Source organism: Microbacterium sp. 10M-3C3, assembly GCF_003931875.1.
Taxonomy (GTDB): Bacteria; Actinomycetota; Actinomycetes; order Actinomycetales; family Microbacteriaceae; genus Microbacterium.
Map to the genome: position 1 here is coordinate 1 of NZ_CP034245.1, position 114938 is coordinate 114938.

105 protein-coding genes and 3 tRNA genes are annotated in these 114938 nt (G+C 69.8%); 68 read left to right on the forward strand and 40 right to left on the reverse strand.

Features of this window, described 5'->3' with window-relative positions:
• Positions 1-196: 196 nt before the first annotated feature.
• The 11 genes from dnaA (at position 197) to EI169_RS00055 (ending at position 12311) form a co-directional block, all read left to right on the forward strand.
• Complete coding sequence (gene dnaA, locus EI169_RS00005) at positions 197-1618, forward strand: chromosomal replication initiator protein DnaA (protein WP_125129824.1); 1422 nt, start codon at positions 197-199, stop codon at positions 1616-1618.
• Positions 1619-2028: 410 nt separating this feature from the next.
• Positions 2029-3180, forward strand: coding sequence for a DNA polymerase III subunit beta (dnaN, locus tag EI169_RS00010; protein WP_125129826.1), 1152 nt, complete (start codon positions 2029-2031; stop codon positions 3178-3180).
• Positions 3181-3211: 31 nt separating this feature from the next.
• Positions 3212-4369 (forward strand): DNA replication/repair protein RecF, encoded by a 1158-nt coding sequence (gene recF, locus EI169_RS00015; protein ID WP_125129828.1) that lies wholly within the window; start codon positions 3212-3214, stop codon positions 4367-4369.
• Positions 4362-4853, forward strand: coding sequence for a DciA family protein (locus tag EI169_RS00020; protein WP_125129830.1), 492 nt, complete (start codon positions 4362-4364; stop codon positions 4851-4853). Before recF ends, EI169_RS00020 begins: the two co-directional genes overlap by 8 nt.
• Positions 4854-4975: 122 nt before the next feature.
• Positions 4976-7018 (forward strand): DNA topoisomerase (ATP-hydrolyzing) subunit B, encoded by a 2043-nt coding sequence (gene gyrB, locus EI169_RS00025; RefSeq protein WP_125129832.1) that lies wholly within the window; start codon positions 4976-4978, stop codon positions 7016-7018.
• Positions 7019-7053: 35 nt separating this feature from the next.
• Positions 7054-9648, forward strand: a complete 2595-nt coding sequence (gene gyrA / locus EI169_RS00030; protein ID WP_125129834.1) for a DNA gyrase subunit A — start codon at positions 7054-7056, stop codon at positions 9646-9648.
• Positions 9645-10049 carry a DUF3566 domain-containing protein gene (locus EI169_RS00035; RefSeq protein ID WP_125129835.1) on the forward strand — a complete coding sequence of 135 codons (405 nt, stop codon included), beginning with the start codon at positions 9645-9647 and terminating at the stop codon, positions 10047-10049. The genes gyrA and EI169_RS00035 overlap by 4 nt, the downstream gene beginning before the upstream one ends.
• Positions 10050-10121: 72 nt before the next feature.
• Positions 10122-10195, forward strand: a tRNA-Ile gene (locus EI169_RS00040).
• An 11-nt stretch (positions 10196-10206) separates the two neighbouring features.
• A tRNA-Ala gene (locus tag EI169_RS00045) sits at positions 10207-10282 on the forward strand.
• Positions 10283-10508: 226 nt separating this feature from the next.
• On the forward strand, positions 10509-11837 hold the full coding sequence (locus tag EI169_RS00050; RefSeq protein WP_164515387.1) for an NtaA/DmoA family FMN-dependent monooxygenase: 1329 nt from the start codon (positions 10509-10511) through the stop codon (positions 11835-11837).
• Between the two features lie 51 nt (positions 11838-11888).
• A complete protein-coding gene (locus EI169_RS00055; RefSeq protein WP_125129839.1) occupies positions 11889-12311 on the forward strand; it encodes an NUDIX hydrolase in 423 nt (140 codons plus the stop codon).
• On the opposite strand, the gene EI169_RS00060 is transcribed toward EI169_RS00055, so the two are convergent.
• Both EI169_RS00060 and EI169_RS00065 read right to left on the reverse strand, forming a co-directional pair.
• Entirely contained in the window at positions 12308-12787 is a 480-nt protein-coding gene (locus EI169_RS00060) for a YbaK/EbsC family protein (RefSeq protein WP_125129841.1), read from the reverse strand. The genes EI169_RS00055 and EI169_RS00060 overlap by 4 nt on opposite strands.
• Positions 12784-13356 (reverse strand): DNA helicase, encoded by a 573-nt coding sequence (locus EI169_RS00065; RefSeq protein ID WP_125133247.1) that lies wholly within the window; start codon positions 13354-13356, stop codon positions 12784-12786. Before EI169_RS00065 ends, EI169_RS00060 begins: the two co-directional genes overlap by 4 nt.
• A 101-nt stretch (positions 13357-13457) precedes the next feature.
• On the opposite strand from EI169_RS00065, the gene EI169_RS00070 reads away from it, so the two are divergent.
• Both EI169_RS00070 and EI169_RS00075 read left to right on the forward strand, forming a co-directional pair.
• Positions 13458-14015 (forward strand): peptidylprolyl isomerase, encoded by a 558-nt coding sequence (locus EI169_RS00070; RefSeq protein WP_125129843.1) that lies wholly within the window; start codon positions 13458-13460, stop codon positions 14013-14015.
• A gap of 40 nt (positions 14016-14055) precedes the next feature.
• Positions 14056-14988, forward strand: a complete 933-nt coding sequence (locus EI169_RS00075) for a rhomboid family intramembrane serine protease (RefSeq protein ID WP_125129845.1) — start codon at positions 14056-14058, stop codon at positions 14986-14988.
• A 56-nt stretch (positions 14989-15044) separates the two neighbouring features.
• Here EI169_RS00075 and EI169_RS00080 read toward each other — a convergent pair whose 3' ends face one another.
• Entirely contained in the window at positions 15045-15284 is a 240-nt protein-coding gene (locus tag EI169_RS00080) for a cell division protein CrgA (RefSeq protein ID WP_125129847.1), read from the reverse strand.
• Between the two features lie 54 nt (positions 15285-15338).
• Between EI169_RS00080 and EI169_RS00085 the strand changes: the two genes are divergently transcribed.
• Genes EI169_RS00085 through EI169_RS00090 form a run of 3 tightly spaced genes read left to right on the forward strand, consistent with a single transcriptional unit; the run spans position 15339 to position 16935 of the window.
• Positions 15339-16139, forward strand: coding sequence for a class E sortase (locus EI169_RS00085; RefSeq protein WP_240640509.1), 801 nt, complete (start codon positions 15339-15341; stop codon positions 16137-16139).
• Complete coding sequence (locus EI169_RS16465; RefSeq protein ID WP_164515522.1) at positions 16139-16294, forward strand: DUF4175 domain-containing protein; 156 nt, start codon at positions 16139-16141, stop codon at positions 16292-16294. The genes EI169_RS00085 and EI169_RS16465 overlap by 1 nt, the downstream gene beginning before the upstream one ends.
• The gene (locus EI169_RS00090) at positions 16291-16935 is read left to right on the forward strand and encodes a gamma-glutamyl-gamma-aminobutyrate hydrolase family protein (RefSeq protein ID WP_125129849.1); all 645 of its coding nucleotides are present in this window, start codon (positions 16291-16293) and stop codon (positions 16933-16935) included. Before EI169_RS16465 ends, EI169_RS00090 begins: the two co-directional genes overlap by 4 nt.
• Before the next feature lie 18 nt (positions 16936-16953).
• Here EI169_RS00090 and pknB read toward each other — a convergent pair whose 3' ends face one another.
• The 7 genes from pknB to EI169_RS00125 form a co-directional block, all read right to left on the reverse strand.
• A complete protein-coding gene (gene pknB / locus EI169_RS00095; protein ID WP_205783898.1) occupies positions 16954-18633 on the reverse strand; it encodes a Stk1 family PASTA domain-containing Ser/Thr kinase in 1680 nt (559 codons plus the stop codon).
• Positions 18634-18693: 60 nt separating this feature from the next.
• Entirely contained in the window at positions 18694-20427 is a 1734-nt protein-coding gene (locus EI169_RS00100; RefSeq protein WP_125129853.1) for a serine/threonine protein kinase, read from the reverse strand.
• Entirely contained in the window at positions 20424-21917 is a 1494-nt protein-coding gene (locus tag EI169_RS00105) for a penicillin-binding transpeptidase domain-containing protein (RefSeq protein WP_125129855.1), read from the reverse strand. Before EI169_RS00105 ends, EI169_RS00100 begins: the two co-directional genes overlap by 4 nt.
• A 78-nt stretch (positions 21918-21995) precedes the next feature.
• Positions 21996-23399 carry an FtsW/RodA/SpoVE family cell cycle protein gene (locus EI169_RS00110; RefSeq protein ID WP_125129857.1) on the reverse strand — a complete coding sequence of 468 codons (1404 nt, stop codon included), beginning with the start codon at positions 23397-23399 and terminating at the stop codon, positions 21996-21998.
• Positions 23396-24643, reverse strand: a complete 1248-nt coding sequence (locus tag EI169_RS00115; protein WP_125129859.1) for a PP2C family serine/threonine-protein phosphatase — start codon at positions 24641-24643, stop codon at positions 23396-23398. Before EI169_RS00115 ends, EI169_RS00110 begins: the two co-directional genes overlap by 4 nt.
• A gap of 14 nt (positions 24644-24657) precedes the next feature.
• Entirely contained in the window at positions 24658-25215 is a 558-nt protein-coding gene (locus EI169_RS00120) for an FHA domain-containing protein (RefSeq protein WP_125129861.1), read from the reverse strand.
• Positions 25212-25946 carry a DUF3662 and FHA domain-containing protein gene (locus EI169_RS00125; RefSeq protein WP_125129863.1) on the reverse strand — a complete coding sequence of 245 codons (735 nt, stop codon included), beginning with the start codon at positions 25944-25946 and terminating at the stop codon, positions 25212-25214. Before EI169_RS00125 ends, EI169_RS00120 begins: the two co-directional genes overlap by 4 nt.
• Positions 25947-26084: 138 nt before the next feature.
• Between EI169_RS00125 and EI169_RS00130 the strand changes: the two genes are divergently transcribed.
• Positions 26085-26171, forward strand: a tRNA-Leu gene (locus EI169_RS00130).
• Positions 26172-26429: 258 nt separating this feature from the next.
• Positions 26430-27179, forward strand: coding sequence for a hypothetical protein (locus EI169_RS00135; protein WP_125129865.1), 750 nt, complete (start codon positions 26430-26432; stop codon positions 27177-27179).
• A gap of 88 nt (positions 27180-27267) precedes the next feature.
• Here the strand turns inward: EI169_RS00135 and EI169_RS00140 are convergent, their stop codons facing one another.
• On the reverse strand, positions 27268-27753 hold the full coding sequence (locus EI169_RS00140) for a GNAT family N-acetyltransferase (RefSeq protein WP_125129867.1): 486 nt from the start codon (positions 27751-27753) through the stop codon (positions 27268-27270).
• A 281-nt stretch (positions 27754-28034) separates the two neighbouring features.
• Here EI169_RS00140 and EI169_RS00145 point away from each other — a divergent pair, with 281 nt between their 5' ends.
• Entirely contained in the window at positions 28035-28241 is a 207-nt protein-coding gene (locus EI169_RS00145; protein WP_125129869.1) for a cold-shock protein, read from the forward strand.
• Positions 28242-28261: 20 nt separating this feature from the next.
• On the opposite strand, the gene EI169_RS00150 is transcribed toward EI169_RS00145, so the two are convergent.
• The 4 genes from EI169_RS00150 to EI169_RS00165 form a co-directional block, all read right to left on the reverse strand.
• Positions 28262-30328 (reverse strand): DUF2156 domain-containing protein, encoded by a 2067-nt coding sequence (locus EI169_RS00150; RefSeq protein WP_125129871.1) that lies wholly within the window; start codon positions 30326-30328, stop codon positions 28262-28264.
• Between the two features lie 59 nt (positions 30329-30387).
• On the reverse strand, positions 30388-31065 hold the full coding sequence (locus EI169_RS00155) for an HAD hydrolase-like protein (RefSeq protein ID WP_125129872.1): 678 nt from the start codon (positions 31063-31065) through the stop codon (positions 30388-30390).
• Positions 31066-31177: 112 nt separating this feature from the next.
• A complete protein-coding gene (gene nucS / locus EI169_RS00160; protein WP_125129874.1) occupies positions 31178-31873 on the reverse strand; it encodes an endonuclease NucS in 696 nt (231 codons plus the stop codon).
• A 9-nt stretch (positions 31874-31882) separates the two neighbouring features.
• A complete protein-coding gene (locus EI169_RS00165; RefSeq protein ID WP_125129876.1) occupies positions 31883-33136 on the reverse strand; it encodes an MFS transporter in 1254 nt (417 codons plus the stop codon).
• 78 nt (positions 33137-33214) lie between these two features.
• On the opposite strand from EI169_RS00165, the gene EI169_RS00170 reads away from it, so the two are divergent.
• The 7 genes from EI169_RS00170 (at position 33215) to mnhG (ending at position 40634) form a co-directional block, all read left to right on the forward strand.
• Entirely contained in the window at positions 33215-34267 is a 1053-nt protein-coding gene (locus tag EI169_RS00170; protein ID WP_125129878.1) for a LacI family DNA-binding transcriptional regulator, read from the forward strand.
• A 96-nt stretch (positions 34268-34363) separates the two neighbouring features.
• The gene (locus EI169_RS00175; RefSeq protein ID WP_125129880.1) at positions 34364-37300 is read left to right on the forward strand and encodes a Na+/H+ antiporter subunit A; all 2937 of its coding nucleotides are present in this window, start codon (positions 34364-34366) and stop codon (positions 37298-37300) included.
• Positions 37300-37842: a Na(+)/H(+) antiporter subunit C gene (locus EI169_RS00180; protein WP_125129882.1), complete on the forward strand. Its 543-nt coding sequence runs from the start codon at positions 37300-37302 to the stop codon at positions 37840-37842. Before EI169_RS00175 ends, EI169_RS00180 begins: the two co-directional genes overlap by 1 nt.
• Complete coding sequence (locus EI169_RS00185) at positions 37839-39407, forward strand: Na+/H+ antiporter subunit D (protein ID WP_125129884.1); 1569 nt, start codon at positions 37839-37841, stop codon at positions 39405-39407. Before EI169_RS00180 ends, EI169_RS00185 begins: the two co-directional genes overlap by 4 nt.
• A complete protein-coding gene (locus EI169_RS00190; RefSeq protein WP_125129886.1) occupies positions 39404-39970 on the forward strand; it encodes a Na+/H+ antiporter subunit E in 567 nt (188 codons plus the stop codon). The genes EI169_RS00185 and EI169_RS00190 overlap by 4 nt, the downstream gene beginning before the upstream one ends.
• On the forward strand, positions 39967-40236 hold the full coding sequence (locus EI169_RS00195) for a monovalent cation/H+ antiporter complex subunit F (protein ID WP_125129888.1): 270 nt from the start codon (positions 39967-39969) through the stop codon (positions 40234-40236). The genes EI169_RS00190 and EI169_RS00195 overlap by 4 nt, the downstream gene beginning before the upstream one ends.
• Positions 40233-40634 carry a monovalent cation/H(+) antiporter subunit G gene (gene mnhG, locus EI169_RS00200; protein ID WP_125129891.1) on the forward strand — a complete coding sequence of 134 codons (402 nt, stop codon included), beginning with the start codon at positions 40233-40235 and terminating at the stop codon, positions 40632-40634. Before EI169_RS00195 ends, mnhG begins: the two co-directional genes overlap by 4 nt.
• On the opposite strand, the gene EI169_RS00205 is transcribed toward mnhG, so the two are convergent.
• Positions 40580-40915, reverse strand: a complete 336-nt coding sequence (locus EI169_RS00205) for a winged helix-turn-helix transcriptional regulator (protein ID WP_125129893.1) — start codon at positions 40913-40915, stop codon at positions 40580-40582. The two genes, mnhG and EI169_RS00205, sit on opposite strands and share 55 nt — an antisense overlap.
• Before the next feature lie 14 nt (positions 40916-40929).
• Between EI169_RS00205 and EI169_RS00210 the strand changes: the two genes are divergently transcribed.
• Complete coding sequence (locus EI169_RS00210; RefSeq protein ID WP_125129895.1) at positions 40930-41382, forward strand: hypothetical protein; 453 nt, start codon at positions 40930-40932, stop codon at positions 41380-41382.
• A 151-nt stretch (positions 41383-41533) separates the two neighbouring features.
• Here EI169_RS00210 and EI169_RS00215 read toward each other — a convergent pair whose 3' ends face one another.
• The 4 genes from EI169_RS00215 to argG form a co-directional block, all read right to left on the reverse strand.
• The gene (locus EI169_RS00215) at positions 41534-43387 is read right to left on the reverse strand and encodes a YhgE/Pip domain-containing protein (protein WP_125129897.1); all 1854 of its coding nucleotides are present in this window, start codon (positions 43385-43387) and stop codon (positions 41534-41536) included.
• Positions 43384-44220, reverse strand: a complete 837-nt coding sequence (locus EI169_RS00220) for a hypothetical protein (RefSeq protein WP_240640510.1) — start codon at positions 44218-44220, stop codon at positions 43384-43386. The genes EI169_RS00215 and EI169_RS00220 overlap by 4 nt, the downstream gene beginning before the upstream one ends.
• Positions 44220-44831, reverse strand: coding sequence for a TetR family transcriptional regulator (locus EI169_RS00225; protein WP_125129899.1), 612 nt, complete (start codon positions 44829-44831; stop codon positions 44220-44222). Before EI169_RS00225 ends, EI169_RS00220 begins: the two co-directional genes overlap by 1 nt.
• A gap of 143 nt (positions 44832-44974) precedes the next feature.
• On the reverse strand, positions 44975-46417 hold the full coding sequence (argG, locus tag EI169_RS00230) for an argininosuccinate synthase (RefSeq protein ID WP_125129901.1): 1443 nt from the start codon (positions 46415-46417) through the stop codon (positions 44975-44977).
• 357 nt (positions 46418-46774) lie between these two features.
• On the opposite strand from argG, the gene EI169_RS00235 reads away from it, so the two are divergent.
• From EI169_RS00235 to EI169_RS00265, 7 genes are all read left to right on the forward strand, one after another.
• Complete coding sequence (locus tag EI169_RS00235) at positions 46775-47755, forward strand: ABC transporter substrate-binding protein (protein ID WP_125129903.1); 981 nt, start codon at positions 46775-46777, stop codon at positions 47753-47755.
• Positions 47756-47882: 127 nt separating this feature from the next.
• Entirely contained in the window at positions 47883-49475 is a 1593-nt protein-coding gene (locus tag EI169_RS00240; RefSeq protein WP_125129905.1) for a sugar ABC transporter ATP-binding protein, read from the forward strand.
• Entirely contained in the window at positions 49472-50521 is a 1050-nt protein-coding gene (locus tag EI169_RS00245) for an ABC transporter permease (protein ID WP_125129907.1), read from the forward strand. Before EI169_RS00240 ends, EI169_RS00245 begins: the two co-directional genes overlap by 4 nt.
• Entirely contained in the window at positions 50518-51552 is a 1035-nt protein-coding gene (locus EI169_RS00250) for a sugar ABC transporter permease YjfF (RefSeq protein ID WP_125129909.1), read from the forward strand. Before EI169_RS00245 ends, EI169_RS00250 begins: the two co-directional genes overlap by 4 nt.
• Positions 51553-51602: 50 nt before the next feature.
• Positions 51603-53126, forward strand: a complete 1524-nt coding sequence (locus EI169_RS00255) for a sugar ABC transporter ATP-binding protein (protein ID WP_125129911.1) — start codon at positions 51603-51605, stop codon at positions 53124-53126.
• Positions 53123-54136, forward strand: a complete 1014-nt coding sequence (locus EI169_RS00260) for a LacI family DNA-binding transcriptional regulator (protein WP_125129913.1) — start codon at positions 53123-53125, stop codon at positions 54134-54136. Before EI169_RS00255 ends, EI169_RS00260 begins: the two co-directional genes overlap by 4 nt.
• 429 nt (positions 54137-54565) lie before the next feature.
• Positions 54566-55834 (forward strand): IS256 family transposase, encoded by a 1269-nt coding sequence (locus tag EI169_RS00265; RefSeq protein WP_125129915.1) that lies wholly within the window; start codon positions 54566-54568, stop codon positions 55832-55834.
• 251 nt (positions 55835-56085) lie between these two features.
• Here the strand turns inward: EI169_RS00265 and EI169_RS16470 are convergent, their stop codons facing one another.
• Positions 56086-56796, reverse strand: coding sequence for a Pr6Pr family membrane protein (locus tag EI169_RS16470; protein ID WP_164515388.1), 711 nt, complete (start codon positions 56794-56796; stop codon positions 56086-56088).
• Positions 56793-57512, reverse strand: a complete 720-nt coding sequence (locus tag EI169_RS00275) for a Pr6Pr family membrane protein (protein ID WP_125129917.1) — start codon at positions 57510-57512, stop codon at positions 56793-56795. Before EI169_RS00275 ends, EI169_RS16470 begins: the two co-directional genes overlap by 4 nt.
• A 160-nt stretch (positions 57513-57672) precedes the next feature.
• On the opposite strand from EI169_RS00275, the gene EI169_RS00280 reads away from it, so the two are divergent.
• The 6 genes from EI169_RS00280 to EI169_RS00305 all read left to right on the forward strand — a co-directional run bounded on the left by EI169_RS00280 (position 57673) and on the right by EI169_RS00305 (position 64694).
• Positions 57673-58356 (forward strand): GntR family transcriptional regulator, encoded by a 684-nt coding sequence (locus tag EI169_RS00280; protein ID WP_205783902.1) that lies wholly within the window; start codon positions 57673-57675, stop codon positions 58354-58356.
• A complete protein-coding gene (locus EI169_RS00285) occupies positions 58353-59879 on the forward strand; it encodes an MmgE/PrpD family protein (protein WP_125129921.1) in 1527 nt (508 codons plus the stop codon). The genes EI169_RS00280 and EI169_RS00285 overlap by 4 nt, the downstream gene beginning before the upstream one ends.
• Positions 59879-60778, forward strand: coding sequence for a methylisocitrate lyase (gene prpB, locus EI169_RS00290; RefSeq protein ID WP_125129923.1), 900 nt, complete (start codon positions 59879-59881; stop codon positions 60776-60778). Before EI169_RS00285 ends, prpB begins: the two co-directional genes overlap by 1 nt.
• 98 nt (positions 60779-60876) lie before the next feature.
• Entirely contained in the window at positions 60877-62088 is a 1212-nt protein-coding gene (locus EI169_RS00295; RefSeq protein ID WP_125129925.1) for a bifunctional 2-methylcitrate synthase/citrate synthase, read from the forward strand.
• A 63-nt stretch (positions 62089-62151) separates the two neighbouring features.
• Positions 62152-63438 (forward strand): adenylosuccinate synthase, encoded by a 1287-nt coding sequence (locus EI169_RS00300; protein ID WP_125129926.1) that lies wholly within the window; start codon positions 62152-62154, stop codon positions 63436-63438.
• Positions 63438-64694 carry a beta-propeller fold lactonase family protein gene (locus EI169_RS00305; protein ID WP_125129928.1) on the forward strand — a complete coding sequence of 419 codons (1257 nt, stop codon included), beginning with the start codon at positions 63438-63440 and terminating at the stop codon, positions 64692-64694. Before EI169_RS00300 ends, EI169_RS00305 begins: the two co-directional genes overlap by 1 nt.
• Before the next feature lie 86 nt (positions 64695-64780).
• Here the strand turns inward: EI169_RS00305 and EI169_RS00310 are convergent, their stop codons facing one another.
• Positions 64781-65905 (reverse strand): AI-2E family transporter, encoded by a 1125-nt coding sequence (locus EI169_RS00310; protein ID WP_125129930.1) that lies wholly within the window; start codon positions 65903-65905, stop codon positions 64781-64783.
• Positions 65906-66024: 119 nt separating this feature from the next.
• Between EI169_RS00310 and EI169_RS00315 the strand changes: the two genes are divergently transcribed.
• Positions 66025-66333, forward strand: a complete 309-nt coding sequence (locus EI169_RS00315) for a chorismate mutase (protein WP_125129931.1) — start codon at positions 66025-66027, stop codon at positions 66331-66333.
• 108 nt (positions 66334-66441) lie between these two features.
• Here EI169_RS00315 and EI169_RS00320 read toward each other — a convergent pair whose 3' ends face one another.
• From EI169_RS00320 to EI169_RS00335, 4 genes are all read right to left on the reverse strand, one after another.
• Positions 66442-67128, reverse strand: a complete 687-nt coding sequence (locus EI169_RS00320; RefSeq protein ID WP_125129933.1) for a hypothetical protein — start codon at positions 67126-67128, stop codon at positions 66442-66444.
• The gene (locus EI169_RS00325; RefSeq protein WP_125129935.1) at positions 67125-68045 is read right to left on the reverse strand and encodes an ABC transporter ATP-binding protein; all 921 of its coding nucleotides are present in this window, start codon (positions 68043-68045) and stop codon (positions 67125-67127) included. Before EI169_RS00325 ends, EI169_RS00320 begins: the two co-directional genes overlap by 4 nt.
• Positions 68042-68437 (reverse strand): GntR family transcriptional regulator, encoded by a 396-nt coding sequence (locus EI169_RS00330; RefSeq protein WP_125129937.1) that lies wholly within the window; start codon positions 68435-68437, stop codon positions 68042-68044. Before EI169_RS00330 ends, EI169_RS00325 begins: the two co-directional genes overlap by 4 nt.
• 94 nt (positions 68438-68531) lie before the next feature.
• Positions 68532-69269, reverse strand: coding sequence for a DUF2071 domain-containing protein (locus EI169_RS00335; protein ID WP_125129939.1), 738 nt, complete (start codon positions 69267-69269; stop codon positions 68532-68534).
• Between the two features lie 201 nt (positions 69270-69470).
• Between EI169_RS00335 and EI169_RS00340 the strand changes: the two genes are divergently transcribed.
• The 4 genes from EI169_RS00340 to EI169_RS00355 all read left to right on the forward strand — a co-directional run bounded on the left by EI169_RS00340 (position 69471) and on the right by EI169_RS00355 (position 72561).
• Positions 69471-69872, forward strand: a complete 402-nt coding sequence (locus EI169_RS00340; RefSeq protein WP_125129941.1) for a DUF3253 domain-containing protein — start codon at positions 69471-69473, stop codon at positions 69870-69872.
• Positions 69873-69941: 69 nt separating this feature from the next.
• Positions 69942-70667, forward strand: coding sequence for an ABC transporter ATP-binding protein (locus tag EI169_RS00345; RefSeq protein WP_240640511.1), 726 nt, complete (start codon positions 69942-69944; stop codon positions 70665-70667).
• Entirely contained in the window at positions 70664-71965 is a 1302-nt protein-coding gene (locus EI169_RS00350; RefSeq protein WP_125129943.1) for an ABC transporter permease, read from the forward strand. Before EI169_RS00345 ends, EI169_RS00350 begins: the two co-directional genes overlap by 4 nt.
• Positions 71962-72561: a TetR/AcrR family transcriptional regulator gene (locus EI169_RS00355; RefSeq protein ID WP_125129945.1), complete on the forward strand. Its 600-nt coding sequence runs from the start codon at positions 71962-71964 to the stop codon at positions 72559-72561. The genes EI169_RS00350 and EI169_RS00355 overlap by 4 nt, the downstream gene beginning before the upstream one ends.
• A gap of 49 nt (positions 72562-72610) precedes the next feature.
• Here EI169_RS00355 and EI169_RS00360 read toward each other — a convergent pair whose 3' ends face one another.
• From EI169_RS00360 to purL, 4 genes are all read right to left on the reverse strand, one after another.
• Positions 72611-73507 (reverse strand): hypothetical protein, encoded by an 897-nt coding sequence (locus EI169_RS00360; protein WP_346427090.1) that lies wholly within the window; start codon positions 73505-73507, stop codon positions 72611-72613.
• A gap of 29 nt (positions 73508-73536) precedes the next feature.
• Positions 73537-74355, reverse strand: coding sequence for a hypothetical protein (locus EI169_RS00365; protein WP_125129947.1), 819 nt, complete (start codon positions 74353-74355; stop codon positions 73537-73539).
• Positions 74356-74429: 74 nt separating this feature from the next.
• Positions 74430-74561 carry a hypothetical protein gene (locus tag EI169_RS16880; RefSeq protein ID WP_276312901.1) on the reverse strand — a complete coding sequence of 44 codons (132 nt, stop codon included), beginning with the start codon at positions 74559-74561 and terminating at the stop codon, positions 74430-74432.
• Positions 74558-76891 (reverse strand): phosphoribosylformylglycinamidine synthase subunit PurL, encoded by a 2334-nt coding sequence (gene purL / locus EI169_RS00370; RefSeq protein ID WP_125129949.1) that lies wholly within the window; start codon positions 76889-76891, stop codon positions 74558-74560. The genes EI169_RS16880 and purL overlap by 4 nt, the downstream gene beginning before the upstream one ends.
• Positions 76892-76998: 107 nt before the next feature.
• Here purL and EI169_RS00375 point away from each other — a divergent pair, with 107 nt between their 5' ends.
• Positions 76999-77967: a DUF389 domain-containing protein gene (locus tag EI169_RS00375; protein WP_125129951.1), complete on the forward strand. Its 969-nt coding sequence runs from the start codon at positions 76999-77001 to the stop codon at positions 77965-77967.
• An 86-nt stretch (positions 77968-78053) separates the two neighbouring features.
• Here the strand turns inward: EI169_RS00375 and EI169_RS00380 are convergent, their stop codons facing one another.
• The 5 genes from EI169_RS00380 to EI169_RS00400 all read right to left on the reverse strand — a co-directional run bounded on the left by EI169_RS00380 (position 78054) and on the right by EI169_RS00400 (position 83054).
• Positions 78054-78452: a hypothetical protein gene (locus tag EI169_RS00380; protein WP_125129953.1), complete on the reverse strand. Its 399-nt coding sequence runs from the start codon at positions 78450-78452 to the stop codon at positions 78054-78056.
• 112 nt (positions 78453-78564) lie between these two features.
• Positions 78565-79779 carry a family 1 glycosylhydrolase gene (locus tag EI169_RS00385; protein WP_125129955.1) on the reverse strand — a complete coding sequence of 405 codons (1215 nt, stop codon included), beginning with the start codon at positions 79777-79779 and terminating at the stop codon, positions 78565-78567.
• 71 nt (positions 79780-79850) lie between these two features.
• Positions 79851-80732: a carbohydrate ABC transporter permease gene (locus EI169_RS00390; RefSeq protein ID WP_125129957.1), complete on the reverse strand. Its 882-nt coding sequence runs from the start codon at positions 80730-80732 to the stop codon at positions 79851-79853.
• Positions 80732-81673 (reverse strand): sugar ABC transporter permease, encoded by a 942-nt coding sequence (locus EI169_RS00395; RefSeq protein WP_125129959.1) that lies wholly within the window; start codon positions 81671-81673, stop codon positions 80732-80734. Before EI169_RS00395 ends, EI169_RS00390 begins: the two co-directional genes overlap by 1 nt.
• Positions 81674-81728: 55 nt before the next feature.
• Positions 81729-83054: an ABC transporter substrate-binding protein gene (locus EI169_RS00400; protein ID WP_125129961.1), complete on the reverse strand. Its 1326-nt coding sequence runs from the start codon at positions 83052-83054 to the stop codon at positions 81729-81731.
• Positions 83055-83137: 83 nt separating this feature from the next.
• Here EI169_RS00400 and EI169_RS00405 point away from each other — a divergent pair, with 83 nt between their 5' ends.
• Both EI169_RS00405 and EI169_RS00410 read left to right on the forward strand, forming a co-directional pair.
• A complete protein-coding gene (locus tag EI169_RS00405; protein WP_240640512.1) occupies positions 83138-84214 on the forward strand; it encodes a LacI family DNA-binding transcriptional regulator in 1077 nt (358 codons plus the stop codon).
• Positions 84211-85995: a glycoside hydrolase family 2 TIM barrel-domain containing protein gene (locus tag EI169_RS00410; RefSeq protein ID WP_125129962.1), complete on the forward strand. Its 1785-nt coding sequence runs from the start codon at positions 84211-84213 to the stop codon at positions 85993-85995. The genes EI169_RS00405 and EI169_RS00410 overlap by 4 nt, the downstream gene beginning before the upstream one ends.
• Positions 85996-86043: 48 nt before the next feature.
• On the opposite strand, the gene EI169_RS00415 is transcribed toward EI169_RS00410, so the two are convergent.
• Positions 86044-86751 (reverse strand): GntR family transcriptional regulator, encoded by a 708-nt coding sequence (locus tag EI169_RS00415; RefSeq protein WP_125129964.1) that lies wholly within the window; start codon positions 86749-86751, stop codon positions 86044-86046.
• 145 nt (positions 86752-86896) lie between these two features.
• Here EI169_RS00415 and EI169_RS00420 point away from each other — a divergent pair, with 145 nt between their 5' ends.
• The 17 genes from EI169_RS00420 to EI169_RS00500 all read left to right on the forward strand — a co-directional run bounded on the left by EI169_RS00420 (position 86897) and on the right by EI169_RS00500 (position 105702).
• The gene (locus EI169_RS00420) at positions 86897-87751 is read left to right on the forward strand and encodes an NAD(P)-dependent oxidoreductase (RefSeq protein ID WP_125129966.1); all 855 of its coding nucleotides are present in this window, start codon (positions 86897-86899) and stop codon (positions 87749-87751) included.
• Positions 87748-88707 carry a sugar ABC transporter permease gene (locus tag EI169_RS00425; RefSeq protein ID WP_125129968.1) on the forward strand — a complete coding sequence of 320 codons (960 nt, stop codon included), beginning with the start codon at positions 87748-87750 and terminating at the stop codon, positions 88705-88707. Before EI169_RS00420 ends, EI169_RS00425 begins: the two co-directional genes overlap by 4 nt.
• 5 nt (positions 88708-88712) lie before the next feature.
• Positions 88713-89630 (forward strand): carbohydrate ABC transporter permease, encoded by a 918-nt coding sequence (locus EI169_RS00430; RefSeq protein WP_164515389.1) that lies wholly within the window; start codon positions 88713-88715, stop codon positions 89628-89630.
• Positions 89631-89701: 71 nt separating this feature from the next.
• On the forward strand, positions 89702-91033 hold the full coding sequence (locus EI169_RS00435) for an ABC transporter substrate-binding protein (protein ID WP_125129969.1): 1332 nt from the start codon (positions 89702-89704) through the stop codon (positions 91031-91033).
• A gap of 32 nt (positions 91034-91065) precedes the next feature.
• Complete coding sequence (locus EI169_RS00440; RefSeq protein WP_125129971.1) at positions 91066-92283, forward strand: CoA transferase; 1218 nt, start codon at positions 91066-91068, stop codon at positions 92281-92283.
• Positions 92280-93092, forward strand: coding sequence for an enoyl-CoA hydratase (locus tag EI169_RS00445; protein ID WP_125129973.1), 813 nt, complete (start codon positions 92280-92282; stop codon positions 93090-93092). Before EI169_RS00440 ends, EI169_RS00445 begins: the two co-directional genes overlap by 4 nt.
• Positions 93089-93958 (forward strand): amidohydrolase family protein, encoded by an 870-nt coding sequence (locus tag EI169_RS00450; protein WP_164515390.1) that lies wholly within the window; start codon positions 93089-93091, stop codon positions 93956-93958. Before EI169_RS00445 ends, EI169_RS00450 begins: the two co-directional genes overlap by 4 nt.
• Positions 93959-94005: 47 nt before the next feature.
• Positions 94006-94779, forward strand: a complete 774-nt coding sequence (locus tag EI169_RS00455; protein WP_125129977.1) for an RraA family protein — start codon at positions 94006-94008, stop codon at positions 94777-94779.
• Positions 94780-94846: 67 nt separating this feature from the next.
• Positions 94847-96037 carry a fumarylacetoacetate hydrolase family protein gene (locus EI169_RS00460; protein ID WP_125129979.1) on the forward strand — a complete coding sequence of 397 codons (1191 nt, stop codon included), beginning with the start codon at positions 94847-94849 and terminating at the stop codon, positions 96035-96037.
• Complete coding sequence (locus EI169_RS00465; RefSeq protein ID WP_125129981.1) at positions 96034-96993, forward strand: C-terminal binding protein; 960 nt, start codon at positions 96034-96036, stop codon at positions 96991-96993. Before EI169_RS00460 ends, EI169_RS00465 begins: the two co-directional genes overlap by 4 nt.
• 16 nt (positions 96994-97009) lie before the next feature.
• Positions 97010-98452, forward strand: a complete 1443-nt coding sequence (locus EI169_RS00470) for an aldehyde dehydrogenase family protein (protein ID WP_125129983.1) — start codon at positions 97010-97012, stop codon at positions 98450-98452.
• Between the two features lie 28 nt (positions 98453-98480).
• Positions 98481-100940, forward strand: coding sequence for a glycoside hydrolase family 2 protein (locus tag EI169_RS00475; RefSeq protein WP_125129985.1), 2460 nt, complete (start codon positions 98481-98483; stop codon positions 100938-100940).
• 209 nt (positions 100941-101149) lie between these two features.
• Positions 101150-102193 carry a toll/interleukin-1 receptor domain-containing protein gene (locus tag EI169_RS00480; protein WP_240640513.1) on the forward strand — a complete coding sequence of 348 codons (1044 nt, stop codon included), beginning with the start codon at positions 101150-101152 and terminating at the stop codon, positions 102191-102193.
• 118 nt (positions 102194-102311) lie between these two features.
• Positions 102312-102971, forward strand: a complete 660-nt coding sequence (locus tag EI169_RS00485; protein WP_125129987.1) for a hypothetical protein — start codon at positions 102312-102314, stop codon at positions 102969-102971.
• 48 nt (positions 102972-103019) lie between these two features.
• Positions 103020-104051, forward strand: coding sequence for an XRE family transcriptional regulator (locus EI169_RS00490; RefSeq protein ID WP_125129989.1), 1032 nt, complete (start codon positions 103020-103022; stop codon positions 104049-104051).
• Between the two features lie 15 nt (positions 104052-104066).
• Positions 104067-105173, forward strand: a complete 1107-nt coding sequence (locus EI169_RS00495) for a hypothetical protein (RefSeq protein WP_125129991.1) — start codon at positions 104067-104069, stop codon at positions 105171-105173.
• 235 nt (positions 105174-105408) lie between these two features.
• Positions 105409-105702 (forward strand): hypothetical protein, encoded by a 294-nt coding sequence (locus EI169_RS00500; RefSeq protein ID WP_125129993.1) that lies wholly within the window; start codon positions 105409-105411, stop codon positions 105700-105702.
• A 145-nt stretch (positions 105703-105847) separates the two neighbouring features.
• On the opposite strand, the gene EI169_RS00510 is transcribed toward EI169_RS00500, so the two are convergent.
• Entirely contained in the window at positions 105848-106426 is a 579-nt protein-coding gene (locus EI169_RS00510; RefSeq protein ID WP_164515391.1) for a cellulase-like family protein, read from the reverse strand.
• A gap of 199 nt (positions 106427-106625) precedes the next feature.
• Between EI169_RS00510 and EI169_RS00515 the strand changes: the two genes are divergently transcribed.
• The 3 genes from EI169_RS00515 to EI169_RS00525 all read left to right on the forward strand — a co-directional run bounded on the left by EI169_RS00515 (position 106626) and on the right by EI169_RS00525 (position 111847).
• On the forward strand, positions 106626-107465 hold the full coding sequence (locus EI169_RS00515) for a pyruvate, water dikinase regulatory protein (protein ID WP_346427100.1): 840 nt from the start codon (positions 106626-106628) through the stop codon (positions 107463-107465).
• A 20-nt stretch (positions 107466-107485) separates the two neighbouring features.
• Positions 107486-109897 (forward strand): phosphoenolpyruvate synthase, encoded by a 2412-nt coding sequence (gene ppsA / locus EI169_RS00520; protein WP_125129999.1) that lies wholly within the window; start codon positions 107486-107488, stop codon positions 109895-109897.
• 213 nt (positions 109898-110110) lie between these two features.
• The gene (locus EI169_RS00525) at positions 110111-111847 is read left to right on the forward strand and encodes a GAF domain-containing protein (protein WP_125130001.1); all 1737 of its coding nucleotides are present in this window, start codon (positions 110111-110113) and stop codon (positions 111845-111847) included.
• A gap of 10 nt (positions 111848-111857) precedes the next feature.
• On the opposite strand, the gene EI169_RS00530 is transcribed toward EI169_RS00525, so the two are convergent.
• Together EI169_RS00530 and EI169_RS00535 are read right to left on the reverse strand one after the other, a co-directional pair.
• A complete protein-coding gene (locus EI169_RS00530; protein ID WP_125130003.1) occupies positions 111858-113540 on the reverse strand; it encodes a sulfite reductase flavoprotein subunit alpha in 1683 nt (560 codons plus the stop codon).
• Complete coding sequence (locus EI169_RS00535) at positions 113537-114907, reverse strand: aldehyde dehydrogenase family protein (RefSeq protein ID WP_125130005.1); 1371 nt, start codon at positions 114905-114907, stop codon at positions 113537-113539. The genes EI169_RS00530 and EI169_RS00535 overlap by 4 nt, the downstream gene beginning before the upstream one ends.
• Positions 114908-114938: the final 31 nt, after the last annotated feature.

Sequence of the window (114938 nt, forward strand, 5' to 3'; positions counted from 1 at the left end):
CGATAACTCAAACCGCGCGCGGGCGAGCGCACATTATCCCCAGGTGGGGGGATGACCCCGAGCGGGACACGCGGGCCGGATCTACAGTGGGGTTTGCTCTCCGAACGGTCGCTGGCTAGCGTGTCTCCGTCAGTTATCCACAGGCTCGGTACACCGCTCCCGCACTTCGACGCGCACCGACTCATCCAGGGGGACCATGTCACCGCACGATGTCGTAGACGTCCCCATCTGGCCCGCGGTCCTCGATCAGCTGCTCCAGGACGAGCGTGTGACCCCGCAGCTGCAGGGGTTCCTCAATCTCGTGGTCCCGAGCGGCGTGTATGCCGGGGTGCTCTACCTCGATGTGCCGAACGACCTCACGGCCGCGCAGATCAACAAGCGGCTGCGGCTGCCCCTCATGGAGGCCCTCACCAAGGTCGACGCCCCCGAGCCGGCGACGACGTTCCGTGTCGCCGTGAACCCCGATCTGATCGATGCGCACCTCTCGGCTCCCGCCCCGGTCGCCACCGTCCCGTCGGCGCCCCCGGCGGCGATGACGCGACCGGCACCTGATGATGCGGGCGAGGCCGCGTCGCCGGCATCCCGCAGCGACACGCGACTGAACCCGAAGTACACGTTCGACAACTTCGTCATCGGTCAGTCCAACCGCTTCGCGCACGCCGCGGCGGTCGCCGTGGCGGAGGCGCCCGCGAAGGCCTACAACCCGCTGTTCATCTACGGCGACTCGGGCCTGGGCAAGACGCACCTGCTGCACGCGATCGGCGACTACGCGGTCGCGATGTACGCCGGCATCCGTGTGCGCTACGTGTCGAGCGAGGAGTTCACGAACGACTTCATCAACTCGATCGTGAACAACCGCGGCTCGGCGTTCCAGGCGCGCTACCGCGACGTCGACATCCTCCTCATCGACGACATCCAGTTCCTGCAGGGACGCGCCGAGACGCAGGAGGCGTTCTTCCACACCTTCAACACCCTCCACGACCACGACAAGCAGGTCGTGATCACGAGCGATGTCCCGCCCAAGCACCTCACCGGCTTCGAAGACCGCATGCGGAGCCGGTTCGAGTGGGGTCTCATCACCGACGTGCAGGCGCCCGACCTCGAGACGCGCATCGCCATCCTGCGCAAGAAGGCGCAGTCCGAGCGGCTGCAGATCCCCGACGAAGTGCTCGAGTACATCGCCACCGTGGTGTCGTCGAACATCCGCGAGCTCGAGGGCGCCCTCATCCGCGTCTCCGCGTTCGCGAGCCTCAACCGGTCGAACCTCGACATGTCGCTGGCGCAGACCGTGCTGCGCGACATCGTCGACCAGGACGATGCCAACGTCGTCTCGCCGACCGACATCATCACGGCGACCGCGCAGTACTTCAAGCTGTCGGTCGACGACCTCTACGGATCGAGCCGCTCGCAGTCGATCGCGACGGCACGGCAGATCGCGATGTACCTGTGCCGCGAGCGCACGAGCCTGTCACTGCCCAAGATCGGCCAGCTCTTCGGCAACCGCGATCACACCACCGTCATGTACGCCTACAAGAAGATCAGCGACCTCATGAAGGAGCGCCGCTCGATCTACAACCAGGTCTCCGAGATCACCACGCAGCTCGGCCGTCAGCGCTGATCTGCGGCGCGACGCGCCCGACCTCGACCTCGTCTTGACACCGCCCCGGCGGTGCCGTCATCATGCGGTTCTGCACAGTGTGGAAAACCTGTGGATAACCGTGGATGACACGCCGCAGCGTTGTGAGTTCCGCTGCGCTCCGCTGTGGAAGCCGCGCCGTAGCGCATGCGTCGACGCGTCGGTCATCCGCAGCCCATCCGCATCGCGTGCACATCTCACACCGATGTAGTTCCCATGCGGCGAAAGGCATCCACCGGCTTGTCCACAGTTTCCACAGCTGTTAACAAGATGAAGAGAAATCCTTCGAGGAATGACATTCGATCACCTCGACGGTGAAGCGGGCCGCTTCCGGAGCGGCTCGGTGCGGGCACTAGCATGGGTACGCCAGAGCCGCCGTCGAGGGAGCGTCCGTGAAGTTCCACGTCAATCGTGATGTGTTCAGCGAAGCCGTGTCCTTCGTCGTCAAGCTCCTCCCGCAGCGCAACCCTCAGCCGATTCTCGCGGGCGTCCTCATCGAGGCGGGACCCGAGGGCCTCTCGCTCGCTGCCTTCGACTACGAGGCGTCGGCCCGCACGACGATCGAGGCGACCGTCGACGAGCCGGGGACGATCCTCGTCCATGGCCGGCTGCTCTCGGAGATCGCGAGCCGCCTGCCCAACGCCCCGATCCAGATCGCGGTCGACGACGACGGCGGCATCCTCCTGACGTGCGGGTCGGCGCGCTTCACCCTCGCGTCGATGCCGGTGCAGGAGTACCCCGCGATCCCCGAGGTGACGGGTCGCTCGGGCCTCGTACCTGCTGAGGACTTCGCCACCGCGATCGCGCAGGTCGCGTTCGCCGCATCGCGCGATGACGTCACGCCCGTGCTGACGGGCGTGCAGCTCGAGGTGACCGGTACGTCGCTGAGCCTGGTCGCCACCGACCGCTATCGCGTCGCGCTCCGCGAGATCCCGTGGGACGGCGGCGCGGCGACGAGCGATGAGCCGATCACGGCGCTCGTCCCGGCGCGCACGCTGCAGGAGGTCGGCAAGACCTTCGCACACGGCGACGACATCGCGATCGCGTTCTCCGGCTCGGGCGACCGCGAGATCATCGCGTTCACCGCGGGCAACAAGACCGTCACGTCGCTGCTCATCAAGGGGAACTTCCCGCCCGTGCGGCGGCTGTTCCCCGCGCAGACCGAGCACCACGCGGTCGTCAACACCGCCGAGCTCGCCGAAGCCGTGCGGCGCGTGGCGCTCGTCCTCGATCGCTCCGCGCCGCTGCGTTTCACGTTCTCCGGTGAGGGCGTCTCGATGGACGCCTCCGGCACGGAGCAGGCGCGTGCGACCGAATCCGTGGATGCGACCCTCCAGGGCGACGACGTCACGCTCGGCCTGAACCCGCAGTACCTGCTCGAGTCCCTCGGCGCGGTGCGCAGCGAATTCACGCGCGTCACGTTCACCTCGAGCGAGAACGCCAACAAGCTCAGCCCCGTGCTCATCACGCCGCAGACGTCGGTGGACAAGGGCGGCGCCGAGTCCTTCAAGTACCTGCTGCAGCCGAACCTCCTGCTGCGCTGAGCGCGTCCGCTGCCCGAACTAGGGTGGTCGGGTGATCGTGGAGCAGCTCGCCCTCGTCGACTTCCGCAACTACGCGGTCGCCGACGTCGCGCTGGCTGCCGGGCCGAACGTGTTCGTCGGCCGCAACGGGCAGGGCAAGACGAATCTCGTCGAAGCGGTCGCGTATCTCGCCACGCTCGGCTCGCACCGGGTGTCGTCCGACGCGCCGATGGTGCGCGACGGCGCGGATGCGGCGATCGTGCGCGCGCGCCTCGCCCACGGCGAGCGGCGCGTCCTGCTCGAGCTGCAGCTGAACCGGAGCGGATCGAACAAGGCGCGCGCGAACGGTGCCAACGTGCGCACGGCCGAGCTGCCGAGATACGCCCAGGTCGTCCTGTTCGCGCCGGAGGATCTCCAGATCGTCCGCGGCGACCCGTCCGCGCGCCGGCGGTTCGCCGACGCGTTGCTCACGCAGCGATCGCCTCGGCTCGCGGGGGTGCTCGCCGACTACGACCGCGTCCTCAAGCAGCGCACGGCGCTGCTCAAGTCCGCCCGCGCGCGGGGCATCCGCGGCGACGCGCTGTCCACCCTCGACGTGTGGGACGACAAGCTCGTGACCCTCGGCACGGAGGTGATCCAGGCCCGGCTCGCCCTGGCGGCCGACCTGGCCTCGCCCGTGGCCGACGCGTACGCCGCGATCGCGGGCGCCGACCATGAGCCTCGGCTCGACTGGGCGCTGTCGGTGCGCGGCGGCGACCCCGAGGAGGACGAGGCGGATGCGGCGGACGCGGCAGGCCCCGGCGGCATCGCCGACCAGTTCCGCGCCGCCCTTGCCGCCCGTCGTGCGGCGGAGCTCGAGCGCGGGCTCACGCTCGTCGGCCCGCACCGGGACGACCTCGTGCTGCGTGTGCGCGGGCTCCCGGTCAAGGGATACGCGTCGCACGGCGAATCGTGGTCGGTCGCCCTCGCCCTGCGCCTGGCGTCGGCGGAGCTCCTGCGCGCGGAGTCGCGCCTGGGCGACCCGGTGCTCATCCTCGACGACGTGTTCGCCGAGCTCGATGCGGGGCGCCGGTCCCGCCTCGCGGAGCTCGTGAGCGGATACGAGCAGGTGATCGTCACCTCCGCGGTGGAGGAGGACGTCCCCGACGGCCTGCGCGCACGCATCGTGCGGGTAGAGGCGGGCCGCATCCTGGACGGCGCCGATGCCTGAGCCCGCCCCCGACGTCCCCGAGACGCTCGCGACATACCTGCGGCTGCGCGGCCTCGAGCCCTCCCGCTATCGGCGCCGACGCGTCCGCAGCACGGCTGCATCCGACGAGAACCAGCCGTTCACCGCCGGCCGCGACCCGCACGGCCTGGGCGACGTGCTCGATTCCCTCACGCGCGACGCCGGCTGGGCGCCGCAGCTGGCCCGCGCCGACTTGGCCCGCACGTGGGAGGTGGTGGCCGGCGAAGAGACGGCTCGTCACACCCGTCCGGTCGCCCTGGACAACGGGCTGCTGACCGTCCAGGCCGACTCGACGGCGTGGGCGAAGCAGCTCCAGCTGATGCGTGCGCACGTGCTGTCGGAGATCATCCGGCGCTTCCCCGAAGCGGGTGTCGAGTCGATCCGTTTCATCGGGCCGGACGTCCCCTCTTGGAAATGGGGTCCCAGAGCGATTCCAGGGCGTGGTCCGCGCGATACCTACGGCTGAACCACGTTCGGGCCTGGCCGCGACGATTTCATCGCGCCACAGGGCCGTACACGCCTCGTGAGGCGCCTCGGCGCGGTAGACTGGGAGCACTCGTCCCGACCGATGTGGAGCGCTCGAAACCTATGACGTCCGTGACCCCCGACAGCGTTCCCGAGGAACCCAGCGCTTCCGCTCCCGCAGTCAAGGTTCCCAACGAATACGGGGCCGACGCCATCCAGGTGCTCGAGGGCCTCGAGGCCGTGCGCAAGCGCCCCGGCATGTACATCGGCTCCACGGGCGAGCGGGGTCTGCACCACCTCGTTTACGAGATCGTGGACAACTCCGTCGACGAGGCGCTCGCCGGCTACTGCGACGCGATCCTCGTGACGATCCTCCCCGACGGCGGCGTCCGCGTCGTCGACAACGGGCGCGGCATCCCGGTCGACATGCACCGCACCGAGGGCAAGTCGACCGTCGAGGTCGTCCTGACGGTGCTCCACGCCGGCGGCAAGTTCGGCGGCGGCGGGTACGCGGTGTCGGGCGGTCTGCACGGCGTGGGCTCGTCGGTCGTGAACGCCCTGTCGACGCGCCTCGAGGTCGAGGTTAAGCGCCAGGGCTACGTGTGGCGTCAGTCGTACCGCGACGGCGGTGTGCCGCAGGCACCCCTCGAGCGCGGTGAGCAGAGCGACGAGACCGGCACGACCATCACGTTCTGGCCCGACCCGACGATCTTCGACACGGTCGACTTCGACTACGAGACCCTGCGCACCCGCTTCCAGCAGATGGCGTTCCTCAACAAGGGGTTGCGGATCGACCTGACGGACGAGCGCCCCGAGGCCGTGTCGGTCGAGGCCGACGCCGACGGCGAGGAGACGCCGCACCACCCGCACGACAGCTTCCTGTACGAGCGCGGTCTTGTGGACTACGTCGAGTACCTCAACAAGGTGCGCCGCGCCGACGTGGTCAACGACGAGATCATCGACTTCGAGTCCGAGGACACCGAGCGTCACATCGCCCTCGAGATGGCGATGCAGTGGACCACGAGCTACACCGAGAACGTCTTCACGTTCGCCAACACGATCAACACGCACGAGGGCGGCACGCACGAGGAGGGCTTCCGTGCGGCGCTCACGACGCTCGTCAACCGCTACGCGCGCGCGAACAACCTCCTCAAGGAGAAGGACGACAACCTCACCGGCGAGGACGTGCGCGAGGGGCTGACCGCGGTGATCTCGGTGAAGCTGTCCGAGCCGCAGTTCGAGGGCCAGACCAAGACGAAGCTCGGCAACACCGAGGCCAAGGCATTCGTGCAGAAGGTCGTCGGCGATCGGCTCGGCGACTGGTTCGACCGGAACCCGGTGCAGGCGAAGAACATCATCCGCAAGGCGATCGACGCCGCCAACGCGCGGCTGGCCGCCCGCAAGGCGCGTGAGACCGCGCGGCGCAAGAGCGTGTTCGAGTCGGCCGCGATGCCCGACAAGCTCAAGGACTGCACGAGCAAGGACCCTTCGATCAGCGAGATCTTCCTCGTGGAGGGCGACTCGGCCGGCGGCTCGGCGGTGCAGGGTCGCGACCCGCACACGCAGGCGATCCTCGCCCTGCGCGGCAAGATCCTGAACGTCGAGCGCGCGCGCTTGGACCGGGCCCTGGGCAACAAGGAGGTCCAGGCGATGATCCAGGCCTTCGGCACGGGCATCGGCGAGGACTTCGACATCGCGAAGGCGCGGTATCACAAGATCGTGCTGATGGCCGACGCCGACGTCGACGGCCAGCACATCACGACGCTGCTGCTGACGATGCTCTTCCGGTACATGCGCGGGCTCATCGAGGCCGGGTACGTGTACCTCGCGCAGCCGCCGCTATACCGGCTGAAGTGGTCCAACTCGCCGCACGAGTACGCCTACAGCGACCGCGAGCGCGACGCGATGCTCGTGGATGGCCAGGCCTCGGGCAAGCGGATCCCGAAGGACAACGGCATCCAGCGCTACAAGGGTCTCGGCGAGATGAACGACCACGAGCTGTGGGAGACCACGATGGACCCGCAGACGCGGACGCTCCGCCAGGTCACCATCGACGACGCGGCGTCGGCCGACGAGATCTTCTCGATCCTCATGGGCGAAGACGTCGAGTCCCGCCGCGGATTCATCCAGCGCAACGCCAAGGACGTGCGCTTCCTGGACATCTGACGCGCGCCGCCGCGATATCGAAGAACTGAGTGGACATGTCTGACGAAGAACGCCCCGACGCGAACGCCGCCCACGACCACGGCAAGATCGACCAGGTCGACCTCCAGCTGGAGATGCAGCGCAGCTACCTCGACTACGCGATGAGCGTGATCGTCGGGCGCGCGCTGCCCGACGTGCGCGACGGCCTCAAGCCCGTGCACCGCCGTGTCATCTACGGCATGTACGACGGCGGGTTCCGCCCCGACAAGTCGTTCTCCAAGTGCGCCCGCGTCGTCGGCGAGGTCATGGGGCACTACCACCCCCACGGCGACGCGCCGATCTACGACGCCCTCGTGCGTCTCGTCCAACCGTGGGCGCTGCGCTATCCGCTCGCCCTCGGTCAGGGCAACTTCGGGTCGCCGGGCAACCAGGGTGCGGCCGCGCCGCGGTACACCGAGACGAAGATGGCTCCCCTCGCGCTGGAGATGGTGCGCGACATCGAAGAGGAGACCGTCGACTTCCAGGACAACTACGACGGGCAGACGCAGGAGCCGACGGTCCTGCCCTCGCGCTTCCCCAACCTGCTCGTCAACGGCTCGGTCGGCATCGCGGTCGGCATGGCCACGAACATCCCGCCGCACAACCTCCGCGAGGTCGCCGCCGGCGCCGTGTGGGCGCTCGAGCACCCGGATGCGTCGCGCGAGGAGCTGCTCGAGGCGCTCATGGAGCGCATCCCCGGCCCCGACTTCCCGACCGCCGCGCAGATCCTCGGCACGCGCGGCATCAAGGACGCCTACCGCACCGGTCGCGGCTCGATCACGATGCGCGCGGTCGTGAACGTCGAGGAGATCCAGGGCCGCACGTGCCTCGTGATCACAGAGCTGCCGTACCAGGTCAACCCCGACAACGTCGCGGTGAAGATCGGCGACCTCGCCCGGGACGGCAAGATCACCGGCATCGCCGACATCCGCGACGAGACGTCGGGACGCACCGGCCAGCGCCTGGTGATCGTGCTCAAGCGCGACGCCGTCGCGAAGGTCGTGCTGAACAACCTGTACAAGCACACGCAGCTGCAGGAGAACTTCGGCGCGAACATGCTCGCGATCGTCGACGGCGTGCCGCGCACGCTCCCGCTCGACGGATTCATCACGCTGTGGATCGACCACCAGGTCGAGGTCATCGTGCGTCGCACGCGCTTCCGCCTGCGCGAGGCCGAGAAGCGCATGCACATCCTGCGCGGCTATCTCAAGGCGCTCGATGCGCTCGACGAGGTGATCGCGCTCATCCGCCGCTCGCCCACGGTCGAAGAGGCGCGCGAGGGGCTGAAGAAGCTCCTCGACGTCGACGACATCCAGGCCGACGCGATCCTGTCGATGCAGCTGCGTCGCCTGGCGGCCCTCGAGCGCCAGAAGATCATGGACGAGGCGTCGGAGCTCGAGGCCAAGATCGCCGATCTCAACGACATCCTCGTCGACCCGACGCGGCAGCGGACGATCATCCGGGACGAGCTCGTCGCGATCGTCGACCGCTTCGGCGACGACCGCCGCACCGAGATCCTGCCCGGCTACGACGGCGACATGTCGGTGGAAGACCTGATCCCCGAGGAGGAGATGGTCATCACCGTCACGCGCGACGGCTACATCAAGCGCACCCGCAGTGACAACTACCGCTCGCAGCACCGCGGCGGGCGCGGCGTGAAGGGCGCGCAGCTGCGCGCGGACGACGTCGTCGAGCACTTCTTCGTCACGACGACGCACCACTGGCTGCTGTTCTTCACGAACAAGGGCCGTGTGTACCGCGCCAAGGCCTACGAGGTGCCCGAGGCCGGTCGCGACGCCAAGGGTCAGCACGTCGCCAACCTCCTCGCCCTGCAGCCCGACGAGGAGATCGCGCAGATCCTCGACATCCGCGACTACCAGGTCGCGACGTACCTCGTCCTCGCGACCCGCAGCGGGCTCGTCAAGAAGACGCGGCTCACCGAGTACGACACCAACCGTCAGGGCGGCATCATCGCGATCAAGCTGCGCGGTCAGGTCTCCGACGACGGCGAACCCGTCGAGGACGGTGCATCCGACGAGCTCGTCAGCGCGCTGCTCGTCGACGAGGGCGACGACATCCTGCTCATCAGCCGTCACGGCATGTCGCTGCGCTTCTCGGCGACCGACGAGGCGCTGCGTCCGATGGGGCGTTCGACCTCGGGCGTGAAGGGCATGGACTTCCGCGAGGGTGACAGCCTGCTCTCGGCGTCGGTCGCGAAGGATGACGAGTACGTCTTCGTCGTCACCGAGGGCGGCTACGCCAAGCGCACCTCGGTCGACCAGTACCGCATGCAGAACCGCGGCGGTCTGGGCATCAAGGTGGCCCGTCTGAGCGATGACCGCGGCGATCTCGCGGGCGGTCTGATCGTCTCGGAGGACGACGAGGTCCTTGTGGTTCTTGCCAGCGGCAAGGTGGTACGCTCCTCCGTGGCCGAGGTGCCTGCCAAGGGCCGCGACACCATGGGTGTCGTGTTCGCCCGGGCGGGAGGAGACGATCGGATCATCGCGATCGCACGCAACGGAGAGCGGGGCCTCGCCGACACCCCCGCCGCCGACGACGCGGCCGCCCCCGACGCCTCCGCCGACACCCCCGAGGAGAGTACTGACGCATGAGCACGGTAGCCGACAAGCTCGCGAAGAAATCGACCCACAAGACCAGCGCCAAGCAGGTGCGGCTGCGACTGGTGTACGTGGACTTCTGGTCGGCGGTGAAGCTGTCGTTCCTCGCGGCCGTGGCGCTCGCGATCGTGACGGTCGTGTCCTTCGTGCTCGTGTACTTCGTCGTGAGCGCGACGGGGCTCATCGGTCAGGCCGACGAGCTGTTCAGCAGCTTCTCCGACGGCAGCTTCACACTGTCGACCTTCATCGGCCTGCCGCAGGTGCTCGCGTTCTCGGCGATCGTCGCGATCCTGAACCTCATCGTCGTCACGGTGCTCGGCGCCGTGGTGGCGGGCATCTACAACCTCGCCGTGAAGGTGACGGGCGGCCTGCTCGTCGGCTTCACGTCGAACTGACCCGATTCGGATTTCCTCCGCGGTTCGGGTAAAGTCTTCGAGGTTGACGACGGTTCTCGTGCCTCGTCGTACGGGGCTATAGCTCAGGCGGTTAGAGCGCTTCACTGATAATGAAGAGGTCCCAGGTTCAAGTCCTGGTAGCCCCACTCACCTCCCCGGGGCCTTAGCTCAGTTGGTAGAGCGCCTGCTTTGCAAGCAGGATGTCAGGAGTTCGAATCTCCTAGGCTCCACCATGCGCGGAAGGGCCGTCCGAAGGGCGGCCCTTCCGCGCATCATCGGGCTGAGCGATTCGAACCCGGAGGGTTCGATGGGCCCCTCGCGCGGAGGCTCCGCCTGCGCGCAGCGGCAGGTGGAGTGCGCGAGGGACTCCTAGGCTCCACCATGCGCGGAAGGGCCGTCCGAAGGGCGGACATGCGCGCGAAACACGCGACGCCTAGCGTGTCACCCGGAGGGTGGGCGATGAGCGGTGCGCTGCGGTTCGGGGTCTTCGAGGTGTTCGGGCCGCAGGTGGGCGGCACGGTGAGCTGGCCGCATCCGCTCAGCGACTCGATCGAGTTCGCCGACCCGCAGCACTGGGTGCGGCTCGCGCGGCTCATGGATGCGACGGGGTACGACTTCCTCTTCTTCGCCGACGGGTTCGGCTACCCGATCCTCGGCGACGACATCGCGCCGGCGGCCGTGCGGTCGGGCATCAACTTCTCGGGCTACGACCCGGCCACGCTCCTGCCGCTGCTCATGGCGGCGACCGACCGGCTCGGGTTCGTGGTGACGGCGACGACCGGCATCGACCACCCCGTGCAGCTCGCGCGCCGATTCTCGACGCTCGACCTCGTCTCGAACGGTCGGATCGGCTGGAACATCGTCACCGGCGCGTCCCAGAACGCCGTCGCGGAGCTGTTCGGACACGAGGCCCTCATGCCGCACGACGTCCGGTACGCGTTGGCCGACGAGTTCGTCCGACTCGCCCGCGCGTACTGGGAGGACGCGTGGGACGACGGTGCGCTCGTCGCCGACCGTGCCACCGGCGTCTATGCGGATGCGGCGCGCGTGCATCGCACGATGTTCGAGGGTGAGCACTACCGCTCTCGCGGGTACTTCGGTGCGCCGCCGACACCGCAGCGCACCCCCGTGCTGTTCCAAGCCGGCACGTCGCCGGCCGGCCGCGCGTTCGCCGCGACGCACGCCGAGTGCGTGTTCGTGCAGGCGACGAGTCCGGCCCACACCCGCCGCAACACCGACGACATCCGCGCGCGTGCGGCCGCCGCGGGGCGCCCCGCGCCCGTCGTCATGGTCGGCCTCACGGCGATCGTCGCGGAGACGATAGAGCGCGGCGAGGAGCTCGCCCGCGAGTTCGACGCCTTGCAGGACGACGACGTCGTCGCGACGCTCTACGCGGGCAACACCGGCATCGACCTGCGCAGCCTCGACCCCGATCGCACGCTGCACCAGGTCCTCGAGGCAGGCGGCCCGGTGGGGCAGCTGGGCACCAGCAACATCGAGCGTTTCCTGGGCACGCCCGGCAGCCCCGCACCGACGGTGCGGGAGATCCTCGACTCGCTCAAGGGCCAAGGCACCCGGGGGTTCCGGCTCGTGGGCGACGCCGCGACGGTCGCCGACGGCGTCGAGCGGCTGGCCGACGAGGCGGGTGTGGACGGGTTCCTCCTCGAGCCGGTGTTCGGCACGCGCGACGTCGCGGCGTTCGGCGACGCGGTCCTGCCGATCCTGCGAGAGCGAGGGCGGCTGCCGAGGCGGGAGGGCGCGACCTTCCGGCATCGCCTGCTCGGCTGACGCCCGCCGGGTCTCGGCAGCGGCACGCCCGCGCCGCTAGGGTGAGGGTCCATGGACATGCGGGTCGCGGCCTATGCGGTCATCACGGATGACGACGGCCGTCTGCTGCTCGCCCACTGGAACGAAGGGCGCCACGCCGCGTGGACCCTGCCCGGCGGCGGACTCGAGGCCGGCGAAGATCCGGAGCACGCCGCGCGGCGCGAGGTGCGGGAGGAGACCGGCTATCGGGTCGCCCTCGATGCGCTCCTCGGAATCCACTCCCGCGTCATCCCCGCCGCCGACCGCATCAGCGGCGACGCGAGTCCGCTCCACACGCTGCGCATCGTCTATCGCGCGCACACCACGGGCGGACGGCTTCGCAACGAGGTCGACGGCTCGACCGACCGCGCCGAGTGGTTCACGCTCGACGACGTGCAGCGCCTGCAGCGCGTCAAGCTCGTCGACATCGCGCTGCGGATGGCGGACCTGCGCTAAGCGGGCGCTTCCATCGTGATGTCGGCGACCGTCGCGTCGTACGCGGCGATGAGCGCGTCGGCGTCGACGAACAGGCTGTACCCGTGTGCTCCGGCGCCGAGCGCGACGCGCTGGCCGACGATCCGCTCGTCCGCGAACACCGGCCAGTCGGTCGCGCTGCCGATCGGCACGATCGTGCCGCGCTCGTAGCCGGTCGCCTCGAGCGCCCGCTGCGGGTCGGGGAGCTGCAGCTTGTTGACGCCGACGACGGCCCGCAGCTTCGGCCACGAGATCGCGCGGTCACCGGGCACGAGGGCGAACAGATACGTATCGTCGGAGCGTTTCACCACGAGCGTCTTGACGATGCCCGACGGATGCAGCCCCAAGAGCGCGGCCGCCTCGGCGAGGGTGTGCGCGGCCGGGCGCGCCACGATCTCGACGTCGAGCCCGCGCGCGGCGGCGGCGGCTCGGACGCGTTCGGTGGGGTCTTCGCTCACGCGTCGGGAGCGCGCAGCGGGTCGTCCGCGACCCACAGCTCGTCGTCGGCGCGCAGCGTCTGCCAAGCGGCGTAGACGACGCCGGCTGCCGCGGCGATGCCGAGGAGGATCGCGATGACGCCGCCGGCGCCGATCCCCGAGCGCTGCGGCTCGAGCTTCTTCGCGAGCTTCTTGGTCGCCTGCTTGCCGTACTTGTCGGCCTTCTTGGCGTACTTCTTGGTGTCCAGCTCGAAGCCGCGGCCCTTCGCCAGGCGCGCGCGGGTGTCGTTCGCCGCATCCCACACCGACATGGCTCCGCCCACGAGCGCGCCCGCGGTGGGGACGACCTTGTCGCTGAGCACGTGGCGCGAGTACTTCACGCTCTTGTCCACGTACGGGGCCGCGTAGCGGTCGTATGAGTCCTTGACCGCGGGCACGACCTGCTCGCGGCTGTAGTTGCCGACGGCGCGGCCGGCTTCGCGGGCGACGTCGGCACCCTCACCGAGGAGCACCTGCTGCGACTCCCACACCTTCGCGGCGTGCTTGCGGAGCTTGCGCAGCTCCTTCTTGCTCTTGCGGCTGAGGCTCACGGTCTTGCCCTCCCGGTCGATGGGATGTCCTGCGCCCATCTTGCCAGACCGACCCTCAGCGCACCCGAGGGGCTTGCAGATAACTCTGCGAGAATGTACCCATGCCTTCTCCCTCCGCGGTCGCGACCATCCACACCAATCACGGCGACATCGTCGTCAATCTCTTCGGCGACCAGGCGCCGCGCACGGTGCAGAACTTCATCGGTCTCGCCGACGGCTCGCAGGCCTGGACCCACCCCGCGACCGGTCAGCCCGGCGAGGGCCCGCTCTACACCGACGTGATCTTCCACCGCATCATCCCGGGCTTCATGATCCAGGGCGGCGACCCGCTCGGCCAGGGCGTGGGCGGTCCCGGCTACACGTTCAACGACGAGATCAGCCCCGAGCTCGACTTCCAGACCCCGTACAAGCTCGCCATGGCCAACGCGGGTCTGCGCCGCAACGCCCTGACCGGCAAGGCCGAGGGCACCAACGGCTCGCAGTTCTTCATCACGACCGACCCGACCCCGTGGCTGCAGGGCAAGCACACGATCTTCGGCGAGGTCGCGGATGACGCGTCCAAGGCCGTCGTCGACGCGATCGCCGCCGTCCCCACCGCCGCCGGCGATCGTCCGATCGAGCCCGTCCTCATCAGCTCGATCGACGTCACCGCGCTCTGACGCCTCGCCGCGCGATCATCCGCCGACCTGGGGACCCGGAGTGACCACCGACGAGTTCCAGCGCAACAGCGACAACTTCTGCTACCGGCATCCCGACCGGCAGAGCTTCGTGCTGTGCCAGCGGTGCCTGCGGACGATCTGTCCCGAGTGCCAGACCCCCGCCGCGGTCGGGGTGATCTGTCCGGAGTGTCTCGCGGAGCAGCGCGCGCAGCGCACGCCCGCGCAGAAGAAGGCCGAGCGCCGGTGGTCGCGCGCGTCGACGCCCATGGCCGCTGTCGGCTCCGGCCGGCCGGTCGTGACGCTCGTGATCATCGCGGTGACGGCGCTCGTCTTCGTCGTGACCCTCATCCCGGGTGTCGGCACTTCCGTCGACAACGCACTGTCCTTCTACGCCCCGGCGCTGTATCCACAGATCACGGGCGTCTTCCAGCCGTGGCGGCTCGTGACGGTCACGCTCGTGCACAGCGGGTTCTGGCACATCGGCCTCAACATGCTCGCCCTGTGGTTCATGGGCCGCAGCCTCGAGCCACTCCTCGGTCGCTCGAGATTCCTCGTGCTCTACCTCCTGAGCGCGGTCGGCGGCTCGGTGGCGGTGGCGCTGCTGGCGCCGAACGTGCCGGTCGTCGGCGCGTCGGGCGCCATCTTCGGCCTCTTCGGCGCACTGCTCGTGATCGGACGGCATCTCGGGGCGAACATCCGCGTCATCGCGATCCTGATCGCGATCAACTTCGCGCTGCCGTTCGTGCTCGCACTCGTGTCGGCGATCGGCACCGGCTCGTTCGCGGGTGCGCTGCAGGCGATCCAGATCTCGTGGCAGTCGCACCTCGGCGGCCTCATTGCCGGCGCGGCGATCGGCTTCATCTATGCCCGCACGCGGCGTCGCACGCAGCGACCGCTGCAGATCGGACTGCTGGTGGGCTTCGGCGCCCTCATGGTGACGCTGCTGGCGCTGCCGCCCGTGATCTACGGCTGAGAGCCGGAGTTATCCACAGTTCCATCCACACGTGTGGAGGAATGACACCGGTGTAATTATCGCCAGCGGATGGTCATCAGGAACCCGATGAACGCGATGCCGAAACCGATGACGAGGTTCCACGCGCCGATGCCCGGGATCGGGAACTGCATGCTGCTCAGGTAGAAGACGAGCACCCATGCCAGACCGACCAGCATCAGGCCGATCATCACGGGGAGGAACCATGCCGGGTTGGGCGCGGATTCCCGATCGCCGCGCGCGGCGATCGGGTCGTCGCCGTTGCTCGTTCGTGCCATGCCCGACAGTCTAACTGGCAGCCCGCGCATACCTCCGAGCCGTAGGATCGCACCGTGCACACCACCGCGGCACCACCTTCCCGGCGCGCGCAGCGCGCGCGTCCGCGTCGTCGTGTCTCGGTGATCGGCGTCATCGGCGAGCTGCTGATCACGGTCGGCGTCGTCGTGCTGCTCTACGTCGCGTGGCAGATGTGGATCGGCGACCTCATCTACGCCGCGGAGAAGAACCAGGTCGGCGCCGAGCTGTCCCAGGAGTGGCAGCAGCAGGCGGCCGCGTCGACGCCGGATGCGGCGAGCCCCACGCCCTCGGCATCGGCGCCCGCCGACGCGGCAGCTCCGATCGTCGTCGAGCCGCCCGTGCTGCCGCAGCCGGCCGACGCCGAGACGTTCGGCGTCATGTGGATCCCGCGTTTCGGACCCGACTACCACGTGCCGATCGCCGGTGGTGTCTCCCGCCCGCGCACGCTCGACCCGATCGGGATCGGACACTATCCGGATACGGCGATGCCCGGCCAGGTCGGGAACTTCGCGCTCGCCGCGCATCGCACGACGTTCGGCAAGCCCTTCAACCGCATCGCCGACCTGCACGTGGGCGACGCGATCGTGGTCGAGACGCAGGAAGGCTGGTACACGTACCGGTTCCGCACGCTCGAGTACGTCACGCCCGACTCGGTGGACGTGCTGCTCGACGTGCCCCGCAAGCCCGACGTCCCGGCCGGAGGCCGCTACATCACCATGACCAGCTGCAGCCCCATGTACGCGATGACCGAGCGGATCGTCGCGTACGGACTTTTCGAGTCGTTCACGCCGCGCGCCGACGGGCCGCCGGCCTCGCTCACGACGGCGGTGTCGTGATGTACGGCGCGCTGTGGCGAGTGCTTCCCGGCCCGTGGTGGGTACGGCTGCTGATCGTGCTCGCGATCGTCGCGGCCGTCGTCTACGCCCTGTTCACGTGGGTCTTCCCGTGGGTGAGCCAGTACGTCAACCCGCAGGAGGTCACGGTCGAGTGACCGGATTCGGCGTCCTCGTCGTGGACAACCACGACAGCTTCGTGCACACCCTCGCCGGCTACGTGCGGCAGCTCGGCGCCGACGTGACGGTCGTCGAGGCCGATGCGCTCGCCGCCGACGAGGTGCCCGCGCTCGTGCGCGCCGTCGACGCCGTGCTGGTCTCGCCCGGACCCGGCGACCCGGAGCACGCGGGGGCGTCGATCGACGTCGTGCGAGCGGCGGCGGATGCGGCGACACCGCTCCTCGGCGTGTGCCTGGGGCATCAGGCGCTCGGCGTGGCCTTCGGCGCGACGGTCGCGCACGCACCCGAGCTCATGCATGGGCTCACCTCCGTCGTGCGACACGACGGGGAGGGCGTCTTCCGCGGCCTGCCGTCGCCCTTCGCCGCGACGCGCTACCACTCGCTCGCGATCGTCCCCGAGACGCTCCCCCGTGAGCTCGAGGTGACGGCGGTCACCGATTCGGGGGTCATCATGGGCGTCGCCCACCGCGCGCTCCCCCTCGTGGGCGTGCAGTTCCACCCGGAGAGCGCGCTGACCGAGGGCGGGCACCGGCTCCTCGGCAACTGGCTCGCGCGCGCGGGGCTCCCCGGCGCCGACGCGCGCGGCGCCGCGCTGCATCCGCTCGCTCCCGGCGCGTGAGCGGGAGCTCTCGGCGCGTCAGCCCGTGCAGGTGGTGAGGACGATCTCCGACCGGATCGGCACCTCGCCCGGCGGCAGTGACTGGCGCGCCACGGTGGGTGTCGGTGCCTTCGGGCACGACGGGTCCTCCTCGGTGCGCACGGTCAGTCCGATCTCGGGCGACTGCAGCTCGCGTGTCGCGGCGTCGATCGTGTAGCCGGTGTAGTCGACGATCACGACGCGGCCGGTCGCGACGACGAGGTTCACCGCGGTGCCCTTCGGCACCGACGCTCCGGAGGCCTGATCGCTCTCGAGCACCGTGCCCGCCGCGGAGGTGGGGTCGTTCTGCTGCCGGATCGCGCCCTCCGTCAGTCCGGCGGCGGTGATCGCCTCGCGCGCCGCGTCCACGGAGAGGCCCACGAGCGTGGGAACGGTCGAGGTCTCGACGCCGCGCGAGACGTACACGGTGATCTCCTCGCCGGTGGCGACGGAGACCCCGGCGGCCGGGTCGGTACGGATGACGTTGCCCGCCGCGACGGTGCTGCTCGTCTCCTCCTCGCGCACGGGAGTGAGGTCCTGCGCGGTGAGCAGCTCCTCCGCGCGCTCCCACGCGACATCCGACACGTCGGGCACGACGCGGGCGTTACCGGGAACCTGGTCGCGCGGCTGGATCGTCACGACCCAGAACAGCACCGACACCAGCAGCACCGCGATGAAAGCGACACCCGCCCAGATCCACGCCACGGGCGGCCCCGACTGCGTGCGGCGCATGGTCGTATCGGTGCTCAGCTGCCGCAGCGACCGCGCGGTCTCGGCCGCGTGCCGCGGGTTCGGCCCGTACAGCTCGCTCGTGAGGGCGCCCAGCTGCTTCTTGCTCGGCTGTCGCCCCTCGACGGCGCCGTCGAGCGCGGCGCGGAAGGTCGCCGCATCCGGGAACCGCTGGAAGGGATCCTTCGCGAGGGCGCGCAGCACGACCGCGTCCATGGCGCGCGGGGTGGTCTCCTCGAGCTCCGACGGCGGGAGGGGCGCTTCGCTCACGTGCTGGTACGCCACCGCGACGGGCGATTCGCCACGGAACGGCGGCCGCCCGGTGAGCAGTTCGTACAGGACGACGCCGGTGGAGTACAGGTCGGCGCGCGCGTCGACCGGCTCGCCCTTGGCCTGCTCGGGCGAGAAGTACGCGGCCGTGCCGAGGATCGTCGTCGTCTCGGCCACGGTGGAGGAGGAGTCGGACACCGCGCGGGCGATGCCGAAGTCCATGACCTTCACGCCGCCGTCGGGGAGCACCATGACGTTGCCGGGCTTGATGTCGCGGTGCACCACGCCGGCCCGGTGGGAGAACTCGAGCGCCTCGAGGATGCCGTCGACGTAGCGTCGCGCGTCGTCGACCGGCACCGGGCCCGCCGCGATGACGTCCTTCAGCAGCCGCCCGTCGACGAGTTCCATGACGATGTACGGCACCGACCGCGTCGATCCGTCGGCCGCGGACTCGGTGTCTTCACCGGCGTCGAACACACGCACGATCGACGGGTGCGTCATGCGCGAGGCCGACTGGGCCTCGAGGCGGAAGCGCGTGCGGAACGCCGCATCCTCGGCCAGCTCGCGGGAGAGGATCTTGATCGCCACCTCGCGCTCGAGCATCGTGTCGAACCCGCGGTAGACGCTCGCCATCCCGCCCTTGCCGATGAGCTCACCGATGCGGTAACGCCCGGACAGCATGCGCGTCTCGGTCGTCACGGAGCACTCCCAGCGTGGTGGATCAAAAGCACAGCCTAACCGCTACGGCGTCGTGCTCGGAGCCGGCGTCGAGCCTCCCTGGATCTGCGAGATGGCTTCGGGGGACGCGCCGGAATCGCGCTGCTGACCGCTGCCCGAGCACGACACCGTGTACGTGATCGTGAGGGTCTCGCCGGGCGCGTTGGCGACCTCGACCTGGGCGTTGCGGGCGTTCGCACCGAACGCGGCGGTCGACTGACCCGTGTTCGCGAACGTGCCGTTCGTGGCCGTCAGGTTGTACGAGCTGACCGACAGGCCGGCGGGGCAGCTGGCCCCCGGCCACGACACCTGCGCCGACGAGCCGGCTTGCACGGTGGCGGGGAGGGTCGCGGCGGCGGGCGTGTTGATCGGCGTCTGCTCGCCATACGCCGTGACGGTGATGGTCGTCCCCGTGGGTACCCGACCGGTCGGGTTCACCGCATAGATCGTGCCCACCTGCTCGGCGCTCGTCGCGGCGTTGCCGGTCTGGCAGTCGGCGACGAGGTCGGCTCCCTCGAGGATCTGGCGCGCCTCGTCGCACGTCTTTCCGGTCAGCCCGAGCCCGTCGACATTCACGCGATCGGACGTGGGCGTCGGGCTCGGCGTGTTCCGGGTGGGCGACGCCGACGGCGTGGACGAGGTCTGCGTCGGGCCGGGCTCGGGCGTGCCCTGGTTCGCGAAGAACGCGATGAGCGTGCCGACGAGCACGAGCACGAGGAGCGCGATCAGCGCGATCAGCGGCCACGTCCACGGGCTGCGCTTCTTCTTCGCCGGCGCATCCTCGGTCGTCGAGGAGGTCTGGTCGACGACAGTGGGCGCGGGCATGAGCCGCGTCGCCGCTGAGGTGTCGGCGCCGCCCGCCGTGAGCAGCTGCGTCACATCGTCCGCCGCCGCTGCGGCACCGGCGATCGCGGGCACCGCGGCGATCGCGGCCGACAGGTCGCCGCGGCGCAGGGCGGATGCGGCGCGCGAGACCGCGGCCGCGGAGGCCGGCCGGTCTTCGGGCTTCTTCGCGATCATCGCCATGACGAAGCGCTGGACGGGCTCGGGCACGGTCGCCGGCAGCGGCGGGGGCTGCTCGTTGATCTGCGCCATCGCGATCGCGACCTGCGACTCCCCCGTGAAGGGGCGCTTGCCGGCGAGGCACTCGTACGCGACGATGCCGAGCGAGTAGATGTCGGTCGCCGGCGACGCGGGGTGACCCGACGCCTGCTCGGGCGAGAGGTACTGGACCGTGCCCATGACCTGGCCGGTGGCCGTCAGCGGCACCTGGTCGGCGATGCGCGCGATGCCGAAGTCGGTGATCTTCACGCGCCCATCGGGCGTGATGAGCAGGTTGCCGGGCTTGATGTCGCGGTGCACGAGGCCCGCGGCGTGCGCGGCCTGCAGCGCCGCGGCCGTCTGCGCGACGATGTCGAGCGTCTTGTCGGTCGAGAGCGTGCCGTCGCGCTCGATGATCGTCGACAGGGCCTCGCCGGGGACGAGCTCCATCACGAGGAAGGCGCTGCCGTTCTCCTCCCCGTAGTCGAAGACGCTCGCGATGCCCTCGTGGTTGACGAGCGCGGCGTGGCGGGCCTCGGCGCGGAAGCGCTCGAGGAAGCCCGGGTCGCCCATGTACTCGTCCTTGAGGATCTTGATGGCGACCGTGCGTCCGATGACATGGTCGGTCGCCTCCCAGACCTCGCCCATGCCGCCGATCGCGATCCGCGAATCAAGCTCGTAGCGTCCTCCGAAGGTCACACCCTGCGTCGGTCTCATCGTCCCAGCACCGCCTCCATGACCTTCTTCGCGATGGGAGCGGCAAGGGTGTTGCCGCTGCCCGACTGTCCTTGCCCTCCGCCGTTCTCCACGACGACGGCGACGGCGACCTGAGGGTCGTTCGCCGGGGCGAAACCCGTGAACCACAGCGTGTACGGGCGCGTGTTCCCGTTCTCCGCGGTGCCCGTCTTACCGGCCACGTCGACGCCCTCTATTCTTGCACCGGACGCTGCACCGTCCTGGACATTGGCCACCATCATGGCCACCATCTGGGCGTCGACGTCGGGCTCGATCGCGCGGCCGAACTCACTGTCGCCGAAGGTCTGCTCGACGGTGAGATCGGGCGCGATGACCGAGTCCACGATGCGGGGATTCATGACGACACCGCCGTTGGCGATGCCCGCCGAGACCATCGCCATCTGCAGCGGCGTCGCGCGCACGTCGCCCTGACCGAAGCCGGTGAGCGCCGTCTTGTCGTCGCTGAGCGCCTCGGTCGGATACGTCGACGGGGTGGACGCGAGGGGCAGCTGGGCGCTGGCGGCCGTCGCGCCGGTGGCGAGCGAGAACGACGTGTCGAAGCCGTACTTCTGCGCCTCCTCGCGGATGGCGTCGTCGCCGAGCTCGACCGCGAGCTCGGCCATCGGGATGTTGCAGCTGAGGCGCAGCGCATCCGCGATCGTCACGCTCTCGCCGCCGCCGCACGTGCCGCCGCCCGCGTTGCGGATCGATGTGTTCGTGCCGGGGAGGGTGTACTCCGCGACGTTCGGGAACGTCGACTCGGGCGTGTACTGACCGGAGGCCAGCGCGGCCGACGCGACGACGAGCTTGAACGTCGAGCCCGGCGGGTTGAGGCTGCCGCCGATGCCGCGGTCGTAGAGCGGGTTCGCGGGGTCGGTCACGAGCGTGTTGTAGGTCGCCTCCACGGCGTCGCTGTCGTGGGCCGCGAGCGCGTTCGTGTCGTAGCTGGGGCTCGTCGCGAGGGCGAGGATGCGGCCGGTCTTCGGCTCGATCGCGACCACCGCGCCCTGCAGCGACCCGAGAGCCTCGAACGCCGCGCGCTGCACGTTCGGGTCGACCGTGATCTCGACGTTCGAGCCCCGCGGCGGCTGGCCGGTCACGATGCGGTCGAGGCGCGAGAAGAACTGCGAGTTGCCGGTGCCGCTCAGCTGCTGGTTCAGCGCCTGCTCGAGCCCCGTGGCCGAACCCAGGACGGGATTGATGTAGCCGGTGACGGGCGCCCACATCGGGGCGTCGACGTACGTGCGCTGCCAGCTGTAGACGTCATCGGAGGGCACCGACGAGGCGATCGCGGTGCCCCCGGCGATGATCGAGCCGCGCTGCACCTCGTACGAGTCGTACAGCGCGCGCTTGTTGTTCGGGTCGGCGGCGAGGTTGTCTGCCTGCAGCACCTGGATGACGCTCGTCGAGCCGAACAGCGCGAGGAACATCACGAGCATGAGGATGCTCAGGCGTCGGAGCTCTTTGGTCATCGGTCCCACCCCCTCGGGTGGGACACCCGGCGGTCCCTGAGCAAGCGAGCGGAGCGAGCGCGTCGAAGGGTGGTCATGTCAGCCGATCACCACCCGGGGGCGGCTGCGCACCGCATCGGAGATGCGCAGCAGCAGTGCGACGATGAGCCAGTTCGAGATGAGCGACGATCCGCCCGCGGTGAGGAACGGCGTCGTCAGGCCCGTGAGCGGGATGAGGCGCGTGACGCCGCCGACCATGATGAACACCTGCAGTGCGATCGTGAACGACAGCCCCGTGGCCAGGAGCTTGCCGAAGTCGTCCTGCCCGGCCAGGCCGATGCGGATGCCGCGGCTCGTGAAGACCATGTACAGCGCGAGGATCGCGAAGACGCCGACGAGACCGAGCTCCTCACCGAGGCTCGGGAGGATGTAGTCGCTCTGCGACAGGGGCGTGATGTACGGCCGGCCCTGCCCGAGTCCGGTGCCGACCAATCCGCCTTGCGCGAGCCCGAAGATGCCCTGCACGAGCTGATAGCTGCTGCCGTTGACGAGGTCGGGGTTGAACGCGTCGAGCCAGTTGTCGAAGCGTGCGCCGACGTACGGCAGGACGCGTGACGCGGCGAACGCGCCGCTTCCGGCGAGGACGACGCCCAGGAGCACCCAGCTCGTCTTGCCGGTGGCGACGTACAGCATCGCGACGAACATCCCGAACAGGAGCGTTCCGGTGCCGAGGTCGCGCTGCAGGATGATGATGCCGAGCGAGATCAGCCAGATGATGAGGATCGGGCCGAGCTCCCGGGCCCGCGGCCACGTCATCCACAGGAAGCGCGTGCCGGTGGACGTCAGGCTCTCGCGCGTGCGCACGAGGTAGCCCGCGAAGAAGATCGCGAGGCAGATCTTCGCGATCTCCCCCGGCTGGAACTGGAACAGCCCGCCCACCGACACCCACACGTCGGCGTTCTGGTCCGTGCCGAGGCCCGGTATGAACGGCAGCACGAGCAGCAGCACGCCGGCGAGGCCGAACACGTAGGTGTAGCGGAAGAGCACCCGGTAGTTTTTGAGGAACCACACGATGAGGATCGCGCCGGCCACCGCCAGCGTCGACCACGCGAGCTGCTTCGTCGTCGCCGCATCCCAGCCCGTCGCCGCGCGGGCGATGTCGATGCGGTAGATCTCGGCCATGCCGAGCCCGGTCAGCAGCGTCGCGATCGGCAGGACGAACGGATCGGCGGCGCGCGCGCGCAGCCGCAGCACGACGTGCAGCAGGATCGAGAGGAGGGCGGGGATGCCGCCGAACACGAAGATCTGCACGTCGGGCGTGCGGCCGGTGCCGAACTCCACGAGGGTGACGGCGCCCGCGTTGATGACGAGGGCGAACAGCAGCAGCCCGAGCTCGCGATTGCGCTGGGTCTGCGGCACCCGGATGCGGCGGAGCGCGCGCAGCACGGCCGTGTCGGCCGCGACCGGCTCGGTGCTCCGGGTGAGCGGGGCGTCGGTGCTCATCCTCCCCCTCCCGTGGCGGCCGCAGTCTCCCGCAGCCGCTGGATGATCGACTGCGCGTCGTCGAGGGACGGTGCCGAGATCGTGCGCTCGACCGTCGCGCGGTCGAACTCCGGCAGGTCGGCGAGCGGGATGCCGGTGTCCTCGTACGGCGAGGACAGCTCGATCGGGCCGATCGACTGCTGTACGCCGCGGTAGAGCACGACGGTGTCGGTGTCAGCGCCGACGTAGTAGCGGGTCTGCGTCCACGAGTACGCCGCGAACAGGGCGGCCGCCAGCAGCGCGATCACGACGAAGAACCCGACGATCCAGCCGATGCGCCGGCGTCGTGCCCGGCGGCGGTCCTCCTCGATGAGCTCCTCGAGGAACTCCGCATCCGGTTCGAAGTGCGTCGGCTCGTTCGCGGCCTGGCGGTTCGGATGCAGCCAGCTGCTGCGGCCCGGACGCGCCGCCGGCACCTCGATGCCCAGCGGATTGCTCGCCGAGCCCACGATCGTCGGCGTGCCGATGAAGACGGGGTGCTGGCCGCCGACGTCGACGAGCACGATCGTGACGTTGTCGGGGGCACCGCCGTCGAGCGCCTGCTTGAGGAGCGCATCGGCCGTGCGGCCCGGTGCGAGCCCCTGTCCGAGCGCCTTCGCGGTGTGGGCGTCGTCGACCACGCCCGACAGCCCGTCGGAGCACATCAGCCACCGGTCGCCGGGCTGGGTGGGCATGATGAACGTGTCGACCTCGGGGTCGGGGTCCATGTCGCCGAGCACGCGCATGAGCACCGACCGGCGCGGGTGGTAGCGCGCCTCCTCGGGCGTGATGCGGCCGGAGTCCACGAGGCGCTGCACGAAGGTGTGGTCGGTCGTGATCTGGGTGAGCGCGCCGTCGCGGTACAGGTAGATGCGCGAGTCGCCGATGTGCGCGATGACGGCGTAGTCGTCGACCATCACGAGCGCGCTGACGGTCGTGCCCATGCCGGCGAGCTCGGGCTTGCGGCCCACCGTCTCGATCAGCTCCGACGCGGTGTCGGCGATCGCGTCGCGCAGGGCGCGTTCGGCGTCGGCCGTGGAGGCGAAGGGCTGGTCGAGCACCGTCAGGCGCGTGATCGCGAGACTCGAGGCCACGTCGCCGCCCGCGTGCCCGCCCATGCCGTCGGCGACGACGAACAGGTTCGACCCGGCGTAGCCGGAATCCTGGTTGTTGGAGCGCACCTTGCCGGTGTGCGAGATCGCGGCGCTCGAGCCCTGGAAGACCATGAAGAGTCCGGGGTCTACTTCCGCAGCTCGAACGTCGTGGCGCCCACCTTGATGGGAGCGCCCAGGCGCACGGGGACGGGAGCGGCCACACGGGTGCCGTCGTGGAACGTGCCGTTCGTGGAGTCGAGGTCCTGGATCATCCACTGCTCGCCCCACAGCACGAGGCGGGCGTGGTGGCTCGAGGTGTAGTCGTCGCGGATGACGAGTCCCGACTCGCTCGAGCGGCCGATCGTCAGCGGCTCGTTGCCCAGGGGCAGCTCCAGCCCGGCCTTCGGTCCGCTCGTGATGACGATGCGCGACGCCGTCGAGGTGGTCGCGGTGGCGCCGGGCGCCGCATCCGGGGTCTTCGGCGCGGCCGGCGGCCGGCTGACCGGCGCGGTCATGTCGTTCGCGCCGCCGGCGGGCGCGGCGACGGGCGCGGGAGCAGGGGCGGCGGCTGCGGCGGCCTCCGGGAGCTTGCGCACCTTGACGCCGAACAGGTCGGCGCGCAGCGAGTAGACGACCGCGAAGACGAAGAACCACAGCAGCAGGAGGAACCCGATGCGCAGCAGCAGGAGAGTGAGCTCGCTCACGCCAGCGGGCCTCCGTCTCGCACGGTGAACGCTCGGGTCGCGTCGGGGTCGGGTCGTCGCACGGGCGCGGCCTGCGCGACGACGCGGAAGACGATGTTCGTGCGGCCGATCGTCACGGTCGCATCCGGGGGCAGCGGCGCCTCGGTGATCTTGCGGCCGTCGAGCGTCGTGCCGTTGGTCGAGCCGAGGTCGCGGACCATCGCGCGCTCACCGTCCCACAGGATCTCGACGTGCTTGCGGCTGGTGCCGGCATCCGCGAGCGTGATGTCGGCGTCGCTGCCGCGCCCGATGATCGTGCGCGCCTTGGTCAGCGGGTGGCGGCGGCCGTCGATGTCGACGACACCGCGCCACGACACGGTGCCCGCGGCGGTCTGCGACTCCACGCGCAGCGTGCCGGTCGACACGCTCTCGTCGCGGTCGATCGTGATGCTCACGGGACCGGCGAACGAATACCCCTGGGTGCGCGCGTGCTTCTGGACGAGGGTGTCGAGCTCATCGCCGAGGGCGGTGCCCAGCTGCCGCATCCGGTCGTCGTCGGCGGGCGAGAGGTGCACGACGAACGTGTTGGGCGCGAGGATGCGGTCGCGGCTGACGACCGCGGACTTCTTGTCGAGCTCGCTGCGCAGCGCCGACGCGATCTCCACCGGCTGGATGCCGCTGCGGAAGGTCTTCGCGAAGGCGCCGTTGACGGCGCGCTCGAGACCCTTCTCGAAACTGTCGAGTAGCCCCACGAGACTCCTTCAGGCAGGCAGACCGGTGGCTACATCGTAGTCAGCGCGCCTGAACAGGCTCTTCATGCGCGATTCCGGGTGTGGCGGAGCGGCGTGATACCCTCGTGAGGTTGAGTGCGCGGACTCGTTCCACGCCTCGCGCGAGTGGCGGAATAGGCAGACGCGCTGGCTTCAGGTGCCAGTGCCCGAAAGGGCGTGGGGGTTCAACTCCCCCCTCGCGCACCACCAGGCCCCGGGTCATCCCCGGGGCCTCTTCCGTTCCCGGGCGTGGGCCCGATGCGCCGCCGTGTGGCGTCGGCGCCCGCGTCGTCGGAGGATCGCGCCGGCGTCGGAGCCTCGCGCTCGGATCATCCGACGTCGGCGCGGATCTCCGACGGTGCGCCGGCGATGGCCGCACTGTAGCGCCGGCGCGAGAGACTTGTCCCACTCGGGGCGGTGTGGACCCGGGATGCGAGTGCGGGCGCCGCGAGCGAGTGAGGGCGCATGGACGAGGACGACGAACTCCGGATGCTGCGCGCTCGCGCCTACGGGCCCGCGGCCGACCTGCATCTCGACCCCGCGGCGCTCCGCCGCCTGCGCGAGCTCGAGGCCGCGCATCGACCCCGGTCCGCCGCTTCCGTCGGCCCCGCGCCCGCTCCATCGGCGCCTGCGCCTGCGCCGGTGACGCCGCCGCCTGGCCCCGCACCCTCCGAGGTGGATGCCGTCGAGGCAGCTCGGGCGCCGCATCCGGTCCGCCGCCCGAGCCGCCTGATACTCGCGGTCCTCGCGGCGGTGGCCGGCGTGCTCGTGGGGGCGGCAGTGGGGGCCGCGGTTCAGGCAGGGTTCGGCGCCGCACCGGATGCCGCGGAAGACGGCGAGGTCGTCGCGACGATCACGCCGGACCCCGACTTCTCGTGGCCGTCGTTCTTCCCCGAGCCGGGCAGCCTGCGCGCGATCGGCTTTGCCGACATGGCGGGCATCACGGTCGTCGCGATCCCGCCCTCGAGCGCCGCCGCGCGCGGCTGGTGCATCTTCACGTACGAGACCGCGCTGCTGGACACCGGCTCGAACAGCTACGCCGGAGACAGCGAGCGGGCCTGCGAGGCCCGGCCCTTCCCCGCGAGCATCGTGATCGACCTCGACCGCGGCCCGCGGAGCCTGCGGGAGGAGTTCCCCGACGCCAGCGCCCTGCGCTTCGTGCTCGACGCCGACCGGCGCGAGGTGCTCGTCTACGCCGGCCGCGACGCGCCGTGACGTCGGAGCCGCGCGGCTTCGTCGGAGCATCAGGCCTGGAAGCTCCGACGTCGGTGCGATCCTCCGACGGTCGGGCGCCGGCCGCCGGCTACTCGAGCGTCGGCGGGAGCACGAAACGGATCTCCTCCGCGTCGCGCCCCAGCCCGGGCGCGAACGCCGTGTCGCGCGAGAGCTCCGTGAACCCGAGCCGCGCGAGCATCGCGGCGGATGCGGCGTTGCCGGCCGCCACCCGCGCATACAGCGGACGCTCGGGCTCGCGGTCGACGAGGAGCCGCAGCGCGGCGGTGCCCACGCCCCGGCCCTGCGCGTGCGGGGCTATCCAGTACGTCACCTCGCGCGCGCCGTCGGTGGAATAGGCGCCCGCCGTGCCGGCGAAGCCGCCGTCCTCCGTCACGACCCACATCGCCGCATCCGGATCGGCCCGCACGCGGGCGATCCACGCGTCGAATGCGACGCGGTCGGCGGGGTCGGCGGCCGTGAACGCCGCCTGAGCCACCGAGCGCGGGTCGCGCATCATGTCGAAGATGGCGTCGAGGTCATCGTCGTCGACGTCGCGCAGGTCGATGTGGGGCACGGAACCACCGTAGAACCCTGCCGTCACACGGGGAATTCCCGGTCGCATACAGACGCATCTATTAGTAGAGTGATCTCCGCCACGCTCGCGTGGCATATCCGGGGGGATCCGTCGACGCCCGGGCTTTGAGCGCATCGCTCGGCCCGGGCGTCGTATGGTTTCGGGCCCCGCCGATGTTCCACGTGCAACGTTTGTGTCACCATCCCGTGCGCCGCGGCGCCATGCGCGTTAGCGTGGGTGTGTCCGGGGCAGACGGCTCCGGCAACACAGAACGGCATGTAATGAGTACCCAGGGCACGGTCAAGTGGTTCAACGCAGAGAAGGGGTTCGGCTTCATCGCGCCCGATGAGGGTGGCGCTGACGTGTTCGCGCACTACACCGCCATCTCCGCGTCCGGATACCGCTCGCTCGAAGAGAACCAGCGCGTCGAGTTCGAGATCGCGCAGGGCCCCAAGGGCCTGCAGGCGGAGAACATCCGCCCCCTCTGAGCCACGCGTGCGCGGCGGGCTCAGCGCTCGCCGCGCACGAGCTCCCAGCCCGCCCCCGCGAACTGCGACAGCGTCGCGGACGGCAGGAATGCCCGCGTCAGCGCTGCGCCGATGCGGGTGAGATCCCCCTCATCGCGGTACAGCAGGTACATCGTCTCGTACCGCGGATGGAACTTCTGCTTGAAGCGGTGCAGTGACGCGAAGCCGTAGACCGGCTCCAGCACGCCTGCCATCCAGTCCTGGATCTCGGCGATCGCGCCCGCCCCTTCGGGGTACTCGTGGGCGAGCGGCGCGCCCGAGAGCGACAGGATCTGCGCCCCCTCCTCGGCGAACGCCTTCGCGGACGAGCCGATGAGGAACTCCATCACGGGGCCGAAGCCGCCGTCGCGCCGCCGCATGAGGTCGAGCGTCCACCCGCGGATCCGGCCCTCGCCGTACACCGGCAGCCACGACAGGAAGCCGTCGACGTCGCCGTTCGGCGACACCGCGAGCGCGAGGCGCACCTCCGGATCGGCCGCCTCGTGGAGCGTCCCGAGGGTGAAGCCCATCTCCGGCAGCCCCCTGTCGCCGACCCAGCCCTCCGAGATCGCACGCAGCTGCTGCTGCACGCCCCACGGCTCATCCCGCCACCGCGAGAGGCGGAACACCATGTCCTCCCGTTCGGCGCGGTTGAACGACGTGCGCACGGCGGCCCACGCCTTCCCGGTGAACTGCAGCCCCGGCAGGTCGACGATCGTGTCGTCCGCCACGACGATGCTCCGCCACTCCGCAGGCACCGCACGGCGCGTCTCCTCCCCCGCGCTGAAGAAGCACGGGACGAGGGCGTTGCGCTCGCACTCGCGCACGAACTCCCGTACGGCGTCGGGGCCGGATGCGGCGGGGCCCAGCGGATCCGCGAGCGCGAGCGCCACGCCCGCCCGCCGCTGGTAGGCCAGAACGTTCGCGCCGTACCACGCGTAGTCATTGCCGTCCCACGTCGCCATCCACGACAGCGTCCCGCCGCCGTGGGCGCGGATCTGCGCCTTGACGTCGTCGCGTGTGGGGCGCGGGCTGAGACCCAGTCGGGCCTTGCGTCGCGCGCGGAACGCGCGCCGCACGAGCACGAGGAAGACGAGCACCAGCGTCCACAGCACCGAGGTCGCCAGGGTCGCGCTGACGTCGCCGTCGAGCGTCGCGTCGACACCCGTGACACCCGCGACTGCGATGACCGCGACCAGCAGCACCCCCACCAGCACGTTCAGGCTCGCCAGCACGAGGCTCACGACCCACGCCCAGCGGCGACCACGCCGCATCCCGTCCGACACCACCAGGATGAGGAACGCGTCGATCGCGAAGTCCTCCCACGAAGCGGCGTACGGCTCGGTCGTGCCGAAGGGACCCGATGTCGGAACGAGGAGTGTGACGAGCTGGATGATGCCGAGCACGACGAGCATCGCGAAAGCGAGCAGGCGCTGCTCGCGCATGCTCACGCGCTGGGGCCGGAGCGACCGGCTCGCGCCGAGCACGAGCAGCACGGCGAGCAGGTGCTCGAGGTCGGCGACGCTCCCCCAGAACAGCAGCGCGAGGAAGACGAACGCGACGAGCACGATCCACGCGCGCAGCCGCCACGGCGCCACGAACAGCGACACGGCGGCCGCGATGCACGCCAGCGCGCCGCCCGACGGCCCGACATCGAGTGCCGCCGCCTGCGCCTGCGCCCAGGGCCACGGCAGCAGCGCGCCCGCCCACAGCACGAGCGCCGCGGCGAGCACCGCGAACAGCTGACCGACGCCGAAGTACGCCAGCGCGACGCGCCAGCCGCGCCGGTACTCCAGATACGCCATGCCCCACAGGCTCGCGATCGTGAGGGCGTAGACCCACGGCTGGTCGATCACGAACGTGCCGGTGACCGGCGTCCACCACCGGCCCGCCTCGATCGCGGGCAGGCCGTAGGCGAAAGGCTCCCACAGCGGCGAGCTGCGGAACGGCTGCCACAGGGCCGCAGTGAGCACGCCGACGACGAGGAGCACCGCGACGAGGGCGAGGGTCGCCGGGATGCGGCGCGGGATCCCCGCGATCACTTGGGCGACGGTCGGACGCTCGGCCATGCCCACACCCTAGAGTGCGACGGAGCCGTCCGCGCGGATGATCGTGTGAGCGCCGGGCGTCAGTCCTCGGGCAGGAGGAGCAGGCGCTGCAGCTGCGCCGCATCCGCGACGCTGGCCTGCGCGCCTTCGGCCTCGTGCGGCCAGCTGAAGCCCCACTGCACGAAGATCACCGGAACGCCGACCTCGGCGCCGCCCTCGACATCGTGGTGCCGGTCGCCGACGAGCACGGGCCGGCTCGTGTCGACGCCGGCGGCCTCCAGGCGACGCAGCGCTTCGCGCACGATGTCGGACTTGGCGCTGAGCGTGCGCTCATCCGGGGTGGCACCCACCATGGCCGTGAAGTACGGGGCGAGCTCGAAGTGGTCCATGAGCGCCACGACCTGGGCCTCGGGCTTGGAGCTGGCGGTCGCCTGCGGGATGCCGGCGGCGGCGACCGCGGCGATGACGTCGGCCACGCTCGGGAAGAGCTTCGCGCTGGAGGTGTAGCCCTCCTCCTTGTTCAGCTGCCGGTAGAACGCGACCGCCTCGACCGCCTGCTCTGGCGTCATGCCGACATTGGCCTGGAACGACTCGAACATGGGCGGACCGATCCACCGCGACAGCTCGCCGCGCGTCGGGGGCTGCATCCCGAAATGCTGGAGCGTGATCGACAGCCGCCGCAGGATGCCCTCCGACGCGTCGACGATCGTGCCGTCGACGTCCCACAGGACGCAGGACCAGGGAGAGCGCACGGGCATACCCCCACGCTACCCGCGCGGGGAGCGCGCGGAATTCAGGCTCAGGCGTCGCGCGCGGCCATCCATGCGCCCGGAATGGCGGCGGAGCCTGAATTCTGCGGGCGGCGGGAGGTCAGAAGAGCCGGAGGTGGCCCGAGTCGACGCCCTTCATCTCCTCGTAGTCGAGGGTCAGGCAGCGGATGCCGCGGTCGGTGGCGAGCACGCGCGCCTGCGGCTTGATCTCCTGGGCCGCGAAGATCCCGGTGACGGGCGCCAGATGCGGGTCGCGGTTCAGCAGGTCGAGGTAGCGCGTCAGCTGCTCGACGCCGTCGATGTCGCCGCGACGCTTGACCTCGATCGCGATCGTGCCGCCCGCGGGGTCGCGCAGCAGCAGGTCGACCGGGCCGATGGCCGTGGGGAACTCGCGACGCACGAGGGTCAGCCCCTCCCCCACGATCGACACCTGTTCGGCGAGCAGCCGCTGCAGATCGGCTTCGACGCCGTCCTTCACCAGCCCCGGGTCGACGCCGAGGTCGTGCGACGAGTCGTGCAGCACTTCGTGGATGCGCACGAGCAGGGCGTCGCCGGTCTTCGCGTGCGTGACGCGCCAGCGCTCGATGACGCCGTCTTCGAGGTCCGCCGCATCCGGGGCCTCGGCCACGAGGGTGCACGGCGGGCTCATCCAGTTCAGCGGCTTGTACGACCCGCCATCGGAGTGCACGAGGAGGCTGCCGTCGCCCTTGTGGACGAGCAGACGGGTCGCCAGCGGCAGGTGCGCGTTGAGCCGGCCGGTGTAGTCGACGGAGCAGCGGGCGATGACGAGACGCACCCGACGAGCCTAATCCTCCGCGCGGGCGGCGCTCCGGGCGGATGCCTCGGGTGCGGCCGCCGGTGCGAGCGGGCGCGCGGCGCCGGAGAAGAAGCCCGACAGCACGATCAAGCCGACGATGACCAGGAGCGTGTTGAGCAGACCCAGGTGCTCGCTGATGAAGCCGAGGATCGGCGGGCCGCACAGGAACGCGACGTAGCCGATCGTCGCGGCCGCAGCCACGCGCGAGGCGGCCTTGGCCGGGTCGTCGGCGGCCGCCGACATGCCGAGCGGGAAGCCGAGGGACGCGCCCATCCCCCACAGCGCCGCGCCGACGAACACGAGCGGCAGGTTCGGCGCGTAGATGAACAGGACGAGGCCCGCCGTCGCGGTGACCGCGAGCGCCCGCAGCACGACCACGCGGCCGAGCAGGTCGACGAGCGGGCCGCCGAAGACGCGGACGACCGTCATCGCGACGGAGAAGACCGTGAGGGCAGCGGCGCCGACCGCCTCGGCTCCCCCGTGGTCCTCCACGACGGCGAGCGGCAGCCAGTCGTTCGCCCCGCCCTCCGCGAACGCCATGCCGAGCATGATGACCCCGAGAGCGTACGTCCGCGGCTCCTTCCACGCGGACAGGGCGGTGTGGAGGCGTTCGGTCCACCGCTGCGGCGGAGCATCCGACATCACGTCCATCGCGGCCTCGCGCGGCGGTACGTTCGCGACGCTGACGAAGGCCAGCAGCACGATGACGCCCGCGACGATGCCGGTGTGGACCGCGACGCCCACTCCCGCGAACGCGGCCAGCGCGCCGGCGGCCGCGCCGATCACGGTGCCGAAGCTGAAGAACGCGTGGAACAGCGGCAGGATCGTACGGCCGGTGTACTTCTCGATCGCGGCGCCCTCGACGTTCATCATGACGTCGACGGCGCCGTTGCCGAAGCCGAACAGCATGAGCCCCGCCATCGCCACGCCGTACACGCGCAGCACGTCCGCGCCGAGGCCGACGAGCGCGGCGCCGGCCGCGACGAACAGGAGTGCGGCGAGCATCCCCCGCCGGGCGCCTACGCGGGCGAGGACGACCGGCGCGACCGACAGACCGATGATCGAGGCCACGCCCATCGCGAGCAGGAGCAGGCCGATGCCGAGGTTGTCGACGCCCAGCTCGTCCTTGATCGCCGGCACGCGCGACGCCCACGTGGAGATGCTCAGGCCGCTCGCGAGGAAGATGGCGAAGATCGCGGTGCGCCAGCGCACCAGTTGCGCCCGGCTCAGCTGCAGGTCCATCCCGCCAGCGTACCGGTTGCGCCGAATCGATTCGAGACGCGCCGCCGGGCGGTGACGGCCCCGGGGTACGATGCCGGGATGAAGGCGCGCCGAGCCACGATCAGCGACGTCGCCCGCGAGGCCGGCGTCGCGGCATCGACGGCGTCGGTGGTCTTCAGCGGCCGCATGCCGGTCTCGGATGCGACGCGTCAGCGGGTGCTCGACGCCGCCCAGCGGCTCGGCTACACCGGCCCCGACCCCCGCGCCGCGTCGCTGCGGCGCGGACGCTCGGGCATCGTCGCGGTCGTGCTCGAGGAGCGTCTGGGCGTCGCCTTCTCCGACCCGGTCATGACGCTGCAGATGGACGGCCTCACGGAGGGCGTCGCGCGCGTGGGCGCCGGCGTGCTTCTGCTGCGGGACGACCCGGATGCGCCAGGGGAGCCGTCGCTCACGACCGCGCCGCTGGATGCCGCCGTCCTCGTCGGCTGCAACGCGCGCACGCGCGAGTCGCTCGAGATCCTGCGCGCCCGAGACGTGCCGGTCGTCGTGATCGAGGGTGACGGCGGCCCGGGGGTCCCGCAGATCCGCCTGGACAATCGCGAGGCGCAGCGCCAGCTGGCGAGCCACCTCGCGGGCCTCGGCCACCGCCGCGTGGCGATCGTCACGCTCGGTACCACCGCCGAGCGGCGCCCCGGTTGGCTCGATGCGGAGGCCGAGCGCGACATCCGGGTCGAGGTCGCCGCCGACCGCCTCGCGGGCGCGCGGGACGTGTTCCCCGACGCGCCCGCGTACGCCGCCGGCGCGAGCCTGATCGACGAGGGGCTGGCCGCGGGCCGCGCAATCCTCGCGGCGTCAGGGGAGCGGCCGACCGCGGTGATCGCGCAGAGCGACCTGCTCGCCGCGGGCGTCATCCGCGCCGCCGAGGAGGCCGGGCTCCGCGTGCCCGACGACCTCAGCGTGACCGGGTTCGACGGTGTCGTGGTCGACGGTCTCGCGCCGTACGCGCTGACGACGGCGGTGCAGCCCGCGGTCGAGAAGGGACGCGCGGCGGGCGACGCCGTGGCCGCGATGCTCGACGGATCCACCGCCGCATCGCTGCTCTTCACCTGTACGTTCCGCGAGGGGAATACCACGTCGGCACCGCGCGGCTGAGGCTCCGCCGGCCCGTCGCGGACCGCGCGGCCCGTAGAATGGCCCCGACGACCTGAGAGCCCGGACCCCGTGCCTGTGAACCCCGAGGAGGCCGCCATGCTGCTGCTCCTCGGCGCGTTCGCAGCCCTTCCGCTCGCGCTCCCGTGGCTCGTGTCGCGGGTCGGCGCCCGCGCGTTCTACGTCGCGGCCGCGCTGCCGATGGTCGCGTTCGTGCACACCGTGCTGCTCTCGCCGCGCGTGCAGGCGGGCGACATTCCGTTCGAGACATACGCCTGGATCCCGTCGCTCCACATCGCGCTGTCGATGAGGATGGACACGCTGTCGTGGCTCCTCGCGCTCATCGTCACGGGTGTCGGCGCACTCGTGATGCTCTACTGCCGCTGGTACTTCCGCGGCAAGACGCAGGGGGTCGGGCAGTTCTCTGCCGTCCTGCTCGCCTTTGCCGGCGCGATGTACGGGCTCGTGCTGACCGACGACATCGTCGTGCTCGTGATGCTGTGGGAGATCACGAGCATCCTGTCGTATCTGCTCATCGGCTATTACCACGCCCGCGGTGCCAGCCGTCGCGCGGCCCTGCAGGCGCTGCTGGTGACGACGATCGGCGGCCTCGTCATGCTGGTCGGCGTGGTGCTCCTCGTCGTCGAGACCGGCACGACGAGCCTCTCGGCGATCCTGGATGCCGCGCCCACCGGCGCCGTCGTCGACGCGGCGCTCGTACTGATCCTCGTGGGGGCGTTGAGCAAGTCGGCGATCTTCCCCTTCCACTTCTGGCTGCCCGGCGCCATGGCCGCTCCGACGCCCGTGTCCGCGTACCTGCACGCGGCGGCGATGGTGAAGGCGGGGATCTACCTCATCGCGCGGTTCGCGCCGGTCTTCGCCTTCGCGGCGCCGTGGCGACCGATCGTCATCTCGCTCGGCGTGTTCACGATGCTCCTCGGCGGTGTGAAGGCGCTTCGCGAGAGCGACCTCAAGCGCGTCCTCGCCTTCGGCACGGTCAGCCAGCTCGGCTTCCTCACGGTCGTCCTGGGCTACGGGACGCAGGAGGCCGCGCTCGCGGGACTTGCTCTCCTCCTCGCCCACGCGCTGTTCAAGTCGTCGCTGTTCCTCGTCGTCGGCATCATCGACCGCCAACTGTCGACACGCGACATCTCCGAGCTGAGCGGCGTGTGGCGGCAGGCCCCGGTGCTCGCGGTGTCGTCGACGATCGCGGTGGCCTGCATGGCGGGCGTCATCCCCACGATCGGCTTCGTCGCGAAGGAGGGGGCGCTCGCGGGTCTCCTCGAGGAGGCCGCGCACGGGCAGGCGTGGGCGATCGTGGCGGTCGTGGGCGTCTCCGTCGGCTCGGTGCTCACCGCCGCCTACGGCCTGCGCTTCCTGTGGGGCGCGTTTGCGACCAAGCGCGACACCGACGGCGCGCGCCGCGAGCCGACGGAGTGGCCCGACCCGCCGTTCGGCTTCCTCGGCGCGCCCGTCGTCCTCTCGGCGCTCACCGTCGTCGCGGGCGTCGCGACGCCGTGGATCGACGCTGCGCTGCAGCCCTACGCCCGCACCGCCGCCCCGGCGAGCCCCGGGATGCCGGAGCCCGAGAAGGCGCCGTATCTCGCGCTGTGGCACGGGTTCGAACCGGCGCTGTGGATCTCGCTCGGCACGCTCGTCCTGGGCGTCGCCGTCTTCCTGCTGACGGCGCGCTCACGCCGGTTCGCGGCCGCACGGATCCTGCCGTTCACGGCCGTCGACGTGTACAACGGCACGCTCCGCGCCATCGCGCGGCTGTCGGTGTTCACGACCTCGCTCACGCAGCGCGGCTCGCTGCCGGTGTACGTCGGCACGATCTTCCTCGTCTTCGTCGCCGCCGAGGGCACCGCGGTGCTGGCGGCGCCGTCGTGGCGCGCGCAGCTGGACGCGTGGCAGTCGCCGACGCAGCTCGCCGTCGCCCCCGTCATGATCGCCGCGGGGATCCTCGCCGTGAACGCGCGCAAGCGCTACAGCGGCGTCGTGCTCGTGTCGGTCACCGGTCTCGGCATGGTCGTGCTGTTCGCGACGAGCGGTGCGCCCGACCTCGCGCTGACCCAGATCCTCATCGAAACGGTCACGCTCATCGCCTTCGCGCTCGTGCTCCGCCGCATCCCCGCGCGGATGGGGGAGCACAACGCGTCGGTGTGGCCCAAGGCGCGCGCCGTCCTGGCCGTCGCCTCCGGCCTCATGATGGGGCTCGTGGCGATCGTGGCCACCGGCGCGCGGGTCGAGCGGCCGATCTCCGAGGCGTGGCCGGTCCTGGCGTACGAGATCGGCCAGGGGCGCAACGTCGTCAACGTCGCCCTCGTCGACCTGCGCGGCTGGGACACGATGGGGGAGCTCTCGGTGCTCATCCTCGCCGCCACGGGAGTCGCCTCGCTCGTGTTCGTGACGCACCGCGCCGACACGCTGAGCGAGTTCACGCAGCCGCTGCCGCGGCTGTCGGCCCGTGGGCGCGCGCCGCTCGTCGAGACCGAGGACGGCCCGCGGCCGCGCACGCCCGACCTGCGGGGTCGCCCGCAGACGTGGCTGCTCGGCGGTCAGAAGGTCCGCCCGGAGAACCGCTCGCTGATCCTCGAGGTGATCGTGCGAGTGCTCTTCCACTCGATCGTCATCGTGTCGCTGTACCTGCTGTTCGCGGGCCACAACCTTCCCGGCGGCGGGTTCGCGGGGGGCCTCGTCGCCGGCATGGCGCTCGTCATGCGCTACGTCGCGGGCGGCCGCTACGAGCTCGGCGCCGCCGCGCCCACCGACGCGGGCCGCCTGCTCGGCGCCGGGATGCTCGTGGCCATCGCGTGCGCGATCGTGCCGCTGTTCTTCGGTCAGCCGCCGCTGACGAGCGCGTTCTTCGAGGCCGAGCTGCCCGTGCTCGGCCACGTCGAGTTCGTCACCTCGACGGTGTTCGACATCGGGGTGTACCTGGTGGTCATCGGTCTCGTGCTCGACGTGCTGCGCAGCCTCGGCGCCGAGGTCGACCGCCAGACGCAGGAGATGCGCGCCCAGGGGGTGCTGCCCTGATGAACGTGTCGCTCGTGCTCATCGTGATCATGGCCGTGCTCTTCGCGTGCGGCGTGTACGCGATGCTCGAGCGCAGTCTCACGCGTGTGCTCATCGGCTTCCTGCTCCTGGGCAATGCGGCGAACCTGCTCCTGCTGATCGTGCTCGGGCCGCCCGGCATCGCTCCCTTCTACGGCGACGAGGGGCGGGTGTCCGATCCGCTGCCGATGGCCCTCACCCTGACGGCCATCGTCATCACGTTCGCCGTGTCGGCGTTCCTCCTCGCCCTCATCTACCGGTCGTGGCAGCTCGGTCAGGCCGACACCGTGGTCGACGACGCCGAAGACGTCGCCCTGCGCGAGCGCCCCTCCGACGAGGACGAGATGGACATGGACGTCGAGGTCGACGACACCGACGACGACGCGACCACCGACTTCCTCGGCACCGACACGTCGCCGATCCGGATCCTCCGCAGCACCGACCTCGCCGGCATCCGCGACGAGGCGCCGGTCGACCGACCGGTCTGGCGCGATGTCGCCGACGACGGGGGAGAGGACCGATGAGCGCCCTCGTGCCCCTCCTCGTCACGCTGCCGCTCGCGGGCGCCGGCATCGCGCTCATCGCCGGGCGTCACCGCAAGACGCAGGTGGCGGTGTCGCTCGCGACGCTGACCGCGACGCTCGTGATCGCCGCGGTGCTGCTCGTGATCGTCGACGCCTCCGATACGCCGCTGGCGGTGTCGGTGGGCGGATGGCCGATCCCGTTCGGCATCGTGCTCTACGTCGACCGGCTCTCCGCGCTGCTCGTGGTCGTCTCGAGCCTCGTCCTCCTCGCGGTCCTGCTCTTCTCCGTCGGCCAGGGCGCCGCCGACGGCGACGACGAGACGCCCGTGTCGATCTTCCATCCGTCCTACCTGATCCTGTCCGCCGGGATCTTCACGGCCTTCATCGCGGGCGACCTGTTCAACCTCTACGTCGGGTTCGAGATCCTCCTCGTCGCGTCGTACGTGCTGATCACCCTGGGAAGCACGGAGTCGCGCATCCGCACGGGCGTCGTCTACATCGTCGTGTCGCTCGTGTCGTCGATCCTGTTCCTGGCCTCGATCGCGACGATCTACGGTGCCCTCGGGACTGTGAACATGGCGCAGCTGTCGGAGCGCATGAGTGAGCTGCCGCAGGAGACGCAGCTCGTGCTCCACCTCATGCTGCTGCTCGCCTTCGGCATCAAGGCGGCCGTCTTCCCGCTGTCGTTCTGGCTTCCCGACTCCTACCCGACGGCGCCCGCACCGGTCACGGCGGTCTTCGCGGGACTGCTGACCAAGGTCGGCGTCTACGCGCTCATCCGCACCGAGACGCAGATCTTCCGCGACAACGACGTGAACGTGCTCCTGCTGGTGGTCGCCCTCGCCACGATGATCGTCGGGGTGCTCGGCGCGCTCGCGCAGGCCGAGCTCAAGCGCATCCTGTCGTTCACGCTCGTGAGCCACATCGGGTACATGGTGTTCGGCCTCGCGATCGCGACCCCGGTGGCGATCGGGGCCACGATCTACTACACCGTGCACCACATCGTCGTGCAGACGACGCTGTTCCTCGCGGTGGGACTCGTCGAGCGCCGGGCCGGCAGCACGTCGATCCTGCGCGTGCGCGGTCTCATGCGCGCGGCGCCCGTGCTCGCGGTGCTGTACTTCATCCCGGCCGTGAACCTCGGCGGGCTCCCGCCCTTCTCGGGGTTCATCGGGAAGTACGGGCTGTTCGAGGCGGCTGCCCAGGTCGGCACGCCACTCATGATCGTGCTGATCGTCGGCGGCATCGTGACATCGCTGCTGACCCTCTACGCGCTCATGCGCGCGTGGAACCTCGCGTTCTGGCGCGAGGAGGAGGACTCCGCCGAGACCGAGGCGCGGATCTCCTACCTCGGCTCCGCACCCGCGGCGGCCCTCATGACCGAGCGCCGCTCGATCCCGCGCGTCATGACGGCGGCGACGGCCGGCATGGTCGCGGTGACCGTCGCGCTGACCGTCTTCGCAGGCCCGCTCTACGACGTGTGCACGCGCATCGGCCAGACCCTCCTCGAGCCGATCACCGTCGTGCAGGTGGAGAACGGCCTCGAGAGCGGGGGTCAGCGATGAGGTCACGCCGTGACGTCCTGCGTGCGCTGTGGCGCCAGCTGCCGTTCTTCGTGTGGCTCGTGGCCCTGTGGATGCTGCTGTGGCAGCAGCTGACCGTGCTGTCGCTGCTGACCGGCATCGTGGCCGCCGTCTTCGTCACGCGCGTGTTCCGGCTGCCGCCGGTGCAGCTGTCCGGTCGTCTCAACCTGCTCTACGGCGTCGTGTTCGTCGTGGCATTCCTCGCCGACGTCGTGCGCGGCTCGCTCATCGTCGCCGCCCAGGTGCTCGACCTCCGGCGTCAGCCCGGTGCCGCCATCATCGCGGTGCCGCTGCGCACCGACGACGACCTCATCATGAGCCACACCGCCGTCACGGCCTCGCTCATCCCGGGGTCGCTCATCCTCGAAGCCGACCGCGACCGCCGCATCCTGTACCTGCATGTGATCGGGGTGCGCTCGAACACCGATCTGGAGCGGCAGCGACGCAGCGTCCTGGCGTGGGAGCGACGGATCGTGCAGGCGGTCGGATCGCCCGCGCAGCTCGTGCAGGTCGGCGTGCGGCCCGCGGAAGGAGCGAGCCGATGAACGTGCTCCTCATCGTCATCTACGCGGTGTTCGCGGTCGCCGCGATCCTCACGCTGTGGCGTATCGTCGTCGGGCCGTCGATCCTCGACCGCGCCGTCGCATCCGATGTGCTCCTGACGGAGGTGATGTGCGTGCTGGGCGCGGAGATGGCCATCAACCAGCACACGCGGACGCTGCCGGTCATGCTCATCATCGCCGCGGTCGGCGTATTCGGCTCGGTGTCGATCGCCCGCTTCGTCGCACGGAAGGACAACGCCGACCGATGAGCGTGCTCGCCGCCCTGGGGTCGGATGCGCCGACCACCCCGCTCGACGCCTGGATCGACGGCGCCGCGCTCGTGCTGATCCTCGTCGGGGCGCTCCTGTGCCTGACCGCGGCGATCGGCGTGCTGCGGTTCCGTGACGTGCCCACACGCCTGCACGCGGCCACCAAGCCGCAGGTGCTCGGGCTGATCGTCATCTGCCTCGCGATCGCGCTCTCGCTGCGGTCGTGGCCGGTCGTCGCGTTCCTCGTGCCCATCGTGGTGATCCAGCTGGCGACGGCGCCGCTGTCGGCGCACATGGTAGGGCGGCAGGCCTACCGCAACGATACGGTCGAGCGTTCGAGCCTCTACGCCGACGAGCTGCGCGACGAGCGCGAGACGCCGCCCGCCTCCGGCGGCTGAACGGCGTCGTCCCCGACGATCTCCGTCGCGTGCACGCTGATCCACTCGAGCAGCGGCAGCATGTGCGTCATGAGGTCGCGGCCGCGATCGGTGAGCCGGTACTCGACGTGCGGCGGCACCGTGGGAAGTGACGTGCGCGACACGAGGCCGTCGGTCGTGAGGGTGCGCAGCGTCGTGGCGAGCATCTTCTCGCTGATGCCCGCGACGTCACGGCGCAGCTGCCCCCACCGGCGCGTCCCCTCGCTCAACTCCGACAGCACGAGAACGCCCCACCGGCTCATGACGTGGTCGAGCGGTGCTGCTGCGCAACAACTGGTACATCGAGAACTACGCGCGCGACGTGGCGACCGCGGCCGAGACCGGCCGCATCACCGCGGCCGTCGGCGACGCGAAGGTGGCCGGCGCCGCGCGGGTCGACTTCGCCGCGGCCGCCGCCGTCGCGATCACCGACGACGCCTACCTCGGCCGCACCCTCGAGCTGGCCGGCGACGTGCCGTTCTCGTACGCCGACCTCGCGGCCGCCGCATCCGAGATCCACGGTCGTGAGGTCGTGTACGACGCGGTGACCCCCGAGCAGCTGCGCGCGAACCTCCTCGGCTTCGGGCTCGACGAAGGCACCGCGGGCTTCGTCGTCGCCCTCGACGAGGGCATCGCGGCGGGCGCGCTGGACTCCGACGACCACACGCTGTCGCAGGTCATCGGCCGCCCGACCACCCCGCTGGCCGAGGCCCTCCGCGCCGCGCTCTGACCGGAACCGGCAGCACGAATTCAGGCTGCGCACCCGATCCGGCCCGTCCGATCGCACGGACGGGCCGGGTCGCGGCTTCTCAGCCTGAATTCGTGCGGGGGCGGTGGGCCGGCGCGCGCGGCGTTTCAGCCTGAATTCGTGCGCGGGCGGATCAGCCGATGACGCTCGGCTGGAGGTCGCGGAGCGTGCGGTGGCGCGTCATGCGGCCGACGCCGAGGGCTGCGACGAGGCCCGCGCCCACGAGCCACACGCCCAGCACCGCGAGGTCGATGCCGACGCGGGAGAGGTCGCCGCCGTACATGACCTGCCGCATCGCATCGACGACGTATCCCATCGGCAGCACGTGGTGCAGCGCCGCGAGCGGAGTCGGCAGCGTCTGCCATGGGAACGTGCCGCCGGCCGTGACGAGCTGCAGCACCATGAGCACGAGCCCGAGGAACTGCCCGACCGACCCGAGCCACACGTTCAGCGCCAGCACGATCGCCGCGTACGTCGCGGTCGCCAGCAGCAGGATGCCGAGGGTCGCGAGAGGGTTCGCGAACGAGAAGCCGAGCGCCAGCGCGAGCACCGCGAACAGGCCCAGCATCTGCACGCCGCCGAGCATCGCGGGGGTGAGCCATCCGGCGAGCGTTACGCGAAGCGGGTCGTGGAGGGCCGTCACCGCACGACGCGACACCGGCTTCACGATGAGGAACAGCGCGTAGATCCCGATCCAGCCCGCGAGGGCGGCGAAGAAGGGGGCGAGGCCGGCGCCGTAGTTCTGCGCCTGGGCGAGCGCGCCGGACACGACATCGATCGGGTCGGAGAGCGTCTGCGCCTGGGCCGTGCGCGTCGCCTCGTCGGTGTCGGGGATCTGCTGCACCCCCGAGGCGAGGCCCTGCTGCAGCTGCGTCGCGCCGCTCGAGAGCTGCCCGAGCCCGTCGTCGAGCTGCGTCGCGCCGCTCGAGAGCTGTGCCGCGCCGTCGGCGGCGGATGCGGCGCCCGACGCGAGCGTCGCACTCCCCGACGCGAGGGCGGCGCTGCCGGAGGCCACCTGCGCCGCGCCGGCGTCGAGCCGGTCGATCTGCCCGGCGGCGTCCTGCACGCGGCCGTTCGCGGTGGCGAGGCGGTCGCCGATCGGATCGAGCCGCGCGAGCACGGCGTCGATCTGCGCCGGGTTGAGGCCCGCATCCTGCAGCAGCCGCGCGATGTCGGTGCGCGCGACCGGCAGCTGGTTCGCCGCATCCTGCGACGCGCTCGCGACGCGGCGGGCGATCCGGTCGAGCTGCGCGGTACCGCTGGACACCTGCGCGGCGCCGTCGGAGAGCCTCGCGGCGCCGTCGGCGAGCTGCGACGCGCCGTCGCGCAGCTGCGCGGTGCCGCTGGCGAGCGCCTGGGCCCCCTCGGCGAGGCGCCCGCTGCCTTCCTCAGCGGTGCCGAGCCCGTCGACGAGCTGCTGCGCGCCGTCGGCGGCGTCGGAGAGCTGCACGCGGATCGTGTTGAGCGCGTTCAGCAGCGTCAGACCCGCCTCGTCGGCGACCTTCTGCGCGACGGTCTGCTGGATGCGCGCAACGGCCTGTGAGCCGATCGTGGAGGCGAGGTAGTTGTTGGCGTCGTTCGTGCGCAGCTGCAGACCCGCTTGGCGCGGCGCGTCGGAGGAGATCGAGGCGATCGCGGCGGAGAAGTCGGCGGGGATCTCCACGGTGAAGTCGTACGTCCCGTCCGACAGCCCCTGCTCGGCCGCGGCCGCGTCGACCCGGTGCCACTGGAACGCGTCGCCGCCGAGGAGCTCGCCGGCGACCTCGTCGCCGAAGTTGCGCTGCTCGCCGTTGACGGTCGCGCCCTGATCCTCGACCACGAGGGCGACCGGCACGCGCGACAGGTTGCCGTACGGGTCCTGGTTGGCCCACAGGTAGAGCCCGCCGTACAGGATGGGCACGGCCAGCAGCGCGATGAGCGCGATGAGCGACATGCGGGTGGAGGTCAGCCGCCGCAGCTCGGCGGCGATCATCTGCGGCACTCTCATGCGCGCTCCTGCTCGGGGTCGGGGGTGTCGTCCGCCGAGTCACCATCGTCGCGTCGGCTCACCATGTCGGCGGCCTCGGCGGGGTGGTGAGTCGGCGGCGCGATGGTGTCTGGGTGATCCGCGGATGCGTCGGGCTCGGGCTCGGGGACGGGCTCGGGCTCGGGCTCGGGCGTCTCCTCGGGCGGCGAGGGCGCCTCGGCCGCCGGCGCGGGCGCGGGCTCGGGCGTCTCCTCGGGCCCGTCGGCGGCGAGGCCGAGGGCGGTGCGCGAGGCGACGCCCGCGATCACGAGGACGGCGAACCCGCGGTCGGCGAACTCCTCCGCGAGGCGCCACCACACGGCCGGTTCACCGCCGTGCCGGTCGGGGGACGCGAGCACGAGGGCGCGCACGCCTGGGCGGAGCGCCGCGAGCTCGAGCAGGATGCGCAGCCGCGCGGCGGGCGCGACCTCGCCGATCGGCACACCGGCGATGTCGCCGAGCCCGAGGTCGTCGAGCCAGCGGCGGGCGGCGAACGGGTTCGGCGCGGAGCCGGCGAACATGAGCTCCTCCGCGACCACGCCGGCGACGGCGACGTTCGGCTCGGGCTCCGACACGTCCAGCGCGTCGACGAGGGCGACCGTGCGGCGCAGCGCCGCCGCATCCGCCCGCCCGTCGATCGTGACCGTGCCGGCGTCGGGGCGCATGCGTCCGGACGCGAGGAGGCCGAGCACCGTCGGGCGCTGTTCGGTCTCGGCGACGGCGAGGGTCGCCGCGCCGGTGCGGTACGCGAGGGTCGTCGGCGGCAGCGCGCGGCCGTCGCGCCCCTTTGCGACTTCGTGCAGGGCGATCTCCATCACGCCTCCAGATCCGGATGCTGCGCCAGCAGGGCGGCGGCCTCGGTCCACGAGAGTCCCGCGATGCTCAGGACCGCCCGCACCGCGACGGAGCGCGCGGTGGCGGACGCCGCATCCACGCGCGCGACCACCATGCGGCCGGTCTCCTCGATGAGCCGCGCGAGGGTGGGCGCGGGGAGGTCGGTGCGCAACTCCCCGCTCTCCTGCCCGCGGCGCACGATGGCGTCGATGCGGCGGCGCAGCGGCGCGAGGGCCGCGGAGGTCTCGGCGACGTGCGCGTCATCGAGCGCGATGGCGGCCGCGGCCTGCACATGGGCGGCCTCGGCCCACAGCCGGGAGGCGAGGCGCGCGAGCGCGACGCGGCTGTCGGCGTCGTCCACCTCCTCCGCGATCGCGTTGAAGCGGGCGGCGCCGGTCGCGAGCACTTCGCGCACGAGCTCGTCCCGGTCGACGAAGTGCCCGTACACGGCGCGGCGGGTGAGGCCGGCGCGGCGTGCGATCGCGTCGAGCGACGCGCGGGGGTCGGACGCGATCGCGTCGGCGGCCGCGCTCAGGATGCCCGCGCGGTTGGCGCGCGCGTCACTCCGTCGCGAGGAGGTGGTCGAGGTCACCCCGCCACTCTATCGGAAGTTGCACACTTATGTGCAACTTCCGATCGCAGCCCCCACCCTCGCCCGTCGAGTGTCCACGACACGCCGACACGCGGGAAACGGCGTGTGGCGGACACTCGACCGCGATGGCGCGGGGTGGGGCGTCAGTCGGTGCCGGCGTCGAAGGCGGCGGCTTCGCCCGCGGCATCCGTCGCGTCGGCGAGGGCCTCGTCGTCGGCGGTGCGGGGCGTCGCCGACTCCGTGATCTCCTCGGCCTCGCCCGCCGTGACGCGTCCGACGAGATCGCCGGTCGGGCCGCCGATGAGGCCGAGGCCCGCGTACTGCTCGAGGCGCGTGCGCGAGTCGGCGATGTCGAGGTTGCGCATCGTGAGCTGGCCGATGCGGTCGACGGGGCCGAACGCGGCGTCGCCGACGCGCTCCATCGAGAGCTTTTCGGGGGAGTACGACATGTGCGGCGCCGTGGTGTCGAGGATCGTGTAGTCCTCGCCGCGCCGCAGGCGCAGGGTCACCGAGCCGCTGATCGTCGAGCCGACCCACTTCTGGATCGACTCGCGCAGCATGAGCGACTGCGGCTCGAGCCAGCGGCCCTCGTACATGAGCCGGCCGAGGCGCCGGCCCTGCTCGTGATAGGTCGCGAGCGTGTCCTCGTTCAGGATGCTGTTGACCAGGCGCTCGTACGCGATGAAGAGCAGCGCCATGCCCGGCGCCTCGTAGATGCCGCGCGACTTCGCCTCGATGATGCGGTTCTCGATCTGGTCGCTCATGCCGAGGCCGTGGCGGCCGCCGATCGCGTTGGCCGCGCGCACGAGCTCCACGGGATCGGCGTACTCGGTGCCGTCGATCGCGACCGGCCGGCCGCCCTCGAACGTGATCGTGACGTCTTCGGGCGCGATCTCGACCGCGGGGTCCCAGAAGCGCACGCCCATGATCGGATCGACGGTCTCCAGCGACACGTCCAGGTGCTCGAGCGTCTTGGCCTCGTGCGTCGCACCCCAGATGTTCGCGTCGGTCGAGTACGCCTTCTCGACGCTGTCGCGGTAGGGGAAGCCGTGTGCGACGAGCCACTCGCTCATTTCCTTGCGGCCGCCGAGTTCGGTGACGAAATCGGCGTCCAGCCAGGGCTTGTAGATGCGCAGCGCGGGGTTCGCGAGCAGGCCGTAGCGGTAGAAGCGCTCGATGTCGTTGCCCTTGTAGGTCGAGCCGTCGCCCCAGATGTCGACGCCGTCCTCCTTCATCGCCCGAACGAGGAGCGTGCCGGTCACCGCGCGACCGAGGGGAGTCGTGTTGAAGTAGGTGCGACCGCCCGAGCGGATGTGGAACGCCCCGCACGCGAGGGCGACGAAGCCCTCTTCGACGAGGGCGGTCTTGCAGTCGACCAGGCGCGACACCTCGGCGCCGTACTGCGTCGCACGGCCGGGGATCGACGCGATGTCGTCCTCGTCGTACTGGCCGAGGTCGCCCGTGTAGGTGCACGGCACTGCGCCCTTGTCGCGCATCCACGCGACGGCGACGGAGGTGTCGAGTCCTCCCGAGAACGCGATGCCGACGCGCTCGCCGACGGGGAGGGACTGCAGCACCTTGGACATGCTTCCCAGTCTATTTGGGCCCGGACGACCGCCACGAAGCGGGACGGCGTCCGCCGCGGCGGCCGCGTCGACCCGCGCAGCGTCTCGACACGCGGATGCAGCGGCCCGCCGCATCCGCTGCACCGGTGCGCCGTCGCAGTGACCGATGACATGGTCACGATGTGATTGCTCACATCCGTGATCCGCGGCAATCACTCGCCTGTGAAACGCACCAGCCTTCGCAGGGCCGTTATGTAACTGTTACCGCTCACATCTTGCTGTGATGCCAAATGTGAAGGCTAACATTCGAGCCAGAGGACGCCACGGCGGCGTCCACTCCCCGGCGGAGAGCCGGACCCGAACGAGGAGGTTTTGGGAATGAAGAAGAAGTTCCTGGCGGCCGTGGCCGTCCTGGGGGCCATCGTCCTGACGGCGACCGGTTGCGCCGGCGGAGCCGGTGCGGGCGGCAACGGCGGCGGGGGAGACGACGTCATCACCGTCGGCTTCGCGCAGACCGGATCCGAGTCCGGCTGGCGCGCGGCGAACACGGAGTCGATGAAGGAGGCCTTCTCGGCCGAGAACGGCTTCGACCTGAAGTTCAACGCGGCCGACAACAAGCAGGAGGCACAGATCGCGGCCGTCCGCAATTTCATCAACCAGGGCGTCGACGCGATCGTCATCGCTCCGATCACGGTCGACGGCTGGGACGACGTGCTCAAGGAGGCCAAGGACGCCGGCATCCCGGTGATCCTCGAAGACCGCACGGTGTCGGCGAGCGATGACCTCTACGCCTCGTGGGTCGGCCTCGACTTCGAGCAGGAGGGCAAGACCGCCGGCGAGTGGGTCAAGACCAACTTCGACGGCAAGGGCGCGAACCTCGTCGTCCTCGAGGGCACCACGGGCTCGTCGGCGGCGCTCGACCGGGCGACCGGCTTCAACGAGGCGATCGAGGGCACCGACATCAACGTGCTCGACTCGCAGACCGGTGACTTCACCCGCGACGGCGGCAAGAAGGTCATGGAGGGCTACCTCCAGAAGTACGGCAAGGAGATCAACGTCCTCTTCGCGCACAACGACGACATGGGCCTGGGCGCCCTCGACGCCATCAAGGCGGCCGGCCTCGTGCCCGGCAAGGACATCCAGATCGTCACGATCGACGCGGTCAAGGACGGCATGACGGCTCTCGCCAACGGCGAGTTCAACTTCATCGTGGAGTGCAACCCGCTGCTCGGCGAGCAGGCCGCCGAACTCGTGAAGAAGGTCGTGGCGGGCGAGTCGGTCGAGAAGTCCTACATCGTCGAGGACCAGTCCTTCACGCCCGAGCAGGCCGCCGAGGTCCTGGACTCGCGTCCGTACTGAGCCTCGCTCACCCCGTGCTCGCCGGGTGCCGCCCCACCGGCCCCGGCGAGCACGGCCCTCGCATCGCCGCGGCACCGCCGCTGCAGCCGCGGCGATGCCGCCGCACGAGTCATCTAGGAGTCCGCGCATGACCGACGACATCGTCGCCGTTCTCGACACCACCCCGCGGGTCGGCCCCGACCCCGTCGCGCTCCTGCGCGGCATCACGGTCGAATTCCCCGGCGTGAAGGCGCTCGACGGAGTCGACCTCACCCTCCGCCCCGGCGAGGTCCACACCCTCATGGGCGAGAACGGCGCGGGGAAGTCGACGCTCATCAAGGCGCTCACGGGCGTCTACACCGTCTCGGCCGGCACGATCACGGTCTCGGGCCAGGAGCGGGTCTTCCGCACCACCGCCGACGCCGAGGCCGCGGGCATCTCCACGGTGTACCAGGAGGTCAACCTCTGCACGAACCTGTCGGTCGGCGAGAACGTCATGCTCGGCCACGAGGTGCGCCGGGCGGGCTTCATCGACTGGCGTGCCACCCACCGCGAGGCGGCGCGCTACCTCGGCCGGCTCGGCCTCGACATCGACACGCGCTCGATCCTCGGCACGCACTCGATCGCGGTGCAGCAGCTCGTCGCGATCAGCCGCGCGACGGTCTCCGACGCCAGCGTGCTCGTGCTCGACGAGCCGACCTCGAGCCTGGACCGCAGCGAGGTGGAGCAGCTCTTCGCCGTCGTGCGGGGCCTGCGCGACCGGGGCGTGGCCATCCTGTTCGTGACGCACTTCCTCGACCAGGTGTACGAGATCTCCGACCGCCTCACGGTGCTGCGCAACGGCCGGCTCGTGGGGGAGTACGCGATCGACGAGCTGCCGCGCGGCGAGCTGATCGCCAAGATGATCGGCCGCGAGCTCGACGAGCTCGAGGCCCTCTCGCGCACGTCCGAGCGCGAGATCGACCGATCGGATGCGGCGGTGCTCTCGGCCCGCGGCATCGGCCGCAAGGGCGTGCTCGAGCCCGTCGACCTCGAGGTGTTCGACGGCGAGGTGGTCGGCATCGCCGGACTCCTCGGATCCGGACGCACCGAGCTCGTGCGCCTCCTGTACGGTGCCGACCGCGCCGACACCGGCGCGCACCTGGTCCGCGGTCAGGGCGCGCGCATCACGACGCCGCGCCACGCCATCGACCGCCGCATCGCGTTCTCGTCGGAGGACCGCCGTGCGGAGGGCATCATCGCCGACCTCACAGTGGCGGAGAACATCATCCTCGGCATCCAGGCCAAGCGCGGGGCGCTGCGGCCCATGAGCCGCGGCGAGAAGGACGCGATCGTGCAGGAGTACATCGCGGCCCTGGGCGTGCGCCCCGCCGACCCGCACGCGCTGATCCGGAACCTCTCCGGCGGCAACCAGCAGAAGGTGCTCCTCGCACGCTGGCTCGCCACCGCGCCCCAGCTGATCATCCTCGACGAGCCCACGCGCGGCATCGACGTCGGCGCGAAGGCCGACATCCAGCGCAAGGTCGCGGAGCTGTCGGCCCAGGGGCTCGGCGTCGTCTTCATCTCGTCCGAGCTCGAAGAGGTCGTGCGCATCGCGCAGCGCATCGTCGTCCTGCGCGACCGTCGTAAGATCGGCGAGCTGGACGCCACCCAGGTGGACGTCGACGACCTCGTCGCCGTCATCGCCGAAGAGTCCCGCGAGACGGAGCCGTCTCGCCAGAGCCCGGAGAACGCGGCATGAGATCGACAGTGACCGGGGTGCTGCGGCACCGACTCGTGTGGCCCATCGCGGCCCTGCTCGTCCTCGTGATCGTCAACACGATCGCGCGGCCGTCCTTCATCGCGGTGACCGTGCAGGGCGGACAGCTCTACGGCCCGCTCATCGACATCCTGCGCAACAGCGCACCGTTGATGCTCGTGGCGCTGGGCATGACGCTCGTGATCGCGACGCGCGGCATCGACCTGTCGGTCGGCGCCATCATGGCGGTGTCGGGGGCGGTCGCCCTGACCTACATCTCCTCGTCCGCCGACCCCGGATCGCTCGCGACGGTCCTCATCGGCATCTCGCTCGGCGTGCTCGTCTCGCTCGTGCTGGGCGTGTGGAACGGCTTCCTCGTGTCGGTCGTGGGCGTCCAGCCGATCATCGCGACGCTCGTCCTCATGCTCGCCGGGCGCGGCGTGGCGCTGCTCATCACGGGCGGGTTCATCACCACGATCACGAGCGACCCCTACCGCTTCATGGCGCAGGGCTACCTGCTGGGCCTGCCGTTCGCCTTCTACGTGTCGGTCGTGGCGATCGCCCTCGTCGCGATCCTCGAGCGCCGCACGGCGCTCGGCGTGCTCACCGAGGCGGTGGGCATCAACCCCGAGGCCAGCCGCCTCGCCGGAGTGCGCTCGCGCGGCATCGTGTGGGGCGCCTACGCGGCGAGCGGGCTGCTCGCCGGATTCGCGGGCATCCTGTACTCCTCGAACATCATGGCCGCCGACGCCAACGCGGCCGGCCTGTACATCGAGCTCGACGCGATCCTCGCCGTCGTGCTGGGCGGCACGAGCCTCATGGGCGGCAAGTTCACGATCGCCGGAACGGTGGTCGGCGTCTTCACGATCCAGACCCTCAAATCGACGATCACCTTCCTCGGCGTCCCGCCCGCGATCAGCCCGCTGTTCCTCGCGATCGTCGTGGTCATCGTCGTGCTCGTCCAGTCGCCGCGCACACGCGGCTACCTCGCCCGCGCCGCGGCAGCCGTCCGGCGCAGCCCCTCGACCCGGGCGGAGGCCGCCTCATGACCAGCGCGACCGCATCCGAGCTCGACGGCCGGCGCACCGGCGCGGGCGCCGTCATCCAGCGCTTCCGCAGCCGCCACGCCTCGTGGGTGCCGGTGTTCGGCGCGCTCGTCATCCTCGTGGTGATGATCGCCGGGGCGCAGGCCTACTTCGGCAACTTCCTCACCCCGCGGGTGCTCTCGGCCGTGCTGCTGGACAACGCGTACCTGCTCGTCCTCGCCGTCGGCATGACCTTCGTGATCCTCACCGGCGGCATCGACCTGTCGGTCGGCGCGGTCATGGCGTTCACCGGCATGCTCGGGGCGAGCATGCTGAGCCAGGGCCTGCCGGTCGCCGTCGCCGTGCCGGTGATGCTCGTGATCGGGGCCGCGATGGGCCTCGCCGTGGGCATCATGGTCCAGTTCTTCGGGGTGCAGCCCTTCATCGCCTCGCTTGCGGCGATGTTCGCCGCGCGCGGGCTGGCGTTCATGGTGAGCCTGTCCTCGATCAAGGTCGAGGACCCGGCGATCCTGTGGCTGCAGTCCACGCGCATCCAGGGCGCGCCGGGCAGCTTCTACATCACGCCGACCGGCATCATCGCGCTCGCCGTCGTCGTCATCGGGGTGCTCGTGCTGCAGTTCACGCGTTTCGGCCGCACGATCTACGCGATCGGCGGCAACGAGCAGTCCGCGCGCCTCATGGGCCTGCCCGTCGTCCGCACGAAGCTCCTGGCCTACGTCATCAGCGGCGTGTGCGCGGGCCTGGCCGGCGTCATCTTCACGGCCTACACCGGGGCGTCGTACCCGCTGAACGGCATCGGCACCGAGCTCGACACGATCGCGGCGGTCGTCATCGGCGGGACGCTCCTCACCGGCGGCAGCGGCTTCGTTCTCGGCTCGATGATCGGGGTGTTCGTCTACGGCACGATCAAGACCGTCATCTCCTTCCTCGGCGTCGAGCAGTCGTGGACCCGGATCACGATCGGCGCGCTGCTGCTGGTGTTCGTCGTCATGCAGCGGGTGATCGTGGCCCGCTCGGGCGCGGCGCGCCGCTGATCCGACGGCGCGGACGGGGAGGTGAGCGCACCGACGGCATGATGGTCGGTATGAGCACGCGACCGCGGACGGTCGCACCGGTGGTGGAGATCACCGGTGCGACCGTCCGTTTCGGCGCGGAGACGGCGCTCGACGGCGTCGACTTCCGGCTGCTGCCCGGCGAGGTGCACAGCCTCATGGGCGAGAACGGCGCCGGCAAGTCCACGCTGATCCGCGCGCTCACGGGCGCGATTCGGCTGGATGCCGGCGACATCCGCGTCGGCGGGCAGCCGGTGCGCTTCACGTCGCCGGCGTCGTCGCTCGCGGCGGGCATCAGCGCCGTCTACCAGGAGATCGACCTGCTGCCGAACCTCACGGTGGGGGAGAACATCCTGCTCGGCCGCGAGCCCCGGCGCTTCGGCGCGATCCACTGGCGCGCGCTCCACGCGCGGGCGGGCGAGATCCTCGCCGACCTCGGCGTGCCGGTCGATCCCCGCAGCGTCCTCGGATCCCACTCGCTCGCGGTGCAGCAGCTCGTGGCGATCGCGCGCGCCATCTCGGTCGACGCGCGCGTGCTGATCCTCGACGAGCCGACCTCGAGCCTCGACCTCGACGAGGTGGCGGAGCTCTTCCGCGTCATGCGCGACCTGACCGCGCGCGGCGTCGCGATCCTGTTCGTGTCGCACTTCCTCGACCAGGTGTACGAGATCTGCGACCGCATCACGGTGCTGCGCGGCGGCCGGTTCATCGGCGAGTACGTGCCGAGCGAGCTGCTGCGCATCGACCTCGTCGAGAAGATGCTCGGACGCTCGTCGCGCGAGATGGAGGTGCCCGAGCGCGTCGACGTCGCTCCCGAGGCGCCGTCGGTACTGTCGGCGCGCGACGTGTCGTCGGCGCCCGGGCTGGTCGCCGCCGACCTGAGCCTCGCCGAGGGCGAGGTGGTGGGGCTCGCGGGCCTGCTCGGCTCGGGCCGCACCGAGCTCGCCCGCGTCGTGACGGGCATCGACCGGCCGGATGCGGGGGAGCTGCGCGTGGCCGGAGACCGCGTCGAGTTCGCGACCCCGCGCCGGGCGATCGCGCGCGGCATCGTGTACTCGTCGGAGAACCGGCGCACCGAGGGCATCATCGGCGACCTCAGCGTCATGGAGAACATCACGCTCGCGCTGCAGGCCGAGCGCGGCATCCTGCACCGCCTGTCGCGGGCGCGGCGGCGCGAGCTCGCCCACAGCTGGATCGAGGCGCTCGACATCCGGCCCGCCGATCCCGACCGGCCGGCGTGGACGCTGTCCGGCGGCAATCAGCAGAAGGTGCTCCTCGCGCGCCTGCTCGCGCTGTCGCCGCGCGTGCTCGCGCTGGACGAGCCGACGCGCGGCATCGACGTGGGCGCGAAAGTCGAGATCCAGCGCCTCGTCGCCGAGCTCGCCGACAACGGGCTGTCGGTCCTGTTCATCTCGGCGGAGCTCGAGGAGGTGCTGCGGGTGTCGCAGCGCGTCGCGGTGCTGCGCGGCGGGCGGGTCGTCGAGAACCTGCCGGCCGAGGCGCTCACCGTCGATTCGCTCATGGCGCTCGTCGCGCGGCCCGAGGACGCTCCGTGAGCGAGGAGCGCGGCGCGAAGTCCGCGAACATCTTCGACGTCGCGCGCCTGGCCGGCGTGTCGCACCAGACGGTGTCGCGCGTGCTCAACGACCTGCCGAACGTGCGGCCGGCTACGCGTGCCCGCGTCGAGCAGGCGATGGCGCAGCTGAGGTACAGCCCGTCGCCCGCGGCCCGGGCCCTCGTGACGCGTCGCACGCGCACGATCGGACTCGTCACCCCGGGATCGGCCGAGTACGGACCGACGTCGATCGCGATCAACTTCACCGTCGCCGCCCGCTCGGAGCGGTACTCCGTCGACACGGTCGCCGCCCCCGACCCCACCCCCGCTGCGATCCGCGACACGATCGAGGGCCTCCTGCGCCAGCGGGTCGATGCGATCGTGCTCATCGTCGCGGATGTCGCCGTGCTCGACGTCGTGCGCGGCCTGGATCTGAGCGTGCCGGTCGTGGCGGCCGCGGCGACGCAGCGCCGCCACCCGCAGCTCGTGTCGATCGACCAGTACCGCGGTGCCCGCAGCGCCGTGCGCCACCTGGCCGAGCTCGGCCACACGCGGATCCTCCACATCGCGGGGCCGCCGCGCAACCCCGACGCGCTCGAGCGCATCCGCGGCTGGCGCGACGAGCTCGCCGCGCGCGGACTCGTCGCGGCGGCTCCGGTCCACGGCGACTGGTCGGCCGCGAGCGGCGCGGACATCGGCGGGTCGCTGCCCCTCGAGCCGGGCGACGCCGTGTTCGTCGCGAACGACCACATGGCGATCGGCCTGCTCTCGGCCCTGCGCGGTCGCGGCCTGGACGTGCCGGCCGACATCGCGGTGGTCGGCTTCGACGACGTGCCGGAGGCCGCCTACCTCGCGCCGCCGCTCACGACCGTCCGGCAGGACTTCCAGGCGCTCGGCGAGCTCATGATGCAGAAGGTGCTCGTCGCGGTGGAGGAGCCCGACGGGCTGACGGAGGACACCCCCATCGCCACGCACCTCGTCGTCCGCGAGTCCACGCGCCCCGCGCGCTGACCCGCGCGGCGGAAGGCGCAGCGCGGACGCTGTGGCGGAAGGCAGCGGCCCGGGCCCACCGCACGTATTCAGGCTGCCGGCGCCGATATCGGCCGAATCCCGCCCCTCAGCGGGGTGCCGCCAGCCGCCAGCCTGAATACGTGTCGCGGTCGTGGGGGTGGCGACGAGGGCGGCGGCGGGCTGACTCCGTGATCCGGCCGTCCGGGCGCAGCGGCCCGGGCTTCGGGTGGCAGGTCGTGTCGCCTGAACCCGCCGCATCCGGCACGACCTGCCCCCCGAACGCCCCCCGGCGCAGGGCAGAGCGCGGGCCCACGGCTGAGTCCCTTAGCGTGGTGTCACTTCCCGCGGGGTTCTCGTCGTCGTAGGCGATGAAGGGCCACCGTGGGATGACCAGTTGTTTCCGCCAAGAAGCAAAGAAGAGATCCCACGATGACCCACCACCAGTCTGCCTTGACGACTCTGATCGGCGAAGTCCTTGCCGACCCCGACCTGGCTCACTCGGACGTGTTCCGTCGGATGCTGCAGGCGGGCCTGCAGGACCTGATCAACGCGGAAGCGACCGTGAAGATCGGCGCGGCCCCGCATGAGCGCACCCCTGAGCGCACCACACGCCGCAACGGCACCCGACCCAAGACGCTGGCGACCCCGGCCGGGGAGGTGGACCTGCAGATCCCGAAGCTGCGGGAGGGGTCGTTCTTCCCGAGCCTGCTGCACCCGCGTCGCCGGGTCGATAAGGCCCTCTACGCCGTGATCTGCCAGGCATGGATCGACGGGGTCTCCACCCGCAAGGTCGACCAGCTGATCCGCGCGCTGGGCAACGACACCGGCATCTCCCGGTCGACGGTCTCTCGGATCTGCTCAGAGATCGACGAAACCGTGCACGAGTTCCTGCACCGCCGACTCGATCACACCTGGTTCCCGTACCTGTTCCTCGACGCCACCTACCTCGACGTCCGCCACCGCGGCCGCGTCGTCTCCCAAGCCCTCGTGGTCGCCACCGGCGTCAGCGGCGACGGGCGCCGCGAGATCCTCGGCATGAGCCTCGGGGATGCGGAGACCACCGACTTCTGGACCGAGTTCCTCCGCAGCCTGCGCGACCGGGGACTGAAGGTCGCCACCGACGCCGATCCGCTCGGCGTCGCCCTGGTCACCTCCGATGCCCACGCCGGCCTGAAAGCCGCGATCAAGGCGATCCTGCCCGGATCCGGGTGGCAGAGATGCCGAGTCCATTTCGCCCGCAACGTCACCCAGAAGCTCGGCTCGGCCCGCTCCAAGCCCGTCAACGCGCTGATCTCGACGATCTTCGCGCAGACCACCTCCGAGGCGGTGCTTGCCCAATACAAAGCCGTCGCGGACAGCCTGCGCAGCTCCTTCCCGGAGGTCGCCGAGATGCTCGAGGCCGCCGAACCCGACCTCACCGCGTTCGCACCACTACCCCGCGAGCACTGGCAGAAAGTCTGGTCCAACAACCCCATCGAACGCCTCAACCGCGAGATCAAACGCCGCGCCGACGTCGTCCAGATCTTCCCCGACCAAGGCTCCGTGACCCGCCTGATCGGCGCCGTCATCCAAGAGCAGCACGAGGAATGGTCCTACGGCGAACGCCGCTACTTCTCCGACATCTCCATGCGCAAACTCGTCCACACCCTCCACGACCACGCAGAGCCGGCACGCCCCGAGCTCTACCTCACCGCCTGACCACCACCCACCACAGGGAACAACTGGAGTGACACCACGCAAAGGGACTTGACCGGGCCCACCGCACGTATTCAGGCTGCGGCAGCCGACAACGGCCGAATTCGGCCCCTCCAGCCGACCCGGCCGGGTCTCAGCCTGAATACGTGTCGGGGCCGCCGTGTCGGGGCCGCCGTGTGGGGCCGCCGTGCCGAGGCCGCGGTGTCGGGGGCGCAGCGGAGCCGTGCGCCCGGAGCCAGGACGAGCGCGGCGGGTCAGATGCGGATGCGGCGGGCGCGCAGCCGCAGCACCGCCACGACGCCGAACGCCACGGCGAGGATGCCCGCCGCGATCGCCGCGATGTACGTCCACACTCCGCCCCACCCGGCCGGCCCGTACGGGTCGAGGAACGGGTACGGGTACCAGTACGGCGTGCCCGACGCCGGGGCGGTGATGAACGGCGCGCGCACGAGCGTGTAGACGATCCACGCGAGCGGGAACAGCAGCGCCGCGAACGCCGCGCGCCAGCGCAGCATCCGATGTCCGGGTCCCGCGACGAGATCCAGCAGCAGGAGGAGCGGCGCGGCCACGTGCATCACCTCGTTCGCCCAGCGCACGGTGTCGGGGCCGATCGAGATCGCGCGCAGCAGCACGTTGTAGACGACGCCCGTGATGAGCATGTACGTCGTCACGCACGCGAACGCGGTCGTGAGCCCGCGCGGATCGAGGCTCGTCCGGCGTTCCCGCGGCAGGCGTGCGAGCCCCGCCCACGCCAGTACGACGACGGTCGCCGCGTTCGAGAGGATCGTGAAGTAGCTGAAGAAGTTCGCGGCCGCCGTCGGGACGTGGTGGCCGGATGCGGCGGCGCTCCCGATCGTCGAGAACCCTTGGGCGACGATCGCCGCCGCCACCACGCCGGCCGCCACGAGCCTGACCGCGGTCCACGCCGTCGGGGCGGCGCGCCCGGCGGGCGCGGAGGAGGTCACGAGTGCGCGGCTGCCGCCGCATCCGCGGTCGTCGTGCGCGTGCGCCCGACCCACACCGCGAAGAAGCCGATCGCGATGATCACGAGTGCGATCACGATGACGTACCCGAGCACGCCCCAGCCACCGCCGGCCACCGTCGTCCAGTTGAGGAACGGATATGGCCACCAGCCCGGCTCGTCGGTGGTCGGGTTGATCACGAGCGGTGCGCGCACGAGCGTGTAGACGACCCACGCGATGGGGAAGGCGACGACCGCCCACACCGCCGTGTAGTCGAGCCGCCGTCGCCGCGGCGCGAACAGCAGATCCGCAAGAAGGAACAGCGGCACCCACACGTGCAGCAGCTCGTTCGACCACGGCACCGTCGCGCCCTGCGGCAGCGGGATGTTGCGCAGCAGCGTGTTGTAGACGATGCCGGTCACGAGCATGTAGGTCGTGACGCTCACGAGGAGCACGGCGTACCACCGGGGCTCCACCGTCTCCCGTCGGCCCTGCGTGAAGAACAGGACGGCGCCGATCACGAGCGTCACGCACGCGCCGACGTTCGAGAGGATCGTGAAGAAGCTGAAGAAGTTCGTGATGACGGTCGCGAGATCGTCGCCCGCCCGCAGCGTCGCGCCGACGGTGCGGATCAGCTGGCCGATGACCGCCGCGACCACGGCGGCCGCGGCCACCAGCCGCAGCGCCGCCCACGTCGCCGCCCATGCGCGCGAATTCATGCGCTCACTGTATTGCGGCGACGGCGGATGCGGGGGCTCGGCCGCGCGGCAGGCATCGACGCGGCACGGAATGTACACCGAAGCTTGTCGTTCGGGCGAAATGGACAACAAACATCGGTCCTGTGTATACACTCATCGAGTGACGTCGTCGGAGATCAGCGTGGGCGCCGGCGAGCGCGCGTATCTGACGCTCCTCGAGGAGATCCAGACCGGCGTCCTCGCGCCCGGCGTCGTGCTCGGCGAGGTCGAGCAGGCGGCGCGGTTCGGCGTCAGCCGCACGCCGCTGCGCGAGGCCATCCGCCGCCTCGTCGCCGACGGGCTCGCGGTGCAGCAGTCGCCGCGCGTCACCGTGGTGGCGCCGCTGCGCGAGGCCGACATCCGTGCGCTCTTCGCCGTGCGCCGACCGCTCGAGGAGACGGCGGCCCGCCTGGCCGCCGCCCGCACCGACCTCGCGCCGGTCTTCGATGCCATGGCGCGCGACTTCGCCGCCGTCACCCTCGACGGCGCGGATGCCCGCGACGAGTACTACCGGCTGATCGCGGTGTTCGACGCCGAGGTGGACGCCGCGGCCGGCAACGCCTACCTGACGTCGGCGCTGCGCACCGTCCGCACCCACCTCGTGCGGGTGCGCCGCCTCGCGCGCGACAACCTCGAGCGCCTCGGGCGCTCCGTCGACGAGCACCGTCTCATCGCCGCCGCGATCGCCGCCGGCGACGGTGACCTCGCCGCGAACGCCACCCACGTCCATCTCCACAACGCGCTCGAGTCGACGCTCGCAGCGCTCCCCGACTCCGTCGACCGCGACCAGCGGCCGCCGGCCCGCCGACCGAGAGGCACGACATGACCGTCACGCACCACGTCCGCGTACACCGCAGCGAAGAGCACCTCGCCCGCGAGGACCAGCTCGCGCACAAGATCGCCCGGGTCGCGGTCGACCCCGTCGAGGTCGACGCCGACGTCGTCGACATGATCGTCAACCGCGTGATCGACAACGCCGCCGTCGCCGCGGCGTCGCTGACCCGCCGGCCGGTCTCCGCCGCGCGCCAGCAGGCGCTCGACCACGCGATCTCGGTGAGCGGCAAGGGCGCGACGATCTTCGGCTGCGCCCTCGAGCGTCGATCGAGCCCCGAGTGGGCGGCGTGGGCGAACGGCGTCGCCGTGCGCGAGCTCGACTACCACGACACGTTCCTCGCCGCCGAGTACTCCCACCCCGGCGACAACATCCCGCCGATCCTCGCCGTCGCCCAGCACACCGGACGCGACGGCGCGGCTCTCGTGCGCGGGCTCGCGACCGGGTACGAGATCCAGATCGACCTCGTGCGGGCGATCTCGCTGCACAAGCACAAGATCGACCACGTCGCCCACCTCGGCCCCTCGGCGGCGGCCGGCATCGGCACGCTCCTCGGCCTCGACGCCGACACGATCGCCCAGGCGGTGGCGCAGGCGTTGCACACGACCACCGCGACGCGGCAGTCGCGCAAGGGCGAGATCTCGACGTGGAAGGCGCACGCCCCCGCGTTCGCGGGGAAGATGGCGGTCGAGGCCGTCGACCGCGCGATGCGCGGCGAGACGAGCCCCGCGCCGATCTACGAGGGCGAGGACGGCGTCATCGCGTGGCTCCTCGACGGTAACGACGCGTCGTACGATGTGCCGCTGCCCGCGACGGGCGAACCCAAGCGCGGCATCCTCGACTCCTACACGAAGGAGCACTCGGCCGAGTACCAGGCCCAGGCGTGGATCGACCTCGCGCGCAGGCTCGGCACGGAGCATCCGGAGCTGCGCGACCCCGCAAACATCGACACGATCGTGTTGCACACGAGCCACCACACCCACTACGTGATCGGCTCGGGCTCGGGCGATCCGCAGAAATACGACCCGACGGCCTCCCGCGAGACGCTCGACCACTCGATCCCGTACATCTTCGCCGTCGCCCTCCAGGACGGATCGTGGCACCACGTGGACTCGTACACCCCCGAGCGCGCGGGTCGCCCCGACACCGTCGAGCTGTGGCACAAGATCACGACGGCAGAGGACGCCGAGTGGACGCGCCGCTACCACTCGGAGGACCCGAACGAGAAGGCGTTCGGCGGCCGCGTGGTCATCGCGCTCGCCGACGGCGGCACCATCGAGGACGAGATCGCCGTGGCCGACGCGCACCCGCTCGGCGCGCGGCCGTTCGCCCGTGCCGACTACGTGCGCAAGTTCCGCCTCCTGGCTGAGCCGGTGCTCGAGCCGGCCGAGATCGAGCGCTTCCTCGAGCTCGCCCAGCGCCTCCCCGAGCTCACCGCCGAGGAGGTCCTGCAGCTGAGCATCGTCGCCAAGCACGGCGTGCTCGCGCTGGCGCCGGCCCCGAAGGGACTCTTCTGATGCTGTACGCGACCACCTCGCCCGCCGACAAGCGCCGCGTGCTGCGGGAGCGGCTGGCCTCGGGCGAGCTGCTGCGGTTCCCCGGCGCGTTCAACCCGCTGTCGGCGCGCCTCATCGAGCGCAAGGGCTTCGAGGGCGTGTACATCTCGGGCGCCGTCCTCGCCGCCGACCTGGGGCTTCCCGACATCGGGCTCACGACGCTCACCGAGGTCGCCGGGCGCGGACAGCAGATCGCCCGCATGACCGAGTTGCCGGCGATCATCGACGCCGACACGGGCTTCGGCGAGCCGATGAACGTCGCCCGCACGATCCAGACCCTGGAGGACGCGGGCCTGGCCGGCGCTCACATCGAAGACCAGGTCAATCCGAAGCGCTGCGGCCACCTCGACGGGAAGGCCGTCGTCGACAGCGACACGGCGGTCAAGCGCATCCGTGCCGCCGTCGACGCGCGTCGCGACCCGAACTTCCTCGTCATGGCCCGCACCGACATCCGCGCGGTCGAGGGCCTCGACGCGGCGATCGACCGGGCGAAGGCGCTCGTCGACGCGGGGGCGGATGCGGTGTTCCCGGAGGCGATGCGCGATCTCGGCGAGTTCGAGGCGATGCGCCGGGCGCTCGATGTGCCGGTGCTGGCGAACATGACGGAGTTCGGCAAGAGCGAGCTGTTCTCCACCGAGCAGCTGCGCTCGGCGGGCATCAACATCGTGATCTGGCCGGTGTCGTTGCTGCGCATGGCGATGGGTGCCGCTGAGCGCGCACTCGACGACCTGACCGACAAGGGCCACCTGCGCGACAGACTATCGGAGATGCAGCATCGCGCCGACCTCTACGACCTGATCGACTACGAGCAGTACAACCGCTTCGACACGAACATCTTCGACTTCACGATCGAGCGCTGACCCCTGTCCCGCATTCCGTCGACCGCGCCCCACTTCCTGTGACCTGAGCACCGGCACAGCCGCAGAATGTGGGACACGGTGAGACCCGGAGGAGAGAAATGACCGACCCCGACATCAAGAAGGGCCTCGCGGGCGTGGTGGTCGACCACACCGCCATCAGCAAGGTCAACCCCGACACCAACAGCCTCCTGTACCGCGGCTACCCCGTGCAGGAGCTCGCGGCGACCCAGCCCTTCGAGGCCGTCGCGTACCTGCTGTGGCACGGCGAGCTCCCCACCGACGCCCAGCTCGCGGAGCTGCGACGGCTGGAACGGGCGCACCGCGCGCTGCAGCCCGACGTGAAGGCGGCCGTCGACCTGCTGCCGGCGTCGTCGCATCCGATGGACGAGGTGCGCACGGCGGTGAGCGTCATCGGTGCGCGCGACACGGCCGGCATCGCCAACGTGCTGGACGCGGTCGGGACTCCCGAGCAGAACCTCGAGCGCAGCATCCGGCTCTTCGCGGAGCTCCCCGCCATCGTCGCCTACGGGCAGCGGCGGCGCCGCGGCCTCGCGCCCGTCGACGCCCGCGACGACCTCGACTACGCCGCGAACTTCCTGTGGCTGACCTTCGGCGACGACCCGTCGACGGGCGGCGACGTCCTGGACCCGGTGGTCGTCGACGCGTTCAACCGCTCGATGATCCTGTACGCCGAGCACTCCTTCAACGCGTCGACCTTCACCGCGCGCGTCATCGCGTCGACCCTGAGCGACCTCTACTCGGCGGTGGTCGGGGCGATCGGCGCCCTCAAGGGGCCGCTGCACGGCGGGGCGAACGAGGCCGTGCTGCACATCTTCGACGAGATCGGCGAGGCCGCGAACGTGAGTGCGTGGCTCGACACCGCCCTCGCCGAGAAGCGGAAGATCATGGGCTTCGGCCACCGCGTGTACAAGCGCGGCGACTCGCGCGTGCCGACGATGAAGGCCTCCCTCGACGCGCTCGTCGAGCACTACGACCGGCCGGACGTGCTCGCCCTCTACGAGACGCTCGAGGCCGAGTTCGTGCAGCGCAAGGGCATCTACCCGAACCTCGACTACCCCTCGGGGCCCGCGTACAACCTCATGGGGTTCGACACGCTCACCTTCACGCCGCTGTTCGTCGCGGCGCGCGTGACCGGATGGACCGCGCACATCATGGAGCAGCAGGCCGCCAACGCGCTCATCCGCCCGCTGTCCGCCTACAACGGGCCGGACGAGCGGCACGTCGAGGGGTACGTGCCGGATGCGTCGGAGGCTGAGGTGCAGGAGCGCCCCGAGGAGGCCGCCGGCTGACGGCACGAGACGACCGCCTCGATAGGATGGGGTGTACCGCCGGAATCCACGCGAGGAGCGCACATGCCCGGAATCGTGATCGTCGGCGTCCAGTGGGGGGACGAGGGCAAGGGCAAGGCCACCGACCTCCTCGGTGAGCGCACCGACTGGGTCGTCAAGTTCAACGGCGGCAACAACGCCGGTCATACCGTCGTCATCGGCGACGAGAAGTACGCGCTGCACCTGCTGCCCTCGGGCATCCTGTCGCCGGGCGTCATCCCCGTGATCGGCAACGGCGTCGTGGTCGACCTCGAGGTGCTGTTCTACGAGCTCGAGGCGCTCGGCGCCCGCGGCGTCGACACGTCGCGCCTGCGCGTGAGCGCCAACGCGCACGTCATCACGCAGTATCACCGCACGCTCGACAAGGTCACCGAGCGCTTCCTCGGCAAGCGTCAGATCGGCACCACCGGCCGCGGCATCGGCCCGGCCTACGCCGACAAGATCAACCGCGTCGGCATCCGCGTCCAGGACCTGTTCGACGAGAACATCCTGCGGCAGAAGGTCGAGGGCGCCCTCGACCAGAAGAACCACCTGCTCGTGAAGGTCTTCAACCGCCGCGCGATCGCCGTCGACGAGATCGTGGACGACCTGCTGTCGTACGCGCAGCGGCTTCGGCCCATGGTCGCCGACACGTCGCTGCTGCTGAACGACGCACTCGACCAGGGCGACGTCGTCGTGTTCGAGGGCGGCCAGGCCACGATGCTCGACGTCGACCACGGCACCTATCCCTTCGTGACGTCGTCGTCGGCGACCGCGGGCGGGGCAGCGACCGGCTCGGGTGTCGGCCCCAACCGCCTCGACCGCATCGTCGGCATCGTGAAGGCCTACACGACGCGCGTGGGATCCGGCCCCTTCCCGACCGAGCTGTTCGACGAGCAGGGCGAGTGGCTGCGCTCCCGCGGGTTCGAGTTCGGCACCACGACCGGGCGCCCGCGCCGCGTCGGATGGTACGACGCGCCCATCACGCGGTACGCGACGCGCATCAACGGCATCACCGACCTCGTGCTGACCAAGCTCGACATCCTGTCGGGGCTCGACCGTATCCCGGTGTGCGTCGCGTACGAGGTCGACGGCGAGCGCTTCGACGAGCTGCCGGTGAACCAGACCGACTTCCACCACGCGACGCCCGTCTACGAGTACTTCCCCGGATGGAAGTCCGACATCTCGGGCGCGCGCACGTTCGACGACCTGCCGCTCGAGGCGCAGGACTACGTGCTCGCGCTCGAAGAGATGAGCGGCACGCGCATCTCGGTGATCGGCGTGGGCGCCGCGCGCGACGCCGTGGTGGTGCGCACGCCGCTGATCGACTGATGCGCTTCTGGGTCGGCGGCTACGGGCCGGATCACGGCGGCGCGAGCGGCGAGGGGATCGGCGTGCTCCACGCGGGCGAGGCCGAGAGCGCGCTCGCGGGCGGGCCGTTGAGGTTCACCGGCACGGCCGTCGCCGCGCCGTCGCCGTCGTGGGTGGCGTCGCATCCCACCCTCGACGTCGTCTACGCGGCGCTCGAGGGCCAGGGCCGCGTCGCCGCCTTCCGCCGCACCGGAGCGGATGCGCTGCGCCCGCTCGGCCCGACCGCGGCCGCGGGAAAGGCCGTGTGCCACGTCGCCGTCGCGCCCGACGGCGCCTTCCTGCTCGCCACGTGCTGGGGCGACGGCCGCGTCGTGCGCGTGCCGCTCGGCCGTGACGGCGCGCTGGGCGAGCCCGTGCTCGCCCCGTCCGCGATCGACCCCTACGCCGACGGTGGGGACCCGTTCGCCGACCCGTCGGCGTCAGATGCGTCGATGGATGCGGCGCCGCGTCCCGGCACGGACGCCGGCACGGACGGCGCTCAGGCGGCGGCGCTCGCCGCGGCCGCCCGCGCGCTGCGCCGGGCCGCGGGCGACGAATTCGCCCACCTCGTGCCGGAGTACGCCGAGCCCGATCCCGCGCCGACCCCCGGACCCGAACCCGAGCCCGACGAGGCACCCGTGCGCGTCTCCCGCGCGCACGAGTCCCTCTTCGTCCCGGGGGGCACGGTGCTCACGACCGACCTCGGCTACGACGTCGTCAGGGTGTGGCGCCGGTCGGGCGCGCGCCTGGCGTCGGCCGGTCACGTGGCGTTGCCGCGCGACAGCGGCCCCCGGCACATGGTGTGGCATCCGAGCGGGCACGTGTACGTGCTCACGGAGTACTCGCGCGAGGTCTTCGTGCTCGCCCCCGACGCGAGCGGCGCATGGCGGCTGCTCGGCGGCGCGCCCGCCGCGCCGGGCTCGCTCGACGGCGACACCGGCGCCGAGCTCGCTGTGTCGCACGACCGGCAGTTCCTGTACGCGGGCATCCGGGGCAGCGACACGATCGGCGTGCTCCGCGTCGTGGGCGACGGCGGCGCGGTGGCCTCGGTGGCGCTCGCCGAGGCGGGGGTGCGCAAGCCCCGCCATCACGTCGTCGTGCGCGACACGCTCCTCGTCGCCGGTCAGGCGTCGGACGAGGTCGCGTCGCTCACGCTCGACATCCGCACCGGCGTGCCCGGGCGTGTGCGTCACCGCACCGCCGTGCCCGCGCCCACGTGCCTCCTCCCGCGCCGCTGACCCGCGCGCCCCGGCCTGCCTCCGGTCTCCCGCACCGAGGCGCCCGTCCGGCGCGCCGCCCGGGGCGGATGCGTGCGGGCGAGCGGTCAGACCTTGGCGTCCTGGCGCGGGATCACGACCTGCTTGATGATGAGCAGGATCGACGCGGTGACGGGGATGGCGACGAGCGCGCCGAGAAGGCCGAGGAGCGTGCCGCCGACGAGCGCGCCGATCACGACGAGCGAGCCCGGCACCGAGATGGTGCGGTTCATCACCCGCGGTGTGAGCACGTATGCCTCGAGCTGCATGTACACGAGATACACCGCCGCGAAGACGATCGCGGCGACGGGGTTCACGAACAGCACGAGCGTCGTCCCGATCGCCCAGAACAGCACCGAGCCGACGAGTGGGATCAGGGTGATGCAGAACGCGACGACGCCCATGAGCGCGGGGAACGGGAAGCCGAGGCACAGCAGCAGGACGAAGGCGACCACCGCGTTGCACAGCGCGAGGATGACCATCCCCATGAGGTAGCCGCCGACCGAGTCGGTGATCTGCTCGGTCATGTCCGAGACGCGAGCGCGTGTGCGGGCGGGCGTCAGCCGCACGAGCGATTCCTTCATCGTGGGCAGCGACGCGAGGAAGTAGAGGCTCAGGACGAGCACGATGATGACGCCCGAGATGCCCGTCGCGATCGAGGCTCCGACCTTCAGCACGCCGCCGCTGATCGCCGCGATGTTGCCGGCGTCGCTCAGGAACTTCTGCGCCTGCGTGACGAGGTCGCCGACGTTCTGCCCGAAGTTCGCGGTCAGCCACGCGTACACGTCGCTCGCGAGGAAGCCGTTCACGAGCTGCGGGATGCCCGTCACGAACTGCGACACCTGACGCACCACCGTCGGGACGATCAGCAGCAGGATGCCGACGAGCACGAGGGCCAGCGCGACGAAGACGATCGTGATCGCCCACGGCCGCGAGATGCGCCGAAGCATGAGCAGGCGTACGAGGGGGTCGAGGCCGAGCGCGACGAACAGCGCGAACGCGATGTAGATGATGACGGTCGACAGATTCGACACCGCGATGCCGAGCACGAAGGCCGCGAGACCCCCGAGCGTCAGGAAGAAGCCGGCGCCGAACGGGCTCGCGAGGGCCGCCCAGGTCGGACGGCGTCGCGCCGCGTCGGGCGGGGTGGCCGCGGCATCCGGAACGGGGGAGGGAGCGGGCGCGTCGGTCATGCGACACACTCTAGGGCGGCGTCGGGCGCCCGACCCGGCACGCCGTTCGCCGGCCGCGCACAACGTGCGCAGACCTGGGGCTGAGACGCCGACCGCTAGGCTCGCTGGCGGGAGGACGCATGACCGATCAGGCACCGGCCGGCGACGCCCGCGACAAGCTCGCGGATCTGCGCGCCAGCATCGACAACATCGACGCCGCTCTCATCTTCCTGCTCGCGGAGAGGTTCCGGTGCACGAAGCAGGTGGGCGTGCTGAAGGCGACGCACGGGATGCCGGCGTCCGACCCGGCGCGGGAGGAGCAGCAGATCGCGCGGCTCAAGCGCCTCGCGCTCGACGCCGACCTCGACCCCGCCTTCGCCGAGAAGTGGTTCAACTTCGTCGTGGCGGAGGTCATCCGTCACCACACCGAGGCCGCCGAGACGGTCTGACGCCCGTCCGCGGCGCCCACGCCCGCTCGCTCGTCGTATCCGGAGCCGATCGGGGGATCGGGACGGCGGATACGACGAGCGAACGGCGGTGCCCGGGCCGGTGCGGCGTCAGGGAGTCGCGCGACGCAGCAGCGGGAACGCGACGACCGCGGCCGCGGCGGCGAGGGCGGCCAGCAGCGCGCCGAGGCCGGCCGGCCCGAGGTCGGCGAACCATCCGAAGAACGACGCCCACGCGTCGGCGCGGCCGATGGACCACAGCAGTGCGACGAGCACGAGCCCGAGGCCGATGAGGCCCACCGTCACCCCGACCATGCCGTAGCGCTTGTACACCGTCGCGCCCAGGAATCCCGCGGCGAAGAACAGCATCGCGATCGCGAAGTAGAACAGCGCGGCTCCGAGCACCCCCGCTCCCCAGACCCAGTCGAGCAGGAAGAAGTAGCCGTTGACGCCCCAGCCGCCCGTGGCCCGCTCGATGCCCGCTCCGACGAGGAAGATCGCGGTGAGGATCGCGCTCGTCAGCCCGGCGGTGAGCAGCGTGCCGAGGTAGTACTCGCGGCGGGTCACGCTCATCGCCTGCGAGAACGGGAACGTCAGGGTCAGCGCCTGCACGCCCACGACGCCGAAGTACCAGAACGGCGCTTGGGCGCCGCCGCCGTACTTCGGACCGTCGTACGGGATGAGCGCCCACACGAGGATGCTCAGCACGAGGGAGCCGCCGAGCACGATGAGCGGCACCCACAGGTAGGTCTGCCGGTTCACGAACTGCATGCGGACGACGTTCAGGGTGCGGTTCATCGAAGTGCTCCTTCGTCGAGGGCGGATGCGGGGGCGCCGGCGCGCTCGGCCGCGGCCTGCGTCGTGCGCACGATGAGCTGCTGCAGCGACACCGGTCCGACCTCGAGACCCGCCGCGGTGAGGCGCACGCGGTCGGCTGCCGTGAGCGAGCCGAGCACGGTCACCGAGGAGACGCGGCCGAGGTGCTCCCGGTGGATGACCTCTCGGCCCGCGACGAAGGCCTCCACCGCCGCGGTATCGCCGACGATCGTGGCCGCGCGGTCGCGCACGGCGTCGGTGTCCTCGTCCATCACGATGCGGCCGCGGTCGATCACGAGCACCCGCTCGATGAGGTTGGACACCTCGTCGATGAGATGGCTCGAGAGGATCACGGTGCGGGGGTGCTCGGTGTAGTCCTCGAGCAGCCGGTCGTAGAAGATCTGCCGGGCGACGGCGTCGAGACCGAGGTAGGGCTCGTCGAAGAACGTGATCTCCGCGCGCGATGCCAGCCCGATGATGACGCCGACGGCCGACAGCTGCCCGCGCGAGAGCTTCTTGATGCGCGTCTTCAGCGGCAGCTGGAACTCCTCGACGAGGCGGTCGGCGAGCTCCTGATCCCAGTTCGGGAAGAACAGACGCGCGGTGCGGAACGCATGCCGCGGCTGCGCGTCATCCGGGTACTTCTGGCTCTCCCGCACGAAGCACAGGCGCGACAGCACGTGCGCGTTCTCGTACGGATCCTCGCCGAACACGCGCACGCGCCCCGACGTGGGGAAGTTCTGCGCGGTGAGGATCGACATCGCGGTGGTCTTGCCGGCGCCGTTGCGCCCGAGCAGCCCGTAGATCGTGTCCTTCTCGATGCGGAAGGTGACGCCGTCGAGGGCGACGGTGTCGCGGTACCGCTTGGTGAGGTTCTCCACCTCGATCACGGCGGTCATCGGCTGGTCCTTTCGGTGGGGAGGGTCGTGCGCGACGCTGCGGCGCGGTCGCGGATCAGTGCGGAGAGGTCGTCGGGGCCGAGGCCGAGCTTGCGGGCCTCGGCGAGGAGCGGCTCGACGAAGCGGTCGGCGAAGGCGGTGCGCCGTTCGTCGAGCAGTCGCTCGCGCGCGCCCGGAGCGACGAACATGCCGATGCCTCGGCGCTTGTAGAGCACGCCCTTGTCCACGAGCATGTTCACTCCTTTCGCGGCGGTGGCGGGATTGATGCGGTAGAAGGCGGCGAGCTCGTTCGTCGACGGCGCCTGGCTCTCCTCGGGCAGGCTGCCGTCGACGATGGAGTCCTCCACGCTCTCTGCGATCTGCAGGAACAGCGCGCGGCCGTCTTCGATCACATCGCCCCCGTTCAGTGGTTAATTACTTGACCAACTAACCATGGCACCGAGACGAGGCCGATGTCAAGAACCGGTCGGGAGTCCCGCCGCCGGTTCAGTGTCGGCCGATGGGCCGCGCGGCGGAGAAGCGCGTGCGGAAGCCCGGATGCCGCGCCGGCATCGCCAGGACGGAGTCGGGCTGCCGGCCGGCCAGGCCGCGGAAACCTGCATCCGCGACCAGGTCGTCATCCAGTGTGTCGACCGACGCCTCGACAAGCGGCCACGGCTCATGCGTGTTGGCGGCCCAGATCGTGCGGCCCAGGTGCTGCTCGTGGAACCCCCAGCGTGCGGTGAGGAAGCGGCTGAGCGGGGTGTCGACGGATGTGCCGCTGCGGCGCACGCGGATGCGGGTGGCCTCGGCGGCGCGGGTGTGCCGGCGCGAGCGGTACTCGATGAGCGGGCCGTCCTCACGCACACCCGCCCGCGCCCAGCGGTAGGGGAGGCCGAAGAGCGCGCGGGCGCCGAGCACCGGCAGCAGATGCTCCGCCTCCAGGGTGCGGAACACGACGCCGCGCCGGCCCTCCGCGTCGACGGCGTAGGTGCGCACGTTGATCTCGACGAACGACCCCACGAGGGGCACGGGCGGCAACGGCAGGAACCGGAACTCGCTCAGCACGAACGGGACGAGCCCGACCCACGCCGAGCCGTCGAAGACATCCGGATGCGTGCCCGGCGGCAGCATCGGCGCGAGCGTGCCGGGATCGACCCGCCAGTGCAGGAAGCACGCGCGGCTCCATCGCTGCTCGATCACCGCGCGCCCCGGCAGCGGTGGGGCCTCGCGTTCGTCGGTCACGCCTCCATTGTGCGGCGGGGTCGCCGATTTTCCTGAGGAACGAGCGGCCCGGATGGTGCAACACGGACGCCGGGCACGGGTCCCGGCGCCGCGCTGAACAGCGCGGGGGCCGAGATGGATGCGGCAACTGAAGGCCGAGGCGGTCGAACGCCTCGAGCGCAAGCCCGGCCCGAGCCCCGCGCGCGGCCGGAGAATGGGGACATGGCCCACCGCTCCCGCGCCGCGCGCGGCGCCGCGACCCCGGAGCCGAAGACGTGCGCGTCGTGCGGCCGGGAGGTCCAGTGGCGCGCGAAGTGGGCGGCGAGCTGGGATGACGTGCGGTACTGCTCCGATGTGTGCCGGCGCCGCGGCATCCGGCCCGTCGACGAGCGGCTCACCCGCGCGATTCGCGACCTCCTCGCCGAGCGCGCGGCTTCGGCGACGATCTGCCCGTCCGAGGCTGCGCGGCGGGTCGGCGGCGACGACTGGCGCGACCTCATGGAGCCCGCCCGCCGCGCCGCCCGCCGGCTCGTCGCGGACGGCGAGGTCGAGATCACGCAGGGCGGATCGGTCGTCGATCCGTCGACGGCGCGCGGCCCCATCCGCATCCGCCGGGCGCGGTGAGGATTCGAAGCCTATCTTCAGCTTCTGCCGTCTAAGTTGCAGTTACTGCACTTTTCGGAAGGAGCGCCGGTGAGCCAATCGGATGCGGCGGGGTCGTCGCGGAATCAGCCCGTGCTGCGGGCACGGGCGTTGGAGCGGGTGTACGGGCGGGGCTCGTCGGCGTTCACGGCGCTGCGCGGCGTGGACCTCGACGTGCCGCGAGGCCGGTCGCTCGCGGTCGTGGGCAAGTCGGGCTCGGGCAAGTCCACGCTCATGCACGTGCTGGCGCTGCTCGACCGGCCGACGGCGGGTGAGATCGAGGTCGACGGGCGCGCGGCGTCGCGGCTCAAGCCCCGGGAGCTCAACCCCCTCCGCAACAAGACGTTCGGCTTCGTGTTCCAGCAGTTCTTCCTGACTCCGGGGCAGACCGTGGCCGAGAACGTCTCGCTGCCGCTCGTCATCGCGGGGGTGCCGGCGCGCGAGCGCCGCCGCCGCACGACGGCCGCGCTCGAGGCGCTCGATCTCGCCGACAAGGCCGGCAACAAGGCGACCGACCTCTCCGGCGGGCAGAAGCAGCGCGCGGTCATCGCGCGCGCCCTCGTCAACGAGCCGTCCGTCATCTTCGCCGACGAGCCGACGGGCAACCTCGACAGCACGACCGGCGCGCAGGTCGAAGACATCCTGTTCGGCCTCCAGCGCGATCGGGGAATCACGCTCGTGGTCGTGACGCACGATCCCGACCTCGCCGCGCGCTGCGACGGCGCCGTGACGATGGCCGACGGCCGCGTGATCGAGCGGACGGGGGTGGCGGCATGAAGGCGGGCGACCTCCTGCGGATGGCGGCGCGCAACGCGTTCCGCAGCAAGCTCCGCACGACACTGACGGTGCTGAGCCTGTTCGTCGGAGCATTCACGCTGACGCTGACGACCGCGTTGGGGGCGGGCGTCAACGACTACGTCGAGCGTCAAGTCGCGACCCTCAGCTCGGGCGACGTGCTCCTCGTGAGTGCGGCGGCCACGACCGGACCGGACGACGGACCCGCCGTGTACGACCCGAACGGGCGCCAGAGCGGCTCGGGCACGCCCGGCCCGCTCGCGACGGATGCGCTCCTGAACCAGGCGGATCTGGACGCGATCGCCGCGATCGACGGCGTGGAGCGCGTCGATCCGGTGAGCCAGGTCGTCGCCGACTGGATCTCGACGGATGCGGCGGACGACGACGCGCGCTACGTGCTGCAGATCAACCCGACGTCGTCGATCGGGCGCAGCGACCTCGTCGCGGGCGATCAGCTCGACCAGACGACCGACGCCGACCAGATCGTGCTGCCCGAGGACTACGTCGCGCCGCTCGGATTCGCCGACGCCGCCGACGCGGTCGGCTCGACGGTGACGATCGGGTACAGCGACGCGACGCAGCAGCCGCAGCAGATCGAGGCCACGATCGCGGGTGTCGCGCGCGAGAGCCTCTTCGCGTCGGGCGCCGGCGCGAACACCGCGCTCACCGACGTCATCTCGCAGGCGCAGAAGGCGCCGGGCGCGCCCGACGCGTATCCGCTCGCGGTGGCCGAGCTGCAGACCGGCGACGACGGCACGGTCGACCCGGCGGCGGTCCAGAGGGTCAAGGATGCGCTCGCCGCCGACGATCTCGCAGGGCAGACCGTGGAGGATCAGCTCGGCGTGGTCCAGACCGTCATCAACGGCATCATCGGCGTGCTGAGCGCGTTCGCGGTCGTCGCCCTGATCGCCGCTTCCTTCGGCATCGTCAACACCCTGCTCATGAGCGTCCAGGAGCGCACGCGGGAGATCGGCCTCATGAAGGCAGTGGGCATGTCCAACGGCCGGGTGTTCGCGCTGTTCAGCCTGGAGGCGCTTGTGATCGGCTTCCTGGGGGCGGGCATCGGCGCCTTGGCGGCGGTCGGTGTGGGCAGCGCGATCGCCGCGGCCGCGGCCGACACGCTGCTGTCGGGCCTGCCGGGCCTGACGATCCTTCTGTTCCAGCCGCTCACGATCGTCACGGTCATCGCCGTGATCATGCTCGTGGCGTTCCTGTCGGGCGTCCTGCCGGCACGACGGGCGGCGCGGCAAGACCCGATCGAGTCTCTGAGGTACGAATGAGCGCGTCGCCTCCCCGTCGCCGTGACGCCCTCGAGACGACGGCCGCGATCGAGCGGGCGGCGGTCGACCTCGCCCTCGAGCACGGCTACGACGGCGTCACGGTCGACATGATCTGCGAGCGCGCGGGGGTGAGCCAGCGCACGTTCTTCAATCACTTCCCGACGAAGGACGACGCGCTGCTGGGGTCGGACGCCCCCGCGATCGACGAATCCGCGGCGCGGGAGTTCCTCGTCTCCCCCGGGCCGCTGCTCGTGGATGCGACGCGCCTCATCGCGTACTCGAGAGATCCGAAGCAGACGGATGCGGCGCTCTTCGCGGCGCGCATGCGCGTCGTCGCCGCGACCCCCGCGCTCTTCGCGCGGCAGATGGAGCGCATGCTCGGCGTCGCCGACGAGGTGGCCGGCATCGTCGAGCTGCGCCTGCGCGCTCGCTACCCGAAGGAGCCGGAGCGCGATCTGCGCGCGCAAGCCGAGGTCATCACCCACATGCTGGCGGGCGTGCTGCGGCGCCGCGGCGAGGCGTGGGCGCGGGGCGAGACGGTCGGGCCCGAGGACTACGACGAGCTGCTCGCGCGCGTCATCCCGAAGCTCGGCTGACCCGCCGCCTCTCGGTCGGTGAGCGGGGCGCCCCGTCGAGCGTTCGGGCTCAGACCGGAGGCTTCGGCCGCACGATGCGCCCGGGCGCCGTGGCCGGGCGCGGCGGCACGGATGCGGCGGGCGGCACGGACGCGGATGCTGCGAGAGGTGCGGACGCGGGCGGGACGGATGCCGCGGCGGGAGCCTGCGGGGGTGCGGCCGGCGCCGGCGGCGCTGCATCCGCCACCCCGGCAGCCGCGCTCGCCGAAACCGCACCGCGGTCGGCGGCGGGCAGCTCGAGCGCGACCTTCTTCTCCAGGACGTCGATCGCCTCGTCGGAGATCGACAGGAGCCCGTCGAGCTCCTCGCGCACGCGGCGGTAGGCGAGCTGGCGCTCGGCCGGCGTCGCGGCCTGGTCGACCGCGACCGTCAGCAGCTGCTTCGCCGTGTCGAGGCGCTTGCGCTCGGTCTCGCTGAACGAAGAGTCCTTCAGGCGTCGCGCGTCGCGCTCGGCGACGTCGAACGCCACTTCGTAGTCGGTGACGGCGTCGCGGTACTCCGCGATGGCGCGTGCGGTGAGGTGCTCCTTGGGGGAGTCGGGCCGGAGGTTGTCGGCGACCTTCTTCGCCCGCAGGAAGGCGGCGGTGAGGGGCTGCCGGCCGTCGCTCATCGCCGGATACGCGATGAGCTTCGCGACGTCGAGCTCGTACTCGAGCCAGCGGTGCGTGACGGCATCGTGCGCGGCCATGAGCCGCTCGAGGCGCGCCGCGTCGCTCTGGTCCTCCTCGACCGGCGGGGGCGCAGCGGCAGGGGCCGGGGCCAGCCGTCCCTGCGCGCGCAGCATCTCGAGCCTGCGTTCGTGACGTCGGCGTGAGAGCTGGTCCCAGCGGCCGAGGACGGCGCCGCCCACACCCATGAGGGGGAAGACGAGCCACCAGTAGTGGCCGAGGAAGTCGAAGAACGTCACCCCGTCATGCTACGTCCGCGCCGATGCGCTCACTCGGGCGGTCTGCGGCGGCTGCGGCGCCAGGCCGCGGCCCGCGCCCACGCCTCGGCGGAGGCGGCGAGGGCGCGCGAGGTGGAGTCGACGACGTCGCGGGCGAGATCGGCCCACCGCTCGCCGGCATCGCCGCGAGAGGAGGCGCCGGCCCCGCCGCGCGCGGCGTGCTCCGCCGCATCGAATGCGCGCTCGGCGCGGATCACCGCCGCGCGGTACGCGGCGAAGTCGGCCGGTCGCATGACGGCCTCGCGCGACGTCGGCCGCAGCCATTGGGCGGCCGCCTGCGCCTCGAGGAAGGCCGCCGTGGCCGGATGCGCCGCATCCGTCATGCTCGGGTAGTCGATGAGCTTGGCGGGATCGGTCTCGTACGCCATCCACCGCACGCGCAGGGCGTCGTGGCGTGCCATGAGGCGGGCCAGCGGCAGGGCGTCGGCGCCCGCCCGCGCGGGCGGCAGCGCGATGCGCGCGGCGCGGACGTCGGCGCGGCGGGCGCGGAGGTCGGCCCACGCGGCGCGCACCTGGCTCTCGGCGTGCTGCACAGCGCGGCGCGCGGCGGCGAGTTCGCCGGGATGCAGCCGCGCGGCGGCACGGTCGGCTTCGGCCCGCGCGACTCCGGCGCGGGCGACGAGGACGTCGGCGCGCGCGCGGCTCAGCGCCTGCCGTGCCTGCACGACGTCGTGGCGAGCGGCCTCCAGCTCGAGGCGGCGAGCACGAGCGGAGCGCCGCGAGCGCAGCGCGATCCAGCTCGCGCCGCCCGCGCCGGCGGCCGCGGGCGCGACCCACCACACCTGCAGCAGCAGCGTGAGAGGGTCCACCCTCCCAGGCTACGCCGCGGCCCGCGCGGCTCGCGCGTCGGCGGCAGGCGGGATGGGGGCGCGGATGCGACGGCTCAGCCGAGCAGCAGCGAGATCACCGTCGCGGCGCCGCCGGTGAGCACGAGCGCGGCGATCACAACCCAGGCGACGATGCGGATCGTGCGCTGGCGCTTCTCGCCGAGGTCGCCGTAGTCCTCGTCGTTCACGACGCGTCCTCGACGACCGTCGGGCCGAACGCGGCCGGCAGGGTCTCGGTCGACAGGCCGCGGAGCTCGCGCACGCCGACCGTGAACAGGCCCTGCACCTCGAGCGCCGGCTCGGACCCGTCGGCCGGGGCGTCGGTCACGCCGATGCGCAGCACGGGGTACCCGCGGCCCTCGCACAGCCCCCGGAACTTGACGTCCTCCTCGCGCGGCACGGTGACCAGCACGCGGCCGGTCGACTCCGAGAACAGGGCGGCCGTCGCATCCACGTCGTCGCGCTCCATGATCTCGGTGAGCCACACCCGCGCCCCGACGCCGAAGCGCAGCACGCCGTCGGCGAGCGCTTGCGCGAGACCGCCGTCGGAGAGGTCGTGGGCACTGGAGACGAGCGACTGCGAACCGGCGGCGTGCAGCAGCTCGGCGAGCCTGCGCTCCTGCGCCAGGTCGACCGCGGGCGGGCGGCCGCCGAGGTGGCCGTGGATCGTCCCCGCCCACTGCGAGCCGTCGAGCTCGGTGGACGTGACGCCGAGCAGGTAGATGTTCTCGCCCGCGTCCTGCCAGCCGGACGGGATGCGCGCGGCGACGTCGTCGATGATGCCCATCACCCCGACGACCGGCGTCGGGAAGATCGGGGTGTCACCGGTCTGGTTGTAGAACGACACGTTGCCGCCCGTCACGGGGATGCCCAGTTCGAGGCATCCGTCGGAAAGGCCCTCGACAGCGCGCGAGAACTGCCACATGACCTCGGGGTTCTCGGGGCTGCCGAAGTTCAGGCAGTCGGTCACCGCGGCCGGGACCGCGCCGGTCGCGGCGACGTTGCGGTACGCCTCGGCGAGGGCGAGCTTCGCACCCTCGTACGGGTCGAGCTGGCAGAAGCGGCCGTTGCAGTCGGTCGCGATGGCGAAGCCGAGGCCCGAGGCCTCGTCGACGCGGATCATGCCGGCGTCGTCGGGGAAGCTCAGCGCGGTGTTGCCCAGCACGTAGTAGTCGTACTGGTTCGTGATCCACGACGGATCGGCGAGGTTCGGGCTCGCGACCAGCTGCGTGAACTGCCGGCGGAGCGTGTCGGGGTCGCTCTCGCGGGGGAGCGAGGCGGCGGTGTCGTCGTGGAGCGCCTCGATCCACGTCGGGTAGGCGACGGGTCGCTCGTACACCGGGCCGTCGACGGCCACGGTGGCGGGGTCGACGTTGACGATCTCCTGGCCGTGCCAGTCGATGACGAGCCGGCCGTCTCCGGTGACTTCGCCGAGCACGCTCGTCTCCACGTCCCACTTGCCGGTGACGGCGAGGAAGGCGTCGAGCTTGTCGGGTGCGACGATCGCCATCATGCGCTCCTGCGACTCCGACATGAGGATCTCCTCGGGCGTCAGCGACGGATCACGAAGGAGGACCTGCGACAGCTCCACCTTCATGCCGCTGCCGCCGTTGGCGGCGAGCTCGCTCGTCGCACACGAGATGCCGGCGGCGCCGAGGTCCTGGATCGCCTCGACCAGGTCGTCGCGGTACAGCTCGAGGCAGCACTCGATGAGCACCTTCTCGGCGAACGGGTCGCCCACCTGCACGGCGGGGCGCTTCGTCGGCCCGCCGTCGGCGAACGTGTCGGAGGCGAGGATGGATGCGCCGCCGATGCCGTCGCCGCCGGTGCGGGCGCCGAACAGCACGACCTTGTTGCCGGCGCCGTGCGCGTTGGCGAGCTTGAGGTCCTCGTGGCGGAGCACGCCCACCGCGAGCGCGTTCACGAGCGGGTTGCCCTGGTACACCGCGTCGAACACGGTCTCGCCGCCGATGTTGGGCAGGCCCAGGCAGTTGCCGTAGAACGAGATGCCCGAGACGACGCCGTGCACGACGCGCGAGGTGTCGGGGTGGTCGATCGCGCCGAAGCGCAGCTGGTCCATGACCGCGACCGGGCGCGCTCCCATCGAGATGATGTCGCGCACGATGCCGCCGACGCCCGTCGCGGCGCCCTGGAACGGCTCGATGTAGCTCGGGTGGTTGTGCGACTCGACCTTGAAGGTGACGGCCCAGCCCTCGCCGATGTCCACGACGCCGGCGTTCTGCCCCATGCCGACCATCAGGCGCGTCTGCATCTCGTCGGAGACCTTCTGCCCGAACTGGCGCAGGTAGATCTTGCTCGACTTGTAGGAGCAGTGCTCGCTCCACATGACGGAGTACATCGCGAGCTCGCCGCTCGTGGGGCGCCGCCCGAGGATCTCGCGGATGCGGGCGTACTCGTCGGGCTTGAGCCCGAGGGCGGCGTACGGCTGCTCCTTGTCGGGCGTCTCGACCGCGTTCTGAACGGTGTCGGCGAGGGATGCGGCGGTCGGCGTGGTCACGCGGCTGTTCTCCAGAATCGCACGGGGCGGGGCCCTGCCAGTCTAGGCGGGCGCGCCGCCTCCGCGCCGGGCCGTGCGCGCACCGCAGCGTCGGCGAGGATGGGCGCATGCTCGGCATCAAGGTCACCGCCCCCTCGGCCGTCGCGGACGGGATCGTCCGCGACCTGCGCGGCCGCGACACCGTCGCGAACATCGCGCGCGTCCCCGGCGCTGTGCTCGACGGCGGCGGCGACCTGCTCCTCTTCGACGTCGCCCGAGAGGGCGCGAACGACGTCATGCGGATGCTGCGGCACCGCGGTGTGCCGCGCGAGGGCTCGATCGTCGTGAGCGAGCCGCTTGCGGTGCTCTCGGATGCGGCGGACGCGGCCGAACGCGCAGCCCCCGGGCACCCCGCCGACGGCGTGCTGTGGGCGCAGCTGGCCGACCGCTCACGCGAGGACGCGCGGCCGTCGTGGAGCTTCTTCGTCTTCCTGCTGCTGGCGACCCTCATCGCCGGGATCGGACGGCTGCTCGACCAGCCGATCCTCATCATCGGCGCGATGGTCGTCGGGCCGGAGTTCGCCCCGCTGGCCGCGATCTCGTACGCGATCGTGCGGGCGCGCCGGGGAATCGCGGGAATGGCGTCGCTGACGCTGTTCGGCGGCTTCGTCGCATCCGCCCTCGTCGCGTGGGGGCTGTGGGCGCTGGCCTACGTTTTCGGGGTGTTCACGTTCGCGCAGGCCACCACGGGGGAGCTGACGGAGTTCATCGTCAAGCCGGACGCGTGGTCGTTCGTCATCGCCCTGCTCGCGGGCATCGCCGGCGTGCTGTCGCTCACGTCGTCGAAGTCATCGGCGCTCGTGGGGGTGTTCATCTCGATCACGACGGTGCCCGCCGTCGGGACGCTCGCCCTCACCGCCGCCGTCGGCGCGTGGGACGAGGCGTGGGCGGCGGTCGTGCAGCTCGTGATCAACCTCGCCGGACTCCTCCTCGCCGGCACCGCGACGCTCTTCGTGCAGCTGCGCGTGGGCCGGTGGGTGAGCGACCGCGTGCGGATGCGACGCCTGCGGGCGCGGCGCGCAGCCTTGCGGTGGTGAGCCGAGCGCCCGCGCGCTCCCAGCGGCGATCGCGGCCGCATCCGGGTCGGTGCGATGCGCATCGACGAGCGGACCCGCGACGCGGCTCAGACCAGGATCTGGAAGCCCGTGGGCAATCCGATGGTGAGGCTCACGAGCAGCGAGACGACACCGGCGATGAATCCTGCCGCGGCGAACTCGCGGTTGCGGCGGGCGTTCAGGCACACGATGCCGGCGGCGAACGATCCGAGCGCGAGCACCCACACGCTCACCTGCGCCACGGTGCTCCACGGGCCGAGCGCGACGCCGCCGAGCACGAGGATGCTGAGGTACCACATGAGCACGACGATCGCCGCGAGCAGCGCGACCCACGACGCCCACCGCACGTCGCCGCGCCGCAGCACGGGCGTCGTGGTCGTCGGGATCGAGGTGCCCGGGGCGAGCGAGTCGGGCAGGTCCTCGTCCCCGCCACCGCCGCGCATGCTGTCGGCCGGTGGCGGGGTCATGACGCGAGGCTACCCGCTCCGCGCCGCGCCGGCCCGTTCTCCCGCGCCATCGCGCCCCTTCAGCCCACGGGAGGCGGCGGGATGGCGCGGGGGAGCGGCGGCGGGTGGATGGCTACGCGCGGTGGCGCTGAGCGGTCTGCCGATAGACGTCGAACGCGGCGTTCTTCACGCGGGCGAGCTGCTGGTCGCCCCCGCGCACGAGGTTGACGAGTCCGAAGTCGAGCATCCAGGCATCCACCGGCTCGCTGTCGAACCGGTAGAGCCAGTCGACGAGGTCGAGGAAGGGGAACCACGTGTATCCGATCACCGGGACCCCTTCCTCCCTCAGTGCGAGGACCTCGGCCTCGGAATCGCGCAGCCACGCGATCTTCTGCTCGGGGGTTCCGACGAGGGAGGTCTCCGTGATGACGATCGGCAGGGCGTAGCGCACGTAGTACGCCTCGACGAGATCGCGAAGCCCGGCCGCGCCCGCCTCGAACGGATGCTTGACCCCCTGATCGTCCATGCGGATCGTCGTGAACGCGGGGTAGTAGTTCACGCCGAGCACATCGGGCTGGACCGCGTTGCGGCGGAACCACTCGAGCTCCGCGTCGCTGTAGCCGTGCTCGACGAGCCACCCGTGCAGCGGGTGCTCGGCATCGACGCGCCCGGTGATGAGGTCGAGCGCCAGGAACCGCCGCTCCTCCAGCACCGAGCGCGGCAGCGGTGTCGTCTCGCCTTCGTAGCGGAAGCCGGCGTCGACGTGGACGAACACGGCCTGCGGATTGACCGCCGCGATCTGCTGTTGCGTGCGCACCATCCCTTTGGCGAGGATCTTCACGAGCGTGAGGAATCCGTCGACGCCCTCGAGGTATGGCGGCCACTTGCCCATCTCGCCGCACCATTCGGCGTTCACGATCGGCTCGTTCAGCGGGGTGAAGTCGTCCCACACTCCGCGGTAGCGATCCGCCACGGCCGCGCCGTACGCGGCGACGCGCTCCGCATACGCGCTGTTCAGGAAGGAGTTCTCCAACCATGTCGGCGTGCCGTAGTGCATGAGGTCGACGATGCAGCGCAGGCCGAGCTCGCTCATCCGGGCGGCGACCTGGTCGGTCCAGGACCAGTCGAACACGCCGGGCTCGGGCTCGACGAGGTACCAGGGCACGCCCCATCGCACGAACTCGGCGCCGGACTCCGCGACGAGGTCGAGATCTTCGCGCCAGCGCGCGTAGTGCTGGGTCAGCTCGTACTCGTCGAGCTTGCGGTGCCCGGGCTTGATCTGCGGGATGAAGGTGTCTTCGATGCCGACGCCGAAGCGCAGCCGCGATTCGTCGAACCACTGGTCCATGGATGCCTCTCTGCACGGTGGATGCGGCGGCGCTCGCCCGCTCGTGGCGGGTGGCGGCCGCGCGCGGGACGTTACTTGAGCCCCGTCGTGGCGATGCCGGCGACGAAGCTGCGCTGGATGAGAAGGAAGAAGACGATCACCGGCAGCAGCGCGAGGAGCGACCCCGCCATCAGCAAGCCGTACTCGACGACGTGCTGTCCCATGAAGAGAGCAAGGCCGGCGGGCAGGGTCGATGTCTCCAGACTCGACGACATGACGAGCGGCCAGAGCAGGTCGTTCCAGTTGTACTGGAAGTGGAACAGCCCGAGGGTCAGCAGCGCCGGCTTGGCGAGCGGCAGGATGACCTGGCGATAGATCCGCCACTCGGATGCCCCGTCGACGCGCGCTGCCTCCTCCAGGTCGCGAGGCAGCGAGAGGAAGAACTGCGTGAGGAAGAAGATCCCGAACGCGTTCGTCATGCGGGGGATGATCAGCCCGGGGAGGGTGTTCGTGAGCCCCAGGCCGTTGAGCATGTCGTACAGCGGGATGAGCGTCACCTGGAACGGCAGCATCAGCAGGATGAGGATGAGGACCATCACGACGCCGCGGCCGCGGAACGGCAGGCGCGCGAGCGCGTACGCTGCCATCGAGTCGAGGAACAGCGAGATGATCGTCACGCCGCCCGCGAAGATGATCGTGTTCACGTAGAGCTGCGCGAACGGGATCCGCTCCCACACCTCCACGAAGTGCTCGAGCGTGAACTGCCGGGGCCACAGCGTCGGCGGGTAGGTGACGATGTCGGCCTCCGGCTTGAACGCCGTCAATGTCAGCCAGATGATCGGGAGCAGCATCAGCAGCGCGATGATGATCGCGACAATGGCGAGCAGCCATTTCGATGCCCGGTAGAGGGTGAGCCGGCGGCGGTCGCGGACGTCGATGACCCGCGTGTTCGCTCGCTCCATGGTGGTGGCCATCAGTAGGTCACCGCCCGGCGGCGCTGCCAGCCGTACTGCACCATCGAGAGGATGAAGACGAAGATCAGCAGGACGAACGAGATCGCGGATGCGTAGCCGAAGCGCAACTCCTGGAACCCTTCACGGTAGATGAGCATGACGAGGGTCTCGGTCGTGAAGAAGGGACCGCCCCGCGTCATCACATAGATCTGATCGAACGCCTGCAGCGTCGCGATGAGGGCGAGCACCGAGACGAGGAGCGTCTGGTTGCTCAGCAGCGGGAGCGTGACGTTGCGGAACCGCTGCCACGGGTTCGTCCCGTCGATCTTCGCGGCTTCGTACAGGTCGGCCGGAATCGACTGGAGTCCGGCCAGGTAGATCACCATGTAGAACCCGACGAACTTCCAGACGCCGACCATCATGACCGCGGGCATCGCGAAGCGCGGGTCGGTGAGCCAGCCCTGCTCCGTGACGATCCCGATCTGGCCGAGCCAGTAGGACAGCAGCCCGATGTTGGGGTCGAGCAGGAACGACCAGGCGATCGCGATGATTCCCAGGGACACGATGAAGGGCAGGAAGATCGCGGTGCGCACGAAGGTGCGCCCGAAGAAGGCCTGGTTCAGCATCACCGCGAACAGCAGCGCCAGCACGACCGTCACGGGCGTGACGACGGCCGCGTAGAGGACGGTGTTCCAGAACGCGTTCCAGAACGCCGGGTCGCTCACGAGCTCGACGTAGTTGTCGAGACCGATGAACTGCGCCGCCTTGATCAGGTTGTAGTCGGTCAGCGACAGGTACACCGCCTGCGCCATCGGATACAGCGTGAATGCCACCAGCACGATCAGCGACGGTGCGAGGAACATCCAGGCCGTGAGCTGGCGCCGGGACGCCGGGCCGCGAGCCCGCCGCCGGGGTGCGACGGATGTGCGCGGCTGCGGGGGAGCCACGTCGGTGAGCGTCATTCGAGGTCTCCTTCGATCGTGCGGACCGGGCTCGTTCGCCCGGTCCGCGCGTTCCTCACTTGTCGAGCTCGGCCTGGACCTTCTCGGAGGCCGCGGAGAAGAGCTCCTCGACGGTGCCCTGTCCGTTCAGCGCCTTCTGCAGCGTCGGCCAGAAGATGGTCTCGCCGATCGTTCCGCCCGCAGCGACGCCGGCGAGCAGGATCTTCGAGCGGTCCACGACATCCGCCGCTCCGAAGACGGCCGGGTACGGGCTCGAGGTGACCTGGTCCGCGACGTCGGCGCGGTTCGGCGGGAAGCCGGAGCCGCTCGACCACGTGATCTGACCCTCCTTCGAGTTCCAGTACTTGAAGAACTGGTAGGCGGCCTGCTTGGTCGCGTCATCCGCGCCCGAGGTGATGCCCATCGACACGACGTCGGCGAGGATCGCATCGCTGTCGGGCCCCGCGGGCGGAGCCGCGATGCCGTAGTTCAGGCCGGCCTCGTCGAAGCCCGTCGTCATCCACGGCCCGACGATCTCGGTCGCCGCCTTGCCGGTCGTGAACAGCTTGTCGGCGTCGGCGCCCGAGAGTCCGAGCGGGGAGGCCTTCTGGTTCTTCACGAGATCGACCCAGAAGTCGAGGGCCTCGATGCTCGCCGGTTCGCCGAGCATCGAGGTCTTGCCGTCATCCGAGACGACGCCGCCTCCTGTGCCCCAGGGCAGCGACATGAAGACGGGGACCGTCTCGTGGTCGCCGAGTGCCGTCGCGTACTGCTCGGGCTTGCCGTCGCCGTTGTCGTCGACGGTCAGCTGAGGAACCATGGCCGCGAACTCGTCCCACGTGGTGGGAGGGGCTTCGGGATCGAGCCCGGCGGCTTCGAAGAGATCCTTGTTGTAATACATCATCATCGGCGTGAAGTTGACGGGGACGCCGTAGTTGACCCCGTCGAAGACCGACGCCTCGATGGCGGCCGGAGCAAGCGCCGCGGAGTCGTTCGCGGAGTCCTCGTAGTAGTCGTCGACGCCCTCGAACATGCCCTGCTGCGCGAACTGCGGCATACGACCGGCCGACATCGCGATGATGTCGGGACCGTCGTTGCCCGCCACGGCGGTGAGCACCTTCTGGTATAGCGTGTCCCAGGGCATGATCTCGGCCGTGACCTCGACGTCGTCCTGCGACGCGTTGAAGTCGTCGATGACCTGCTGCAGTGCGGGCCCGTCGGGTCCGGTGAAGCCGTTCCAGAAGGTGAGCGAGACCTTGCCGTCGGCGCTGCCGCCGTCCTCGCCGCCCCCGCTGCCCTGGCCTGCGCAGCCGCTCAGAGCGAGCGCGAGGAGTCCCGCTCCGACCACCGCCACCCGGATCCCGCGCACGCGGCGAGACCGGAACCAGTGCTGTGTCTTCATTGATCTTCCCTTCTAGTTCAACGTTGAACGAACCGGATGAGATCTGTTATACCTGAACCGGTAATCGTTGAACAAGACCCGAGTTGGTAATCGTTGAACGAAGAACGGCGGTGTGCCACTGTGGGTCACCACGAATCGAAGGCGATGGGATCGATGTGAGCAGGACGACGCTGAAGGATGTCGCCGAGCGCGTCGGCGTGTCCGCCAAGACGGTCTCCAATGTCGTCAACGGCACCGGGTGGGTCACCGACGAGCTGAAGGATCGCGTCCGCGCGGCCATCGTCGAGCTCGGCTATCGCCCGAACGTCGCGGCCCGGAACCTTCGCAGCGGCAGATCCGGGATGATCGCCGTCGCCTTGCCCGATCTCGGCCAGCCGTACTTCGCCGAGCTCGCGTCCGACCTGGTCCGCGCAGCGCAGGAGCGGTCGATCACGGTGCTGGTGAATCAGACGGATGGTCGCGAAGACGTCGAGCGTCGCATCGCCGAGGGCATCGACATGCCCATCATCGACGGCCTGATCCTGAGCCCGCTCGCCCTCACCGCCGCGGACCTCCAGCATCGCGTCGACCCGACCCCGCTGATCCTCCTCGGCGAGCACGTCGGGGAGTCGGCGCTGCCGCATGTCACGGTGGACAACACCGCGGCCGCCCGCGCCGCCGTCGAACACCTGCTCGGTCTGGGGCGACGCAGGATCGCCGCGATCGGCGCGCAGGAGCACGGTCCCAATGAGACGGCCGTGCTGCGCCTGTCGGGCTATCGGCAGGCGCTCGCCGGCGCGGGGATCGCCTTCGACCCGGCCCTCGTCGGTCCTGTCGAGAGCTATCAGCGCGCTGACGGCGCGCGAGCGGCCGAAGCGCTTCTCGACGCCGGCGTCGAGTTCGATGCGATCTTCGCCTTCAACGACCTGCTCGCGTTGAGCGCCATGCACGTGCTGGTATCGCGCGGTGTGCGCGTGCCCGAGCAGGTGGCCGTCATCGGGTTCGACGACATCGACGAGGCGAGCTACAGCACGCCGACGCTCAGCTCGGTCGCGCCGGACACTCTCGCTCTCGCCCGCACGGCCATCGATCTGCTGAGCGCCGATCCGCCCGCGCGGGGCGTCCATTCGATCCCGTTCACGATCGCCCACCGGGCGAGCACCGAAGGAGCTGCGCTGTGACCTCGATCCCGCTGCCGATCGCCTCCCGCCAGGAAGGCGACCACCCGCGCCCGCAGCTGCTCCGCGAGCGCTGGACGGACCTCACCGGACCCTGGGATTTCGCCCTGGGCGCCCCTGAGGCCGCGCCCGGAGATGTGGTCTTCGATCGGACCATCCTCGTTCCGTTCCCGCCCGAGTCCACGGCCTCCGGCCTGGGTGAGGAGGGGAGGATCCACTCGGTCTGGTACCGGCGGACCTTCGGCCGGCAGGAGCTGCAGGCGGCCGGTCTCTCGGAGGAGGGGCGTCTCCTGCTGCATTTCGGCGCCGTGGACTGGGAGGCGACGGTGTGGGTGAATGGCGTCACGGTGGCGACGCACCGCGGCGGACAGTCGCCGTTCAGTGCGGATGTGACGCACGCCCTTCGGGCGGACGGTGACAACGAGATCGTCGTGCACGCGGTCGACGACCCCGAGGATGTCTCGATCCTGCGGGGGAAGCAGGACTGGCGCGAACAGCCGCACGCGATCTGGTACCACCGCACGACGGGCATCTGGCAGCCCGTGTGGCTCGAGGTCGTGCCGAAGACATCCGTCGCCGCGCTGACCTGGTCGACCGACATCCCCTCCGCCGGCGTCGAACTGGATGTGGAGATCGCCGGCGAGATCGATGACGAGACGTGGCTGCACGTCGAGCTCTTCCACGAGGGCGAGCTCCTCTCCGAGACGCGCACGCGAGTGCTGTCGCGATTCGAGTCGGCGCGGATGCGACTTCCGCGGCAGACGAACGGACAGCAGCATGAGGAGCTGCTGTGGAGCCCGGAGCATCCGACGCTCATCGACGCCACCGTGCGTCTGGAGACCCGCTCGAGCGCGGATGCGGTGGCGAGCTACTTCGGTATCCGGTCGGTGGCCGCGGTGGGCGCCGCCTTCCTGCTCAACGACCGGCCCGTCAAGCTGCGCGCCGTGCTCGCCCAGAATTACTGGCCGCAGTCGCACCTCGCCGCCCCGAGCGCAGCGGCGCTGCGGCGTGAGGTGGAGCTCATCCGCGAACTCGGCTTCAACACCGCGCGGGTGCACCAGAAGGCGGAGGACCCCCGGTTCCTCTATTGGGCCGACCGCCTCGGGCTCATGGTGTGGGCCGAGACGGCCAATGCGTACGCCTTCGACCGACGCGCCGCATCCACCCTCATGACCGAGTGGATGAGTCTCGTCGAGCGTGACACGTCGCACCCCAGCGTCATCGTGTGGGTGCCGCTCAACGAGAGCTGGGGGGTGCAGCACATCGCCCACGACGAGCGCCAGCGCGCCCTGAGCAGGTCGGTGTCGGACATGACGCGGGCGCTCGACGGCACCCGGCCGGTGATCTCGAACGACGGCTGGGAGCACACGGACTCCGACATCTGGACCATTCACGACTATGAGGCCGACCCGGCCGTTCTCGCCGAGCGCTACGGATCCATCGCCGCGGTCGAGGCGATGATCCACGGTTTCGGGCCCGCGGGCCGGCGCATCGCGGTCGACGCGGATCGCGGCCGCAAGCCGGTCATGCTGACCGAGTTCGGCGGTGTGAGCCTGCGCCCCGACAACGGGCAGGACTGGGGGTATTCGACAGCCGAGACCCCGGCGGACTTCGGTGACCGGGTGTGCGGGCTGATCCGCGCGGCTGACGGCGCCGCGCCCCTCAGCGGCTTCTGTTACACGCAGCTCACCGACACCGGTCAGGAGACCAACGGCCTGCTGTACGACGACCGCACTCCCAAGGTGCCGATCGCCGACATCCGCGCCGCCGTCCTCGGCGAGTAGCCGCGCGCGTACCCCCGTTCCCGCGGTCCCCGGGCAACGGCGGGGTGACTAGACCTCGTCGTCCTGCTCGGAGGCGAGAGAGCGCTCGAAGGAGCGCTCGCCATGCACAGCGAGCTCGGCGAGCGCGGCGACCGGATCTCCCTGCTCCACCAACTCCAGCAGGTGCCGGTGCCGCGCAACGTGCTCGTTCAGACCCTCGTAGAAGCGCTCGCGCGCGATGAGGTTCCTGGCCATGCAGAAGAGGATCCGCTGCTGGACGGACGCGTAGATCGACTCGAGCAGCGAGTTGCCGGCGATGTGGATGAGTGCGGAGTGGAAAGCGTACCCCGCTTGGACCAGAGAGCCCCGGTCCTCGTCACGGGCGCACCGCTCCATCTCCGTCAGTGCGGCGCGGGCGGGCTCCAGCCATTCCTCGTTCTTCACGGGTATCCCGGATTCGAAGGCCAGACGCTCGAGCGCCGACCGTACCGTCAGGATCTCGTGGACGTCCTGCGCAGTGAAGGTGCGAACAACGGTGCCGCGCCGCGGCCGACGGTCGATCAGGCCCTCGTTCTCGAGAAGGCGCAGTGCCTCGCGGAGGGGAGGCCGGCTGATGTCGAGCTCCTCGGTGAGTCGCTCCTCAATGAGCCGCTCTCCGGGCTCGTACTCGCCGGCAAGGATCTTCTTGCGGATCTCCTCCGCGGCCATCATCACGAGGCTGGGAACGCGATCGCCGCCCACCGGCCGCAGCGGAACGTACCCGGATGCGCTCGCCATGTGTGCCTCCTTGCCGCAGGCGTCGTATTCGGAGTATAGGGACCGACGTTGGACTACTGCATCTTGTAAATTGAATCTTGTAGACAATAGAATAGCGCTACCGGCGGATATCGCCGCCGGTTCTCGAGGATGAGAAAGGACGAGGATGTCGGGCGAACGAACCGCGATCGGGTTTGTCGGGTTGGGCAACCTGGGCATGGGCATGGCCTCACGCCTGCTCGAGGCGGGCTTTGCCGTCGTCGGATCGGATCGGGACGAGTCGCGACTACGGACGCTGGAAGCCGCAGGCGGCCGGCGCGGAGATCTCGACTCCGTCTTCACCTGCGAGATCGTCTGCGTCGTGACGCCCGACGAGGCGCCGGTCGCGGAGTACTTCGAGGGGCGTACCGCTTCGCCGGGCGTGCGGACCGTGCTCCTGCACAGCACGGTCCTCCCCGCGCACGCCCACGAGCTGGCCCGCACCCTTGCCGCCGTCGGCGCAACCCTCGTCGAGGCGCCCGTGAGCGGCGGCCCCGACGCTGCGCGCCGCGGCCAGCTCACCGTGCTGCTGGGCGGCTCCGCCGAGGCGGTGGCCGCCGTCGACGACGTCCTGACTGCACTCGCCTCGCGCAGCTTCGCGCTGGGCGAGGTGGGAGCCGCCTCCGCCACGAAGCTCGCCAACCAGCTTCTGATGCTCGCCGCCGTGCAGGCGGCGCACGAGGCGCTGGAGCTCACCGACGCCTTCCGCGTAGATCGCTCGGCGGCACTGGAGGCGATCTCGGCGGCGACCGGCGACACCTGGGTCGGCCGCAACTGGGGGTTCTTCGACGCGATCGTGGCGGACTACGACCGGGCGGGCACGCCGTCGGATCAGCGTCCGTGGCGCAAGGACCTTCGCGAGTTCGTCGAGGCGGCAGAAGCGGCGCGCATCGACGCGCCCCTCGCCGAGCGGCTGCTCGACACCGTCGGCGACCGGATCGAGCACGCGGCGCGCACACATCAGCAGGGAGGAACGTCATGACCGTTTCATCTACGCTCACGCGGCCCGACGAGGGCCTGGCACCCCCGGCTGCACCGCGGACGGGGCGGACACGCCGTCGCAACCGGGGATGGGTGGCCTTCGCATTCCTCGCGCCCTGGCTGATCGGGCTGTTCGGGCTCACGCTCGGTCCGATGCTGTACTCGCTGTACCTGAGCTTCACCGACTACAACCTGCTCGCTCCCGTGGCCAACTGGATCGGCTTCGACAACTACGTGCGGATCTTCACCAGCGATGCACGGGCGACCCAGTCGATGCTCGTGACGGCGGTCTACGTGCTCGTCGCCGTGCCGTTGATCCTCGTCGTGTCGATGCTCGTCGCGCTGCTGCTCAACTCGAAGATCCGGTTCCTGAGCGGCTATCGCGCCCTCTTCTACCTGCCCTCGCTCCTCGGCGCCTCGGTGGCCATCGCCGCTCTCTGGCGCGTCATCTGGGGAGACGAGGGCATCATCAACCAGGTGCTCGGATTCTTCGGCATCGAGCACTCCAGCTGGGTCGGGAGCCCCGACTCCGCGTTGATGACGATCATCGTCCTGGCGGTGTGGGCGTTCGGCTCGACGATGATCATCTTCCTCGCGGGGCTGCGGCAGGTGCCGCACGAGATGCACGAGGCAGCGCAGGTGGACGGGGCGGGGCCGGTCCGCCGGTTCTTCTCGATCACGCTGCCGATGATGACGCCGATCATCTTCTTCAACACGCTGATGGTCACCATCAACGCGTTCCAGGCCTTCACCCCGGCGTTCGTGATCAGCGGCGGCACGGGCGGGCCCTCCGACTCCACGCTCTTCTACACCCTCTACCTCTACCAGCAGGGCTTCGCCCAGTTGAACATGGGCTACGCATCGGCGCTGGCCTGGGTGCTCGTCGCCATCCTCGGCGTCTTCACCGCGCTGTTCTTCTGGAGCTCGAAGTTCTGGGTTCACTACGGAGACAAGTGAGGACCATGACCACTTCGACCACCACGGAGACGATGACCGTCCCCGCACGTCACCGGCGCTGGAGCGGCGGCATCTATCCGCAGCGACCGACGAAGAACCGGGTCCTGCGCGGCATCGTCCGCCACACACTGCTCGCCTGCCTGCTGTTCGTCATCCTCTACCCGCTGGTGTGGATGGTGGCGGCATCGTTCCGTCCGAGCAACGAGGTGTTCACCACGGTGGGTCTCATCGGGAACTCCTTCACGCTCGAGAACTACTCCGCGGGATGGAGCGGCGGACAGATCAACTTCTCCCGCTACTTCCTCAACTCGACCATCGTCACGGTGCTGACCATCATCGGCACGCTGCTGGCGTGCTCGCTGGCGGCCTACGCCTTCGCCCGTCTCGAGTTCCCGTTCCGCCGGACGCTCTTCGCCGTGATGCTCGCGACGATGCTGCTCCCGACGCACGTCACGCTCGTTCCGCAGTACATCCTGTTCAACAACCTCGGATGGGTGAACACGTACTTCCCGCTCGTCGTGCCGCACTGGCTGGGAGTGGAGGCGTTCTACATCTTCCTGATGGTGCAGTTCATCCGGGGACTCCCGCGCGAGCTCGACGAGAGCGCGCGCATCGACGGCGCGGGGCACTGGCGGATCTTCTCGCGCATCATCATGCCCCTCGCCCTGCCCGCGATCGGCACGACCGCGATGTTCACGTTCATCGCCAGCTGGAACAACTTCCTCGGGCCCCTGCTCTACCTGAACCGCGACGAACTGAAGACGGTCCCGCTCGGACTGTCGGCGTTCCTCGACGCGACCGGGGCCAGCACGTACGGGCCGCTGTTCGCCATGGCGACCCTGTCGCTCGCGCCCATCGTCGGCTTCTTCCTCGTCTCCCAGAAGCTCCTCATCGAAGGCATCGCGACGACGGGACTCAAATGAGCGACGGACTCTTCCTGCCTGCACTCATCCGCCCGGCATCCACGGGCACCTCGAAATCGAAAGGAACGACCATGATTCGCAAGCACGGCATCGCCGCCGGCGCGATCCTCGGCATCACGGCGCTCGGCCTCACCGCCTGCGCCGGAGGCTCCGGCACGGGAGGGGGCGCGGCGGGCACCGACGGAACGGGCGACGTGACGGGTGAGATCTCCATCGCGTGGTGGGGAGGCGACTCGCGCAACCAGAAGACGAACGCCGTCATCGACATGTTCGAAGCGGCCAACGAGGGTGTGAGCACCGACCGTCAGGCCGCCGACTTCAGCACCTACTGGGACAAGCTCAACGTGCAGGCCTCCAGCAGGTCGATGCCGTGCGCGATCCAGGTGCAGGGGCGTCAGGTGAACGACTACACCCAGCACAATCTCCTTCTGCCCCTCGACCCCATGATCGAGTCGGGGGCGATCGATGTCGACGACATCCCCGATGCCGTCCTCGAGACGGGCCGCGGCACCGACGGCAAGCTGTACTTCCTGCCGTACGGCGCAGCGTACGACGCCGTCGGGGTCAACGAGACACTCGCGGAGCAGGCCGGCGTGGGTCTGCCCGAAGAGGGGTACACGTGGGACGACTACACCGCGTGGCTGACCGAGGCTGCTGCCGCACTGCCCGAGGGCACGCGCGCGGTCGACTCGAACGGCGGACGGCCGAACTTCTTCATCGGATGGACGCTGGCGAACGACCTCTCGCTCTTCGACGAGGACGGTCAGCTGGGCTTCACCGAGGATGATCTCGCCGAGTACTGGAACATGTGGGAGGAGCTGCGTGCCGGTGGTGTCACCGAGACGGCCGAGCGCACCGCAGAGGAGCCGACGGGCACCGACCAGAGCTACTTCGCCAACGGGCAGATCCTCTCGGACACGCTCCCCGGCAACGCGCTGACGCCGGCGTCGGCCACGCTGGCCGGTCGCGGTGACGCGAGCATCACGACGGTGCCCTACCCCAGTGGCGAGGCCGGCTCGGGCAACGCGCTCTACCCCTCCGGATTCGCGATCCCCGCGTCGTGCGACAACGTCCCCACCGCTGCGGCGTTCATCGACTTCTTCACCAACGACCTCGATGCCGGCATCGCCTTCGCCGCCGACAACGGCGCCCCTACGAACACGGCCGTCCTGGACGCGCTGCTCGCGGACGCGTCGCTGCCCGACACGAAGAAGCACGAGCTGGAGCTGTACCGCAAGATCGTCGAGAACGACCCGCCGTCGATCGTGTTCCCTCCCGGCTACCAGGCGACCTTCGAAGCGTCGTTCAAGCGCGCGTACGAAGACATCGCGTTCGGCCGCAAGACGGTGGAGCAGTCGGTGACCACGTTCTTCGACGAGGCCAACGCCTCGCTCGGCCAGTAGTCCCGATCGATTACCTCGAGGAAGGCTCCCCCATGTCCCCGATCCCCGACTCCGCCGACTCGTCGCGGCGACGCGCCCCTGCCCTCGACGGCATCCGCGTGCTCGACCTCACCCAGGTGATGTCCGGCCCGTTCTGCACGATGGTCCTCGCCGATCTCGGCGCGGACGTCATCAAAGTCGAGAGCCCCGACAAGGGCGATCAGACCCGCAAGTCGTGGGGATACTCGGTGATCGGGGAGGACAGCCGCGCATTCCTGTCACTCAACCGGAACAAGCGCAGCATCAGCCTCGACCTCAAATCGGCGGAGGGGCGTGAGACCTTCTTCGCACTGGTCCGCACCGCGGACGTGGTCATCGAGAACTTCCGGCCGGGCGTCGCCGCACGGCTCGGGGTCGACTACGCCGCGGTGCGGGCCGCCAACACCCGGATCGTCTACGCGAGCATCTCAGGATTCGGGCAGACGGGCCCGTACGCGCAGTACCCGGGATACGACCTCATCGCGCAGGCGATGACCGGGGTGATGAGCGTGATGGGCGAGGAGGGCGGTGCGCCCATCAAGTCCGCCATCCCGATCGCCGACCTCGGTGCCGGCATGTTCTGCTGCATCGGCATCCTCGGGGCCCTGTTCGCGCGAGGCGACGGGCCGGAGGGGCAGTATCTCGAGACCTCGCTCTTCGAATCGGCGCTCGCCATGTCGGTGTGGGAGTCGACGGAGTACTGGTCGACGGGGGAGAGCCCGCGGCCGCTCGGCTCGGCCAACCGCATGTCGGCGCCGTACCAGGCCCTGGCGACCGCGGACGGGTACCTCACGATCGGCGCCAACAACGAGAAGCTCTGGAAGCTGCTGTGCGAGGCGATGGACGCGGCGGATCTCTTCGCGGACCCGCGCTTCGTCGACAACAACCGCCGCATGGACAACCGTGCGGCCCTGGCAGCGGAGCTGGAGCAGCGCCTGGCGTCGGGGACGACGGACGAATGGGTGACGCGATTCCTGGCGCACGGGGTGCCGGCCGGCCCGATCCGAGACTATGCCCAGGTGCTCGACGATGATCCGCACGTGCGCGCCCGCGGCATGGTCTCATCGTTCGAGCACCCCGTGGAGGGTGTGACGAGCGTGCTCAGCTCGCCACTGAAGCTCTCGGGTACGCCAGTCGACGTGCGTCTGCCTCCGCCCCTCCTGGGCCAGCACAACGACGAGATCCTCGCCGAGCTGCGCGCCGACGCGAGCCGCACGGCAGGCGTCGCGTGACACGCTCGGGCCAGCTTGAGGCTCCGGCTCCGGCGGGCGTCCATTCCTCCTTCGCCGAGGCAGTCCTGACGCTCACGCTCTCGCATCCGGGCAAACGGAACTCTTTGACGACCCGGATGTACGCGCAGCTCGCCGACGCGATCGCCCGAGCTGCAGGCGATGACAGCGTGCGTGCGGTGGTGATCCGCGGAGACGATGACGGCGGCGGTTTCGCGGCGGGGACCGACATCGCATCGTTCGCCGACTTCTCCGGCGCCGCGGACGGGCTCGCCTACGAGCGACGCGTCGGGGAGATTCTGAGCGCGCTGCAGGATCTGACGGTGCCCACGATCGCCGAGGTGCGAGGGGCGGCCGTCGGAGCGGGACTCGCAATCGCGGCCAGCTGCGACATCGTCCTCGCCGAGCGCGGCGCCGTGTTCGGCGCCCCGATCGCCCGCACGCTCGGCAACTGCCTCCCCGCGCCGGTCATCGCCCGTATCGCCGCGCGCATGGGGCCGGCGCGGGCTCTCGGCATGCTGCTCACGGCATCGCTCGTACCGGCGGAGGACCTCGTCGCGACCGGGTTCGTCACGCGGCTCGCCGAGCCCGGACAGCTCGAAGAGCTCACCGAGACGACGCTGCGCGGCATCCGTCGATCTGCCCCGCTGACGCTGCGAGCCGTCAAGGAGACGGTGCGCCGGATCGAGGCGGCCACCCCGATACCCGACAACGAGGATCTGCTGGCCCTCTGCTACGGCAGCGACGACTTCGCGGAGGGCGTCAGCGCCTTCCTCGGCAAGCGTCATCCCCATTGGAAAGGAACCCCGTGACGGCGATCATCGACGCGCACCAGCACTACTGGAAGACCGCGGCGCAGGAGCAGCCCTGGCGCGAGGCGCACCACGCCGGGCTGGAGCGCGACTTCGAACCGGAGCATCTCGACCCGCTCCTGGCGACCGCCGGCATCGCCGGCACGGTGGTCATGCAGTCCGTCGACGAGCCGGCCGAGAACGATCGGCTGGCCGCCTACGCTGCCCACCCGACCGTGGCGGGCGTCGTCAGCTGGCTGCCCGTGCGCCGCCCGTCGGAGGCGATGATCGAGCTCGATCGCCTCACCATCCCCAAGCACGTCGGGGTGCGGTGCCTCGTCGCCGACGACCCCATGGACTGGTTACATGATCGCGAGGTGCTCGCGCTCTTCCAGGAGGTCGCCGCGCGCGGCCTGGCCTGGGACACCGTCCCGATCACCGCGGCACAGGTAGCGAACGTCACCGCGCTCGCCGCCGCGGTGCCGGACTTGCGGGTCGTCGTCGATCATCTGGGGCGCCCCCCGATCGACACGGCGGGATGGGAGCCGTGGGCGACGAACATGGCCGGCCTGGCCGCGCTGCCCAACACCTTCGTCAAGGTCTCGATCGGCATCAACGTGCTCTCGGCCTGGGAGCGGTGGGATGCGGCCGCCGTCGCCCCGTACATCGCCGAGATCGTGCGCCTGTTCAGCGCCGACCGCCTCATGCTCGCCAGCAACTGGCCAGTGGTGCTGCTGCGAACGGACTACGAAACAGCCTGGCAGGACCTGGCGACGCAGGCCCTCGCGCTCGAGCCTACAGAACACGGACGGCGCAGCATCCTCGGCGGCACCGCCACCCGCGTCTACGGGCTCGAGCGCTTCGCCGCCGTCGCCCGATCCCGCTGAACCCACAGATCTCCGGCTGGACCGCCGGATTTAAGGAGAAGGAACACATGACCATCGAGACCTCCACCACGCGCCCCGGATTCCTGTACGACAAGGCGGACCCGACGAAGATCGGCAGCCTCTACCAGCACCTCCGCGTCTGCGACGTCGTCGACGCTCTCGACGGCATCGGCTACTTCAACATCGGCCTCATGGACAAGGAGGTCCGGCCGCTGTGGTCGGGCATGCGCTTCTGGGGTGAGGCGGCGACCATCCGGTGCGTACCCTCCAACCGTCCGATGTGGAAGCTCGACACCACCGAGGACATCGTCGCCGCGCACGGCCGCTGGTTCGCCGAGGTGCCGCACCCGAAGCTCCCGACAGACCTCGAGCCGGGCCACGTCGTCGTCATGGACGCGGGCGGCGGCCCCGAGGTCGGGTTCTGGGGCTCGGAAAACGCGATGGCCGCGGTGCTCGGCGGCGCCGTCGGCATCATCACCGACGGGTACTGCCGCGACACCGCCGAGGTCGAGGCGCAGCGCAGCCCCGTCGTCGCGCGCTATCGCGGCCGCAGCATCATCCCCGGCCGCATCATGGCCATCGAGACCCAGGGCACCATCGCCTGCGGCGGGGTGCAGGTGAACCCCGGTGACATCGTGGGAGCCGACGACGACGGTGTGGTCGTGGTGCCGCGCGAGGTCGCGGAGGAGGTCGCCGTCCACGCGCGCGCCATCCTGCTCGCGGACATGAACGCGCGCAAGCGTCACTACGAGAGCCTCGGGATGCAGCCCGACAGCTCGATCGACATCGACGCGATCCTGCAGTACTACGCGGACGTTTGATCCGCCGCCGCCTGCGCCGCGCGGCGCAGGCGGCGCCCCGCCCGTCCGAACGAACGAGAAAGCAGCCATGGATTACCGCCCCTTCGTCGACCGTCTCCTGCCCGCCGACCCCACTGCCGTCCTCGTCGGCCGGGCGCAGCTACCCGGAGAGACCGGTGCTCGGATCGTGACTGTGCGCGACGGATCCCTCGTCGACATCACGCGCACGGCGATCACGATGTCGGATCTGCTGGAACGCCCCGACGCGGTGGACGTCGTCCGCACCGCGCCCGCCGATGAGCGCTGGGACCTCGACGCAGCGCTCGCCGCGACCCTGAGCGGGGGTGCAGAGGCGCCGCGGCTGCAGAGCCCGATCGACCTGCAGGTGATCAAAGCGGCGGGTGTGACCTTCGCGCGGAGCATGATCGAACGCGTCATCGAGGAGAAGGCCGGCGGAGACGCGACCCGTGCGCAGGAGGTGCGAGCGCGCGTGAGCGACGTCATCGGCGGCGCGATCGGCACCGTCCGTCCGGGAGGGCCGGAGGCGGCGCGGGTCAAGGAGGTGCTCCTCGCCGAAGGGCTGTGGTCGCAGTACCTGGAGGTCGGCATCGGACCCGATCCCGAGATCTTCACCAAGGCCCCCGTGCTCTCCAGCACCGGCACGGCCGCTCCCGTCGGAGTGCTCGATCGATCCACGTGGAACAACCCCGAGCCGGAGGTGGTTCTCGTCGTCACGTCCGCCGGTGAGCCGATCGGCGCCGCGCTCGGCAATGACGTGAACCTGCGCGACTTCGAGGGGCGCAGCGCTCTGCTGCTCGGGGAGGCGAAGGACAACAACGGCTCGTGCGCGATCGGCCCCATGATCCGGCTGTTCGACGAGGGCTTCGATCTGGACGCGGTCACCGCGCTGACGGTCTCGTTGCGCATCGCGGGCGATGACGGATTCCGGATGGACGACGAGAGCCGGATGAGCGAGATGAGCCGGACGCTGCCCGAGCTGATCTCGCACACGGTGGGCGCCCACCACCAATATCCCGACGGCTTCGTGCTGTTCACCGGGACGCTCTTCGCGCCGACACAGGACCGGGACGAGCCCGGATCGGGCTTCACCCACAAGGAGGGCGACGTCGTGCGCATCTCCTGCCCCGAGCTCGGCACCCTCGTCAACCGCGTGGCGGCCTCGGAGAACTGCCCGCCGTGGACGGTCGGCATCCGCGCCTTCTTCTCCGACCTCGCCGACCGCGGGCTGACCGGGTCCCGGGCGAAGGTGCCCGCGTGAGCGCGCCGCGCATCGTGGTGACGGACCACGCCTTCCCCGGCGTCGCCCATGAGCAGGCGCTCGCCGCGCGCTGGCAGACCTCGGTCGTCGTGCGCCAGTGCGTCTCGGAGGAAGAGACTATCGAGGCGGTCGCCGGTGCCGACATCGTCTTCGTCAACTTCGCGCCGGTGACGCGTCGCGTGCTCCAGAGCATGTCGGCGAGCGCCGTCGTCATCCGCTACGGCATCGGCTACGACAACGTCGACGTCGCCGCGGCCCGGGAGCTCGGCATCCGCGTGTGCAACGTGCCCGATTATGGGGTCGACACCGTCGCCGACCACACCGTGGCCTGTCTGCTCGCGCTGCTGCGCAGGACCGGCTCCTTCACCTCCGCCGTCCGCACCGCTGGCTGGCTCACGCCCGCCGACATCGGGCCGCTCCGCGGGTTCGCGCAGACGATCGTCGGCCTGGTCGGCACCGGCCGGATCGGCCGCGCCGTCGCCGCGCGGTTGCAGCCGTTCGGCTTCCGCGTCGTCGCGTTCGACCCGTACGTGCAGGCCGACGACCTCGCCTCGCTGGGCATTGAGGCGACGACCTTCAACGACGTGATCGCGCGCTCGCACGCCGTGTCGCTGCACGCCCCCCTCACCGAAGCGAATCGCGGACTGATGGATGCGGCGACGCTCGCGGCGATGCCGCCGGGCTCCGTGCTCGTGAACACGTCGCGCGGCGGTCTGATCGACGAGGCCGCGTTGGTCGAAGCGCTGCGCTCAGGTCATCTCGCCGGTGCCGCGCTCGACGTGTTCGACCCCGAACCCCTCGCCCCCGTATCGGCGCTGCGGGAGCTCGACGACGTCATCCTGACGCCGCACGTCGCCTTCTATTCCGACAGCTCTCTCGACGCCCTGCAGCGGCTCGCCTCGGAGGAGGCGGAGCGTGCACTGATGCACGAGCCGTTGCGCTGCCCGATCGTCTGAACGCCAGGAGGACACCGTGACCACGAGATACCGCCACCTCATCGACGGACGCTGGGTCGACGCGGAGCCGGCGATCGAGAACATCAACCCCTCCGACACCTCGGATGTCATCGGCGTCGCCCCGGCCGCGGATGCAGCGGTGGTCGGCGAGGCGATCGCCGCGGCCTCACGCGCGGCGCGGGGGTGGGCGCAGAGCACCCCGGAGGAGCGCTTCCTCGTGCTCGACGCCGCGGGGTCGGAGCTGCGCGCACGGAAGGACGAGCTGGGGCGGCTCCTGGCCCGCGAGGAGGGCAAGGCCGTCGCGGAAGCCACGGCCGAGGTGGTCCGCGCGTCCCAGCTGCTGAAGTTCTTCGCCGGGGAGGCGCTGCGCGTCGGCGGTGAGGTCATACCGTCTGTGCGGCGCGGTCTTACGGTGGAGGTGACGCGGGAGCCCATCGGCGTCGTCGGGATCATCACCCCGTGGAACTTCCCCGTCGCCATTCCGACGTGGAAGATCGCCCCCGCGCTCGCGTGGGGCAACGCGGTCGTCTTCAAGCCCGCCGAGAATACGCCGGCCATGGCGTTCGAGCTCGTGGACGTGCTGCAGCGAGCGGGTCTTCCCGCGGGTGTGCTGAACCTTGTCTACGGCAAGGGCTCGATCGTCGGCGCCGCGCTCGTCGAGTCGCCCGAGGTCAACGGCATCAGCTTCACGGGAAGCGCGCCGGTCGGCCGGCGGATTGTGGCCGCCGCCGCGGCCGCGACCACGCGGGTGCAGGCCGAGATGGGCGGGAAGAACCCCCTGATCGTGCTCGACGACGCCTCGCTGCCGAAGGCGGTGGAGGTCGCCGCGAACGGCGCCTTCTTCTCGACCGGCCAGCGATGCACGGCGTCCTCGCGCCTCATCGTCGCCTCGAGCGTGCACGACGAGTTCGTCGAGCGTCTCTCGCGTCGTATGTCGGAGATGAGGGTGGGGAACGCCTTGGACCCCGAGACCGTCATCGGGCCGGTCGTGGACGCCGCCCAGTTGGAGCAGGACCTTCGCTACCTGCGCATCGCCGCGGAGGAGGGGGGCGCCGTCACCGGGGGTGAGCGCGTCGAGCGCGCCACGGACGGGTACTTCCTGTCCCCGGCGCTCGTCACGCGCACCGACAACGGCATGACCGTGAATCGCGAAGAGGTGTTCGGGCCGGTGGCATCCGTCATCCGGGTCGACGGGTACGACGAGGCGCTCGCCGTCGCCAACGACACCGAGTTCGGCCTCTCGGCCGGCATCTGCACGACCTCGCTGTCGGCGGCACGCCACTTCGTCCGTCACTCGTCGGCGGGAATGGTGATGGTCAACGCTCCGACCGCCGGCGTGGACTACCACGTGCCCTTCGGCGGCGCGAAAGGCTCCAGCTACGGTCCGAAAGAGCAGGGGACCTACGCGCGGGAGTTCTTCACCCGCGTGAAGACCGCCTACATCGACGCGGATGGCTGACCCGACGCCTCGGACGAAGGGATCTCGCATGAGCGCTCCTCTCGAGCTGACCGACGGCTGGACCCTCTCGGTGTCGGACGCGTCGCGCGGTGTGCCGCCGCATGTGCGGGCGGCGCTTCCGATCGCCGCGACGGTTCCGGGGACGGTGCACACAGATCTGCTCGCGGCCGGGCTCATCCCGGATCCCTACCTCGACACCAACGAGCTGTCGCTCGACTGGATCGGCCGGGCGGAATGGATCTACGAGCGCGACCTGCCTCGTCTGCCGGCGGCCGATGCGCTCGCTCCAGCGCTCGCGTTCGACGGGCTCGACACCGTCGCGAGCATCAGCGTGGATGGCGTCGAGATCGGTCGCACCGCGAATCAGCATCGCCGCTACGAGTTCGCGCTCGGGTCCGCGCTTGACGTCGCCGGGCCGCATCGGCTGGCGGTCACCCTGCACTCGGCCTGGGATCACGCGCAGGAGCGGGAGGCACGGCTCGGGGCGATGCCCAACGCCTATCCCGCGCCGTTCCCGCACATCCGCAAGAGCGCGTGCAACTTCGGCTGGGACTGGGGCCCGACCCTCGTCACGGCGGGCATCTGGCGCTCCGCTCGCCTTCTCGGGACCGCGCCGCGGCTCGCGGACGTCGAAGTCACCGCGACGGTGGAGGACGCACACGGCGCGGTGAGGATCGAAGCGCGGGCGGTGGGAACGGCGGGCGCCGGGTGGAGCATCCGCGCGGTCGTCGGCGGCGAGGCGGCTGAGGACGTCGTCGGCGCCGGGGAGACCGTCGCGCTGCGCGTGGAGCTGGACGCCCCCCGGCTGTGGTGGCCCCGGGGTCTGGGCGCGCAGCCGCTGTACGACGTGCGGGTGCAACTGCGTGATCCGAACGGGCGCGTCGTGACCGAGCACGAGACCCGGGTCGGATTCCGGTCGCTGGCGCTGGATACGGAGCCCGACGAGGAGGGGACGCCTTTCACGTTCGAGATCAACGGGGTGAACCTGCCCATCCGCGGGGTCAACTGGATACCCGACGACTGCTTCCCCTCGCGCATCACCGAGGAGCGCCTGCGCGAGCGCCTCGCCCAGGCCGCGGATGCCAACGTCAACCTGCTGCGCGTGTGGGGCGGCGGCATCTACGAGAGCGACACCTTCTACGGGATCTGCGACGAGCTCGGTCTGCTCGTCTGGCAGGACTTCCTCTTCGCGTGCGCCGCATATCCCGAGGACGAGAAGCTCGCGGCCGAGATCGAGGCGGAGGCGCGGGACAACGTGCAGCGGCTGCGAGAGCATCCGAGCCTCGTGCTGTGGAACGGCAACAACGAGAACATCTGGGGATGGTTCGACTGGGACTGGCAGCCTCGACTCGGGGACCGAGGATGGGGGCTGACCTACTACCTCAAGACGCTGCCGGCGATCGTCGCCGAGCTCGATCCCAGCCGGCCCTACTGGCCGGGCAGTCCGTACTCCGGCACGATGAGCGTGCACCCCAACGCCCCCGCCCACGCGCTGACGCACATCTGGGACGTATGGAACGACGTCGACTACACCGTCTACCGCGAGTATCGGCCGCGCTTCGCATCGGAGTTCGGCTGGCAGGCTCCGCCGACCTGGTCCACCATCACGGCGTCGATCCGCGACGAGCCGCTGACGCAGACCTCGGCGGGGATGCTGCACCACCAGAAGGCCCACGACGGCAACGGCAAGCTCGAGCGCGGCCTCTCGCGACACTTCGCCGTGCCGGACGACTTCACGCACTGGCACTTCGCCATGCAGCTGAACCAGGCCCGCGCCATCCGCCTGGGCGTCGAGCACTTCCGTTCGCTGCGCCCGCTGAACTCCGGCACGATCGTCTGGCAGCTGAACGACTGCTGGCCCGTCACGTCCTGGTCCGCGATAGACGGCTACGGTCGCAAGAAGCCCGTGTGGTACGCCCTGCGCGCGGCGTACGCGCCCCGGCTCCTCACGATGCAGCCGCGCGGCGACGGACTCGTGCTCGCCGTGACGAACGACGGCGGTGACGCGTGGCGCGAACCGTTCACCGCGAGACGCGTCCGATTCGACGGCACCGTACTGGCGACCCACACGAGCCGATTCGCCGTCGACAGGTTCTCGGGGACGACTCTCCCGCTTCCGGACGACATCGCGCGGCCGGATTCGGCTGCTGAGGAGGTCGTCGAGGTGGTCACGGGCGCCGGGGCGCGCGCATTGTGGTTCTTCGCCGAGGACCGCGACCTCGCCTATGAGGCTCCTCGCATGACCGTCTCCGTCGGGCGGACCGGAGGCGGCGTCGTCGAGGTCGACGTCACCGCGCACGTCCTGATGCGCGATGTGACGTTGTTCCCCGACCGGCTCGCGCCGGAGGCCGAGTCCGACAGCGCGCTGGTCACCTTGCTGCCGGGGCAGCGGCACGTGTTCCGGGTGGTGGGGGTGCCGGAAGGGCGGGAGGAGCAGCTGTCGCGGCATCCGGTGCTCTGCAGCGCCAACGACCTCGTCACGCGCTGAACCCGGCTGCGCATCTTTGACGGTGGCTCCCGTTTGCAGGGGAGCGGCGGCTTTGGGGGAATGTCGGGAACGTGGTGAGATGACACTGGATGTCGCGCTATCCGGCCTGTTTCGGGCGGTCGCGGTCGACTTTGTCGTGACACTTTCCCCGCTGACCTGCCTCACGACTGGTCGAAGTCAGATTCTTGGCACGCCGAGCCAAGAATTCGGTGGCACCCTACGACGGCCGCGAGATTCTCGGCTCGGTGAGCCGAGAATCGGTTGCCGGGATCGACGGCGTCTCGTTTCCACGCAGCACCTGGTGCCACAGCCCGTGGCACATTCCTGGCGAAGCGGAAGGTGGCGCATTGGTCCTACAAGCTGTGGGACCTTCGCGGGCGAGCGGTGGCGAAGGTCTGCGCGCCCCGGCAAGGGTGGATCTGGAAGCGCCGATTGATCGACGATTCGTCGGGCAGTTCTGTTACAACTTCCAGAACACCGCGATTCTCGCCACAAGACCGATGTCGGAGGCGCCGGTTACGATCAACATCGTGAGTGGATGTACAGCACCGGTGCACGGCCATCGGACGGCAAGCGGAGCGGCGGCGTGCCCGGTTCATGGGGGTCGAGGTTACGGCTACTCATCGTCGCCCCGTCCGTACTACTCGTCGCCTTCCTACACGCCGCGCGGCGGCGGCGCGACGGGCAGTAGCGGCGGGTCCAGCGGTGGCCGTGTGCGACCGAATTGGTCACCGAGCGGTTCCGCAGTGACGTATACGCCTGCCGAAGTGCGGGCACTGACTCCAGTACGTCGCTCCGTTGAGCTGAGAGCTCGGCAGCAGCCGGACCTGCGGGATGTCTTCCTCTGCCATGCGTGGGATGACCGGCGGGGTTCCGCGTCGGAACTGCATGGCCTACTCGAAGCTCGGGGGGTCTCGGTGTGGTTCAGCGAGAAGGACATCGTGCTCGGACAGCCGTTCCTCCGCGAGATCGACAGGGGCTTGGCGAAGTCGCGCACGGGACTCGTTCTGGTCACGCCAGCCCTGTTGAAGCGGGTCGATAGTCGAGGTGTCTCCGACAAGGAGCTCTCGGAGCTTCTCTCACGCGACCTGCTGATCCCAATCGTGCACGAGACCACCTACGACGAGCTCCGCGCGGTCAGCCCCTTGCTCGGTTCTCGAAACGGGCTGAACACCGCGGACGACACGATGGAAGAGATCGCGACCAAGATCGCGGAGCTGGTCGCGGTTGAGGATGAGCTCGTGGCGAGTTGAGCTTCCGTTCGTTCGCAGCGAAAGCGTGTTGGCTCTCGCGACACTCCGAGCGACCACTGTGCGTGTTTCTCAACCACAAATGAGGTAGAGTTTCACGCATCGAGCAAGGAGGCGCCCCGTGGCGATTGTGAATCTCTTCCCCCAGCAGCAGCCTGACGACGAGCGCCGCCTTGCTGAGTTCGACCTGTCCTCCACCGACTTCCACACGGCCTTCCGTCCGGGGCTGAGTCGGGCAGTCAACCGCTCGGAGCTCGCTCCCCCGAACGCGGCGGGCACCGATCTCTATAACGACACTTTCGAGCTGCTGGCGCAGATCCTTGTCGCCCGCGGCTGGCGGAAGACCGTCGTTATGGGGCAGCCTCGGGTGATCCACCCGGATGGGAAGTGTCAGCTCGCCCTTTCGTCGGCTCAGGATGTCGCTGATCCGGATCACCGCGTGAGTCCCAAGACTCGCGGCAAGGGGCCCGCGACCCAGCGCTCACTTGACTCCGATCTCCCGAAGTCGCAGGTGCCTCTTCCTCTGCCGGAGTGGGTGGAGAACGACGCGGAGCTTCCGCCGAAGCTCAAGGAGGCGCCGCTCTGGTTCGTGCTCTACGAGCGCGAAGGCACCTTCCTGTCGCTCGGACTTGGCCGTCCGGCGGGCATGGACGACTCCGACCGGGTCGTCGAGTGGAGCGACACGATCGACATCACTCCGTTCGACGGCGTAGGCGACCTCAGCGTCTTCGACTCGGACGGTGATGGCGACATCGACGTTCCCGTCGAACCCCGCGACTGACAATCCCCGGCTCCCCACAACTTCATCCCGACTAGGTCCCCTCCGAAGATGTTCAGTCCAGTCCGCCTCAAGCTGGCCCGCCAAAGGCGTGGCCTCACACTCACCCGCCTCGCCGAAGTGAGCTCGGTTTCGCTTCGGTCGCTGACCAACTACGAGAACAACGGCACTGAGCAGCCGTCCGATGAATCTCTCCGCAAGCTCGCCGATGCGCTCGACGTCTCCCCGGAGTATTTCCATCGCGACGAAGTCGAACCTGTGCCGGTCGAGGCGGTGAGCTTCCGCAAGCTCTCGAAGACGTCCGCGACCAAACGGGATGCGGTGCTGTCGTCAGCGACTCTTGCTCTTGAGCTGTTCGACGTCATCGATCGGCAGTTCAAACTGCCGGAGTCGGGGATACCGACCTACGACAAGTTCTCCCCCGAGCAGGCCGCTGAGATGGTGCGTCAAGTGTGGGGGCTCGGCGACAAGCCGATCTCCAACATGGTTCACCTACTCGAAGCCAAGGGCGTTCGCGTGGTCTCGTTGGCCCACGACTACACCGATATCGACGCCTTTTGCTTCTTCCGCGACTCGGTTCCTTACATGTTCGTGAACACCACCAAGTCGGGCGAGCGACAGCGATTCGACATCGCTCACGAGTTGGGCCACCTCGTTCTTCACGACGAACGGGACATGACGCCGAAGGACTCTCGAGAGCGCGAAGCCGAAGCCAACGCTTTCGCAGCGGCCTTCTTGATGCCTGCAACTGGGCTCCACGCCCAGGCGATGTGGAGCGCCAGCATCCAGAAGATCTTCGCGGCCAAGAAGCACTGGAAGGTCTCGGCCATGGCGATGACCCACCGCCTCCACGAACTCGAAATGCTCAATGACTGGCAGTACCGCTCGACCGTTGTGACCTTGTCCAAAGCCGGCTACCGCAGCAGCGAGCCGGACGGCATGATCCCCGAGACCTCACAGCTTCTGCGCAAGGTTCTCTTCGGGCCGAAGGGCGTGTCGATCGGTCGTGCCGCAGAAGAGCTCGCGGTGCCTTCCCGTGACCTGTCGGCGCTCCTGCAGGGCCTCGTGCCCGTTGCGGCGTAGGGGATCGGCGCGACATTGGATCTGACCGACTTCGATTTCTCGCTGCGCTGGCCGCAGGAGCTGTTCACATGGGAAGCGCGACGCATCGCCGCCCTGAGGACCAAAGAAACCTTCACGAACATGGTCGTCTGCCTGTTCTCTGAAGCCTTCATGGACGGCGACATCGCCGAGCAGCTGGGTGTCCCGGTCACGCGAAACGTCTTCGATCAGCAGCCCCGGGGGTCTGAAGCCGCCGACGTGCTGAACGCGCTCCTCAAGGACCAATCGCTGCTGCACAAGTACGAGCCGCCCAGGTACTGGCTTGAGCGGAAGGGTGGAGCCAGTGCGGTCACTCGGCAAAAGCCCCTCTCGAAGGCGTTCGTGGAGCTGATCGACGAGATGCGCGACCTCGACTACTTCCCGAAGGTCCTGGGCAAGGGATGCGTCGATGACGGAGGCTCTTGGGGTGAGTTCACCCGCAACGCCAGCGCCGAGATCAGCAAGGCGATCCACGCGGACGTGACTTGGCCACTCGATGAGAGCACTCTCTCCGTCCCCGACGACGTCCTGTACGCGGTGATCGAGTACCTCCACGATCAGGCTCAGCGACCGCGGACTCGGTCGCTTCACTCGTACGGCGGTTGCGGCTGGCATTACGCCGACCACAACAAGGAGTCGGGCGGAGTCGTCTACCGCTGGCGGGTGAACGAGCTGCTCGAACGATACGGCGTCGGACTGCGCCTGGGCAGCAAGGGCTCGGAGAAGGGCAGGCTGATCCGTCACGCCGGTCTCCAACTCGACGAACTGGCAGACGAGCTGAGCGAGACTTCGGCCCATCCCGACGAGAGGCTGATCGCCGACGCCATCCACCTCTATAGGGCGAGATCTTCGACCACGGTGCAACGTCGCGCGGCGATCACGCAGTTGGCCAACTACTTGGAGAAGCACCGGCAGACATTCAAATCGAGGGAGTTCACCAAGGGGGACGAGTCTGATCTCTTCAATATCTTCAACAACTTCGCCATTCGGCACGGCAAGGGGGTTCAGAAGGGCGAGTACGGTGACGAGTTCCTGGACTGGATCTTCTGGACAAGCCTCGGCGCAATCAAGCTTCTGAAGGGGCTGAGTCAGCGCAAGGTCTGAGCCCCCCGTGGTCCGGCAGCTCGGGCAGACAACAGAGGGCCGGATCGCTAGCTGGCTAGTTGAGTCGTCTCGACGCGTTCCCTACGAGAACTGTCGATAGCGAGGTGACCGCATCAAGTGTCGTTCTCCGAGCTCTTCGGCCGCCTATCGTGCCCGTGCCGACAGTACCGGCATCCTTCGGCGTCCTGACTGAGCGCATCTTCCCGGGCCACGGACGGGCACGTAGCATCGGAACATGCGTGCAGATGCTGTCCTCGGCCCAGCCGGTGACGGGTTCGGTGCCGCTCAAGCCGCGGAGTTCGTCGAGTTCGAGATCGGGTACGACGACGTGGCCGAGCTCGATCGCCTGGCAAGCATCCACGGCGGCGACCGCTCGGCGTTCCTTTCCGAGGCGATCCGGGTGATGGGTGCTCGGGAGCGGGCCGTTCGGCTGCAGATGCTGCAGGAGCGGATCCATGCGGCGATCGGCGGGCCGAGGGCCTCGGAGCAGGTCACCGCCGATGTGCGGCAGGTTCTCAAGGGGACGTAGCCATCTCGCGAGGCGGCCACGGGGCCCTCTTGGAGCAGTAGGGGCATCCCGTGCCCTTGGCGCGATTGTTGACCTTCGTCTTCCAGGTGTGCCCGATCCGGCACCTCCAGGTGGCGCGGTAGCTCGAGGAGGACATCGCTTCCGATTACTCACGTCCACTCCTGTGCAGGGTCGGGGCGGGTAGTCGCGAGGCCGGTCTCGCCCGGGACGACACGTCTGCCGGCATAGAACGGGCAGCCGGTATGCCGGTGAATTGCGGCCCACAGAAGTTGCTCGTCGCGATCCCGATCCAGCGCTCCTGCTCGATCGCGGTCCGCACGCCGAACTCGCACAGTTCCCTGACCCACTCCCACGGGAGGTCGTCGCGGTCCTTCCAGTTGACGATCGCCCAGCATTCCGTGGTGATCAGCGGGAGGGCACGCGCACGCGACCACTCCGCGACATTGGTGATCGCGTTGCGCAGAGTTCGGCGCCAGCGGTCCTCGTCGGCTCGGTAAGTGCTCTCGGCGCGCTCGGCGAGGATGTCCACTTGCCGCCAGTCGAAGGAAGATGCCTCCATGTCGTATCCGACCTCTTTGTAGAACGCTCCGCGCGATCCCGTCATCCAGACATGTGGCTCGAGGAAATCGAGGAAGCTCACATCCTCGTACCGCCAGGCCTTGAGCTCCTCCGAGACCGAGAGCGTCAGTGGGATGCGGGGGTGACGTTCCCGGACGAGAGCCACGGCCTCTGCCCCCAGCGTTGCACGACTGGATCAGTCCGCGGGAGTGCCTGCGCGGCCTCCTCGCTCTGAGTCGGCCTGACTCTCGTTCCTAACGAGAGCCGGGGGATGCTGATATTCCGGTGGATGGCGCGCTTGCACACGGCGTTCCGATGGGCGGTGCGTCGGGCACACCGTTTGTATCCTCACGTCGTTGATTCTGGTGCTCGGGGTGATGCCGATGATGAGTGCCGTACCGCGAAGAGCGGTGTTCTTCGTCTCCGACAGCACCGGGATCACCGCCGAGACGCTCGGCAATGCCCTTCTTGCCAACTTCCCGTCGTTTTCCTTTCAACGTCATACTGTGCCGTTCATCGACTCCTTGCAGGGCGCACATCGTGCAGTGGTCGACATTGCTGGCTCTCATGCGCGAGGGCTGCGGCCGATCGTCTTCACGACGATCAAGAACCCCGATGTCGTTGCCATCATTGCGGCAGCGCCGGCCACGCGGATCGACCTGCTGCGCGGCCATCTCACAGAGCTGGAAGATGCACTGGAGACGACCGCGACACAGCAGCTTGGCCAGTTCCACACTGTTGGTGATACGGAGCAGTACTTCACCCGCATGCGCGCCATCGAGTACGCGATCGAACACGACGATGGCCAAAGCATCCGCGCGCTCGATCGCGCCGAGGTGATCATTCTTGCTCCAAGTCGATGCGGTAAGACGCCCACCACCATGTACTTGGCGCTGCTGTACGGGCTTCTGGTCGCCAACTACCCCCTCACAGATGATGACTTCCACCTGGATGGGCTGCCGGACCCGATCGCACCACACGTCCACCGTTGCTTCGGCTTGACCAGTACCGCGTTGCGGCTCAGCCAGGTCCGGCAGGAACGAAGGTCCGGCTCCACGTACGCGAGCGTGTCGCAGTGCGCACGGGAGTTGCGCCGCGCCGAAGACCTGTATCGCCGGCACGGCATCCCATTCCTGTCCTCAACGACCAAGAGCGTCGAGGAGATCTCTGCGGTGATCATGCAGGCCTTCCGGCTGCGCACCTGACCATTTCGAAGGAGAGCGTTATGACCAATATCCTCTGGTTTGACCAAGTCGGTATGGCCGACCTGCCTCGTGTGGGAGGCAAGAACGCCTCGCTGGGCGAGATGGTTTCGAACCTGACCCGGCTGGGCGTGCGCGTGCCGCCGGGATTCGCGACCACCGCAGAGGCCTATTGGCGATTCCTCGAGCATGGTCATCTGCGTGAGCGAATCGCCGAAGCGATAGCTGCGGTGGACGTCGACAACGTCGTCGAGCTCGCTCGAGTGGGCAGTGAGATCCGCGGATGGATCGGGGAGCACCCGTTCCCGGCAGATCTGGATGAGGACGTTCGGTCGGCGTTCGCCCGTCTGCTCGCAACAGATCCCGAGCCAGACCAAGTGACGTGGGCTGTGCGGTCGAGCGCGACCGCCGAGGATCTCCCCGACGCGTCCTTCGCCGGGCAGCAGGAAACGTTCCTCAATATTGGTGGGATCGACAACATTCTGGCCGCGATCCGGCTTGTGTTCGCGTCGCTGTACAACGATCGGGCGATCGCATATCGAACACATCACGGTTTCGCACATGACCAGGTGGCGCTCTCTGCGGGAGTGCAGCGGATGGTGCGCTCGGATGTCGGCGCCGCCGGGGTGATGTTCACCGTTGACACCGAATCCGGGTTCGATCAAGCGGTGTTCCTCACGTCTTCGTACGGGCTGGGCGAGGGAGTGGTGCAAGGTGCGGTGAATCCAGACGAGTTCTATGTGTCCAAACCGGCTCTGCGTGCCGGACGGCCGGCCATCCTCAAACGGGCAGTTGGCGCGAAGGCAATCGCGATGACTTACACGGACGCGCAGTCAGCGGGAACCAGCACGGCCTTCGCCGAGGTGCCCCCGGCGCGACGTCTTGTGTTCTCCCTGACGGACAGCGAAGTCGAACAGCTCGCTCGTCAGGCACTGGTAATCGAGGAGCACTACGACCGACCGATGGACATCGAATGGGCAAAGGACGGGATCGACGGTGAACTGTACATCCTCCAGGCTCGACCCGAGACTGTCGTGTCCCGCGCCGCTGCGAACGAGCTGCGGCGGTTCAGGCTGACCGGCACTGGTCCTGTCATCGTCGAAGGCCGTGCCATCGGTCAGCGGATCGGCGCCGGCCCGGCGCGCGTGCTCGCAGATCACACCGAAATGGCGGCTTTCCAGAGCGGCGACGTCCTCGTCGCCGACATGACCGATCCCGACTGGGAGCCGATCATGAAGCGCGCAGCAGCGATCGTCACGAACAGAGGGGGACGTACCTGCCATGCCGCCATCATCGCCCGCGAACTCGGTATTCCTGCCGTCGTTGGGACAGGTGACGCCACGCGACGAATTCACGACGGCGATGAGCTGACCGTTTCCTGCGCGCAGGGAGATACCGGGTACATCTACGAGGGACTGCTCGAGTACGCCGAAGATGTCACCCAACTGGATGAAATGCCGCGCACGGCCGTGAACATCATGATGAACGTGGGGTCGCCCGATCAGGCGTTCGCCTTTGCCCGCCTTCCGCATCGCGGAGTGGGGCTGGCGCGTCTGGAGTTCATCATCAACCGCGAGATCGGTATCCACCCGCGCGCCCTGCTGGACTTCGAAGACCTTCCCGAGTCATTGCGGGAGCAGATCGCTCCGCGTATCGCTGCCTATTCGTCCCCGCGCGAGTTCTATATCCAGCGGCTCATCGAAGGCGTCTCCACGCTAGCGGCAGCGTTCGCGCCACAGCCGGTGATCGTGCGCCTGTCTGACTTCAAATCGAATGAGTATGCCAACCTTCTCGGCGGCCGTGAGTATGAGCCCAGCGAAGAGAACCCGATGATCGGTTATCGAGGCGCCTCTCGCTACCTGTCACGCGACTTCCGGTCTTGTTTCGAGATGGAGTGCGCGGCTCTGCGGTTTGTCCGCGAAGAGATGGGCTTCACCAACGTGCAGGTGATGGTGCCGTTCGTCCGCACCCTCAGCGAGGCGAGTGATGTTGTGGACTTGCTTGCTACGAATGGGCTTCGCCGAGGGATCAACGGCCTCAAGTTGATCATGATGTGTGAACTCCCCGCCAACGCGATCCTTGCCACCGAATTCCTGGAGCACTTCGACGGGTTCTCCATCGGGTCGAACGACATGACACAGCTCACTCTCGGCCTCGATCGCGACAGCGCGCTGGTGGCAGCCTCGTTCGATGAGCGCGATCCAGCGGTCCTCAAACTGCTGTCGTTGGCAATCGAAGCCTGCAAAGCGCAGGGGAAGTACGTCGGAATCTGCGGTCAGGGCCCCAGCGATCACCCCGACTTCGCGCAGTGGCTGACGGAGCAAGGCATCGACTCGCTCTCGTTGAACCCCGACAGCGTCGTCGATACCTGGCTGCAGCTCGCGACCGATTCTGTCCCCTCTCGCAAGGAACCAGCATCAACGTCGCCGTCGTAGCGGTCTGAGTCTCGGAGAGTCCTCGCGCACTGACGTCCGCGCGAATGTCGATCCGTTTGTCGCCTCGCTCACGCCTGAGAGGCGTAACATGTGCATTCTGCACATACGACTTGGGTTCTCGGGTGGGTTCGGAACACGCGTGACGATCGGACCGGCCCCTAGAGTCTCGTCGGTGCGCGACGACGCGCACCGTGACCCCGAAGGAGTGGATCCGTGTCACCCACCCGACCGACCGTGCTCGCCGAGCGGCGGGCTACCGTGCTCTCCCAGCTCGTTCTCTTGTTCGCACAGGGGAAGGACCCCGTCGAGCTTGCAGACGAGGCGGTCCGTCTCGTCGCACGGGCAACCGATACCGCGGCGGTCTTCGTGTATTTGTGGGACGACGAGGAGGAGCGTCTTGTACTGAGGGTCGCGGGCGAGGTTCCCCAGCAGAGCGGAGTGGGAGAGATCCGACTCCGTCTGGGGGAGGGGATCGCAGGCTGGTCGGCATTGCGCCAGAAATCGGTGATCATCGATCGCCGCCCTGCGGATGACCCCCGATTCGTCGGAGTCGACGCGATCGAGGAAAGCGAGTACAACTCGATGCTCGCAGTGCCGATCGCGGATGAGCAGGGTCAGTTGCGCGGCGTGTTCGCGCTGTACTCGCGGAAGGAGTCCGCATTCGGTGATGATGAACTGGCAATCGCAATGGAGGTGGGTCGTCTGCTCGCGTCCGGCCTGGTCCGTGCTGAGACGGTCGAAGATCTGAACAGACAGTCAGCGAACGCTCACTTTCTCCTGGACTTCCCGACGTCATCGCGCACATCGGTGGTGCCGGCGTTGCAGTTTGCGGCGAAGCGGTTGCTGGATCTCCTCGACACGGACGTGTGTGTCCTGGAGTACATCTCGCGCAGAGAGAGCGGTGCGGCCCCGATCGTGTTCGCGTTCCGTTCACCTCTGGGTGAACATCGCATCTGGTCGACTCATTCGCGGGCATCAGCTCAGGCCACGCTGCATCAGCAGTCCGCCGGTCTTGAGCACGCCTCGGTCTCCCTTGGGGTGGGCGCGTCTCGGGGCATTCTCTCGTGCTACCGGGCTTCTCGATTCAGGTCGCATGACTTCGAGCGTCTCAGTGCGTTGGCAATGCAACTGAGTGTGCTCTTGGAGGCTGTCGATCTGAACTCCGTCGGCTCCTCTTTGGCGACACAGCTTCGCTTCACGCAGGATGATGCGGAGGCTGCTCGGATTCTGGGCGAACTCGGGTTCGACGGGCCGGTGTGCCCAGTACTGGTGCGTGTGCACAGTGTACGAGGGGATTGGGAGGCGTCAAGTCGCATATTGAAAGATGCCTTGTCGAGCGCTGCTGGCCCACGGGGTGTGGTGCTGCTGCAGTCGACATGGGGCATCGTACTCGCGGAAGCGACAAGCGAGAGGGCGTCGCACGAACTCGGTGACCGGGTGCTGCAGGCCACCTCGAAGGTTGCGGAGGATGTCGGACTCGAAGCGTCGATCGGAGTGGGCAGTGTCGCCGCGTCCGCGGCTCTGACGCGACAGGCGATAACGCATGCGCGCCAGGCCCTGCGATGGACCGAGACATACGGTCGTGGCGGACAGGTGACGCTGGCATCATACGACGAGGTGCGAGACCTCCTTCCGTTGACTGACGTCGTCGGGTCGATGCTGCCGGCGGTGATCGCGCAGCTCCGCGTGCTGGAGCCGTTGATGAAGTATGACGCGGCGCAGGGTTCTGAGCTGGTGAAGACACTCTCGGTGCTGTCCAACTGCGGAGGTTCGGTGAACGAGGCAGCGAAAGAGCTGGTGATCCATCGAAACACTCTGCGGCAACGACTGCAGCGGATCGAACATGTGCTGGGGACTTCGCTGGAGGCGACGATGGATTGGGTCGTGCTGACATTGGCGACTCGTGTCACCTTGGCGCGAATGGTCGACAGGCGTGTCGCGCGGCGGTAGCGGGGACCGCTCAGTACACGTCCTTCACGTAGCGGCCTGCCGCCTTCAGCTCAGCGAGTGCGGCGCGACCCGAGGCGCCGGTGATGTCTTCATCGTTGAGGATCGCTTCCAGCGCCTGATCTACGTCGGGTGCCATACGAGCTTTGTCGCCGCAGACGAACACACATGCGCCATCAGCGATCCAGGAGCGGATACGGTCGCCTTCGGCGAGCATCTCGTGCTGCACGTAGTGCTTCGTCGGCTGGTCGCGGGAAAACGCGAGACTGAGGTGCGTGAGTCGTCCGCTGTCGGCGAACTCGGTGAACTCGGCCTCGTAGAGGAAGTCGGTGTTTCGATGCTGGTCGCCGAAGAACAGCCAGCTGCGGCCTGTGGCCGCTGACGCGTCTCGTTCACGCAGGAAGGCGCGGAAGGGAGCGACCCCCACACCAGGACCGACCATGATGATGGGAACGTCAGATGCGGGAAGCTGGAACTCATGCGCGGGGAGCCGTCGGGTCGGGAATGTCTTGCCGTCGTGTGCACGTGCGTCCAGGAACGCGGTCGCGGCACCACGCTGCATGCCGCGACCTGAGGTGTACTCGACGCCGCCGACGGTGAGGTGGACGCGCCCGGCGTCGGCGAGCGGGCTGGAGGCGATCGAGTAGTCGCGGTGTTGCAGCGGGCGCAGCTCCGCGAGAATGTCCCCGATGGGCAGATCGACGCACTGCAGTTCGGTGAGGACGTCAAGCACGTCTCGTCCCCACAGCCAGGCATCGAGCTGGTCTCGGTTGCCGGACTGGATGAGTTCGGTGATCTGCCGGATGGGTGCGCTGTCCGGACGACGGCGGCCCAAGCCCACGACCAGGCCCGGATGGGGAAGCCGCAGTTCGACATCGTGGGTGAGGATGTCACGCAGTGTCCGGGTGGTGCCCTGCTCGGTCAGGCTGGGGTTCCCGAAGGCGGCGACCCATTCGTCGACGAGTGCGTCGGGATTGGCGACGAACACTGAGATCGAGTCTCCTGGCGCATAGTCGAATGGCCCGTCATCGAAGGCCAGTTCGTAATGCACGACCTGTTTCGACGAGCCGGGCAGCGAGAGCCGCCGTGACGCGACGACACGGGTGGCCCGCAGTGGATCCGCGGTGTGGAAGCCACCGTCTTGTGCCCTTCCGTTGGCGTCTGGCTTCGCGTCCGGCGTGTCCGCCGCCCACGCAGGGCTTGCGAGAAGCGCTGTGACAGCATCGGATGCCCATTTGCCGGCGCTGAACTCGAAGTCGATGTCGCAGTCGATCCCGTCGATCACCCGCACGGCGCCGAGCGTCGCAAGGCGCTGGTCGATGTCGTGTCCGGCCTTGCAGAAGTCTTCGTACATGGAATCGCCGATCGACAGCACGGCGTAGGGAAGCCCCTCCAGCGCGGCGGGGGCGAGCGAGGCGAGCCACTCCCAGAATTCGGCGGCGTTGTCGGGCATGTGCCCGTTGTCGTGTGTGGAGGTCACCACCAGCAGCCTGCGCAGGCTGTGATTCTCGGCGTGCAACCAGTCCTCCAAGGAGGACACGGCGACGTTGTGGCCATCCTTGTTCGCTTTGGTGTGAATCTGATGGGCGAGATACTCGGCGTTGCCGGTCTGACTGCCGAAGAGGATAGTCAGCTCGGCGGTGTCGGACGCGGTCATTGTTGGTCCTTCGCCTCGGACGTCGATGACGGTGCTCATGATGCGGTGCTGATGAAGATCGACTTGTGTTCCGTGAAGCTGCGGACACCTTCCATGCCCAATTCCCGGCCGACGCCGGACTGTTTGAAACCGCCGAACGGAACTTGTACTCGGATGGAGGAGTTGGAGTTGATGGACAGTGTGCCGCTTTCCACTCCGCGGGCGACGCGCAGTGCGCGTCCGACGTCGTTGGTCCAAATGGATCCGCTAAGCCCGTAGATCGTGTCGTTCGCGAGCCGCACCGCTTCTTCTTCGGTATCGAATGGGATCACGACGGCGACCGGGCCGAAGATCTCGTCCCGGGCGGCGCGTGTGGCGGCTGCCGGGTCGACGGCGATATGAGGCGCCATCCAGAATCCAGGCCCCTCGGGCGCTTCACCGGCGTACACCACGTCCAGATCGGCATCCAGGAAGGTCTGCACGCTCTGGCGGTGTTCGGCGGAGACCAGCGGGCCCAGGTCGGTTGTCAGCTGTGCGGGATCTCCGATCCGCAGTGCCCGGGTCGCGTCGATGAATCCCTCGAGGAACCGGTCGACTACAGATCGCTGCACAAGGATTCGGCTGCGGGCACAGCAGTCCTGACCGGTGTTGTCGAACACTGCCCAGGGTGCGGCGAAGGCGGCTTTGTCGACGTCGGCGTCGGCGAACACGATGTTCGCGGATTTACCGCCGAGTTCGAGGGTTACTCGCTTCATCGTGGCGGCGCTGGATGCGAGGATCGACCGGCCCACTTCGGTGGAACCGGTGAAACTGATCTTGCCGACTCGGGGGTCGTCGATGAGTGCACCGCCGACGGTGCTACCACCGCCGGTGACCACTTGGAGCAGGTCGGGGACCGGAGTGAGCTCTGCGGCCAGTTCACCCAGACGCCTGGCAGAGAGCGGTGTGAGGCTGGCAGGCTTACTGATCACGGCGTTGCCTGCCGCCAGTGCGGGGGCGATGCTCCAACTCGCGATGGGGAGCGGGAAGTTCCACGGGGTGATCACACCCACCACTCCGACCGGCTCACGGAAGGTCATGGCGACACCGCCGTCGACCGGGATGGTCTCGCCGGTGAGCTTGTCGATCGTGCCGGCGTAGTAGCGGAACACGCTGGCGACGCTTTCCGCTTCGGCTAGCGCGGCTCGCAGCGGTTTGCCTACGTCCTGCGACTCGAGTGTCGCCAGCTCGTCACGATGGACGTCGATCGAGTCCGCGAGATCGTAGAGAAACTGCTGGCGTCGACCGATCGGCAGGGCGGCCCACACGCGCTGCGCGTCGACGGCACGCGCGATCGCGTCGTCGACCTCAGAGTGGCTGTAGGCGTGCACCTCGCCGATCCGTGTTGCGGTCGCCGGGTTCCACACGGGAATGGTCTGCTCGGTCATCAGTCCTCATCTCAGGGCGGCGGGCTCCTGC

Excerpts from the sequence above, each read along its gene's own strand:
- dnaA (WP_125129824.1), top strand. The coding sequence starts at position 197 with ATGTCACCGCACGATGTCGTAGACGTCCCCATCTGGCCCGCGGTCCTC.
- EI169_RS00020 (WP_125129830.1), top strand. The coding sequence starts at position 4,362 with ATGCCTGAGCCCGCCCCCGACGTCCCCGAGACGCTCGCGACATACCTG.
- gyrB (WP_125129832.1), top strand. The coding sequence starts at position 4,976 with ATGACGTCCGTGACCCCCGACAGCGTTCCCGAGGAACCCAGCGCTTCC.
- gyrA (WP_125129834.1), top strand. The coding sequence starts at position 7,054 with ATGTCTGACGAAGAACGCCCCGACGCGAACGCCGCCCACGACCACGGC.
- EI169_RS00035 (WP_125129835.1), top strand. The coding sequence starts at position 9,645 with ATGAGCACGGTAGCCGACAAGCTCGCGAAGAAATCGACCCACAAGACC.
- EI169_RS00050 (WP_164515387.1), top strand. The coding sequence starts at position 10,509 with ATGAGCGGTGCGCTGCGGTTCGGGGTCTTCGAGGTGTTCGGGCCGCAG.
- EI169_RS00055 (WP_125129839.1), top strand. The coding sequence starts at position 11,889 with ATGGACATGCGGGTCGCGGCCTATGCGGTCATCACGGATGACGACGGC.
- EI169_RS00070 (WP_125129843.1), top strand. The coding sequence starts at position 13,458 with ATGCCTTCTCCCTCCGCGGTCGCGACCATCCACACCAATCACGGCGAC.
- EI169_RS00080 (WP_125129847.1), bottom strand. The coding sequence starts at position 15,284 with ATGGCACGAACGAGCAACGGCGACGACCCGATCGCCGCGCGCGGCGAT.
- EI169_RS16465 (WP_164515522.1), top strand. The coding sequence starts at position 16,139 with ATGTACGGCGCGCTGTGGCGAGTGCTTCCCGGCCCGTGGTGGGTACGG.
- pknB (WP_205783898.1), bottom strand. The coding sequence starts at position 18,633 with ATGCTGTCCGGGCGTTACCGCATCGGTGAGCTCATCGGCAAGGGCGGG.
- EI169_RS00100 (WP_125129853.1), bottom strand. The coding sequence starts at position 20,427 with ATGAGACCGACGCAGGGTGTGACCTTCGGAGGACGCTACGAGCTTGAT.
- EI169_RS00105 (WP_125129855.1), bottom strand. The coding sequence starts at position 21,917 with ATGACCAAAGAGCTCCGACGCCTGAGCATCCTCATGCTCGTGATGTTC.
- EI169_RS00110 (WP_125129857.1), bottom strand. The coding sequence starts at position 23,399 with ATGAGCACCGACGCCCCGCTCACCCGGAGCACCGAGCCGGTCGCGGCC.
- EI169_RS00115 (WP_125129859.1), bottom strand. The coding sequence starts at position 24,643 with ATGGTCTTCCAGGGCTCGAGCGCCGCGATCTCGCACACCGGCAAGGTG.
- EI169_RS00135 (WP_125129865.1), top strand. The coding sequence starts at position 26,430 with ATGGACGAGGACGACGAACTCCGGATGCTGCGCGCTCGCGCCTACGGG.
- EI169_RS00145 (WP_125129869.1), top strand. The coding sequence starts at position 28,035 with ATGAGTACCCAGGGCACGGTCAAGTGGTTCAACGCAGAGAAGGGGTTC.
- EI169_RS00150 (WP_125129871.1), bottom strand. The coding sequence starts at position 30,328 with ATGGCCGAGCGTCCGACCGTCGCCCAAGTGATCGCGGGGATCCCGCGC.
- EI169_RS00155 (WP_125129872.1), bottom strand. The coding sequence starts at position 31,065 with ATGCCCGTGCGCTCTCCCTGGTCCTGCGTCCTGTGGGACGTCGACGGC.
- EI169_RS00165 (WP_125129876.1), bottom strand. The coding sequence starts at position 33,136 with ATGGACCTGCAGCTGAGCCGGGCGCAACTGGTGCGCTGGCGCACCGCG.
- EI169_RS00170 (WP_125129878.1), top strand. The coding sequence starts at position 33,215 with ATGAAGGCGCGCCGAGCCACGATCAGCGACGTCGCCCGCGAGGCCGGC.
- EI169_RS00175 (WP_125129880.1), top strand. The coding sequence starts at position 34,364 with ATGCTGCTGCTCCTCGGCGCGTTCGCAGCCCTTCCGCTCGCGCTCCCG.
- EI169_RS00180 (WP_125129882.1), top strand. The coding sequence starts at position 37,300 with ATGAACGTGTCGCTCGTGCTCATCGTGATCATGGCCGTGCTCTTCGCG.
- EI169_RS00185 (WP_125129884.1), top strand. The coding sequence starts at position 37,839 with ATGAGCGCCCTCGTGCCCCTCCTCGTCACGCTGCCGCTCGCGGGCGCC.
- EI169_RS00190 (WP_125129886.1), top strand. The coding sequence starts at position 39,404 with ATGAGGTCACGCCGTGACGTCCTGCGTGCGCTGTGGCGCCAGCTGCCG.
- EI169_RS00195 (WP_125129888.1), top strand. The coding sequence starts at position 39,967 with ATGAACGTGCTCCTCATCGTCATCTACGCGGTGTTCGCGGTCGCCGCG.
- mnhG (WP_125129891.1), top strand. The coding sequence starts at position 40,233 with ATGAGCGTGCTCGCCGCCCTGGGGTCGGATGCGCCGACCACCCCGCTC.
- EI169_RS00205 (WP_125129893.1), bottom strand. The coding sequence starts at position 40,915 with ATGAGCCGGTGGGGCGTTCTCGTGCTGTCGGAGTTGAGCGAGGGGACG.
- EI169_RS00215 (WP_125129897.1), bottom strand. The coding sequence starts at position 43,387 with ATGAGAGTGCCGCAGATGATCGCCGCCGAGCTGCGGCGGCTGACCTCC.
- EI169_RS00220 (WP_240640510.1), bottom strand. The coding sequence starts at position 44,220 with ATGGAGATCGCCCTGCACGAAGTCGCAAAGGGGCGCGACGGCCGCGCG.
- argG (WP_125129901.1), bottom strand. The coding sequence starts at position 46,417 with ATGTCCAAGGTGCTGCAGTCCCTCCCCGTCGGCGAGCGCGTCGGCATC.
- EI169_RS00235 (WP_125129903.1), top strand. The coding sequence starts at position 46,775 with ATGAAGAAGAAGTTCCTGGCGGCCGTGGCCGTCCTGGGGGCCATCGTC.
- EI169_RS00240 (WP_125129905.1), top strand. The coding sequence starts at position 47,883 with ATGACCGACGACATCGTCGCCGTTCTCGACACCACCCCGCGGGTCGGC.
- EI169_RS00245 (WP_125129907.1), top strand. The coding sequence starts at position 49,472 with ATGAGATCGACAGTGACCGGGGTGCTGCGGCACCGACTCGTGTGGCCC.
- EI169_RS00250 (WP_125129909.1), top strand. The coding sequence starts at position 50,518 with ATGACCAGCGCGACCGCATCCGAGCTCGACGGCCGGCGCACCGGCGCG.
- EI169_RS00255 (WP_125129911.1), top strand. The coding sequence starts at position 51,603 with ATGAGCACGCGACCGCGGACGGTCGCACCGGTGGTGGAGATCACCGGT.
- EI169_RS00265 (WP_125129915.1), top strand. The coding sequence starts at position 54,566 with ATGACCCACCACCAGTCTGCCTTGACGACTCTGATCGGCGAAGTCCTT.
- EI169_RS00275 (WP_125129917.1), bottom strand. The coding sequence starts at position 57,512 with ATGAATTCGCGCGCATGGGCGGCGACGTGGGCGGCGCTGCGGCTGGTG.
- EI169_RS00285 (WP_125129921.1), top strand. The coding sequence starts at position 58,353 with ATGACCGTCACGCACCACGTCCGCGTACACCGCAGCGAAGAGCACCTC.
- prpB (WP_125129923.1), top strand. The coding sequence starts at position 59,879 with ATGCTGTACGCGACCACCTCGCCCGCCGACAAGCGCCGCGTGCTGCGG.
- EI169_RS00295 (WP_125129925.1), top strand. The coding sequence starts at position 60,877 with ATGACCGACCCCGACATCAAGAAGGGCCTCGCGGGCGTGGTGGTCGAC.
- EI169_RS00300 (WP_125129926.1), top strand. The coding sequence starts at position 62,152 with ATGCCCGGAATCGTGATCGTCGGCGTCCAGTGGGGGGACGAGGGCAAG.
- EI169_RS00305 (WP_125129928.1), top strand. The coding sequence starts at position 63,438 with ATGCGCTTCTGGGTCGGCGGCTACGGGCCGGATCACGGCGGCGCGAGC.
- EI169_RS00310 (WP_125129930.1), bottom strand. The coding sequence starts at position 65,905 with ATGACCGACGCGCCCGCTCCCTCCCCCGTTCCGGATGCCGCGGCCACC.
- EI169_RS00315 (WP_125129931.1), top strand. The coding sequence starts at position 66,025 with ATGACCGATCAGGCACCGGCCGGCGACGCCCGCGACAAGCTCGCGGAT.
- EI169_RS00320 (WP_125129933.1), bottom strand. The coding sequence starts at position 67,128 with ATGAACCGCACCCTGAACGTCGTCCGCATGCAGTTCGTGAACCGGCAG.
- EI169_RS00325 (WP_125129935.1), bottom strand. The coding sequence starts at position 68,045 with ATGACCGCCGTGATCGAGGTGGAGAACCTCACCAAGCGGTACCGCGAC.
- EI169_RS00340 (WP_125129941.1), top strand. The coding sequence starts at position 69,471 with ATGGCCCACCGCTCCCGCGCCGCGCGCGGCGCCGCGACCCCGGAGCCG.
- EI169_RS00350 (WP_125129943.1), top strand. The coding sequence starts at position 70,664 with ATGAAGGCGGGCGACCTCCTGCGGATGGCGGCGCGCAACGCGTTCCGC.
- EI169_RS00355 (WP_125129945.1), top strand. The coding sequence starts at position 71,962 with ATGAGCGCGTCGCCTCCCCGTCGCCGTGACGCCCTCGAGACGACGGCC.
- EI169_RS00375 (WP_125129951.1), top strand. The coding sequence starts at position 76,999 with ATGCTCGGCATCAAGGTCACCGCCCCCTCGGCCGTCGCGGACGGGATC.
- EI169_RS00380 (WP_125129953.1), bottom strand. The coding sequence starts at position 78,452 with ATGACCCCGCCACCGGCCGACAGCATGCGCGGCGGTGGCGGGGACGAG.
- EI169_RS00385 (WP_125129955.1), bottom strand. The coding sequence starts at position 79,779 with ATGGACCAGTGGTTCGACGAATCGCGGCTGCGCTTCGGCGTCGGCATC.
- EI169_RS00390 (WP_125129957.1), bottom strand. The coding sequence starts at position 80,732 with ATGGCCACCACCATGGAGCGAGCGAACACGCGGGTCATCGACGTCCGC.
- EI169_RS00395 (WP_125129959.1), bottom strand. The coding sequence starts at position 81,673 with ATGACGCTCACCGACGTGGCTCCCCCGCAGCCGCGCACATCCGTCGCA.
- EI169_RS00400 (WP_125129961.1), bottom strand. The coding sequence starts at position 83,054 with ATGAAGACACAGCACTGGTTCCGGTCTCGCCGCGTGCGCGGGATCCGG.
- EI169_RS00415 (WP_125129964.1), bottom strand. The coding sequence starts at position 86,751 with ATGGCGAGCGCATCCGGGTACGTTCCGCTGCGGCCGGTGGGCGGCGAT.
- EI169_RS00420 (WP_125129966.1), top strand. The coding sequence starts at position 86,897 with ATGTCGGGCGAACGAACCGCGATCGGGTTTGTCGGGTTGGGCAACCTG.
- EI169_RS00425 (WP_125129968.1), top strand. The coding sequence starts at position 87,748 with ATGACCGTTTCATCTACGCTCACGCGGCCCGACGAGGGCCTGGCACCC.
- EI169_RS00430 (WP_164515389.1), top strand. The coding sequence starts at position 88,713 with ATGACCACTTCGACCACCACGGAGACGATGACCGTCCCCGCACGTCAC.
- EI169_RS00435 (WP_125129969.1), top strand. The coding sequence starts at position 89,702 with ATGATTCGCAAGCACGGCATCGCCGCCGGCGCGATCCTCGGCATCACG.
- EI169_RS00440 (WP_125129971.1), top strand. The coding sequence starts at position 91,066 with ATGTCCCCGATCCCCGACTCCGCCGACTCGTCGCGGCGACGCGCCCCT.
- EI169_RS00455 (WP_125129977.1), top strand. The coding sequence starts at position 94,006 with ATGACCATCGAGACCTCCACCACGCGCCCCGGATTCCTGTACGACAAG.
- EI169_RS00460 (WP_125129979.1), top strand. The coding sequence starts at position 94,847 with ATGGATTACCGCCCCTTCGTCGACCGTCTCCTGCCCGCCGACCCCACT.
- EI169_RS00475 (WP_125129985.1), top strand. The coding sequence starts at position 98,481 with ATGAGCGCTCCTCTCGAGCTGACCGACGGCTGGACCCTCTCGGTGTCG.
- EI169_RS00490 (WP_125129989.1), top strand. The coding sequence starts at position 103,020 with ATGTTCAGTCCAGTCCGCCTCAAGCTGGCCCGCCAAAGGCGTGGCCTC.
- EI169_RS00500 (WP_125129993.1), top strand. The coding sequence starts at position 105,409 with ATGCGTGCAGATGCTGTCCTCGGCCCAGCCGGTGACGGGTTCGGTGCC.
- ppsA (WP_125129999.1), top strand. The coding sequence starts at position 107,486 with ATGACCAATATCCTCTGGTTTGACCAAGTCGGTATGGCCGACCTGCCT.
- EI169_RS00530 (WP_125130003.1), bottom strand. The coding sequence starts at position 113,540 with ATGAGCACCGTCATCGACGTCCGAGGCGAAGGACCAACAATGACCGCG.
- EI169_RS00535 (WP_125130005.1), bottom strand. The coding sequence starts at position 114,907 with ATGACCGAGCAGACCATTCCCGTGTGGAACCCGGCGACCGCAACACGG.